100 protein-coding genes, 5 pseudogenes and 1 riboswitch (2 of these 106 running past the window's edge) are annotated in these 113,118 nt (G+C 71.7%); of the genes and pseudogenes, 37 read left to right on the top strand and 68 right to left on the bottom strand.

Going from position 1 to position 113,118, the window contains the following annotated elements; genetic code table 11:
• Both ACZ5WC_RS25705 and ACZ5WC_RS25700 read left to right on the top strand, forming a co-directional pair.
• Positions 1-173 (top strand): annotated as a pseudogene (locus tag ACZ5WC_RS25705) (transketolase) (it extends 567 nt beyond the left edge of the window).
• A 74-nt stretch (positions 174-247) separates the two neighbouring features.
• Complete coding sequence (locus ACZ5WC_RS25700; protein ID WP_468543011.1) at positions 248-1,150, top strand: transketolase family protein; 903 nt, start codon at positions 248-250, stop codon at positions 1,148-1,150.
• A 342-nt stretch (positions 1,151-1,492) separates the two neighbouring features.
• On the opposite strand, the gene ACZ5WC_RS25695 is transcribed toward ACZ5WC_RS25700, so the two are convergent.
• The 5 genes from ACZ5WC_RS25695 to ACZ5WC_RS25675 are packed head-to-tail and all read right to left on the bottom strand — an operon-like array spanning position 1,493 to position 5,597.
• The gene (locus ACZ5WC_RS25695; RefSeq protein WP_468543010.1) at positions 1,493-2,077 is read right to left on the bottom strand and encodes a GAF domain-containing protein; all 585 of its coding nucleotides are present in this window, start codon (positions 2,075-2,077) and stop codon (positions 1,493-1,495) included.
• Entirely contained in the window at positions 2,074-2,697 is a 624-nt protein-coding gene (locus ACZ5WC_RS25690; protein WP_468543009.1) for a GTP-binding protein, read from the bottom strand. Before ACZ5WC_RS25690 ends, ACZ5WC_RS25695 begins: the two co-directional genes overlap by 4 nt.
• A complete protein-coding gene (locus ACZ5WC_RS25685; RefSeq protein WP_311123057.1) occupies positions 2,675-3,046 on the bottom strand; it encodes a DUF742 domain-containing protein in 372 nt (123 codons plus the stop codon). The genes ACZ5WC_RS25690 and ACZ5WC_RS25685 overlap by 23 nt, the downstream gene beginning before the upstream one ends.
• Before the next feature lie 2 nt (positions 3,047-3,048).
• Positions 3,049-3,483, bottom strand: coding sequence for a roadblock/LC7 domain-containing protein (locus ACZ5WC_RS25680; RefSeq protein ID WP_468543008.1), 435 nt, complete (start codon positions 3,481-3,483; stop codon positions 3,049-3,051).
• 5 nt (positions 3,484-3,488) lie between these two features.
• Positions 3,489-5,597, bottom strand: a complete 2,109-nt coding sequence (locus ACZ5WC_RS25675) for a sensor histidine kinase (RefSeq protein WP_468543007.1) — start codon at positions 5,595-5,597, stop codon at positions 3,489-3,491.
• Positions 5,598-6,019: 422 nt separating this feature from the next.
• Here ACZ5WC_RS25675 and ACZ5WC_RS25670 point away from each other — a divergent pair, with 422 nt between their 5' ends.
• Positions 6,020-7,465, top strand: a complete 1,446-nt coding sequence (locus ACZ5WC_RS25670) for a glyceraldehyde-3-phosphate dehydrogenase (protein ID WP_096630810.1) — start codon at positions 6,020-6,022, stop codon at positions 7,463-7,465.
• A 240-nt stretch (positions 7,466-7,705) separates the two neighbouring features.
• On the opposite strand, the gene ACZ5WC_RS25665 is transcribed toward ACZ5WC_RS25670, so the two are convergent.
• Positions 7,706-8,134, bottom strand: a complete 429-nt coding sequence (locus ACZ5WC_RS25665; RefSeq protein ID WP_468543006.1) for a pyridoxamine 5'-phosphate oxidase family protein — start codon at positions 8,132-8,134, stop codon at positions 7,706-7,708.
• A gap of 113 nt (positions 8,135-8,247) precedes the next feature.
• Positions 8,248-8,718, bottom strand: a complete 471-nt coding sequence (locus ACZ5WC_RS25660; protein WP_468543005.1) for a hypothetical protein — start codon at positions 8,716-8,718, stop codon at positions 8,248-8,250.
• 269 nt (positions 8,719-8,987) lie between these two features.
• Between ACZ5WC_RS25660 and ACZ5WC_RS25655 the strand changes: the two are divergent.
• Together ACZ5WC_RS25655 and ACZ5WC_RS25650 are read left to right on the top strand one after the other, a co-directional pair.
• Positions 8,988-9,991 (top strand): annotated as a pseudogene (locus ACZ5WC_RS25655) (UDP-glucuronic acid decarboxylase family protein); the annotation flags it as partial.
• 201 nt (positions 9,992-10,192) lie between these two features.
• Positions 10,193-11,512: pseudogene (locus tag ACZ5WC_RS25650) on the top strand (glycosyltransferase); the annotation flags it as partial.
• Here ACZ5WC_RS25650 and ACZ5WC_RS25645 read toward each other — a convergent pair.
• The gene (locus tag ACZ5WC_RS25645) at positions 11,493-12,200 is read right to left on the bottom strand and encodes a hypothetical protein (protein ID WP_468543004.1); all 708 of its coding nucleotides are present in this window, start codon (positions 12,198-12,200) and stop codon (positions 11,493-11,495) included. The pseudogene ACZ5WC_RS25650 and the gene ACZ5WC_RS25645 overlap by 20 nt on opposite strands.
• Positions 12,201-12,328: 128 nt before the next feature.
• Positions 12,329-13,528, bottom strand: coding sequence for an MBL fold metallo-hydrolase (locus ACZ5WC_RS25640; protein WP_468543003.1), 1,200 nt, complete (start codon positions 13,526-13,528; stop codon positions 12,329-12,331).
• A gap of 492 nt (positions 13,529-14,020) precedes the next feature.
• Between ACZ5WC_RS25640 and ACZ5WC_RS25635 the strand changes: the two genes are divergently transcribed.
• The gene (locus tag ACZ5WC_RS25635) at positions 14,021-14,647 is read left to right on the top strand and encodes a TetR/AcrR family transcriptional regulator (RefSeq protein ID WP_468543002.1); all 627 of its coding nucleotides are present in this window, start codon (positions 14,021-14,023) and stop codon (positions 14,645-14,647) included.
• An 11-nt stretch (positions 14,648-14,658) separates the two neighbouring features.
• Here the strand turns inward: ACZ5WC_RS25635 and ACZ5WC_RS25630 are convergent, their stop codons facing one another.
• Both ACZ5WC_RS25630 and ACZ5WC_RS25625 read right to left on the bottom strand, forming a co-directional pair.
• A complete protein-coding gene (locus tag ACZ5WC_RS25630; RefSeq protein ID WP_468543001.1) occupies positions 14,659-15,660 on the bottom strand; it encodes a DUF6745 domain-containing protein in 1,002 nt (333 codons plus the stop codon).
• Positions 15,661-15,750: 90 nt separating this feature from the next.
• Entirely contained in the window at positions 15,751-16,077 is a 327-nt protein-coding gene (locus ACZ5WC_RS25625) for a hypothetical protein (RefSeq protein ID WP_096630821.1), read from the bottom strand.
• Between the two features lie 230 nt (positions 16,078-16,307).
• Between ACZ5WC_RS25625 and ACZ5WC_RS25620 the strand changes: the two genes are divergently transcribed.
• Genes ACZ5WC_RS25620 through ACZ5WC_RS25595 form a run of 6 tightly spaced genes read left to right on the top strand, consistent with a single transcriptional unit; the run spans position 16,308 to position 22,575 of the window.
• On the top strand, positions 16,308-17,267 hold the full coding sequence (locus tag ACZ5WC_RS25620) for an STM4015 family protein (RefSeq protein WP_468543000.1): 960 nt from the start codon (positions 16,308-16,310) through the stop codon (positions 17,265-17,267).
• A gap of 5 nt (positions 17,268-17,272) precedes the next feature.
• Positions 17,273-18,220: an STM4015 family protein gene (locus ACZ5WC_RS25615; RefSeq protein WP_468542999.1), complete on the top strand. Its 948-nt coding sequence runs from the start codon at positions 17,273-17,275 to the stop codon at positions 18,218-18,220.
• Positions 18,201-19,358 carry an STM4014 family protein gene (locus tag ACZ5WC_RS25610; RefSeq protein WP_468542998.1) on the top strand — a complete coding sequence of 386 codons (1,158 nt, stop codon included), beginning with the start codon at positions 18,201-18,203 and terminating at the stop codon, positions 19,356-19,358. The genes ACZ5WC_RS25615 and ACZ5WC_RS25610 overlap by 20 nt, the downstream gene beginning before the upstream one ends.
• Positions 19,359-19,392: 34 nt before the next feature.
• On the top strand, positions 19,393-20,268 hold the full coding sequence (locus ACZ5WC_RS25605) for an STM4013/SEN3800 family hydrolase (protein ID WP_468543045.1): 876 nt from the start codon (positions 19,393-19,395) through the stop codon (positions 20,266-20,268).
• Positions 20,265-21,650: an STM4012 family radical SAM protein gene (locus tag ACZ5WC_RS25600; protein WP_468542997.1), complete on the top strand. Its 1,386-nt coding sequence runs from the start codon at positions 20,265-20,267 to the stop codon at positions 21,648-21,650. The genes ACZ5WC_RS25605 and ACZ5WC_RS25600 overlap by 4 nt, the downstream gene beginning before the upstream one ends.
• Before the next feature lie 7 nt (positions 21,651-21,657).
• On the top strand, positions 21,658-22,575 hold the full coding sequence (locus tag ACZ5WC_RS25595; protein ID WP_468542996.1) for an STM4011 family radical SAM protein: 918 nt from the start codon (positions 21,658-21,660) through the stop codon (positions 22,573-22,575).
• Positions 22,576-22,587: 12 nt separating this feature from the next.
• Here ACZ5WC_RS25595 and ACZ5WC_RS25590 read toward each other — a convergent pair whose 3' ends face one another.
• Both ACZ5WC_RS25590 and ACZ5WC_RS25585 read right to left on the bottom strand, forming a co-directional pair.
• The gene (locus ACZ5WC_RS25590; protein ID WP_468542995.1) at positions 22,588-23,415 is read right to left on the bottom strand and encodes an SGNH/GDSL hydrolase family protein; all 828 of its coding nucleotides are present in this window, start codon (positions 23,413-23,415) and stop codon (positions 22,588-22,590) included.
• A gap of 162 nt (positions 23,416-23,577) precedes the next feature.
• The gene (locus ACZ5WC_RS25585) at positions 23,578-24,564 is read right to left on the bottom strand and encodes a M23 family metallopeptidase (RefSeq protein ID WP_468542994.1); all 987 of its coding nucleotides are present in this window, start codon (positions 24,562-24,564) and stop codon (positions 23,578-23,580) included.
• Between the two features lie 3 nt (positions 24,565-24,567).
• Positions 24,568-24,728: riboswitch (cyclic di-AMP (ydaO/yuaA leader) on the bottom strand.
• Between the two features lie 444 nt (positions 24,729-25,172).
• Here ACZ5WC_RS25585 and ACZ5WC_RS25580 point away from each other — a divergent pair.
• Positions 25,173-25,985, top strand: coding sequence for a tyrosine-protein phosphatase (locus tag ACZ5WC_RS25580; RefSeq protein ID WP_468542993.1), 813 nt, complete (start codon positions 25,173-25,175; stop codon positions 25,983-25,985).
• 23 nt (positions 25,986-26,008) lie between these two features.
• Here ACZ5WC_RS25580 and ACZ5WC_RS25575 read toward each other — a convergent pair whose 3' ends face one another.
• The 17 genes from ACZ5WC_RS25575 to ACZ5WC_RS25495 form a co-directional block, all read right to left on the bottom strand.
• Complete coding sequence (locus tag ACZ5WC_RS25575; protein WP_179500273.1) at positions 26,009-26,182, bottom strand: DUF6126 family protein; 174 nt, start codon at positions 26,180-26,182, stop codon at positions 26,009-26,011.
• A 43-nt stretch (positions 26,183-26,225) separates the two neighbouring features.
• Positions 26,226-26,834: a helix-turn-helix domain-containing protein gene (locus ACZ5WC_RS25570; RefSeq protein ID WP_468542992.1), complete on the bottom strand. Its 609-nt coding sequence runs from the start codon at positions 26,832-26,834 to the stop codon at positions 26,226-26,228.
• A 72-nt stretch (positions 26,835-26,906) separates the two neighbouring features.
• Complete coding sequence (locus ACZ5WC_RS25565; protein WP_468542991.1) at positions 26,907-28,304, bottom strand: aspartate aminotransferase family protein; 1,398 nt, start codon at positions 28,302-28,304, stop codon at positions 26,907-26,909.
• Between the two features lie 251 nt (positions 28,305-28,555).
• Complete coding sequence (gene hpnH, locus ACZ5WC_RS25560; protein WP_096630839.1) at positions 28,556-29,575, bottom strand: adenosyl-hopene transferase HpnH; 1,020 nt, start codon at positions 29,573-29,575, stop codon at positions 28,556-28,558.
• Between the two features lie 5 nt (positions 29,576-29,580).
• Positions 29,581-30,228, bottom strand: a complete 648-nt coding sequence (locus ACZ5WC_RS25555; protein WP_468542990.1) for a phosphorylase family protein — start codon at positions 30,226-30,228, stop codon at positions 29,581-29,583.
• Positions 30,228-32,228: a squalene--hopene cyclase gene (gene shc / locus ACZ5WC_RS25550; protein WP_468542989.1), complete on the bottom strand. Its 2,001-nt coding sequence runs from the start codon at positions 32,226-32,228 to the stop codon at positions 30,228-30,230. Before shc ends, ACZ5WC_RS25555 begins: the two co-directional genes overlap by 1 nt.
• Before the next feature lie 107 nt (positions 32,229-32,335).
• Complete coding sequence (locus tag ACZ5WC_RS25545; RefSeq protein WP_096630843.1) at positions 32,336-33,439, bottom strand: polyprenyl synthetase family protein; 1,104 nt, start codon at positions 33,437-33,439, stop codon at positions 32,336-32,338.
• Complete coding sequence (hpnE, locus tag ACZ5WC_RS25540; protein ID WP_468542988.1) at positions 33,436-34,821, bottom strand: hydroxysqualene dehydroxylase HpnE; 1,386 nt, start codon at positions 34,819-34,821, stop codon at positions 33,436-33,438. The genes ACZ5WC_RS25545 and hpnE overlap by 4 nt, the downstream gene beginning before the upstream one ends.
• Before the next feature lie 118 nt (positions 34,822-34,939).
• Positions 34,940-35,860 (bottom strand): presqualene diphosphate synthase HpnD, encoded by a 921-nt coding sequence (gene hpnD, locus ACZ5WC_RS25535; RefSeq protein WP_468543044.1) that lies wholly within the window; start codon positions 35,858-35,860, stop codon positions 34,940-34,942.
• A gap of 29 nt (positions 35,861-35,889) precedes the next feature.
• Positions 35,890-36,801, bottom strand: coding sequence for a squalene synthase HpnC (gene hpnC / locus ACZ5WC_RS25530; RefSeq protein ID WP_468542987.1), 912 nt, complete (start codon positions 36,799-36,801; stop codon positions 35,890-35,892).
• A 417-nt stretch (positions 36,802-37,218) separates the two neighbouring features.
• A complete protein-coding gene (locus tag ACZ5WC_RS25525; protein ID WP_468542986.1) occupies positions 37,219-38,004 on the bottom strand; it encodes an ABC transporter ATP-binding protein in 786 nt (261 codons plus the stop codon).
• On the bottom strand, positions 37,997-38,926 hold the full coding sequence (locus tag ACZ5WC_RS25520; protein WP_096630849.1) for an ABC transporter permease: 930 nt from the start codon (positions 38,924-38,926) through the stop codon (positions 37,997-37,999). Before ACZ5WC_RS25520 ends, ACZ5WC_RS25525 begins: the two co-directional genes overlap by 8 nt.
• Before the next feature lie 101 nt (positions 38,927-39,027).
• Positions 39,028-39,900 (bottom strand): glycosyltransferase family 2 protein, encoded by an 873-nt coding sequence (locus ACZ5WC_RS25515; RefSeq protein ID WP_468543043.1) that lies wholly within the window; start codon positions 39,898-39,900, stop codon positions 39,028-39,030.
• Positions 39,901-39,908: 8 nt separating this feature from the next.
• Positions 39,909-40,688, bottom strand: coding sequence for a CDP-alcohol phosphatidyltransferase family protein (locus tag ACZ5WC_RS25510; RefSeq protein WP_468542985.1), 780 nt, complete (start codon positions 40,686-40,688; stop codon positions 39,909-39,911).
• Entirely contained in the window at positions 40,666-41,727 is a 1,062-nt protein-coding gene (locus ACZ5WC_RS25505) for an iron-containing alcohol dehydrogenase family protein (protein WP_468542984.1), read from the bottom strand. Before ACZ5WC_RS25505 ends, ACZ5WC_RS25510 begins: the two co-directional genes overlap by 23 nt.
• Complete coding sequence (locus tag ACZ5WC_RS25500; RefSeq protein WP_468542983.1) at positions 41,715-42,452, bottom strand: phosphocholine cytidylyltransferase family protein; 738 nt, start codon at positions 42,450-42,452, stop codon at positions 41,715-41,717. Before ACZ5WC_RS25500 ends, ACZ5WC_RS25505 begins: the two co-directional genes overlap by 13 nt.
• A complete protein-coding gene (locus ACZ5WC_RS25495) occupies positions 42,449-44,203 on the bottom strand; it encodes a DUF5941 domain-containing protein (protein ID WP_468542982.1) in 1,755 nt (584 codons plus the stop codon). The genes ACZ5WC_RS25500 and ACZ5WC_RS25495 overlap by 4 nt, the downstream gene beginning before the upstream one ends.
• A gap of 320 nt (positions 44,204-44,523) precedes the next feature.
• Here ACZ5WC_RS25495 and galE point away from each other — a divergent pair, with 320 nt between their 5' ends.
• The 4 genes from galE to idi all read left to right on the top strand — a co-directional run bounded on the left by galE (position 44,524) and on the right by idi (position 48,902).
• Complete coding sequence (gene galE / locus ACZ5WC_RS25490; protein WP_468542981.1) at positions 44,524-45,510, top strand: UDP-glucose 4-epimerase GalE; 987 nt, start codon at positions 44,524-44,526, stop codon at positions 45,508-45,510.
• Positions 45,511-45,702: 192 nt separating this feature from the next.
• The gene (locus ACZ5WC_RS25485) at positions 45,703-46,644 is read left to right on the top strand and encodes a cation diffusion facilitator family transporter (protein ID WP_468542980.1); all 942 of its coding nucleotides are present in this window, start codon (positions 45,703-45,705) and stop codon (positions 46,642-46,644) included.
• Between the two features lie 248 nt (positions 46,645-46,892).
• The gene (locus tag ACZ5WC_RS25480; RefSeq protein ID WP_468542979.1) at positions 46,893-48,161 is read left to right on the top strand and encodes a GNAT family N-acetyltransferase; all 1,269 of its coding nucleotides are present in this window, start codon (positions 46,893-46,895) and stop codon (positions 48,159-48,161) included.
• A gap of 147 nt (positions 48,162-48,308) precedes the next feature.
• Positions 48,309-48,902, top strand: coding sequence for an isopentenyl-diphosphate Delta-isomerase (idi, locus tag ACZ5WC_RS25475; RefSeq protein WP_468542978.1), 594 nt, complete (start codon positions 48,309-48,311; stop codon positions 48,900-48,902).
• A 39-nt stretch (positions 48,903-48,941) separates the two neighbouring features.
• On the opposite strand, the gene ACZ5WC_RS25470 is transcribed toward idi, so the two are convergent.
• Together ACZ5WC_RS25470 and ACZ5WC_RS25465 are read right to left on the bottom strand one after the other, a co-directional pair.
• On the bottom strand, positions 48,942-49,397 hold the full coding sequence (locus ACZ5WC_RS25470) for an ATP-binding protein (protein WP_468542977.1): 456 nt from the start codon (positions 49,395-49,397) through the stop codon (positions 48,942-48,944).
• 146 nt (positions 49,398-49,543) lie between these two features.
• Positions 49,544-50,167 (bottom strand): HdeD family acid-resistance protein, encoded by a 624-nt coding sequence (locus tag ACZ5WC_RS25465; protein WP_468542976.1) that lies wholly within the window; start codon positions 50,165-50,167, stop codon positions 49,544-49,546.
• Positions 50,168-50,247: 80 nt separating this feature from the next.
• Between ACZ5WC_RS25465 and ACZ5WC_RS25460 the strand changes: the two genes are divergently transcribed.
• The 3 genes from ACZ5WC_RS25460 (at position 50,248) to ACZ5WC_RS25450 (ending at position 54,653) form a co-directional block, all read left to right on the top strand.
• On the top strand, positions 50,248-51,012 hold the full coding sequence (locus ACZ5WC_RS25460; RefSeq protein WP_468542975.1) for an enoyl-CoA hydratase/isomerase family protein: 765 nt from the start codon (positions 50,248-50,250) through the stop codon (positions 51,010-51,012).
• 122 nt (positions 51,013-51,134) lie between these two features.
• The gene (locus ACZ5WC_RS25455) at positions 51,135-52,004 is read left to right on the top strand and encodes an SCO6745 family protein (RefSeq protein ID WP_468542974.1); all 870 of its coding nucleotides are present in this window, start codon (positions 51,135-51,137) and stop codon (positions 52,002-52,004) included.
• Between the two features lie 204 nt (positions 52,005-52,208).
• Complete coding sequence (locus ACZ5WC_RS25450; RefSeq protein WP_468542973.1) at positions 52,209-54,653, top strand: Tex family protein; 2,445 nt, start codon at positions 52,209-52,211, stop codon at positions 54,651-54,653.
• 102 nt (positions 54,654-54,755) lie between these two features.
• Here ACZ5WC_RS25450 and ACZ5WC_RS25445 read toward each other — a convergent pair whose 3' ends face one another.
• Positions 54,756-56,393, bottom strand: a complete 1,638-nt coding sequence (locus ACZ5WC_RS25445) for an ABC-F family ATP-binding cassette domain-containing protein (RefSeq protein WP_468542972.1) — start codon at positions 56,391-56,393, stop codon at positions 54,756-54,758.
• 100 nt (positions 56,394-56,493) lie between these two features.
• On the opposite strand from ACZ5WC_RS25445, the gene ACZ5WC_RS25440 reads away from it, so the two are divergent.
• Positions 56,494-57,426 (top strand): FAD-dependent oxidoreductase, encoded by a 933-nt coding sequence (locus tag ACZ5WC_RS25440; protein WP_468542971.1) that lies wholly within the window; start codon positions 56,494-56,496, stop codon positions 57,424-57,426.
• Positions 57,427-57,628: 202 nt separating this feature from the next.
• Here ACZ5WC_RS25440 and ACZ5WC_RS25435 read toward each other — a convergent pair whose 3' ends face one another.
• Positions 57,629-59,395 carry a BCCT family transporter gene (locus ACZ5WC_RS25435; RefSeq protein ID WP_468542970.1) on the bottom strand — a complete coding sequence of 589 codons (1,767 nt, stop codon included), beginning with the start codon at positions 59,393-59,395 and terminating at the stop codon, positions 57,629-57,631.
• A 73-nt stretch (positions 59,396-59,468) separates the two neighbouring features.
• A complete protein-coding gene (locus tag ACZ5WC_RS25430; RefSeq protein WP_468542969.1) occupies positions 59,469-60,854 on the bottom strand; it encodes a M14 family metallopeptidase in 1,386 nt (461 codons plus the stop codon).
• Between the two features lie 357 nt (positions 60,855-61,211).
• On the opposite strand from ACZ5WC_RS25430, the pseudogene ACZ5WC_RS25425 reads away from it, so the two are divergent.
• Positions 61,212-61,889 (top strand): annotated as a pseudogene (locus ACZ5WC_RS25425) (M1 family aminopeptidase); the annotation flags it as partial.
• Positions 61,890-61,981: 92 nt separating this feature from the next.
• On the opposite strand, the gene ACZ5WC_RS25420 reads toward ACZ5WC_RS25425, so the two are convergent.
• Together ACZ5WC_RS25420 and ACZ5WC_RS25415 are read right to left on the bottom strand one after the other, a co-directional pair.
• The gene (locus tag ACZ5WC_RS25420; RefSeq protein WP_468542968.1) at positions 61,982-62,857 is read right to left on the bottom strand and encodes an oxygenase MpaB family protein; all 876 of its coding nucleotides are present in this window, start codon (positions 62,855-62,857) and stop codon (positions 61,982-61,984) included.
• Between the two features lie 114 nt (positions 62,858-62,971).
• Positions 62,972-63,448: a macro domain-containing protein gene (locus ACZ5WC_RS25415; RefSeq protein ID WP_468542967.1), complete on the bottom strand. Its 477-nt coding sequence runs from the start codon at positions 63,446-63,448 to the stop codon at positions 62,972-62,974.
• Between the two features lie 129 nt (positions 63,449-63,577).
• Here ACZ5WC_RS25415 and ACZ5WC_RS25410 point away from each other — a divergent pair, with 129 nt between their 5' ends.
• Positions 63,578-64,309, top strand: a complete 732-nt coding sequence (locus ACZ5WC_RS25410; RefSeq protein WP_468542966.1) for a MerR family transcriptional regulator — start codon at positions 63,578-63,580, stop codon at positions 64,307-64,309.
• A 36-nt stretch (positions 64,310-64,345) separates the two neighbouring features.
• Here ACZ5WC_RS25410 and ACZ5WC_RS25405 read toward each other — a convergent pair whose 3' ends face one another.
• From ACZ5WC_RS25405 to ACZ5WC_RS25390, 4 genes are all read right to left on the bottom strand, one after another.
• Positions 64,346-66,517, bottom strand: a complete 2,172-nt coding sequence (locus ACZ5WC_RS25405) for a 3-hydroxyacyl-CoA dehydrogenase NAD-binding domain-containing protein (RefSeq protein ID WP_468542965.1) — start codon at positions 66,515-66,517, stop codon at positions 64,346-64,348.
• Between the two features lie 44 nt (positions 66,518-66,561).
• Positions 66,562-67,776 carry an acetyl-CoA C-acetyltransferase gene (locus ACZ5WC_RS25400; protein ID WP_468542964.1) on the bottom strand — a complete coding sequence of 405 codons (1,215 nt, stop codon included), beginning with the start codon at positions 67,774-67,776 and terminating at the stop codon, positions 66,562-66,564.
• Between the two features lie 81 nt (positions 67,777-67,857).
• Positions 67,858-69,000 (bottom strand): acyl-CoA dehydrogenase family protein, encoded by a 1,143-nt coding sequence (locus ACZ5WC_RS25395; RefSeq protein WP_468542963.1) that lies wholly within the window; start codon positions 68,998-69,000, stop codon positions 67,858-67,860.
• Between the two features lie 26 nt (positions 69,001-69,026).
• Positions 69,027-70,154 (bottom strand): CaiB/BaiF CoA transferase family protein, encoded by a 1,128-nt coding sequence (locus ACZ5WC_RS25390; RefSeq protein WP_468542962.1) that lies wholly within the window; start codon positions 70,152-70,154, stop codon positions 69,027-69,029.
• 211 nt (positions 70,155-70,365) lie between these two features.
• On the opposite strand from ACZ5WC_RS25390, the gene ACZ5WC_RS25385 reads away from it, so the two are divergent.
• Positions 70,366-71,556, top strand: coding sequence for a saccharopine dehydrogenase family protein (locus ACZ5WC_RS25385; protein WP_468542961.1), 1,191 nt, complete (start codon positions 70,366-70,368; stop codon positions 71,554-71,556).
• A gap of 301 nt (positions 71,557-71,857) precedes the next feature.
• On the opposite strand, the gene ACZ5WC_RS25380 is transcribed toward ACZ5WC_RS25385, so the two are convergent.
• On the bottom strand, positions 71,858-72,421 hold the full coding sequence (locus ACZ5WC_RS25380) for an O-methyltransferase (protein WP_468542960.1): 564 nt from the start codon (positions 72,419-72,421) through the stop codon (positions 71,858-71,860).
• Positions 72,422-72,423: 2 nt separating this feature from the next.
• Positions 72,424-73,110, bottom strand: coding sequence for an endonuclease V (locus ACZ5WC_RS25375; protein WP_096629431.1), 687 nt, complete (start codon positions 73,108-73,110; stop codon positions 72,424-72,426).
• Between the two features lie 93 nt (positions 73,111-73,203).
• Here ACZ5WC_RS25375 and ACZ5WC_RS25370 point away from each other — a divergent pair, with 93 nt between their 5' ends.
• Positions 73,204-73,491 carry a YciI family protein gene (locus ACZ5WC_RS25370; RefSeq protein WP_468542959.1) on the top strand — a complete coding sequence of 96 codons (288 nt, stop codon included), beginning with the start codon at positions 73,204-73,206 and terminating at the stop codon, positions 73,489-73,491.
• Between the two features lie 20 nt (positions 73,492-73,511).
• Here the strand turns inward: ACZ5WC_RS25370 and ACZ5WC_RS25365 are convergent, their stop codons facing one another.
• Together ACZ5WC_RS25365 and ACZ5WC_RS25360 are read right to left on the bottom strand one after the other, a co-directional pair.
• Positions 73,512-74,252 (bottom strand): response regulator, encoded by a 741-nt coding sequence (locus ACZ5WC_RS25365; protein ID WP_468543042.1) that lies wholly within the window; start codon positions 74,250-74,252, stop codon positions 73,512-73,514.
• 141 nt (positions 74,253-74,393) lie between these two features.
• Positions 74,394-75,218: a sensor histidine kinase gene (locus ACZ5WC_RS25360; RefSeq protein ID WP_468542958.1), complete on the bottom strand. Its 825-nt coding sequence runs from the start codon at positions 75,216-75,218 to the stop codon at positions 74,394-74,396.
• On the opposite strand from ACZ5WC_RS25360, the gene ACZ5WC_RS25355 reads away from it, so the two are divergent.
• Entirely contained in the window at positions 75,187-76,137 is a 951-nt protein-coding gene (locus tag ACZ5WC_RS25355; RefSeq protein WP_468542957.1) for a hypothetical protein, read from the top strand. The genes ACZ5WC_RS25360 and ACZ5WC_RS25355 overlap by 32 nt on opposite strands.
• Positions 76,138-76,189: 52 nt before the next feature.
• Here ACZ5WC_RS25355 and ACZ5WC_RS25350 read toward each other — a convergent pair whose 3' ends face one another.
• Positions 76,190-77,305 (bottom strand): WD40/YVTN/BNR-like repeat-containing protein, encoded by a 1,116-nt coding sequence (locus tag ACZ5WC_RS25350; protein WP_468542956.1) that lies wholly within the window; start codon positions 77,303-77,305, stop codon positions 76,190-76,192.
• A gap of 227 nt (positions 77,306-77,532) precedes the next feature.
• On the opposite strand from ACZ5WC_RS25350, the gene ssgD reads away from it, so the two are divergent.
• From ssgD to ACZ5WC_RS25330, 4 genes and pseudogenes are all read left to right on the top strand, one after another.
• Entirely contained in the window at positions 77,533-77,949 is a 417-nt protein-coding gene (ssgD, locus tag ACZ5WC_RS25345) for a spore wall synthesis regulator SsgD (RefSeq protein ID WP_468542955.1), read from the top strand.
• A gap of 227 nt (positions 77,950-78,176) precedes the next feature.
• The gene (locus ACZ5WC_RS25340; protein WP_468542954.1) at positions 78,177-79,808 is read left to right on the top strand and encodes an ABC-F family ATP-binding cassette domain-containing protein; all 1,632 of its coding nucleotides are present in this window, start codon (positions 78,177-78,179) and stop codon (positions 79,806-79,808) included.
• Between the two features lie 47 nt (positions 79,809-79,855).
• A pseudogene (locus tag ACZ5WC_RS25335) lies at positions 79,856-80,128 on the top strand (excinuclease ABC subunit UvrA); the annotation flags it as partial.
• A 160-nt stretch (positions 80,129-80,288) separates the two neighbouring features.
• The gene (locus ACZ5WC_RS25330) at positions 80,289-81,263 is read left to right on the top strand and encodes an acyl-ACP desaturase (protein ID WP_468542953.1); all 975 of its coding nucleotides are present in this window, start codon (positions 80,289-80,291) and stop codon (positions 81,261-81,263) included.
• Positions 81,264-81,428: 165 nt separating this feature from the next.
• Here ACZ5WC_RS25330 and ACZ5WC_RS25325 read toward each other — a convergent pair whose 3' ends face one another.
• From ACZ5WC_RS25325 to ACZ5WC_RS25315, 3 genes are all read right to left on the bottom strand, one after another.
• Positions 81,429-81,683, bottom strand: a complete 255-nt coding sequence (locus ACZ5WC_RS25325; RefSeq protein WP_468542952.1) for a WhiB family transcriptional regulator — start codon at positions 81,681-81,683, stop codon at positions 81,429-81,431.
• 82 nt (positions 81,684-81,765) lie between these two features.
• A complete protein-coding gene (locus ACZ5WC_RS25320) occupies positions 81,766-82,560 on the bottom strand; it encodes a VOC family protein (RefSeq protein WP_468542951.1) in 795 nt (264 codons plus the stop codon).
• A gap of 254 nt (positions 82,561-82,814) precedes the next feature.
• Entirely contained in the window at positions 82,815-83,834 is a 1,020-nt protein-coding gene (locus ACZ5WC_RS25315; RefSeq protein ID WP_468542950.1) for a multicopper oxidase domain-containing protein, read from the bottom strand.
• 272 nt (positions 83,835-84,106) lie between these two features.
• On the opposite strand from ACZ5WC_RS25315, the gene ACZ5WC_RS25310 reads away from it, so the two are divergent.
• Positions 84,107-86,611: a ThuA domain-containing protein gene (locus tag ACZ5WC_RS25310; protein WP_468542949.1), complete on the top strand. Its 2,505-nt coding sequence runs from the start codon at positions 84,107-84,109 to the stop codon at positions 86,609-86,611.
• A gap of 8 nt (positions 86,612-86,619) precedes the next feature.
• Entirely contained in the window at positions 86,620-88,845 is a 2,226-nt protein-coding gene (locus ACZ5WC_RS25305) for an OmpL47-type beta-barrel domain-containing protein (RefSeq protein ID WP_468542948.1), read from the top strand.
• Positions 88,846-88,861: 16 nt separating this feature from the next.
• On the opposite strand, the gene ACZ5WC_RS25300 is transcribed toward ACZ5WC_RS25305, so the two are convergent.
• Together ACZ5WC_RS25300 and ligD are read right to left on the bottom strand one after the other, a co-directional pair.
• Positions 88,862-89,938, bottom strand: coding sequence for an ABC-2 transporter permease (locus ACZ5WC_RS25300; protein ID WP_468543041.1), 1,077 nt, complete (start codon positions 89,936-89,938; stop codon positions 88,862-88,864).
• Between the two features lie 41 nt (positions 89,939-89,979).
• Positions 89,980-91,005, bottom strand: a complete 1,026-nt coding sequence (ligD, locus tag ACZ5WC_RS25295) for a non-homologous end-joining DNA ligase (RefSeq protein ID WP_468542947.1) — start codon at positions 91,003-91,005, stop codon at positions 89,980-89,982.
• Positions 91,006-91,081: 76 nt separating this feature from the next.
• Between ligD and ACZ5WC_RS25290 the strand changes: the two genes are divergently transcribed.
• Positions 91,082-92,143, top strand: a complete 1,062-nt coding sequence (locus ACZ5WC_RS25290; protein WP_468542946.1) for an ATP-dependent DNA ligase — start codon at positions 91,082-91,084, stop codon at positions 92,141-92,143.
• On the opposite strand, the gene ACZ5WC_RS25285 is transcribed toward ACZ5WC_RS25290, so the two are convergent.
• The 17 genes from ACZ5WC_RS25285 to ACZ5WC_RS25205 form a co-directional block, all read right to left on the bottom strand.
• The gene (locus tag ACZ5WC_RS25285; RefSeq protein ID WP_468542945.1) at positions 92,132-93,544 is read right to left on the bottom strand and encodes a lytic transglycosylase domain-containing protein; all 1,413 of its coding nucleotides are present in this window, start codon (positions 93,542-93,544) and stop codon (positions 92,132-92,134) included. The two genes, ACZ5WC_RS25290 and ACZ5WC_RS25285, sit on opposite strands and share 12 nt — an antisense overlap.
• A 35-nt stretch (positions 93,545-93,579) precedes the next feature.
• Entirely contained in the window at positions 93,580-94,332 is a 753-nt protein-coding gene (locus ACZ5WC_RS25280) for a hypothetical protein (protein WP_468542944.1), read from the bottom strand.
• Between the two features lie 72 nt (positions 94,333-94,404).
• Positions 94,405-94,962 carry a hypothetical protein gene (locus ACZ5WC_RS25275; RefSeq protein WP_468542943.1) on the bottom strand — a complete coding sequence of 186 codons (558 nt, stop codon included), beginning with the start codon at positions 94,960-94,962 and terminating at the stop codon, positions 94,405-94,407.
• Positions 94,963-95,021: 59 nt separating this feature from the next.
• Complete coding sequence (locus ACZ5WC_RS25270; RefSeq protein WP_468542942.1) at positions 95,022-95,639, bottom strand: hypothetical protein; 618 nt, start codon at positions 95,637-95,639, stop codon at positions 95,022-95,024.
• A 23-nt stretch (positions 95,640-95,662) separates the two neighbouring features.
• Positions 95,663-96,184, bottom strand: coding sequence for a hypothetical protein (locus tag ACZ5WC_RS25265; protein WP_468542941.1), 522 nt, complete (start codon positions 96,182-96,184; stop codon positions 95,663-95,665).
• Positions 96,181-97,413: an MCE family protein gene (locus tag ACZ5WC_RS25260; RefSeq protein WP_468542940.1), complete on the bottom strand. Its 1,233-nt coding sequence runs from the start codon at positions 97,411-97,413 to the stop codon at positions 96,181-96,183. The genes ACZ5WC_RS25265 and ACZ5WC_RS25260 overlap by 4 nt, the downstream gene beginning before the upstream one ends.
• Positions 97,410-98,639, bottom strand: coding sequence for an MCE family protein (locus ACZ5WC_RS25255; protein ID WP_468542939.1), 1,230 nt, complete (start codon positions 98,637-98,639; stop codon positions 97,410-97,412). The genes ACZ5WC_RS25260 and ACZ5WC_RS25255 overlap by 4 nt, the downstream gene beginning before the upstream one ends.
• Positions 98,636-99,766, bottom strand: coding sequence for an MCE family protein (locus tag ACZ5WC_RS25250; RefSeq protein ID WP_468542938.1), 1,131 nt, complete (start codon positions 99,764-99,766; stop codon positions 98,636-98,638). Before ACZ5WC_RS25250 ends, ACZ5WC_RS25255 begins: the two co-directional genes overlap by 4 nt.
• Position 99,767: 1 nt before the next feature.
• Positions 99,768-100,787, bottom strand: a complete 1,020-nt coding sequence (locus ACZ5WC_RS25245) for an MCE family protein (RefSeq protein ID WP_468542937.1) — start codon at positions 100,785-100,787, stop codon at positions 99,768-99,770.
• Positions 100,784-101,815: an MCE family protein gene (locus tag ACZ5WC_RS25240; protein WP_468542936.1), complete on the bottom strand. Its 1,032-nt coding sequence runs from the start codon at positions 101,813-101,815 to the stop codon at positions 100,784-100,786. The genes ACZ5WC_RS25245 and ACZ5WC_RS25240 overlap by 4 nt, the downstream gene beginning before the upstream one ends.
• Positions 101,812-103,116, bottom strand: a complete 1,305-nt coding sequence (locus ACZ5WC_RS25235) for an MCE family protein (protein ID WP_468542935.1) — start codon at positions 103,114-103,116, stop codon at positions 101,812-101,814. Before ACZ5WC_RS25235 ends, ACZ5WC_RS25240 begins: the two co-directional genes overlap by 4 nt.
• Positions 103,116-103,919 carry an MlaE family ABC transporter permease gene (locus ACZ5WC_RS25230; RefSeq protein ID WP_096629389.1) on the bottom strand — a complete coding sequence of 268 codons (804 nt, stop codon included), beginning with the start codon at positions 103,917-103,919 and terminating at the stop codon, positions 103,116-103,118. The genes ACZ5WC_RS25235 and ACZ5WC_RS25230 overlap by 1 nt, the downstream gene beginning before the upstream one ends.
• A gap of 3 nt (positions 103,920-103,922) precedes the next feature.
• On the bottom strand, positions 103,923-104,780 hold the full coding sequence (locus tag ACZ5WC_RS25225; protein WP_468542934.1) for an MlaE family ABC transporter permease: 858 nt from the start codon (positions 104,778-104,780) through the stop codon (positions 103,923-103,925).
• Positions 104,777-105,763 (bottom strand): ABC transporter ATP-binding protein, encoded by a 987-nt coding sequence (locus ACZ5WC_RS25220; RefSeq protein ID WP_468542933.1) that lies wholly within the window; start codon positions 105,761-105,763, stop codon positions 104,777-104,779. Before ACZ5WC_RS25220 ends, ACZ5WC_RS25225 begins: the two co-directional genes overlap by 4 nt.
• A 329-nt stretch (positions 105,764-106,092) precedes the next feature.
• Positions 106,093-107,613 carry a DUF6801 domain-containing protein gene (locus ACZ5WC_RS25215; protein WP_468542932.1) on the bottom strand — a complete coding sequence of 507 codons (1,521 nt, stop codon included), beginning with the start codon at positions 107,611-107,613 and terminating at the stop codon, positions 106,093-106,095.
• Between the two features lie 324 nt (positions 107,614-107,937).
• Positions 107,938-108,594, bottom strand: coding sequence for a hypothetical protein (locus ACZ5WC_RS25210; RefSeq protein ID WP_468542931.1), 657 nt, complete (start codon positions 108,592-108,594; stop codon positions 107,938-107,940).
• A gap of 173 nt (positions 108,595-108,767) precedes the next feature.
• The gene (locus ACZ5WC_RS25205) at positions 108,768-109,700 is read right to left on the bottom strand and encodes a hypothetical protein (RefSeq protein WP_468542930.1); all 933 of its coding nucleotides are present in this window, start codon (positions 109,698-109,700) and stop codon (positions 108,768-108,770) included.
• Positions 109,701-110,303: 603 nt separating this feature from the next.
• Between ACZ5WC_RS25205 and ACZ5WC_RS25200 the strand changes: the two genes are divergently transcribed.
• The 4 genes from ACZ5WC_RS25200 to ACZ5WC_RS25185 all read left to right on the top strand — a co-directional run.
• Positions 110,304-111,518, top strand: coding sequence for a PucR-like N-terminal domain-containing protein (locus ACZ5WC_RS25200; RefSeq protein ID WP_468542929.1), 1,215 nt, complete (start codon positions 110,304-110,306; stop codon positions 111,516-111,518).
• A 200-nt stretch (positions 111,519-111,718) separates the two neighbouring features.
• Positions 111,719-111,982: a hypothetical protein gene (locus ACZ5WC_RS25195; RefSeq protein ID WP_468542928.1), complete on the top strand. Its 264-nt coding sequence runs from the start codon at positions 111,719-111,721 to the stop codon at positions 111,980-111,982.
• Between the two features lie 386 nt (positions 111,983-112,368).
• Complete coding sequence (locus tag ACZ5WC_RS25190) at positions 112,369-112,536, top strand: hypothetical protein (protein ID WP_179500208.1); 168 nt, start codon at positions 112,369-112,371, stop codon at positions 112,534-112,536.
• Positions 112,537-112,608: 72 nt separating this feature from the next.
• Positions 112,609-113,118, top strand: partial view of an ATP-grasp domain-containing protein gene (locus tag ACZ5WC_RS25185; RefSeq protein WP_468542927.1) — the 5' portion only. Its footprint extends 345 nt past the window's final position; only the first 510 of its 855 coding nucleotides appear in the window; the start codon lies at positions 112,609-112,611; its stop codon lies off the right edge, out of view.

Below are 113,118 nucleotides of genomic sequence, written 5' to 3'. Positions count from 1 at the left end.
ACGCGTCCGCCACCCACGGCTGGCCCGGCGGGATCGCCTCCCGGTTCGCGTCGGCCGGGTGGTCGGCGGTGACCGTGGACGGCCGTGACCACGAAGCCCTGTACGCGGCCTTCACCGCACCCCATCCGGGCAGGCCACGGGCCGTCGTGGCCCGGGTCGAGCCCAAGAGCTGACCAGTACGGCCCGTACGACCACCACGCACGACGACGTGCGACGACGTACGACCAAGCCCCGGGAGGGACCTTTCATGGACACCATGCGCGACCGCTTCATCTCGACCACCACCCGGCTCCTGGACGAGGAACCCCGGCTGGCCGTCGTCCTCGCCGACATCAGCGCCGACGGCTTCGCTCCGGCGCGGCGGGCCCACCCCGACCGGGTGATCAACGTGGGCATCCGGGAGCAGCTCCTGGTCGGGGCCGGAGCGGGGATGGCCCTCACCGGGCTGCGGCCGATCGTCCACACCTTCGCGAGCTTCCTGGTGGAGCGGCCCTTCGAGCAGGTGAAGCTGGACTTCGGGCACCAGGGGGCGGGCGGGATCCTGGTGAGCGCCGGAGGCTCGTACGACTGGCCGGCCGGGGGCTTCACCCACATGGCGCCCGGTGACGTCGCCCTCCTGGACACACTCGACGGCTGGACGGTGCATGTGCCGGGCCACCCCGACGAGGCCGAGGCCCTGCTGCGGGCGTCGGTCACCGGGGACGACCGGGTGTACGTCCGCCTCTCGCTCCAGACGAACAGGCAGCCCCGGCCGGTGGTCGGCGGCCAGGGCTTCTCCGTCGTACGCGAAGGGCGCGGCGGAACCGTGATCGCGGTCGGCCCCCTCCTCGACAACGTCCTCGCGGCCACCGAGGGACTGGACGTGACCGTCCTGTACGCGACGACTGTGCGACCGTTCGACGCCGTCGGGGTACGCCGGGCCGCCGGTGCGTCCGCCGCGGCGGACGTGGTGATCGTGGAGCCGTACCTGGCGGGCACCTCGGCCGCGGCGGCGGGCGAGGCGCTCATGGATCTGCCGCACCGGGTGCTGGGCCTGGGGGTGGGGCGCGCGGAGCTGCGACGCTACGGGCGGATGGACGAGCACCTGACGGCGCACGGGCTGGCCCCGCAGGGGCTGCGGGACCGGATCACCGGCTTCCTCCGCCCCTGACCTGCCGATCCGGTCGGGCGGGCGACCGGTGGGGCGGCGGGCCGCGCTGCGGGAGGCGGGTGCGCGGGTGCGCGGGTGCGCGAGGACATGGCGCTCGCGGGGTTCGACGACATCCCCGTCGTACGGGAGTTGGCGCCGCCGCTGCCCCCAGGGGGGCGCTGCCGCTCACAGAGACGGGCGAGGAGGCGATCGTCCTCGCGTCGCGGGCCGTCGGGTGCGGTGCGCTCCCGGGTGCGCGGATCGGGGGGTGTGGCACTGCGGGGCAGCACCGGTGCTCCGCCCGGGGGTTGAGCGCCCGCTCCGCCGTGCGGGGAACGGGGAGCCGGAAGTCGGGGCGGGAGGTCAGAGGGGGTGGTGGCCCTCCCGGTGGTCGATCTGGCGGACGAGTTCATGGGCGAGGGACTTGATGGTGTCGAGCCCGGCCCGCCCCCAGGGGCGGGGCACGGTGTCGACGGCGCAGACGGTGCCGAGCGCGATCCCGGTGCGGTCGATCAGCGGCGCCCCGAGGTAGGAGCGGATGCCTATGTCGTCGACCACCGGATTGCCCGCGAACCGCGGGTAGTCGCAGACGTCCTCCAGGACGAGCGCCTTGCGCCGGACGAGGACGTGCGGGCAGTAGCCGTGGTCACGGGCCAGGTAGCGGCCGCTGCGGTTGCTGCCCGCGGCGGCGGCTCCCAGGTCCCGGCCGCCCCGGTTGCCCGCCGGGGTGTGCAGTCCGGCGAAGAACTGCCGGTTCTCGTCGATGAAGTTGACCATTGAGAAGGGTGCGGCGGTCGCTTCGGCCACCTTGTCGGCGAAGGCGTCGAAGCTGTCGAAGGAGGCGTCGGGGCGTTCGCCGAGATCCAGCGTGCGCAGCCGCCGCGCACGGGCCGGACCGTGCCGGTCTGTGGGCGTCAGAAGCATCCGGCCGGTGGCGAAGGATGTCACGGGTGGGCTCCGAAGGTCTGCAGCGGGGCGGGCGCCGAGGTGGCGTTGATGAGGTGCTGGACGAGGGTGACCAGGGCGCCCGTGCCGGAGCTGGCGATCCGGGCGTCGCACAGGACGACCGGTACCTCGGGGCCGAGGTCGAGGGCGGCGCGGACCTCGTCGGGCTCGTAGCGGTAGGCGCCGTCGAACTCGTTGACCGCGACGATGAAGCCGATGCCGCGCCGTTCGAAGAAGTCCACCGCGGCGAAGCACTCCGCGAGCCGCCGGGTGTCGGCCAGCACCACGGCTCCGAGCGCGCCCTGGGAGAGCTCGTCCCACATGAACCAGAACCGCTCCTGGCCGGGTGTACCGAACAGATAGAGGACGTGCTCTTCGGAGAGGGTGATGCGGCCGAAGTCCATGGCGACGGTGGTGGCCGTCTTGGACTCCACGCCTTCCAGGTTGTCGGTCCCCACACTGACCTGCGTCAGCAGTTCCTCGGTACTCAGCGGGGCGATCTCGCTGACCGCGCCCACGAACGTCGTCTTGCCGACGCCGAATCCGCCGGCGACCAGGACCTTGAGGGCCACGGGAAAGAACTCGGAGGTTCCGGTGCGGTCAGAGCTGTCGTCGTAAACCATCGAGCACTGCCTCCAGCAGGGATCGGTCGGTGGGCGTGTCATGGAAAGCGGGAGCGTGCGCGGTGACCGCTCCGCAGGCGACCAGGTCGGAGAGGATGACCTTGGCGACGACCGCGGGCAGCCGGAGGTGTGCGGCGATCTCGGCGACGGACATCGGCCCGTCGCACAGTCCGAGGGCGACGGTGTGTTCCGGGCCGAGGGGGATGTCCGGCTCGATGCCCGTGGCCATGATCAGCGACAGCAGATCGAACGCGGTGGACGGCCGGGTGCGGCCGTTGCTCACGGTGTACGGGCGGATGAGCCGGCCGGCCGCGTCATCGAGCAGGGGCCCGTCCTGCGGGGCCGGCATCCTCACAGCCCCGGAGTGAACGGGGCCCCGGCCGGCTGCCGCAGCGGGGTCATCAGATAGGGGCGGACGCTCTTGACCAGCATCGCCATCTCGTATCCGAGCACGGCGGCGTCCGCCTCGCGCCCGGAGAGGACGGCGAGACAGGTGCCCGATCCGGCGGTGGAGACGAACAGGAGCGTGGAGTCCAGCTCCACGACCACCTGCCGGACGTCCCCGTTGTCCCCGAAGCGGGCCCCCGCGCTGCGGCCCAGCGAGTAGAGGCCGGCCGCCAGGGCGGCCATGTGGTCGGCGCTGTCGGGGTCCATGCCGTGCACGGATTTCACCAGCCCGTCGGCCGAGAGCAGGACCGCGCTGCGCGTGTAGGGCACGCGTTGGACCAGCCCGCTCAGCAGCCAGTCCAGATCCGGGACCTGACCGGACGGCATGTCGGTCGTCATGGTGTCTACTCCTTGAAGGTGGTGTCTTTACGGGGTTCCGGCACGGCCAGGCCCGGCAGGAAGGCGTCGGGGGCGAACGCGCCGAGTACGGGGGCGGGGGCTTCGTGCCCGCCGGTGCCCGGGGGGTGACCGTGCCGGTCCTGGGCGTAGCTGTTCGGCTGGTACGCGGCACTGTCGTGGGGGTACGCGTCGGATGAACGGCTGTCCGGTGCGGGAACGCCCGCGGCGGGCAGCACGCGGTCGGCCGGGGCCGGACGGGGCCGGTCGGCCGGGGCGGCCGCTCCGCGTACGGGGAGGGGCGCGAGGGTCTCCAGGGGGGCGTCGAGCGCGGTCTGCCCGTCGGTGCCGGTGCGCCCGGTCCCGGTGGGGTCCTCGTATCCGCCGCCGGTGCCCTCCTCCTGGGCCGTCTGGGCCTCGGCCAGGTCGACGCCGCGCCGGAAGGCGGCCATCAGCCCCGGGTCGTGCAGCGCGTGCTCGTCCTCGACACGTGGGGCGGGTGCCTCCCGCAGCTGCGGGACCAGGTGTTCCTGGTTGCTCCGCTTCGGCAGCTCGGGCCGGGCCGCCGCCGCACTCGCGGGCCGGTCCTCGTGCTCGGGCACGGCGGCGGGCGGTGCGGGTCGCGGCTCGGGCGGAGACGCGGGGGGTGTCGGCCGGTCGATGCGCTCGGCGCGCAGCGGGAGGGGCGGGGCCTCGCCCGCTGGCGGCCCGGGGCGGTGGCCGTTCCGGCCTGGGGCGGGGACCTGGGACGGCTGGGCGGGACCTGCCGACCGGGTCGTACGGCCGTGCGGCGGGGCGGGTGGGGCCGCGCCTTCGACGGGCGGCCGGTGTACGGCGCCGGGAGGCGGCACGGGAGCGCCTTCGGGTGCGGGCCCCGCGTCGGGGTCGGCCCCGAGCAGCGACTGCGGGAGGACCAGGACCGCCTGCGTACCGCCGTAGATGTTGCTCTGGAGGCGGACCGCGATGCCGTGGCGGCGGGCCAGGGCGGAGACGACGAACAGGCCGATCCGGCCGTCCTGGAGGAGGTGGGCGACGTTGACCTGGTCGGGGTCGGAGAGCAGGGCGTTCATCCGCTTCTGCTCGTGGTCCGGCATCCCGAGGCCGCGGTCCTCCACCTCCAGGGCGAGCCCGGCGGTGACGTGCTGGACGCGCAGGAGGACCTGGGTGTGCGGGGCGGAGAACACGGTGGCGTTCTCGACGAGTTCGGCCAGCAGGTGGATCACGTCGGCGACGGCGTGGCCGCGCAGGGTGCCCTCTATCGGCGGGACCAGCTTGACCCGCGGATACTGCTCGACCTCGGCGATGGCCGAGCGCAGGACCTCGGTCATGGTGACCGGATTGCTCCACTGCCGCCGGGAGACGGCCCCACCGAGGACGGCGAGGTTCTCCGCGTGGCGGCGGATGCGGGTGGCGAGGTGGTCGACGTGGAAGAGGCCCTTGAGGAGGTCGGGGTCCTCGACCTCGTGCTCCAGCTCGTCGAGGATCTGGATCTCGCGGTGGACGAGGGACTGGAGCCGCCGCGCGAGGTTGACGAAGACCTCGACCTTCTGTTCGTTGCCGGTGCTGCTGAAGAGCTGGGACGCCTGGACGACGGCGGCGACGGAGGCCTCCTGGGCCCGGGCCATCTCCTGCCCGAGCAGGTCGAAGGCGTCGCCGCCCGGCGCGGCGGGCCCCGGTGGGCGGCGTGCGGGGACGGTCTCCCCGCTGCGGAGCTGCTCCACCACCCGTTGCAGTTCGGCCTGGCCCTGGGCGCTGGCGCGCCGGAGGGCGAGGGCGCGGTCCAGGATCTGACCGGCCACCCGGTTGGCGCCGAGGTAGGCGGCCGCGACGGCGGCGACCGCCAGGGCCGCCGATCCGCCGAGGGCGGCCCAGAGGCTGGGTGTGGTGCCGACGGCTCCGGCTCGGATGGTGAAGATGACGGCCGCGGCTCCGCTGAGCACGGCGGCGATGGCCGGGAGCAGCGCGGTCCGCAGCAGCTGAGGGCGTATCCGGGCCTCGGGGGAAGGCTGGGCGGCACGCGGCCTGTTCGTGGCCGGGTGGGCACGGTTGCCGGGGCGGCCGTGCCGCCCGCCCTCACGGCGGTCCGGTCGCGCTTCGGGTGCGCGAAGTTGAGACATCAGCGTCCTCGGTACAGGGGGCACCGGGGAGCGGCGGCGGTGTCGGCATCCATACGGCGGCCCCTACGGTGGTCGGTCAGGCTCGGGTCATCGGTCGGGCAGGCCCGAACGTTATGAGCCCACCGTTGATCACCGGGCACACACGGTAGTCGTCAATGACGTATGCGCGACGGGCAGTTGTCGAACTTGCCCGCCATCCGTCCCACTCTGGTATGACAGCTCGCACGCACGCCCGATTGCACCCGATTGACCCCGGATCGGCACGCACCGCTGACGACTGCCCACATGCTGGACACCGCGAGCACCCGGATGCCGCCCGAAGGCGTCGACTCGTCGGCCTACCCGCAGGTAGGGCACCGCCCGACGGGCCGGAAGGGCAGGCGGTTACCATATGAGCGCCGCCTAGCTCGAAAGATAAACTTGTGACTGTCAATGACGACTCGTTCACCAACTGGATGCACCGCGAGGAGATCGCGGAGTCGATGATCCCGATCATCGGGAAGCTGCACCGCGAGCAGGACGTCAATGTCCTGCTGCACAGCCGCTCCCTGGTGAACAAGTCGGTGGTCAGCATCCTCAAGACGCACCGCTTCGCCCGGCAGATCGCGGGCGAGGAGCTCTCGGTCACCGAGACGATGCCCTTCCTCAAGGCTCTGACGACGCTCGATCTCGGCCCCTCCCAGATCGACATAGGCATGCTGGCCGCGACGTACCGGGCCGACGGGCGCGGACTCTCGGTCGAGGAGTTCACCGCCGAGGCCGTCGCCGGGGCGACCGGCGAGAACAAGATCGAGCGGCGCGAGTCGCGCGATGTCGTGCTCTACGGCTTCGGCCGCATCGGCCGGCTCCTGGCTCGTCTGCTCATCGAGAAGGCCGGTTCGGGCAACGGCCTGCGCCTGCGGGCCATCGTCGTCCGCAAGGGCTCCGGCCAGGACATCGTCAAGCGCGCCTCGCTGCTGCGGCGCGACTCCATCCACGGTCAGTTCCAGGGCACGATCACCGTCGACGAGGCGAACAGCAAGATCATCGCCAATGGCAACGAGATCAAGGTGATCTACTCCGACGACCCGACGACGGTCGACTACACGGCGTACGGCATCAAGGACGCCATCCTGATCGACAACACCGGCCGGTGGCGCGACCGCGAGGGTCTCTCCAAGCACCTCCAGCCGGGTATCGCCAAGGTCGTGCTCACCGCACCGGGCAAGGGCGACGTCCCCAACATCGTGCACGGCGTCAACCACGACACGGTCAAGCCGGACGAGCGGATCCTGTCCTGCGCGTCCTGCACGACCAACGCGATCGTCCCGCCGCTGAAGGCGATGGCGGACGAGTACGGCGTTCTGCGCGGGCACGTGGAGACGGTCCACTCGTACACCAACGACCAGAACCTGCTGGACAACTACCACGGTTCGGACCGTCGCGGCCGTTCGGCGGCGCTCAACATGGTCATCACCGAGACCGGGGCCGCCTCGGCCGTGGCCAAGGCGCTGCCCGACCTGGACGCCCCGATCACCGGCAGCTCGATCCGCGTGCCGGTGCCGGACGTCTCGATCGCGATCCTCAGCCTGCGACTGGAGCGCGAGACCACCCGCGAGGAGGTGCTCGACTACCTGCGCAACGTGTCGCTGGCCTCGCCGCTCAAGCGCCAGATCGACTTCATCAGCGCGCCGGACGCGGTCTCCAGCGACTTCATCGGCTCGCGCCACGCCTCGATCGTCGACGCGGGCGCCACCAAGGTCGACGGCGACAACGCGATCCTCTACCTCTGGTACGACAACGAGTTCGGCTACTCGTGCCAGGTCATCCGGGTCGTCCAGCACGTCTCCGGGGTGGAGTACCCGACGTTCCCGGCCCCGGCGGTCTGACCCCGGCGGCAGGCATGTACGTCCCCGGTGCCCGGCAGGTCCGCCTGCCGGGCACCGGCCTTTGCGCGCGAAGGGCAGCGGCCTCCGCCCGGGGCGGGGACCGCTGCCGATGCCGCCGTTCGCACCCGTGACCACCGGGGTGGTCACGGGTGGGGTGGGGCACGTCGACAAGGGTCCGGGAACGCGTGGATCACGCCTCCCCGTCAGGCCGCCGCAACCCGTGAGGGGGGCTCGGAACCCTCAGAGCCGGCCGAGGTCCGAGCTGACCCAGCGCTCGGGCCGCAGGGTGATCACGACCTGCTCACCGTGGTTCTCCCAGGCGAAGTCCACGTAACCGGCGACCTTCTCGGCCGGAAGATAGCGCGCCGACACCTCTTCCAGGTCCGCACGGGTGGCGGGGCGGGTGTCGATGACGGGGCCCTCGACGGAGACGTACCGGATCGTCGGTTCGAGCCGATCGACCAGCAGCGTGAACCGGCCTGCCGCGCCGATCAGTTCGGCCTTGCGCGAGGTGCGGCCGGTCATGATCCACACGTCGGCGCCGGGAGTGTACTGGTACCAGATGGGCACGCTCAGCGGTGCCCGGTCGCTGTCCCGCGCCGCCACGGCCAGGGCGGCCACGTGGGGCTCGGCGAGGAACTGTTCGCGCTCTTCACGGGTGAGTGCCACGGCAAACTCCTTCGTACGGGGATTCGGGGGGGCTGCCCCAGTGTGCCCGGAGGCATCGGGCTCGCCCCTGGTGCCAGGCCCTGAGGGCGCGGCGTGTCGTCCGCGCCCGCTCCCTACGCGGTTCGGGCCCCCTTCTCGGCGTGCCGCACCACGGCCGCCCCGCGCAGTGCGACGGCGCACCAGACGGCCACCAGCACCAGGGCCGCGAGAGCCAGGGCGGCGACTTCGAGGGGCTCGGGCCGCCACCCGAGGGAGAGCCGCGTGCCGATCAGCACGACGCCGACGATGACCTTCTCCGGGGAGTAGACCGGAACCCTCGCCGCCACATACCGCAGAACGGCCGCAAGCCCCAGGCCGATCGCGCTCCAGGCGACCAGATACGGCCAGAGCGCTCCCGGAGCGGCGGGCGGCAGCCCGTACTCCTCGGGGCCGATACGGAACAGGGCGCCGAGCCACCCCAGCACCACCCCCGCGGCGGTGACGCCCACCACCCACAGGGCATGGCGCCACAGGGGGCCGGGGCGCACGGTCTCGTCCTCGTCCAGGGTGTCGACGGGGCTGGAGGAGTCAGGAAGTTCTGTCACGCCCTGTCAGACGCATGACACCCGCCGGGCGTTGCTCACCTGAGGAACCGGAATCGGCCTCGTCCCCGCCGGTGCGGCGTACGGGTGGCCGACACATCACCCCCCGAACAGCCCAGTCATCGAGCTATGTCCACATAAATCATTACATCTACCCATGCTATCTCCCTGCGTTTGATGAGAGCACTCCGCTCATCTGCCCGTCCGGCCACCTGCCGAGCGGGCCGAGCGTGAGCGTGAGACCTTTCCCTCCTGATTCCTGGAGAAACACAATGCGCGTTGCCGTAACCGGTGGCGGTGGTTTCCCTGGGTCCCATCTGTGCGAAGCGCTCCTGCGGCGCGGTGACTCGCTGGTGTGCCTGGACAATTTCTCGACGAGCGATCCCACGAACATCGCCCACCTCGTGTCCGACCCGACCCGTCCTTCGTTCTCCAGCGCACCGACGTGAGCGTTTCCGTGGAGGTCGCCGGAGGCGTCGACGCCGTCGTCCACCTGGCGTCGCCCGCCTCCCCGCCCGACTACCTGAGACAGCCGCTGGAGACCCTCGCGGTCGGCAGCCGGGGCACCGAGAACGCCCTGCGGCTCGCTCTGCGCCATGACGCCCGCTTCGTCCTCGCGTCGACGAGCGAGATCTACGGCGATCCCCTGGTCCATCCCCAGGAGGAGACGTACTGGGGCAATACCCATCCCATCGGGCCGCGCAGCGTCTACGACGAGGCGAAACGGCACGCCGAGGCGGTCACGGCCGCCTACCGCCGCACGCATCGCCTCGACGTCGGCATCGCCCGGATCTTCAACACCTACGGCCCGCGCATGCGCCCGCACGACGGCCGTGTGGTGTCCAGCTTCATCACCCAGGCCCTGACCGGTGAACCGCTCACCGTTTACGGCGACGGCAAGCAGACCCGCAGCTTCTGCTTCGTCGACGACCTCGTCCGCGGTCTGATCGCGCTTCTCGACTCCTCCGGGATGGGGCCGTTCAACCTCGGCAACCCGGTCGAACGCACCGTCTCCGAGCTCGCCGGGATCGTGCTGGCGATGACCGGCTCGGCCTCCGAAGTGCGGTACCACCCCCTGCCGGAGGACGACCCGGTCCGCCGCCGTCCGGTGATCACCCGCGCCCGCGAGGTACTGGGCTGGGAGCCGGAGGTGGACATCACCGAGGGCCTGCGCCGCACCGTCGCGTACTTCGGTGCCCGCCCGGAGCTGCTCGGCATGGCTGCCGCGGCGATCCGCGGCAGCCAGAACGAGACGGTCCCGCTGGCGTCGGCGGCGACCGCGACGACCGCGGCGCGGTCGATCCCCGGCCCGGCGGTCGCCTCCGCACCGGGAGTGTCCACCCCCGGTGTCCGAAGCGAAGCCCCCGGTGTCTGACGCGACGCCGCGGCTGTTCGACGACGCTCCGCCACCGCGTTCCCCCCGGCCCCACGCCTTTCCCCCCGGCCCGCTGTCGCACCCACTGGAGAACTCGCCCCCATGACGTCGTTGGAGCAGGGACCCGTCAACGGGACCGGCACCGTCCAGGATCTCCCGCCTCCCCAACCGGCACCCGGCTCCCCGGCGGAATGGTCCGCACTGAGCGAGGAGATCCGTGCCCTGTCCCATGGCGGGGTGGCGTCCATCGGCCCGGACGGACCGGTTCTGGCCGGGCCGTCGCGCCGCCTCGCCCCCCACCCGGCCAGTTTCGTGCGGACGTTCTCCCCGGCCGATCGGCGCCTTGTCGCTCTGCTGTCCCTAGGCTGGCTGGCCTGCCTGGTCTGGTTCTGGGCATGGTGGTTCGAGCCGTCCCACCGCATCGGCTGGCTGGGGATGCTCGTCAACAGCATGCTTCTGCTGTATCTGACCTACCTGCCGGTGCACTTCCTCGTCGCGCTGGTTCGTATGCGGCGCTTCGACCCTGCCGTAGCGGTGCCCAAGCTCCGTACCGCGTTCGTGGTCACCCGCGCCCCGTCCGAAGGCTGGGACATCGCCCGGACCACCCTTGAGGCGATGCTCGGCCAGGACTTCCCCCACCCGTACGACGTCTGGCTGTGCGACGAGGACCCCACCGAGGACATCATCGAGTGGTGCCGGGCCCACGGCGCCGGCCTCTCCTGCCGCCGCGGCGTGAACGGCTACCACCGTGCCGAGTGGCCGCGGCGCACCCGCTGCAAGGAAGGGAACCTCGCCTACTTCTACGACCACTGGGGCTACGCCCACTACGATGTGGTCGCCCAGCTCGACTGCGACCACGTGCCGCACCCCGGTTACCTCCGCGAGGTCGTGCGCCCCTTCGCGGACCGGTCCATCGGCTACGTCGCGGCTCCCAGCGTCTGCGACTCCAACGCCGCCGGGTCCTGGGCGGCACGCGGGCGGCTGCAACGCGAGTCCATGTTCCACGGCCCCGTACAACTGGGCCACTCCGCCGGTCTCGCGCCGGTGTGCATCGGCTCGCACTACGCCGTCCGCACCCGGGCGCTGCGGGACATCGGCGGGCTCGGCCCCGAACTCGCCGAGGACTTCTCCACCACCTTCCTGCTCAGCTCGGCCGGCTGGCAGGGCGCGTTCGCCATCGACGCCGAGGCGCACGGCGAGGGCCCCATCGCCTTCGGCGCGATGATCACCCAGGAGTTCCAGTGGTCGCGCAGCCTGGCCGTGATGCTCCTGGGCATGCTGCCGCGCCACCTGGGCCGGATGCCGCTCAAGCTGCGGATTCGCTTCGGCGCGGCACTGATGTACTACCCGCTCCTCGCCGTGGCGACCGTCCTGGGGATTCTGCTGCCGCCGATCGCCGCGATCACCGGAGCCCCGTGTGTGCGTAGGCGGGGCGGTCGGCCTCGAACGCGGGCCCGTAGAAGGCGAGTCCGCTCTCCAGGTTGTGGTGAACGGAGACACCGCTGATGCGTACGTCTCCGTAGCCCGCGGTGGCCCCCTTCTCCGCGCCGATGCTGATGCCGTTCTGGAAGCCGCGCGCCTCAACATCGGTGATCCTGATGTGGTCGAGTCGACGGCCGCCCGGAAGGCTGTTGCGGAAGGCGATGCCCACCCCTTCCCGCAGCGCCTTGGCGTCCCCGACCAGCGTGACGTTCCTGACCTCGACGCCTGCGGTGTTGCGCACGGTGATACCGGAAGTGCCGCGTGGCGCGATCGTGGCGCGGCCCTTGCCATAGGACTCGATCACGACGGGCTGGGCCGGGCTGCCCGCCTCGCCCTTGTCCAGCGTGACACTGCCGCGGAACCGCTCGCCGCCGTTGAGCCGGAGCCGGTCTCCGGGCTGGAAGCGCACGCCGTTCGCGTGGCCGAGGGTCCGCCAGGGCTTCTCCGGGGAGAGACCGTCGTTCCCGTCGTCCCCGTCCGGGCTGACGTAGAACACGTACGGACCGCCGGTGGCGGGGCGGGGCGGCCGGTAGACCCCGGGGACGTCGCACCCGGTCAGCAGCAGGAGTGCCGCGCCCGAGACCCCGGCGGCGACCTTCGTCACCGCGCTCCGCTTCACCGCGCTCAAGAGCTCCCCCTAGGGACGTTTCCGGGTCACATCGAGCACACAACGCACCAGAGTGCCAGAAATGTCCCTTATGAAACGCCCGCGGCGGCGCGGCATCCGAGTCACGTCACGGGTGGCCCCGCCGCCCCTCAGCGATCACCCGCGAGGTCGAGGTCGCGCTGGGGCGCCTCATCGGGAACCCTGGCGGTCCGGGGCGACCGCCACGAGGGGACGACGGGCCGGGACACCCCGCGCCACCAGGGGTCGGAGGGCAGCTCTCCCGAAGGCTCGAACGGTTCGCCCGGCCGGGGGAACGCCATGGCCTGGCCCTCCTCCTCGCCGGCGTCCCTGGACCACTCGGCCGGCTCCGCCCATGCATGCGGCGCCAGGTTGAAGGTGCCCCAGTGGATCGGCAGCATCACGCCGTGCGGGCGGCCGCCCTGGAGGTCCAGGTGGGCGCGCATCCCCTCGGCCGGGGTCATGTGGATGTCCGGCCAGTACTCCGAGTAGGCACCGATCTGGATCATGGTCGCGTCGAAGGGGCCGTGCTCGGCGCCGATGTCCCGGAAGCCGGGGAAATACCCGGTGTCCCCGCTGTGGTAGATCCGGTGCTCCGGGCCCGCGACGGCCCACGAGGCCCAGAGGGTGTGCTGCTGGTTGCGCAGCCCCCGGCCGCAGAAGTGGCGGGCCGGGGTGGCGGTGAGGCTGATCCCGGCGACCTTCGCGGTCTCGTTCCAGTCGAGCTCGCGCAGCCGGTCGGCGGGCACGCCCCAGCGCTCCAGGTGGGCCCCGACGCCGAGCGGCACGGCGAAGACGGTGTCCGTGCCCGCCAGCGCCCGGATCGTCGGCAGGTCGAGGTGGTCGTAGTGGTCGTGCGAGATCACGACGACATCGACAGGACCGAGTACGGCCAGCGGCAGCGGCACGGGGTGCAGACGCTTGGGCCCGGCGAACGGGAACGGGGAACAGCGCTCACCCCAGACCGGGTCGAACAGCACCCGGCGGCCGTCGATCTCCGCGAGGACGCTGGAGTGCCCCATCCAGGTCAGCCGCAGCCCCGTCGCGGGCGGTGCGGCCAGGTCGGCGAGGGTCGTCGGGTGGACGGGCACGGTGCCGGTGGGCGCCCTGCGGGCCCGCTGCTCCTTCTGGAAGTAGATCTTCGCGAACTCCAGCGTGGAGCCGGAGGGCCGGGTCCGGGCCCCCACCGGGTTCTGGAACGCCCCGTCGACGAAATTCGGTGAACGGCGGATGCGCTCCATCCGCGCTCCGGCCGGATCAGCCCCGAAGGACTCGGTGCGCATCGAACGCATTTTCGTTCGGAGGGTGGGGAAGTAGTCAGCGCCGGTCACAACATCTCCTGAGGGAGTCGGTGTCGTCTCATTATGGTCGGGCTGTACGACAGAGCGAGAAGTGGATGGTGAACGGAGCAGCCGATCCGGCCACCGGCCGAGGCGGTCGCTCCCGTCCGAATACTCTCTCCGCGCATCCCGGTACTCACTGATCAGGACCTGCACCACGGCATCGTCCGACGAGCTCCGGCCGAGGCCCGGCCGAGGCCCGGCCGTGTTTTCACCGCGGGTTCCGAACGCGTCATGCACGATCCGGCGTCCGGGTGAACCGGAGGATTCCGCCCCCTCGGCCGGTCCTGTCGCATCCCTCGGCCCTCGCTACGTCCTCCTGGTGAACGTCCGCATCCCGGGCCCGGCCCGTTGGTCAAGGGCTGTCCCGTCATCCCTGGTGGATCAGCGCGCGGCGTCAGATGCGGTGCGCCGCACGACAGAGCGACGTCCGCATACGACATGCGCCCGCCAGGGATGACGGGACAGCCTTAAGGTGACCCGATGGCACGAGTCCGGTTGAACGTGGCGGAGCGGCGTGAGGAGCTGTTGCGCGCGGCGGTCGAACAGATCAAGATCCGGGGCGTCTGCGCTGTGCGCATCGCCGATGTCGCCTCGGCGCTGGGCGTGAGCAACGCGCTCGTTCTCTACCATTTCTCGACCAAGGAGAAGCTGGTCTCCGCCGCTTTCGCGTACGCGGCCGAGGCCGATCTCTCCCACCTCCGCAAGCTGCTGGCCCGCCGGACCACCGCCGTACGGCGGCTGCGGTCGGCCGTGCGGTGGTACGCGCCGACGGGGCAGGCCAAGGGGTGGCGGCTGTGGATCGAGGGGTGGGCGGCAGCCCTTCGTCACCCCGCCCTCCGCGAGGTCGCGGGCGACCTCGACCAGAAGTGGAAGACCGAGCTGGCCAAGGTCATCGAGGAGGGCGCGGCCAGCGGTGAGTTCCGGTGCGAGGACCCCCGGTCGGCAGCCTGGCGGCTGACGGCACTGCTGGACGGACTGGCCGTGCAGATGACCTCGTACGCGGGTCCGCTCTCGCGGGCCACGATGCTGCGGTGGACCGATGAGGCGCTCGCCCGCGAGCTGGGCATCGACCCCGCGGCCCTGACCGGCTCCCCCGCCGACGGCTGACCGCCCGGACCTCAGGTCTGGCGCACCGGTGCGTACGCCGCTCCCTCCAGGCCGAACGTCCAGGCGACGCCGTCCTTGGCGGTCCGGGTCGTCGGCGGCACGCGCAGCCAGTACGTGCGGTGCGTGCCGTCCGGCTCGGGCGTGGAGTTGACCACCTCGACCATCACGACGTCCTCGTCGCCGTCCAGGGCTATGCGCCAGAGGATGCCCGTCTCGTCGCGGTGGACGGGCTCGGCGCCCGACTCCGTGAGATACCGGTCGTAGCCGTAGTACTCCAGCATCACGCGGCGCAGTTCCGCGTTCTCCTCGGCCCGTATCCGCTCGGGCGTGAGGGTGGGCAGCTCGGCCAGGAACGCGGCGGGGACCGGCATGCCGCGCCAGGCGTACAGGGCGAAGCCGTCCCCGTAGGCGAGGGCCGGTCCTTCGCCGTGGTCGAGGCGGCCCGCCTCGTCGCGGTGGAGGACGTCGGGCCGCTCGGCGATCACGACGGCCCGTTCGTACGGCCACCACCAGCCGGCGTTGCGGGCCACCTCCGCGAGGCCCGTCAGCCGGTCGCCGCGGCCGTCGAACGCGGCGAGCCAGGCGGCGTCGTGCTGGCCGAGCACGGCGTCGAGGAGGACCAGGCGCACGTCGCCCTCGTCCTCGGGCCGTGCGGCCAGATCGGCGACGACACCGGTCCGTATCCGCTCGGCGAGCGCGGCCGTGGTCTCCCACAGCTGCGCGCCCGTCGCGGACCAGAGCGCCGACCAGCCAGCCGGGCCGAGCTCGTCGTACATCCGGCGGCGTTCCTCGGCCCACGGCCGGGTGCGGACCTCTTCGCGGACCGAGCGTCCGGCGTCGGTCAGCTTCTCCACGGTCTCGACGGCGGCCCGGGGCGATGCGGCCCAGATGATCCGGTCCGGCTCGGCCAGGCCCGCGGTGCGATAGGCGCGCCGCACTCCGGCCTCGGCCGCCGCCCGGTCCGCCCGGCCGGTCGCCGCCGCCACGTTCCGCCAGGAATTCACATGCTGCATCGGTTGTCCCCGTCCCCTGCTGTCACTCGTTCGTGCTTGTTCGCGCTGGTTTGTGTCGCTCTGGATGTCCGTGCTCGCCGCACGGTGCGGTCAGTCCGCCACGATGCGGACCGCCCCCGGCGCGTACTCCCGCTGCCGCACGACGCGGAACCAGCCCTGCGGAAGCGCGATCGTGGCGTGCTCCTCGTGGACGACTCGCCCGCCCTCGGGGAGATGGAGCAGCATCGGGCCGAACGGGCCCGCCTCCCGGATGAGCCGTCCGGGCCCCTGCACGGCGTGCGCGTGGCCGGTGACTTCGCCCAGCGCGAGCACCAGCCGCCCCCGCCCGTCGCGCAGTTCGCCCGGTGCCTCCAGGAACGGAGCGGGAACAGCCGACTCCTCCAGCGCCATGATCAGTACATCGCCCTGCCGGTACACAGACGTCTCCCATCGGTCGCGGCACCCGCTGTGCCGACCACGGGAAAAACGCTACGGGCAGGGTCTGACAACGGGCCGCCGCACGGGGTTGGCAGGGGGTACGCAGGGGTTCGGCCCGGGTCCGGAACAGGGCCGGCCCCGGCTCGGACCGATCCCGGTCGCGGCGTTGTCAGTGCGGCTTGATACACCTTGCGGACATCAGCAGTCCCCAGGATCAGGAGCTCAGGGCCATGTACGGTGCGCAGCATCTGCACGAGTTCGGCGGCCTTCCGGCCGTCGACTTCCAGCACACGACCGACGGGGCATCCCAGCCCGCCGCCGACACCGTGGCCTGGCGTGTCTCCGTCGATCCGTACGGGGACGAGGACCGGGACCGGCCCTGGGAGGACGAGTTCAACGACTTCCTGGACACCGTCGACCCGGCCGGGGTCCGGGCCCTGATCATCGGCCAGTGGGGCGAGGCGTACGAGGAGGACTCCTCCGTCCCGATCGGGCTGGTGGTCGCCGCCGCCGACCGGCTGACCTCGCTGGAGGCGGTGTTCGTCGGGGACCTGGAGGCGGAGCAGGCCGAGATCACCTGGATCGAACAGTCCGATGTCACGGCCCTGTTGGCTGCCTTTCCGGCGCTGACGGAGTTCGGGGTGCGCGGCGGCACCGACCTGGTGTTCCCGCCGACCCGGCACGAACGGCTGCGGTCCCTGACCATCCAGGCGGGCGGCCTCCCCGCCCAGGTGGTGCGCGGAGTTCTGGACAGCGAACTGCCCGCGCTGGAGCGGCTGGACCTCTGGCTCGGGGTGTCCGCCTACGGCGGCGACACCGAGGTGACGGACCTGGCTCCGCTGCTCTCCGGCACCCGTTTTCCCCGGCTGAGCCACCTGGGCCTGCGCAACAGCGAAGTGCAGAACGAGATCGCGGCGGCGGTCGCTTCGGCGCCGGTCGTCGCCCGGCTCACGACGCTCGACCTGTCGAACGGGACGCTGGGCGACGAGGGCGCGGCCGCGCTCCTCGAAGGCCAACCGCTCACCCACCTGGACGTGCTCGACCTCCACCATCACTTCCTCACCGAGGCGATGGAGGAACGGGTGCGTACGGCCCTGGAGCCGCACGGGGTGCGCGTCGACCTGTCCGAGCGGAACAAGCCGTGGGACGACCGCGGCGCCGAGGGCCGCTACACCGCCGTGTCGGAGTGAGGGCCGTGGACTACATCGGTATCCGGCATCCTGACCGCTTCCACGGCCTGCCGGTCCACAGAGCGGCGGTGTCCGTGCCCCTGCCCGCCGCCGACACGGTGGCCTGGCGGCTGCAGTGCGACTACGGCGAGGAGATGGACTTCGCCGCCCTGTGGCAGCAGTTCCTGAATACCGTGGACACAGAACGGGTCCGGGCGCTCCTCATAGGCCCCTGGTGGCGTGAGGGGTACACACCGTTCGCCCCCGTGCGGGATCTGCTCGTCGCCCACGCGGACCGCTTCCCGGCCATGCGCGGGCTCTTCCTCGCCGATGTGGTGGGCGAGGAGTGCGAGGTGTCGTGGCTGCCCATGTGCGACATCACACCGGTGCTCGAAGCGCTGCCGCTGCTGGAGGAGTTCACGGTGCGCGGCTGCGGCGCGGAGGATCTCCGGCTCCGCCCGCTGCGCCATACGGCCCTGAAGTCGCTGCGCTTCGAGTCCGGCGGGCTGCCCGGCGAGCTGGTGCGGGCGGTCGCCGCAAGCGAACTGCCCGCGCTGGAGCGGCTGGACCTGTGGTTCGGCAGCTCGTGGTACGGCGGCGATGCCACCGTCCAGGACGTCGCGCCGGTCCTGTCGGGCACCACGTTCCCCCGGCTGCGCCACCTGGGGTTGCAGAACAGCGAGATCCAGGACGAGATCGCCGCCGCCGTGGCGTCCGCGCCCGTCGTCGCCCAGCTGGAGACCCTCGCCCTGTCCATGGGCACCCTCAGCGACACGGGCGGCGAGGCCCTGCTGAACGGGCAGCCGCTGAGCCACCTGTCCACGCTCGACCTACGCCACCACTACCTCACCGAACCGGTGCTGGACCGCATCAGGACCGCCTGCGCCCCGGCCCTGGTGGAGGGCGGCGAGGCCGAGGAGGACTACGGGGACCCGGACGACGAACCGGAGCGCTATGTCGCCGTCAGCGAGTAGCCCCGGGAGCGCGGAGGCGCCGCGCTTCGCCGTCGTGGGCAATCCGGACAACCGCCGGGTCACCTTCTTCCGGGAGTCCGTCCGGGCCGCCGGGCTGCGCCCGGCCCGGGTCGTGCCCTGGCTCAGGGTGCTGCGCGGCGAGGCGGTGTTCCGGCCGGGCGAGAGCGTTCGCATCGATTCGCCGGGCGAGAACGCCGAGGTGGAGCGGGAGCTGCGCGGGGTGGACGACCCGACCCGGGTGGAGGGGTCGGGCCGGTGGTACGCCGCCTTCACTTCGGCCGTCGACGCGGTGGCGCGCGCGGCGTCGGCGGCGGGTGCCGAGGTGCTCGGCTCCCCGGGCGACATCGCGGTGCTCTTCGACAAGCGGCTGTGCCACGGTCTGCTGGACGGCGCGGGGGTCCCCGTGCCCGCGTCGCCGACGTCCGGTCCGGGCGCGCCTGCCGTGCACGGATGGCCCGACGTACGGGAATTGATGCGCGTGCACCGGATGCCCCGGGTGTTCGTGAAGCTCGCGCACGGTTCCTCCGCCTCGGGGGTGCTGGCCGTGGAGTCGGCGGGCCCCGGCCGGGTCCGGGCGAGCACCTCGGTGGAACGGGACGCCGAGGGACGGCTGTTCAACTCGCTGCGGGTCCGGCGGTACACCACGGAGCGGGAGGTCGGCCGCATCGTGGACGCGCTGGCCCCGGACGGGCTGCACATCGAGCGCTGGGTTCCGAAGGCGTCCCAGCGGGGGCGGGCTGCGGATCTGCGGATCGTGGTGATCGGCGGCCGGGCGACGCACGCCGTGGTGCGGACGAGCACGAGCCCCATGACCAATCTGCATCTCGGCGGGGCGCGCGGTGATCTCGACGAGGTCCGGGCGGCCGTGTCGGCGGCGGGCGGCTCCTGGCGCGAGGCGCTGTCGCTGTGCGAGCGGGCGGCGGCCTGCTTCCCCGGCACGCCGTGCGTGGGGGTCGATCTGCTGCCCACGGCCGGCTGGCGGCGCTTCGCCGTGGGCGAGGTCAACGCCTTCGGCGATCTGCTGCCCGGCCTGACCGGTCTGCCGGGCAGCGGGGCCGAGGGCCTGGACACCTATGCGGCGCAGGTCGCCGCCGTACTGGACCGAGCGAGGAACCACCGTGCTGTCACCGCTTCCTGACCCCGCCGCGACCCCTGAAACCGGCCCGCCCGATATGAGCGAGGTCGTGGGCAGTCACGATCTGCTGCTGGTCACCCTGGACACCCTGCGCCACGATGTCGCCGTCGAGCTGGCGGCCGCCGGGCGCATCCCCCACCTGGCCCGGTATCTGCCCGGCGGCCAGTGGGAGGAGCGGCATGCCCCGGGAAGCTTCACCTACGCCTCGCACCAGGCGATGTTCGCCGGGTTCCTGCCGACGCCCGCCTCCCCGGGGCCGCATCCGCGGCTGTTCGCGGCGCGGTTCGCGGGCAGTGAGACGACGGCGGACGGCACGTTCGTCTTCGACACCCCGGACCTGGTGTCGGGGCTGGCCGGCGAGGGCTATCGCACGGTGTGCATCGGCGGGGTCGGCTTCTTCAACCGCCAGGGGCCGCTCGGTTCGGTGCTGCCCGGGATGTTCCAGGAGAGCCACTGGGAGCCCGGCTTCGGCGTCGCCTCACCCACCTCGTTCGAGGAACAGGTGACCCGGGCGGAAGAGGTCGTCGCGGCGCTCCCCCGGGAGCAGCGGCTGTTCCTCTTCGTCAACGTGTCGGCGCTGCATCAGCCGAACTGGTTCCATCTGGCCGGCGCGACCCGTGAGGCGGGCGACTCGCGCGCCACGCACGCCGCCGCCCTGGAATACGTCGACCGGCACATCGGTCGACTCTTCGCCGCGGCGAGCAGCCGCCGCCGGTGTTTCGCCATCGTCTGTTCCGACCACGGCACCGCCTACGGCGACGACGGCTACACCGGTCACCGGCTCGGCCACCCGGCCGTCTGGACCGTCCCGTACGCCCACTTCTTCCTCGACCCGCCCGCATCTCCCGCATCGCCCGCGTCTGCCGCACTGCTCGAACCGCCCGCACCGCTCGACCCCGGGACCGCCCGATGACGATCACCACCAGCACTCCCGCGCCACCCGCCGTCCGGCCGTACGAGAGTTACGTCTACGCCTATCCGCACAAGACGGCCTACCGCCCGCTGGCGGACCGGCCCGCGCTGCGCGATCTCTGGGCGGCGGAGCCGAAGGACGCCCTGTCCCTCTATCTCCACATACCGTTCTGCGAGGTCCGCTGCGGCTTCTGCAACCTCTTCACCCGGATCGGCGCGCCCGAGGAACTGACGACGCGCTATCTCGACGCCCTGGACCGGCAGGCGGTGGCCGTACGGGACGCGCTGGGCGACGAGGGTCCTGTGCGGTTCGCGGCGGCGGCCTTCGGCGGCGGGACGCCGACCTTCCTCACCGCCGGTGAGCTGGAGCGGCTCTGCGACACAGCGGAGAAGCGGATGAGCGCCGACCTGCGCTCGGTGCCGCTGTCGGTGGAGACCTCCCCGTCCACCGCGACGGCCGACCGGCTGGCCGTGCTGGCCGACCGGGGCGCGACCCGGGTCAGCATCGGCGTACAGAGCTTCGTGGACGCCGAGGCGCGGGCCGCCGTCCGTCCGCAGCGCCGGGCCGATGTGGAGGCGGCGCTCGGCCGGATCCGCGAGGCGGCGATCCCGGTGCTGAACATCGACCTGATCTACGGCATCGACGGGCAGACCGAGCGCAGCTGGCTCGCCTCGCTGGACGCGGCGCTGGCCTGGCGGCCCGAGGAGCTGTATCTCTATCCGCTGTACGTCCGCCCGCTCACCGGCCTCCACCGCCTGGGTACGGCGGTGGGTCCGGATACGGAGGCGCTGGAGCAGACCGCCTGGGACGAGCAGCGGCTGCGGCTGTACGCGGTCGGCCGGGACCATCTGCTGGCGCACGGCTACGAGCAGGTGTCGATGCGGATGTTCCGGCGCGCCGACGCCCCCCGCGAGGCGCAGGACGGTCCGGAGGACTACGCCTGCCAGACCGACGGCATGATCGGCCTGGGCTGCGGAGCCCGTTCCTACACGGCGGGACTGCACTACTCCTTCGACTACGCGGTGGACATGCGGGAGATCCGGTCGATCATCGACCGCTTCACCGCCACCGATGACTTCTCGCGCGCCGAGGTCGGCCGGTTCGTGGACGCCGACGAGGCGCGCCGGAGGCATCTGCTCCAGTCGCTGCTCCAGGCGGCGGGGCTGCCGGTCGCCGACTACCGCGCGCGGTTCGGCACGGACCCGGGGGCGGACTTCCCGGCCGAGCTGGCCAAGTTCGCGGCCCGGGGCTGGCTGGACCGGGCGGCGCCCAACGGGCTGCTGCGGCTGTCCCCGCTGGGGCTGGCCCACTCCGACGCGCTGGGTCCCGCCCTGTTCTCCCCCGGGGTGCGGGCCGCGATGGCCGCGTACGAGCGGAAGTGACCGGGACATGGACCTGACTCTTCTCTACCGCGGCCCGCTCGCCTCGTGCGACTACGACTGTCCCTACTGCCCGTTCGCCAAGCGGCGGGACAGCCGTGCGCGGCTGACGGCGGACCGGGAGGCGCTGGAGCGGTTCACCGGCTGGGCGGCGGAGCAGACCGGGGACCGGCTGTCCGTGCTGTTCACTCCGTGGGGCGAGGGGCTGGTCCGTTCCTGGTACCGCAGGGCGCTGACCGAGCTGTCCCATCTGCCGCACATCGGGCGGGTGGCGATCCAGACGAATCTGAGCTGCCGCACCGGCTGGCTGGCGGACGCCGACCCGGAGCGGGTCGCGCTGTGGTGCACGTACCACCCGGGGCAGACTCCGTACGAGCGTTTCCTCGGCCGGTGCCGGGAGCTGTCCGGGCTCGGGATCCGTTACAGCGTGGGCGTGGTGGGTTTCGACGAACACCTCGACGAGGCGCGGCGGCTGCGCGCGGCGCTGCCCGAGGAGGTCTACCTGTGGGTGAACGCGGCCGAGGGGCATACGTACACCGACGAGGAGGCGGAGCTGTGGACGGAGCTGGACCCCCTGTTCCCGTACAGCAGGCATCCGCACCGCTCGGCCGGGCTGCCCTGCCGGACGGGTGAGTCGGTGGTCTCGGTGGACGGCGACGGGACCGTGCGGCGCTGTCACTTCGTCAAGGCGGAGCTGGGCAATCTCTACGACGGCAGCTACCGCCGGGCGCTCGGCCCGCGGGCCTGTCCGATCGCTGTGTGCGACTGCCACATCGGCTATGTGCACCTGGAGACGCTGCCGCTGTACGACGTGTTCGCGGGCGGTGTCCTGGAGCGGATACCGGCCGGACCCGGGGTGGGCATGCCTTCGGACGGGCTCGTGGTGCCGAGCCCGTCCCGGCGTACGCTCCCTCTGCTGGAGCCGTGACCTCCGCGACCGCTACAGCGGCAGGAGGTCGGGACGCTTCGCCTCGACGTGGTCGCCGGAGGACTCGCCGCGCAGCCGCCGCCCGATCCACGGCACGAGGTACTCCCGGGCCCACTGGATGTTGTCGCGTCCCTCGTCGAAAGTGCTGCGCTGGGCCCGCGGCGGCCAGGGCTGGTCGGGATCGGCCGGCACGTCGTGGCCGAGGACCTGGGCGGCGCGCAGCGCGACGCGGGTGTGGCCCTCGGGCGACAGGTGGAGCCGGTCGTTGTCCCAGGCTCGGCGGTCCTGGACGGAGCGGAGCGACCACAGGTCCAGCACCGGGCAGTGGTAGCGGTCGGCGATGGCCCGCAGATGGACGTTGTACGTGGCGATCTTGCCGCGCATGTGGCGCAGCACCGGAACGCCCCGGGTGTCGAAGCCGGTGGTGACCATGACCGTGCCGACGGCGTTGCTCAGATCGGCGACCGCCCGCTCGAAGCGCTCGGCCAGGTCGTCGGGGTCGGCCCCGGGCCGGATGATGTCGTTGCCGCCCGCGCAGAAGCTGACCAGGTCGGGGGCCAGCTCCTTGGCGCGGGGGATCTGCTCCTCGACGATCTGGTCGAGGAGACGTCCGCGTACGGCGAGATTGGCGTAGCGGAAGTCCCCGTGCGGGGAGTCCTCCGGGCTGGTCGCCACGTCGGGGGCCGGGAGCCGGTCGGCGAGGAGCACCGCGAACCGGTCCGCCCAGCCGACGAAGGTCCCGTCGGGGCCGGGGTCCCCGACGCCCTCGGTGAAGCTGTCGCCAATCGCCGCGTACGACCCGATGATGTGCTGCTGGTTGTTTCTCGAATCGTCTGCCACAAGCACCTATCCTGCACCGTTCAATGTGACCTACGCGACCGTAATATGGGGTTGACGGGTGGTGAGATAGACCACCCGGTCAGGTTTTGGTAAAGCTGGAATAAGCGGAGGGGCGGTGCGCCGCCGCGCACCGCCCCTCGCTCATTTCTTGTTGCCCTCGGATCAGAGGGAGACGCCGTGCTGTCGCAGGTAGGCGATCGGGTCGACGTCGGAGCCGTAGCCCGGGCCGGTGCGGACCTCGAAGTGGAGGTGCGGGCCGGTGGAGTTGCCGGTGGAGCCGGAGAGCCCGATCTGCTGGCCGCCGGTGACGGTCTGGCCGACGGAGACGCTCAGCGAGGACTGGTGGGCGTACTGGGAGTACATGCCGTCCTCGTGCTTGATGACGACCTCGTTGCCGTACGAACCGCTCCAGCCGGCCGAGACCACGGTGCCCGGGCCGATGGCGCGGATCGGGGTGCCGGAGGGGGCCTGGAAGTCCGAGCCGGTGTGGTAGCCGCTGGACCAGCTGGAGCCGGAAGCGCGGTACTGGGTAGTGACGTTGGCGTTGGCCAGCGGGGTCGTCCAGCCGGAGCCGGTCGCCTCGGAGGAGCCGGTCCGCGCGGAGCTGCCGGAGCCCTCGGAGTCGTCGGCGGAGATCGTGTCCGGCTTCGGGTCCTCCTTGGGCGCGGCCTTGGAGGCGGCCTTGGGGGCCTGCTCGGCCTTCTTCGGGGCGGCCTGCGGAGCCGGGGCGGACTTCTCAGCCTTCGAAGGCGCGGCCGGGGCGGACGCCTTGGCTCCGAGGGTCAGTTTCATGCCGGGGAGGATCAGGCTGGGGTTCTCGCCGACGGTGGAGCGGTTGTCCTTGTACAGCTTCTGCCAGCCGCCCTTGAGCTGGTGCTCGGCGGCGATCTTCGACAGGTAGTCACCCCGGACCACGGAGTAGGTCTTCGGGGCGGCCTTCGACGCGGCGGGGGCGGTCTGCGGCGCGGTGTGCGCGGCGGCGACCGACGCGGCGGCGGGCTTGACCGCGGGAGCGGCCTGCTGCGCGGCACTGGCTCCGGTGGCGCCGATGAGCGGGAGGGCGAGTGCGGCGCCGCCGGTCCCCGCTGCGAGCACGCCGCGGGAGATCGGGCCGGACTTCGGACGGCGGTGCTTACCCTTTGCGGGCATGGGGAATTTCCTCTCCGGCGCCTGCGAGGTGAGCTGTCGGGTTCGGGCTGGAGATGCCCGGTCGCACGGTGGCGACTTCACCCCGAGCCGGTCCGGATCGCTCCGGGTCGGCGACTTACCTGGGTCCCCCGCTCCTGCCACACGTGAGTGGGTGGGTGCGAATTCCGGGCGGCGGCAGGATTAGGCGGTCCGCCCGGATTGACGGTGACCGTAAACGAGTCAGGACGAGCAGAACAAGCCATCGGTTGCGCGCGGGAATCATGGATTCGATCGCGGTCCGGATTTCCGGTCACACTCCGTGGATTACGGATCTTGGCTTTCCGTACGGGCAACGGGAACGGGCCGGGGAGCGATCACCACGGACCGTCACGGATATGATCCCGCTCACCCACGGAATCCCATCTCCCCCATTAGCGGGGCATGTTCTGCGAAATGCACCAATACGGACATGTCGCGGGCGGGGCTCGTGATGCGGCGTCAGACACACCCCCGCGACACCCCGGCCGGAGCGGGCAACCGTAATGATTTTCCGTCGAATCGATGTCGTATCGTCACGGGAGCGCCCTCGCCGGCGAGCCGCGCCGGCGCCAGAGATCCCAGGAGCCCCCGTGACACAGCAGGTGCCGCAGGTCCCGCCGGCAGAGACCGTCCTGACCGGAGTCCGCAACTTCCGCGACGTGGGCGGGCTCCCCACCACGGACGGGCGGCACACCGCCTTCGGCCGGCTCTACCGCAGCGGCCACCTGGCGCACGCCACCGCCGAGGACGCGGCCTTCCTCGGCGGGCTCGGGCTGCACACGGTCTTCGACTTCCGCAATTCCGCCGACCACCGGTTCGACGGGTACGACATCGAGCTGACCGGTGTCCGCAATGTCAGCATTCCTCTCTCGGACCCGGCCGACGGCGCCGAGTTCTGGCGCCTGGTCCGCGACGGGAACATCGAGCAGCTGCGCTCGATCCTCGCGGACGGCCAGGGCACCGAGCGCATGATCCGGATGTACCGGTCGACGATCAAGGACCGCACCGCCGAGCACAGCCGGGTCCTGCACGCACTGGCCGAGGACAGCGTCCCGGCGCTGATGCACTGTGCCGCGGGCAAGGACCGGGCCGGGCTCTCGATAGCGGTCTCGCTGCTGGCGGTCGGCGTCGAGCGCGAGGCGATCGAGACGGACTACCTCAAGTCCAACGATCCCCACCGCCGGTACAAGGTGCAGCGCGCCGACATGTCCGAGACCGGGATGTCCCCCGAGGTGATGGAGCTCCTCAACCCGCTCTTCGGGGCGCAGCGCGAATACCTGGCGGCGGCCTTCGCGACGATCGAGGAGATCTGGGGTACGACGGACCGCTACCTGACGGAGGGGCTGAAGGTCTCCCCCCAGACCCGGGAGCGGCTGCGCGAGCGGCTGCTCGACCAGGGCTGACGAGCTCGTGCGCGGTCAGCGGGTCACTCCGCGCCCGCCACCACGAAGAGCAGGTAGAGGAAGGCCGCGATCACATGGCCGACCACGAGGTAGGCGAAGAGCCGGATCACGAGGCCGCGCGGCATCCTGCGCTCCTGCGAGTCACCCTTCTTCGGGTGCCGCGGGCTCAGCGGGTCGTAGTGCTCGGAATCGGACATGACGGTCCTCTCTGCCGGCCTCGCGGCCGGTGGAACGAAGGGCTCAGCGCACGTGGAGGGCGTTGCCGAGGCAGAGCTCGGCCGCGGGGCTCTGGAGCAGGGAGTGGACGAAGAGCAGTTCCGCGCCGCCGTGGTCCAGAGCCGCGATCCGGTGCGGGGTGAGCGAGTCGAAGTGGGCGCTGTCGCCGGGGCCGAGGTCGTGCACGGTGTCGCCGAGCCCGACCCGCAGCCGCCCGCCGAGCACGTACAGCCACTCCTCGCCGGGGTGCACCCGGACCAGGTCACCCTGGGCCCCGTAGGGCACCCGGACGCGCAGCGCCTGCATCGCACGGCCGGAACCGCCGGCCTGCCGGTACAGCCAGCCGTCCGCCTCCGCGCCCTCGAAGCCGCCGCCTCGGATGATCGCGTCGCGTTCGGGCGGCTGCTCACCGAGCAGCTCGGAGACCGTCGTACCGTAGATACGCGCCAGCCCCAGGAGCATCGGCAGCGACGGCTGCCTGCGGCCGGTCTCCAGGCGGGAGAGGTGGGCCGGGGAGAGTCCGGCCCGCCGGGCGGCGCCCTCCAGGGTGAGGCCGCGGCCGCGGCGCAGCTCGCGCAGTCGGGATGCGACGCCGGGGAGCTCGTCCGGCGCCCCTTCGTCCGGAGGGTTCATACCTCCATTGGGCCAGGATCTTTCCTCCTGGGCAAATAACTTGCCCAGGAGGCAAACGTCTCGACGGGACGGTCAGCGGTTGGCCACGGCCTGCTTGACCAGGGTCCGGCCGAAGTCCCACATCAGCCCGCCGCCGCTGTGCGCCTCGTCCATCACGGACGTGAACGCAGCCACGAAACGGTCCACCTCCGCGTCCCCGATGATCAGCGGCGGGATCAGCTTGATCACTTCCAGGTGGTCGCCGGAGACCTGGGTGAGGATGCGGTGCTTCTGGAGCAGCGGCACCACGACCATCTGGGCGAAGAGTCCCCTGCGGGCCGCCTGGAGCATGGTCCAGCGGCTGCGGAGCTTCAGCGAGGCGGGGCGGCCGAACTCGATGCCGATCATCAGCCCGCGCCCACGCACCTCGTGCAGCAGCTCGTAGCGGTCCACCAGTGCCGCGAGGCGTTCGCGCAGCAGGTCGCCGGTGCGCCGGGCGTTCGCGACGGTCTCCTCTTCCTCCATGACCGTGAGGACGGCGAGGCCCGCGGCCATCGCCTGGGCGTTGGAGCCGAAGCTCGCGGAGTGGACGAGGACCCGGTCCATCGAGGAGTAGACCTTGCGGAAGATCCAGTCCTTGCCGAGCGTCGCGCCGACCGGCACATAACCGCCGGAGAGCGCCTTGGCCACGCACACGAGGTCGGGCTCCACGCCCTCCTCGTGCTGGTAGGCGTAGAAGTCGCCGGTCCGGCCGAGGCCGGTCTGCACCTCGTCGGCGATCAGGAGCGCCTTGTGCCGGTGCAGCAGTTCCTGGGCCTGCCGCAGGAAGCCGGGCGGTGCGGCGTGCACACCCTTGCCCTGGATCGGCTCGATGACCAGGGCCGCCACATCGCCCCGCTTCAGCTCGCGGCGCAGCGCGTCCAGGTCCCCGAGCGCGATCGCGGTGTCCGGCAGCAGCGGCGCGAAGCCGTCGCGGAACCCGCGCTCCCCGTTGACCGAGAGGGAGCCGGTGGTCAGCCCGTGGAAGGCGTGGTCACAGTAGAGGATGCGGGGCCTGCCGGTGGCGTAGCGGGCGAACTTCAGCGCCGTCTCGACGGCTTCCGTACCGCTGCTGCCGAAGAAGACGCGCCCCAGGTGCGGGCTGTGGGCGAGGAGTTTCTCGGCGAGCAGCCCGGGCAGCGGCTGGCAGTCGAAGCGGGTGAGGTCGGCGAGCTGGGCGTCGAGGACGTCATGCAGGGCCTGCCGGACGACCGGGTGGTGCCGGCCGATCCCCATGACGCCGAACCCGGCGAGCATGTCGAGGTAGTCGTTGCCGTCCGCGTCCCAGAAGTACGCGCCCTCGGCCCGCTCGTAGACCTTGTCGAAGCCGATGGTGTGCAGCATGCGCGGCAGCTGGTGGTTGAGGTGGCGCGCATGCAGCTCGTACCGCTCCGCCCCGCGCTCGGCGAGGAGCCGCGCCAGGTCGAAGCCCTGGGGTCCGCCGTCCGTCATCGCCCGCTCTTCTCCTTCGGGGTGTGCTGGTCCGTGGGGTCTTCCGCCTGATCGCGGGAGCGGCACCGATGCGCCCGGCGAGCCCGGCCGGGGTGGCCCGATCCCGGCGAGCGTCTCGGCACGTCCGGCGCGGGCGCGGAACCGGTCTCTCCGCTGCGGTGTCGGCCCGCGGCCCGCTCTCTTCCTCGGCACAGGGGCGGGCCGACCGCCCGGGAGGGACCCGGACCGTCGGCCGCCCGCTGTTCACCTCGTCACCGGCTCCCGCTGACCGTCTCCCGTGCGGCGCGCAGGGACTCCTTGAGGGAGCCCATGGTGGCGAGCACCGCCGTGGGTTCGTAGCCGCAGTGCGCCATGCAGTTGGCGCAGCGCGGGTCCTTGCCCCGGCCGTACTTGTCCCAGTCGGTCTCCTCGATGAGCTGACGGTACGTCGGTACGTAGCCGTCGCTCATCAGATAGCAGGGGCGCTGCCAGCCGAAGAGCGAGTAGTTGGGGATCGCCCAGGCGGTGCAGGGGAAGTCCGCCTTGCCTTCGAGGAAGTCCAGGAAGAGCGGCGAGTGGTTGAGCCGCCAGCGGGCCCGGTTACCGCCCGCGAAGGCCTTCTTGAACAGCTCGCGGGTCTGGTCGACGCCGAGGAAGTGCTCCTGGTCGGGCGCCTTCTCGTAGGCGTAGGCGGGCGAGATCATCATCTCGTCGACATGGAGGTCGTCGTTGAGGTAGTTGAGGACCTCGATGATGGTCTGCGGGGTGTCCGTATTGAAGAAGGTGGAGTTGGTGGTGACGCGGAAGCCGCGTCGCTTGGCCTCCTTCATCGCGGCGACGGCCTCGTCGAAGACGCCTTCCTTGGCGACCGATTCGTCGTGCCGCTCGCGCAGTCCGTCGATGTGCACGGCGAACGCGAAGTACGGGGATGGCGTGAACTTGTCGAGCTTCTTGCGCATCAGCATCGCGTTGGTGCACAGGAAGACGTACTTCTTCTTCGCGACGAGCTGACGCACGATCTCGTCGATCTGCGGATGCATCAGGGGTTCGCCACCGGCGATGGAGACCATGGGAGCGCCGGATTCGAGCACCGCTCCGACCGCCTGGGCGACCGGCATGCGCTGCTTCAGGACACCGGCCGGGTGCTGGATCTTCCCGCAGCCCTCGCAGGCGAGGTTGCAGGCGAACAACGGCTCCAGTTCGACGATCAGCGGGAACTTCTCACGCTTGCGGAGCTTCTGTTCGAAGAGATACGTCGCAACCTTGATGGACTGACGGAGCGGCATGGCCATCTAGCTCACCTCCTGGGGAGCAGTAAAGATCGGTGCCATTCATAGAAAGCCGGAAGTACGGCACGGAGAACACGGAAGGCTGATATTCCACCGCGTACCGTGCCGATGCGGACGAGCTCATGCTCTGGAGCGTCCACGACCACCCGGACGGCCGCAACCGGGCGCGGTCCGTGGCACAGGGCGGTGCGCAGTGTCGCGGCGGACTCCATGTCCACGGCGATGGCCCCGACCGCCCGCAGCGCGGCCCGCTCGGGGCCCCGTACGACGTGGTCGGAGCCGGTGAGCGGGCCCGTGTGGACGGTGCGGCCCGGCACCGCCCGGGCGAGCGCGGCGACCAGGACGCCCGTCCCGGTACAGGGCGTGGAGCCGTCGGCGTCCCGGGTCTCCTCGGCGACGACCAGGTCCCCGGGGTGCATCCCGGGGGCGAGCCCGGCGCAGAAGCCGGAGGCGATGACCGCGGCGTCGGGGATCCCGCCGGGCGCCAGGAGGCGCGCCACGGCCGCCTCGGCGGCCCGGGGGCCCATTCCGGTACGCAGGACCCGCACCGGGCCCGGGGCGCCCCTGCCGCTGCGCAGGGCCACCTGCTCGATGCCGAGCGCGCAGGCGACCAGCAGCGGCGTCACGGGGGTTCCCGGTCCGCGCGGATGGCCCATCAGGCCCCCTCCGCCAGGTCCGCACGGTCGGCGAACGGGTCGCCGTGGACGTAGCGCCCGAGTGCGGTGAGGGGGAAGACCTGGCGGTAGAGGTGGTAGTTGATCGAGAAGTCCCAGGGGAAGCCGGTGCCGGTGAAGTACGGCTCGTCCCAGGAGCCGTCGGCCTGCTGGGCCTCGGTCAGCCAGGTGACCCCGCGGGCGACGGAAGGGGTGTCGCGGCGGCCCGCGGCGAGCAGGGCGAGCAGCGCCCAGGCGGTCTGGGACGCGGTGGACTCGCCGTGCCCGATCCACTTCTCCTCCTGGTAGGAGCGCAGGTCCTCGCCCCAGCCGCCGTCGTCGTTCTGCACGGACTCCAGCCAGTCGACGGCCCGGCGGATCGCGGGGTGTCCGGCGGGCAGCCCGGCGGCGGTCAGGGCGGGCACCACCGACCCCGTGCCGTAGACGTAGTTGACGCCCCAGCGGCCGAACCAGGCCCCGCACGCCTCCTGTTCGGCCAGCAGCCACTCGATGCCCTGCCGGGTACGGGGGTGGTTCGCGAGCCCCTCGACGGCGAGCATCTCCACGACATGGCCGGTGACATCGGCCGACGGCGGGTCGATGACCTCGCCGAAGTCGCAGAACGGCAGGCGGTTGGGGAAGGCGCTGGTGTTGTCCGCGTCGAACGCGCCCCAGGCCCCGTTGCGGGACTGCATCCCGAGGTTCCAGCGGACCCCGCGGGCGATGGCGGCCTCCAGCCGGGCCGGGTCGGGGTGGCGCACCCGGCGCAGCGCCAGGACGACTTCGGCGGTGTCGTCGATGTCCGGGTAGTTGTCGTTGTGGAACTCGAACGCCCAGCCGCCGGGGGCGAGTTCGGGTTTCCGTACCGACCAGTCGCCGGGCCGGGTGATCTCCTCGTCCAGCATCCAGTCGGCGGCCTTCACCAGGGCCGGGTGGTCGGGCCGCAGTCCGGCGTCGGCCAGGGCGATGGTGGCCAGGCAGGTGTCCCAGACGGGCGACTGGCAGGCCTCGACCATCCGCGCCCCGTCCTCGCGATGGACGGCGAACCTGTCCAGCGAGGCCAGTCCGGCCCGCATCACCGGGTGGTCCAGGTCGTAGCCGAGCAGATGCAGGGCGATGATGGAGTAGACGGCCGGCGGCTGGATACCGCCCCAGCAGCCGTCGTTCTCCTGCCGCTCGATGATCCAGCGGGCCGCCGCGTTCATCGCGATCCGGCGCAGCGGGCGGGGAGCGACCTTGTGGTAGAGGTGCAGTCCCTTGTCGAGGCGCTGGAAGAGGCCGTCCCAACTGGCCGCCGGGGCGAGCTTCCTGGGCGGGTTGGGCCGGGCGGGGTCGGTGTGCAGCTCGTCCAGGGCGAAGGGTGCGGGCCGCACCGGGCGCTTCGCGGAGACGATGGTCAGGGGGACAATGGTCTGGCGGGCCCAGCAGCCGAAGTCATAGATGTTGAGCGGGACCCATGTGGGGAAGAACATGAGCTCGGGCGGGAGTTCGGGGAGGTCGTCCCACTTCCACCAGCCGAACAGGGCGAGCCAGATCCGGGTGAAGACCCGGGCGGCCGCGATGCCGCCCTGCTCCCTGATCCAGCCGGAGGCGCGCGCCATGTGCGGCTCGTCGGGGCGGTCCCCGGCCAGCCTGAGGGCGACGTACGCCTCGATGGTGGCGGAGAGGTCGGCGGGGCCGCCGTAGAAGGTGTTCCAGGTGCCGTCGCCGAGTTGTTCGCCCCGGATGAAGAGGGCGGCCGCCCGGGTGGTTGCGGGGTCCTGGATGCCGAGGAACTGGCGCAGGAGCAGGTCCTCGGCGTCCATGGTGACGTTGGTGGCGAGGTCGCCCTTCCACCAGCCCTGCTCGTCCTGTCTGCCGAGCAGGTGTTCCACGGAGCGTTCCGTGGCACGCCGCGCGGCGGCGAGCACGTCGTCCGCGGCGATGGTCGTGTCGGCCGGATGGGCGGCCGGGAGTGCCGACAGGCTGGCGGCCCCGGTCGGTCCGTCGGTCGTCGCTGTCATGAGCTTCCCCTTACGTGCAGTGGTTTCTCTGCTGTGCTGGGGTCTCCGTCGGCCGACGCCCAGGTCAGGGCGCCGGCCGGCGACTGCGAGTCATATGCGCGTGCTGATCATCTCTTGCGTACCACCACGAAGTCCGCGAGGGCGGTGAGCTGCTCCCGCACCCGGTGCGGCATGTCGACCGCGTGCAGGGCCTCGACGGCGATCGCGTGCTGACGACGGGCTTCCTGGGCGGTCCACTCACGGCCGCCCGCCTCCTCGATGAGCGCCGCGCGGGCGGCGAACTCCTCTTCGGAGAAGCTGTCGAAGTCGCTGCTCTTGGCGTCGGCGGCGAGCAGTTCGCCCAGCCGCTCGGAGGCCTCGCCGCCCGCGGCGAGCGCCGCGACGACGGGCAGGGACTTCTTGCGCTGGCGCAGATCGCTCCAGGTCTGCTTGCCCGTCGACTCCGGGTCGCCCCAGATGCCGAGCAGGTCGTCGACGGCCTGGAAGGCGAGGCCGAGGTGGTAGCCGTACGCCTCCAGGGTGTCGGCTGTGCGGTCGTCCGCTCCGCCGAGCACCGCGCCGATGGAGACCGCGCAGGCCAGCAGGGCGCCGGTCTTGTTGCCCTCCATCTCCAGGCACTCCTCGACGGTGACCCGCTCGCGGTGCTCGTAGGAGATGTCCTGGGCCTGCCCGTCGATGAGCTTGCGGGTGGCGGTGGTCAGGCGGCGCGCCGCGCGGCCCGCCTCTACCGTGCCGAGTTCCAGCAGCAGGTCGTAGGCGAGTGCGAAGAGCGCGTCGCCGACCAGGATCGCCTGGGCCGGGCCGTGCACCTTCCACACGGTGTCGCGGTGGCGGCGCTGCTCGTCGCCGTCCATCAGGTCGTCGTGCAGCAACGAGAAGTTGTGCACGAGTTCGACGGCCACCGCGCCGGGGACGCCGGCCTCGGCGGGGGCGCCCGCCGCTTCGGCGGACAGCAGGGCGAGGGCGGGGCGCACGGCCTTGCCGCCGTCGCCGTCCGAGGGGCGGCCCTCGGCGTCGATCCAGCCGAAGTGGTAGGCGGCGACGGTGTCCATGGGCGGCGCGAGCCGGTCCACGGCAGCCCGCAGCACCGGCGCTGACAGGGCTCGGCCGCGCTCCAGAAGCGCGGTGACGTCCGTGGTGTCGGCCACGGTGTCGAAAGCCGGATTCGCCGGGGTCACTGACTCTCCTCTTGTTCCGGTGGTACTGCTCATGCCGCCTCCTGCAGCGGATGTCCATGGGGGCGGCCGAGGTCCTGGAGGGCCGCGTCGGCGGCCGCGGTGCCGCTGCGCACTGCACCTTCCATGGTCGCGGGCCAGCCGGTGTCGGTCCAGGCCCCCGCCAGCTGGAGACCGGGTGCCCGGGTGCGGGGGCCGGGGCGCAGCCGCCCGACGCCCGGGGCGGGCGCGAAGGTGGCGGTGCGCTCCCGGGTGACGAAGAAGTCCCGGATGCCCGCGCCGTGGGCGGCCGGGAGCAACCGCTCCAGCTCGGGCAGATAGCGGGCGCGCAGGTCGGCGACGGGGAGGTCGATCTCGTCCTGGGCGGCGGACTGCGAGACGGCCAGATACTGCCCGGGGCCGACGAGTCCCGAGGAGTGGGTGCGGTCGAAGACCCACTGGACCGGGGAGCCGATGGCGGCGAAGAACGGCCGGCGCAGCACCTTGCGGTCGTAGACGACGTGCACGTTGAGGATGGGTGCGTAGGGGATGTCGAGCAGCAGGTCCGGCTCGTCCAGCGCGCCCTCGGGCAGCAGGTCGTGGGTCTCGGTCTGCGGGACGGCGAGGACGACGGTGTCGGCGGTGATCCGCTCCCCCGCCGTCTCGACGGTCCACCGGCCGTCCTCGGTGCGGGTCAGGGAGCCCACCTTGGCGCGCAGCTCCGTGCGGACGCCCGCGGTGTCCAGGGCCTTGCGGGCGAGGGTGTCGTGCAGCTCGCCGAGGGGGACGGTGGCCCAGCCGATGTCGGCGGCGCCGGGCTCGGAGAGCAGTCCGGTCTTGAAGACCTTGGCAGCGAGCGCCATGGAGGCGTCGGGGGCGGTGGCGTTGAGCGTGGCGACGCCGACGAGGTCCCAGAGCGCCTCGACGGCGCGCTGCGACTGGCCGTGCCGCCGGAGCCAGGTCGCGAAGTCGATGCGGTCGAGTTCGGGGTCGGCCGGGTCGAGGCGGCCGAGGGCGAGGGCCGCGCGGCCGACGGCCGCCTTCTCGGCGAGCGAGAGGTGGGGGTAGGCGGCGAGGCCGCCCGCCAGATGCAGCGGTACGGGCAGGGCGGTGCGGCGCAGCCGTCCCAGGCGCGGTCCCGCGGTCCGGCCGACGTCGAGCACGGGCACGTCCAGGCGGTCCTGGAGGGGGGCCAGCCGGGCGGCGTCGATCCGGTCGAGGAACCAGCGGTAGCCGGTGCAGCAGCGCAGGTAGACGTGCTGACCGTTGTCGACGGTGAGGTCGCCGCGCTGAAAGGAGAAGGCGAGGCCGCCGAGGCGGGGCCGCCCTTCGAGCAGGGTCACATCAAGACCGGCGTCGGCCAGGCGCAGGGCCGCCGTGATGCCGGCGAGGCCGCCGCCGACGACGACAGCGACGGGGCGCGGGAGGTCGTCGCTCATGCGGGCCCCTCTCGCCGGATCGTCGCAGTGCGGCGGGTCGCCGTCACGCAGATCGTCGCAGTCAGCGGCGCGTCGGGCCACCGGAGGGTGACCCAAGGCCCGGACCTGGGAGAACGCATCAGGCTCGCCCCCTGGCGGTCAGCTTCGAGATGTGGCGGGCGTCCAGTCCGGACAGGCCGCGCACCGCGACGTAGGCCTTCTCGTGGCCGGGCAGCGAGACCCGGCCGCGCAGGACGGCCTCGGGGTCGCGCTCGATCCGGTCGAGGAGGCGGCGGTAGATCCCGGCCATGGCGGCGACGCAGGCGCCGCTGCGACGGTCGAGCATCGGCAGCAGGCGGTAGCCCTCGGCGAACAGGGCGCGGGCGCGGCGGACCTCGAAGTGGACCAGGCCCGCGAAGTCGGAGCCGGGGGGCGGGGTGGCCCGGTGGAATCCGGCGGAGCAGCCGAACTTGGCCAGGTCGTCGGCGGGAAGGTAGGTGCGCCCGTTTCCGGCGTCCTCGCGGACGTCGCGCAGGATGTTGGTGAGCTGGAGGGCGAGGCCGAGGGTATCGGCGTACTCCGCGGCGCGCTCGGCCCCGCGGGCCCCAGGTTCCGTACCGAACACGCCGAGGCTCAGGCGGCCGATGGCGCCCGCGACACAGCGGCAGTACGTCCTGAGGTCGTCCCAGGTCTCGTAAGTCGCGCCCCGCACGTCCATCAGGACGCCGTCGATCAGCTCGTCGAGCCCTTCGAGCGGCAGCGGGAACCGGCGGGCGGCGTCGGTGAGCGCCACGGCCACCGGGTCGGTGTCGTCCTCGTCGACCGCGCCCTTCCGGACCCGGTCGAGCAGCTCGCGGGTGCTCTCCAGCCGGGTCCGCTTGGTCTCCGGGTCCAGTTCCCCGTCGCCGATGTCGTCGACCCGCCGGGAGAAGGCGTACAGCGCCGACATGGCCTGCCGCTTGTCGTACGGCAGCAGCCTGATGCCGTAGGCGAAGTTACGCGCCTGCTGTCCGGTGACAGCCTCGCAGTAACTGTATGCGGCCTGCACCGGCGGCGACATGTACGTCGTCTGTCCCTCCACGGTCCGGCTCACCTCTCTCCACGCGCTCTTCGCAAGACGGTTCCCACTTCGCGCAGCAGCCTGGGCTTGGTGGGCTTGGGCGGTCCGGGCAGTACGTCGAACCCGGCGGCCGAGATCGCGGCGAGCGCGGCGCGGCCGCCTCCGACGAATCCGGCGAGGAGCAGCTTGAGCCTGCCGTCGACGCTGCCCACCAGGGGGGTGCCCGCGTCCAGCAGCTCGCTCGCGCGCCGGGCCTCGTAGGCGATCAGGGCACGTACCGAAGCTCCGGCGGACGGCCGGCCCAGGTCGGATTCGGTGACGTGGAAGCGGTCCATGTCCTCGGCGGGCAGATAGATCCGGTCGCGTCCGAGGTCCTCGGCCACGTCCTGGAGGTGCTCGACGATCTGGAGCGCGGTGCACACGGCGTCGGAGCGGCGGATACGTTCCGGGCTCGCGGTGCCGGTGAGAGCGAGGACCAGGCGGCCGACCGGGTTCGCGGAGAGTTCGCAGTACGCGGCGAGCTCGGCGTAGGTCCCGTAGCGGCGGATCTTCTGGTCCTGCCGGTTGGCCTCGATCAGGCCGATGAAGGGTTCGGGGGTGAGCGCTCGGCGCCGCACGGTGGGGCGCAGGGCGCGGAGCAGGGGGTGGTGCGGTTCCTCGCCGGTGGTGGCGAAGACCCGGTGCAGATCGGCCTCGAAGGCGTCGAGCATGGCGAGCCGGTCGTCGCTCTGCTCCGGCTCCAGGCCCAGGTGGCGGGCGTCGGCGCCGCCGGGGGCGAGGTCGCCGTCGCCGATGTCGTCGACGAGCCGGGCGTAGCCGTAGACCGCCATCAGGTCGTCGCGCCAGGCGCGGGGCAGGAAGAAGGGCGCGACGGGGAAGTTCTCGTCCGCGGCCTTGCCCAGGGTGGCGTCACCGGTGCGCGCCTCGGGGGTGGAGGTCACTGCCGACCGCCCGGCGCGGGGACGGCGAAACCACGTCGGAGCTGGAGATCTTCCGTCATTGCCGTCACATCTCCCGTTCTACACTGCTGACCCAAAACATCCCTTTTCGGACACGCCGCTCGTGCTTCCGAGTGCACTGCGGCACAGCGGGCGAAGCGCCGGGGGCGGAACGCCCCACTTGCCATGAATCAGCACCGCTACAGCTTACGTTGTACAGCTCACAGAACCGCGCCCGGGTGGAACGCCTCGCGCCACGTCGCCGTCGTTCCATTCAACCTTCCCCGCGCACGGTCGAATTGACGTCATCCGCCGGGAGGAGATCGCCCCTGGGCCCTACTGCGGAGGGTTTCCCGGCGGCTCGCACCGCGTGGCCCCCGCCGGATCGGTCCGGCAGGGGCCACGGGAGGCGGAGGGCGGCTACTTGCCCGTTTCGCGCTCGTACGCCTTGAGGACTTCCTCGGTGGGCCCGTCCATCAGGAGTTCGCCCTTCTCCAGCCAGAGCGCCCGGTCGCAGGTGTCCCGGATCGACTTGTTGTTGTGGCTGACCAGGAAGACGGTGCCCGCCTCCTTGCGGAGCTCGCGGATGCGTGCCTCGGAGCGGACCCGGAACTTGCGGTCGCCGGTGGCCAGCGCCTCGTCGATCATGAGGACGTCGTGGTTCTTGGCAGCGGCGATGGAGAAACGAAGGCGCGCCGCCATACCGGAGGAGTACGTCCGCATCGGCAGGGTGATGAAGTCGCCCTTCTCGTTGATCCCGGAGAAGTCCACGATCTCCTGGTAGCGCTCGCGGATCTCGTCCCGGCTCATGCCCATGGCCAGACCGCCGAGGACGACGTTGCGCTCGCCGGTCAGATCGCTCATCAGCGCCGCGTTCACGCCGAGCAGCGAGGGCTGGCCGTCGGTGTACACCTGGCCGGACTCGGTCGGCAGCAGACCGGCGATGGCCCGCAGCAGCGTCGACTTGCCGGAGCCGTTGGTGCCGATGAGGCCGATGGCCTCGCCGCGGTAGGCGGTGAAGGAGACACCGCGCACGGCGTGCACCTTCCTGACCCCGCGCGGCTCGCCCTTGCCCCGCCGCATCATGCGGCTCAGCGCCGCGGTGGCACTGCCCCGGCCGCCGCCCGTGCCGTTGACCCGGTACACGATGTGCACGTCGTCGGCGATCACCGTGGGAATGCGCCCCTGTGCGTTGTTCTCAGCCACGGCCGTACCGTTCCTCTGCCTTCCAGAAGTACACGAATCCCACGACGCCCAGCAGCACGGCCCAGCCCAGGCCGACGGCCCAGACGTGGTCCGGCAGGTTCTCGGAGCCGTATCCGTCGATCATCGCGAAGCGGACCAGGTCCATGTAGACCGCCGCCGGGTTGTACTGGAGCACGTCGGCGATCCAGGCCGGCTTGTCCTTGAGCATGACCGGGATGGAGAACATGACGCCCGAGGCGTACATCCAGGTCCGCATGACGAACGGCATCAGCTGCGCGAGGTCGGGGGTCTTGGCGCCGAGCCGCGCCATGACGAGGGCCAGGCCGGTGTTGAAGAAGAACTGGAGGATCAGGGCGGGAATCACCAGGAGCCAGGACAGCGAGGGGTAGCTGCCGAAGATGACGGCGACCGCGACCAGCACGATCATCGAGAACAGCAGTTGCTGGAGCTGCTGGAGCGAGAACGAGATGGGCAGCGAGGCCCGGGGGAAGTGGAGGGCCCGGACCAGTCCGAGATTCCCGGAGATCGACCGGACCCCCGCCATCACGGAGCTCTGGGTGAAGGTGAAGACGAAGACGCCGGTGACCAGGAACGGCACGAAGACGTCGTGGGGAATCCCCTCCCTGGTCCCCAGGATCAGCCCGAAGATCAGGTAATAGACACAGGCGTTCAGCAGCGGCGTGACCACTTGCCACAGCTGGCCCAGTTTGGCCTGGCTGTACTGCGCGGTCAGCTTCGCCCGGGAGAAGGCCAGGATGAAGTGGCGTCGGCCCCAGAGCTGTCTCATGTATTCGAACAGCCCGGGCCTGGCGCCGCTCACGGTCAGGCCGTGCTTGGCGGCCAGCTGGGCGGCGCTCAGGCCCTCGTCGGCGGACGGTGGGGTGCCGAGGGCTACCCCACCGTCGTGGGTCGTGTCACTCACAAGTTGAAACTCTCGTCTTCACGCGCAGCCAGTCGCGGGCGCGGCTCAGGCGGACAGGTTCCGGAAAGAAAATACGCCTCATGCTCTCAGAGGAAAGCCTCTCAGATGACCGGAGGTCGGCCCAGCCTCGTCAGCCGCCACACCGTACGCCACTTCATCGGGCGGCGGGGTCCGCAGGGCGTCGACCAGCCTTCCCGGAAACCACCGGACCAGGCCCGCAGTGCGGGCAACGACGGGCGTCTGACCAGGGTCAGCAGCAGCCAGACCCCCACATAGAGGGGAACCAGCGGGGCGGGGAGGTTGCGGCGGGCGAGCCAGACCCGGTTGCGGGCCACCATGCGGTGGTAGACCGCGTGCCGGGAGGGCGCGGTGGTGGGGTGGTTCAGCACCATGTCCGCGCGGTAGTCGATCATCCAGCCCGCGTCCAGCGCCCGCCAGGCCAGGTCCGTCTCCTCGTGCGCGTAGAAGAACTCCTCCGGCAGCGGGCCGACCTCGGCGATGACCTTGGTCCGTACGGCGTTGGCGCCGCCCAGGAAGGTCGTCACGCGCGAGGAGCGCATCGGGTCGGCCGCCCGCAGCCGGGGTACGTGGCGGCGCTGGGTGACGCCGGTGTGCGGGTCCGCGATCCGGAAGGTGATGATGCCGAGCTCCGGGTCCGCCTCGAACGCCCGGCGGCACAGCTCGGCGGTGTCCCGGTTCGGGAGCAGCCCGTCGTCGTCCAGGAAGAGCAGGGCGTCCACGTCGGCCCCGCACGGCCCGAACGCCTCGATGCCGACGTTGCGGCCGCCGGGGATGCCGAGGTTCTCCGGCAGCTCCACGATGCGCACCCCGGCCGGGAGATCCGGGACCGGGGCACCGTTGCCGACGACCACGACCTCGATCCGGTCACCGTGCTGGGCGGTGACCGAATCGAGGAGGGCGCGGAGCTCGTCGGGGCGGTTGCCCATGGTGATGATCACCGCGCCCAGTTTCATGGCAGACGTCACTTCAGCCTGCTGGACGCCAGGACGGAGACCAGGTGCAGCAGGGTCTGGAGCAGTGCGATACCGGCCAGGACGGCCGTGGCCAGGCGGGTGTAGAAGAGGTCGCCCCCGATGGTGTCCAGGATCGCCACCAGCAGGATCAGCAGCGAGGCCTCGATCCCGAGGATCAGCCGGTGGAACTTGAGCGCTCCGGCGGCCCGGCGGGCCAGGGCCATGCCGGAGGAACGCGGCTCGGATGCCGCCTCCTTGACGGGCGGCAGCCCGCCCTGGTGACGGGCCACGCCGACCAGGTCCGTCTCGGCCTTGATCAGGATCGCGCCGAGGGCGGCGAGGGTTCCGAGGAACGCCCAGAGCCAGTCGATCCGGCCCTCGCCCCAGATGTCGGCGGCGCGCAGGCCGAGGCCGACCAGCACCGCCGCGTCGCACAGGTAGGCGGCGACCCGGTCCAGATAGACGCCGCTGAGCGAGTACTGCTGCTTCCAGCGGGCGAGCTCGCCGTCCACGCAGTCGAACAGGAGGTAGAGCTGGACCATGAGCACGCCGAGCAGGGCGCCGGGGATGCCCGGCACCAGGAGCGCCGGGGCGGCGAGCGCACCGGCGAGCGTCATCACGTACGTGACCTGGTTGGGCGTGACGCGCGTGTTCACCAGGTAGCGGTCCACGCGCAGGGAGACCTCACGCATGTACATGCGCCCGGCCCAGTGCTCGCCGCTGCGCCGGTCCTTGACCCCCGGCGGGTGAACGACCGGACGGAGTTCAGCTACTGATGGTCTTGGCATAGTCGGCGTACGCGTCCCTGATCTGGTCGGTGGACAGGTTGAGGTGCTCCAGGACCGTGAAGCGTCCCGGGCGCGTCTGCGGCGCGTAGTCGACGGCCTTGACGAATTCGTCGACGCTGAAGCCGATCTCCTCCGGCAGGACCGGCAGACCGTGCCGGCGCAGTATCGACGCCATCAGGAGGGACTCCTGACGGGCGCCGCGCAGATGCATGGCGAAGCAGGCGCCGAGGCCGACCTGTTCGCCGTGGCTGGCCGCGCGCTGCGGGTAGAGCAGGTCGAAGGCGTGGTTGATCTCGTGGCAGGCGCCGGACGCCGGGCGCGAGTCGCCCGCGACCGACATCGAGATACCGGTGAGCACGAGCCCCTCGGCCAGCACCTTCAGGAAGGCGTCGTCGCCGACCCCGCCGGGGTGGCGCAGCACGGCCTCACCGGCCTGGCGGGCCATCGCGGCCGCCAGGCCGTCGATCTCCTCGCCGTTGACCTCGTGGGCCAGCTCCCAGTCGGCGACGCAGGAGATGTTCGAGATCGCGTCGCCGATGCCGGAGCGGACGTACCGGGCGGGCGCCGCACGGATGACGTCGAGGTCGATGACCACGGCGATCGGGGTGGGGACCCCGTAGGACCCTCGCCCGTTGTCGTTGTCCAGCGTGGCGACCGGGGAGCACAGGCCGTCGTGCGAGAGGTTCGTCGCGACGGCGACCATGGGCAGCCCGACCCGCGCCGCGGCGTACTTCGTCACGTCGATGATCTTGCCGCCGCCGAGGCCGACGACGGCGTCGTACCGGTTGCCCTTGATGCCGTCGGCGAGCTTCACCGCGGAGTCGATCGTGCCGTCGGAGACCGGATACCAGTCGGCACCCGGCAGGACCGGGGCGAGCCTCTCCCGCAGGGCGCGCCCGGAGCCGTCGCTGATCGCGATGGCGAGCTTGCCCGAGGAGGAGATCCGCTGATCGGCCAGCAGACCCGCCAGATCGTCCATGGCGCCGCGCCGGATGTCGACGACGACCGGGGACGGAATGAGCCGGGTCAGTACTGGCACGCGATCTCCCGGCCCTTGGCGAGGTCGTCGTGGTTGTCGATCTCGACCCAGGTCACGGTGCCGATGGGGGCCACGTCGACGGTGAAGCCGCGGTTCACGAGCTCCTGGTAGCCGTCCTCGTAGTAGAGGTCGGGGTCGCGCTCGAAGGTGGTCTTCAGCGCGTCGGCGAGCTCCTCGGCGGCCTCGGGCTCGATGAGGGTGACGCCGATGTACTCACCGGTGGCGGTGGCCGGGTCCATCAGCTTGGTGATGCGCTGGACGCCCTTGCCCTCCTCGGTGATGACCTTCATCTCCTCGTCGGCGAGGTTCTTCTCGGTGTCGAGCGCGAGGATGATCTTCTGGCCCTCGCCCCGGGCGTCCAGGAGGGTCTTCTCGACGGAGACCGGGTGGACGGTGTCGCCGTTGGCGAGGATCACACCGCGCTTGATGACGTCACGGGCGCACCACAGGGAGTAGGCGTTGTTCCACTCCTCGGCCTTGTCGTTGTCGATCAGCGTGAGGGTCAGGCCGTACGTGGCCTCCAGCTCGGCCTTGCGCGCGTAGACGGCCTCCTTGCGGTAGCCGACGACGATCGCGACCTCGGTGAGTCCGACCTCCGCGAAGTTGGCGAGCGTGAGGTCGAGGACGGTCTTGTCGCCGTCGACAGGGACGAGCGCCTTGGGGAGCGTGTCCGTGTAGGGGCGCAGACGTCGTCCTGCACCGGCTGCCAGTACGAGGCCGATCATGCGAGTTCTCCTTCGTCGTGTACGGCGGGGGCCGAGGAGGACACCCAGAAGCGGATGGACTCCACGAGCACCACCAGAGCCACGGCGACCGCGAGCGCGGTCAGGGCCGTGGTGAAACCTGAGGTGTGGGTGAGTGCGGCGGCGAGGACGGCCACCAGCGCGGTACGGCCCTCGTGTCCACCGATCGTCCGCGCCAGCCACTGGGGCGGCGCGCCGGTGCCTCCGCGAATGCGGTACACCGTGTCGTAGTGATGGTAGGCGACGGCCGAGACGAGCCCGAAGGCCGCCGGAACGGCGTGGGGGACGTCGCTGCGGGCCGCCAGCACCAGGATCGTGACGTACTCCGCGGCCCGGAAGAGGGGCGGCACCAGCCAGTCCAGCGCACCCGTGAGCGGGCGGGCGACGGCGAGGCCGGAGAGCAGGACGTACACCGCGGCGGCGGCGACCGTGAGCCAACTGCCGTACGGGAGGAAGAAGGCCCCGCCGACCATCACGAGGGTGCCGAGCAGGGCGAAGGCCGGGGCCGTGAACGCACCCCGGAGTCCGGGGGCGACCGAGGCGACGGCCTGGGCCAGGGGCCCGGAGTCGGCGAGGTCCGCGAGGGCCTGCGCGGCGCGGTCGGTGCGGCCGGCCCGGCGGGTCAGCGAGCGCAGCAGGCGGCCCGCCGTGGTGTAGCAGGCGGCCAGGCCGCAGCCGACGAGCAGGGCGTAGAAGACGATGCGCGGGGTGGTGAGCGCGGTGAGCACCGCGATCATGGCCCAGCGCTCACCGATCGGCAGCACGATCATCCGGCGTACCCAGACCGTCCAGCCGACGCTGTCGAGCCTGCCGGAGAGGGCGGCGGTGGGGCTGGTGTTGGCGACCGCGTCGTGGTTGGCCTCGTTGAAGGAGAAGTCCACGACGTGGCGGCAGGCCTGGAGGACCATGGCGCCGAGTGCCAGGACCCAGACGTCATCGCCGCCGCGTACGGCGCCGATGGCGAGGCCCGCGTAGTACGCGTACTCCTTGGCCCGGTCGAAGGTGGCGTCCAGCCAGGCGCCCATCGTGGAGTACTGGAGCGAGTAGCGGGCGAGCTGCCCGTCGGTGCAGTCCAGCACGAAGGAGACCAGGAGCAGGAGTCCGGCGGCGATGTAGCCGCCCCGGGTGCCGGTCGCCGCGCTGCCCGCCGCGATGAGCGCGGTGATCAGCGAGGCGGTGGTGACCTGGTTCGGGGTGAGGCCCCGGCGGGCGCACCAGCGGGCGATGTAGCGGGAGTAGGGGCTGATGCAGAAGGTGGTGAAGAACCCGTCGTGGGCCTTGACCGCGCCGCGCAGCCGTACCGCCTCGTCGTCGACCGCGTCGCGGGCCGTCTCGGCGACCGCCCGCTGTCGGGCGTCGGTGGGGACGGCGGCGGTGAGCGAGCCGAGTTCGGGGCGCTTGACGGCGACGCCCTCGGCGTCCAGGGCGACGGCGATGCGGCCGGGGACGGTGCGGTCCTCGGGCGCGGGGTCGGCGTCCGGTTCGACGACGGGGGCGCCCGCACCGACGGCGGCGGTGGTGCGGTGCAGCGCGCGCAGCAGGGCGCCGCGCGCCTCCGGCTGGGCGGTGAGCGCACCGGGGACGGCGGCGGCGGGGAAGCGGGGGTCGGTCAGGCCGAGCCGCAGTGCGTGCACGTGGCCCACGAAGCGGGGGTCGACGAGCGCGACGCGGCGGCCCGCCGGGACAGCGGCGAGGAGGGCTGCGGCGTCACCTGCGTCGACGGCGGTCTGCACGTCGAAGCCCAGGGACCGCAGATCGTCCGCGAGCGACGATCCGGGTACCGGCGCACCGGTGAGGATGGCGGTCGACAGACGAACTCACTCCTTGGCACTGACGGGGGACGACACACGGCGGCACGGCCACGGGGCCGGCCTGCGGTATGTCGGCTGAGGCTATCGGATGAACGGAAGGCCGAGTTCACCACCCGTTCGCGCACTGTTCGGGTGGGCCTGATCGGGCCGGGGGCCGTTCGCGATCATCATCATGGATCGGTGCCCGGCCGACAAACCGCGAGCCGGCGGCCGGGAGAGGGACAGCACTTAGGCTGGCGGCCATGACATGGCTGATCACAGGCGGGGCGGGATACATCGGGGCGCACGTGGCGCGGGCCTTCGTCGCGGCGGGAGAGCGGGTCGTGGTGCTCGACGACCGCTCCACGGGCGTCGTGGACCGGCTGCCGGAGGCCGTCACGCTGGTGGAGGGCTCGGCCTCCGACCGGGCGCTGCTGGACCGGGTGCTGTCCGCACACGCGGTGAGCGGTGTGGTGCATCTCGCCGCGAAGAAGCAGGTCGGCGAGTCCGTGGAGAAGCCGCTGCTGTACTACCGGGAGAACGTCGCGGGACTGGCCGTCCTGCTGGAAGCCGTGGTCGCGGCGGGCGTGCGGCGCTTCCTCTTCTCCTCCTCGGCGGCCGTCTACGGCGTACCGGACGCGGAACTCATCACCGAGGAGACGCCCTGCCGCCCGATCAACCCGTACGGCGAGACCAAGCTCGCCGGTGAGTGGCTGGTGCGGGCGACCGGGAAGGCCCACGGGATCTCGACCGCCTGTCTGCGGTACTTCAACGTGGCGGGTGCGGCGGCTCCCGAGCTGGCGGACACCGGGGTCTTCAACATCGTTCCGATGATGTTCGAGCGGCTGACGCGCGGTGAGGCCCCGCGGATCTTCGGCGACGACTACGCGACGCCGGACGGCACCTGTGTCCGTGACTACGTTCACGTCACCGACCTGGCCGAGGCCCATCTCGCGGTCGCCCGGCGACTCGGCGGGCGGGGCGGCGACCTGACGGTGAACGTCGGCCGGGGCGAGGGTGTCTCGGTACGGGAGCTGGCCGAGGTGATCGGCGAGGTGACCGGGCTCGGGCCGGAGCCGGTGGTCGAGGCGCGTCGCCCGGGTGACGCGCCGAAGGCGGTGGCGTCGGCCGCGCGGATCACCGAGGAGCTGGGCTGGACGGCTCGGCGAAGCGTGCGCGAGATGGTGGAGTCGGCCTGGGAGGGCTGGTGCCTGCGTCACCCGGAGGCACGCTCCGGGCAGCCTCGGTGAGCGGTCCGGGGCACACGTCCGAACCGCCGCCAGCGATCATCCCAGCGCCCTGACCTGCGGAACGTTTCCGCAGGTCAGAGCATATGACAACGGTGTTCAGTACCGTGTTGCCGGATACCCCCCACCCGTAGTTCACTGGCCACGTCGGGCGGTTCGCCCCGGCGTTGTCGTACGGACCTGGAGGGGTATCCCATGGGGGCTGGCCACGATCACGGGCATACGCACGGGGGACCGCCCCCGACGGGGACCGCGGCCGCCGCGTACCGGGGCAGGCTGCGGATCGCCCTCACCATCACGCTGAGCGTGATGGTCATGGAGATCGTCGGCGGTCTGCTGTCGAACTCGCTCGCCCTGATCGCGGACGCGGCCCATATGGCCACCGACGCCCTGGGGCTGGGGATGGCCCTGCTCGCCATCCACTTCGCGAACAAGCCGGCCGGTCCGAACCGCACCTTCGGTTTCGCCCGCGCCGAGATCCTGGCGGCACTGGCCAACTGTCTCCTGCTGCTCGGCGTCGGCGGCTTCCTGCTCTTCGAGGCGGTGGACCGCTTCATCACGCCGGCCGAGACGAAGGGCGGACTCGCCATCGCGTTCGCCGCGGTCGGCCTGGTGGCCAACATCGTCTCGCTCTCCCTGCTGGCGCGCGGGCAGCAGGAGAGCCTGAACGTGCGGGGCGCCTATCTGGAGGTGCTGGCCGACACTCTGGGCTCGCTGGCCGTGATCATCTCGGCGGGCGTCATCATGGGCACCGGCTGGCAGGCCGCCGACCCGATCGCCTCGCTGGTGATCGGCCTGATGATCGTGCCCCGGACCGTGAAGCTGCTGCGGGAGACCCTGAACGTGCTGCTGGAGGCGGCACCCAAGGGCGTGGACATGGCGGAGGTGCGGGAGCACATCACGGAGCTGCCCGGGGTCATCGACGTCCACGATCTGCACGCCTGGACGATCACCTCGGGGATGCCGGTGCTCTCCGCGCATGTGGTGGTGCACCAGGAGATGCTCGACTCGATAGGGCACGAGAAGCTCCTGCACGAGCTCCAGGGCTGCCTGGGCGACCACTTCGACGTGGAGCACTGCACGTTCCAGCTGGAGCCGAGCGGCCACGCGGAGCACGAGGCCAGGCTCTGCCACTGAGGCGGGAACGGGAGCGGTGCTAGGGTCAGTTCGTTGAGACGTTCGAGTCTCACGGTGGATGGCATCCGGGAACAACGGGACTCTTCGCGAAGGAAGCCGGCGAAGACCCTCCGAGAGGAGCTGAGGTTGATGACGGTCGCGGCGACGCCTGCCAGGCGCGGCAATCGGTCCTTCCTCATCTCCCGGGTTTCCGGCTAGGTCCCTCTTCTCGGATCGGGCCGGAGCCCTCGCACTCAAGGGTTCCCACGTTGACCGACCACACGGACGACGTCTCACGCACCGAGGCGTTCTTCACCCTGCACCACCGTCTCCCCCGGCAGAGCCCCGGCTCCGACGCCACCACGCGTCGGCTGCTCGCTCTGGCCGGCTCGCTGCCCGACCGTCCGCGCGTCCTCGACCTGGGCTGCGGTCCGGGCCGTGCCGCTCTGCTGCTCGCCGCCGAGGCGGGCGCCGAGGTGACCGCGGTCGACCTGCACCAGCCGTTCCTGGACGAGCTGCGCGAGGCGGCCGGGGCCCAGGGCCTCGGCGGCCGCATCCGCACCGTCCGGGCGGACATGGGCGATCTCACCGGTCCCGCGTTGCCGGAGGGGTCATTCGACCTGATCTGGGCCGAGGGCTCGGCGTACTGCATCGGGTTCGACACCGCCGTACGCGACTGGCGGCGCCTGCTGGCCCCGGGCGGCACGATGATGATCTCCGAGTGCGTCTGGACCACGGACGCCCCGTCGGCCGGGGCGCGCGCCTTCTGGGACCGCCACGGTGCCCTGCGCTCCCTGCCGGCGACGACCGCGGCGGCCGTCGCCGCGGGCTGCACGGTCTCCGCCGTGCTGGTCCAGCCCGACAGCGACTGGGACGAGTACTACGTCCCGCTCGCCGAGCGGGTCGAGAGCGCCGATCCGTCGGCTCCCGGTATGGAGTGGGCGCTCGCGGCCACCCGTGAGGAGCTGGCGGTGCGGCGCGAGCACGGCACGGAGTACGGCTACGCCGCGTACGTCCTGCGGCCCGCCGACCCCCGGTGGGTCACCCGCCCGGAGGCGGCGGGCGAGCACGAGGCCGTGCACGCGGTCAACGCGGCTGCGTTCCCGACCCCGGACGAGGCCGATCTCGTGGACGCGCTGCGTGCGGACCCCGAGGCGTGGCTGCCGGATCTCGGTTACGTCGCCGAGGCCCCGGACGGGTCCCTCGCGGCGTACGCGCTGCTGACCCGCTGCCGGGTCGGCGACGCCCCGGCGCTCGCGCTGGCCCCGGTGGCCGCCTCCCCCGCGTTCCAGCGGCAGGGGGCCGGGCAGGCCGTGGTGCGGGCGGTGCTGGATGCCGCCCGGGTCCGCGGTGAGGCGCTGGTGCTGGTGCTCGGTCACCCCGAGTACTACCCGCGCTTCGGATTCGTCCCGGCGTCGCGCTACGGGATCCGCGCCGGGTTCGAGGTTCCGGACGAGGCGATGATGGCGCTGGTGCTGGACGGTTCCGTCCCGGTTCCGGCGGGCGTGATCCGCTGTCCGGCAGCCTTCGGGGTCTGACGCCCCGTCCGTCCCGCCGCGCTCGCAGGGCGCGGCGGGGCGGACATGCCCGGAGCCGAAGTACGGACAAGCGGCTTTTGTACGGCAGACTTGACCGGACTCCAGGGGCCCGGCGCACGAGGCCGGGGACCAAAGCGAAGGATGGGTATGCCGACCACACCAGCCACCGCGACGCACAGCTCGTCGAACGGCACCGCAGAAGCGATCATGCTCGAACTGGTCGACGAGAACGGCACCACCATCGGCACGGCGGAGAAGCTGGCGGCCCACCAGGCCCCCGGGCAGCTGCACCGCGCGTTCTCCGTGTTCCTCTTCGACGAGCAGGGGCGGCTGCTGCTCCAGCGCCGGGCGCTCGGCAAGTACCACTCCCCCGGTGTCTGGTCGAACACCTGCTGCGGACACCCGTATCCGGGCGAGTCCCCGTTCGCGGCCGCCGCCCGGCGTACGTACGAGGAGCTGGGCCTGTCGCCGTCGTTGCTGGCCGAGGCGGGCACCGTCCGCTACAACCACCCGGACCCCGCGTCGGGCCTGGTGGAGCAGGAGTTCAACCACCTTTTCGTGGGACTGGCGCAGGAGCAGCTGAAGCCGGACCCCGAGGAGGTCGGCGAGACGGCCTTCGTCACGGCGTCGGAGCTGGAGAAGCGCCACGCAGAGGGCCCGTTCTCGGCGTGGTTCATGACGGTGCTGGATGCGGCCCGGCCGGCGATCCGCGAGCTGACGGGGCCTTCGGCGGGCTGGTGAACGCGGCGGGCGCTCGGCTGCCGGGCCGCGTGCGGGCGGTCAGAGCTGCGTCTTCAACGGCAGCGCCGCCCAGATGATCTTCCCGCCGCTCGCCGTGTGCTCGACGTCGCAGGTGCCGCCCGCCTCCGCGGTGACGACCTTGACCAGCAGCAGCCCCCGGCCGCCGGTCTGGGCGCAGTCGGTCTCCAGGGCGGTCGGGCGGTAGGGGTGGTTGTCCTCGACCGACACTCTGACCCAGTCGGCGGCGATGGCCACCTCGACGGCCAGCTCGGGCGAGAGCAGCGCCGCGTGCTTGACGGCGTTGGTGACGAGCTCCGAGACGATCAGCAGCAGCCCCTGGAGGATGTCGTCCTCGATCGGCACGCCCTGACGCCCGAGGAGATCGCGTACGGCGTGCCGGGCGCGGGGGACGGAGGCGTCCACGGCGGGGGCGGTGAAGCGCCACACCCCCTCGTACGACACGGGGTCGGCGGGGACACTCCCGAGGCTCTCCATCGTCCGGCACCAGCTCTCACTCGCACTGCACTGACCGTCGAGTAAAGAGTGTTGGGAACGGCTTGGTCCGCACCGTGCCACTGATCGGAAGTAGCCAGGTATCGGCGCTATTTGACCAAAGGCGCACGCCCTTGCCGGTCGGCGGACTACTTCTGTTCTTCTTCTGGTGCCTCGCTCGGCTCGGCCGGGGCCGGGGCACTTTCATCCAGCCGCTCCGACACCAGGCTGACGATGCGTCGGCCGCCGATGCCGATGGCGATCAGGCCGAGCCCGTCGAACAGCAGGGCCAGTGAGAAGAAGAAGCCCAGGACATACAGACTGCTGTGCGGCCAGTCGAAGAGCACCAGCAGGCCCAGCAGCAGCCCGAAGGCGCCCTGGAACAGCGTCCACCCCATCTGGGGGCCGCGCACCACGACACTGCCGACCAGCCGGAAGACCCCGCCGGTCAGGAAGAGCAGGGCGGCGAACATGGTCAGCGCCTCGGCCGTGCCCTCGGGGTGCTTGATGACGACGACACCCGCGGCGATGTTGAGGGCCGCGACCACGACGCCCAGCCAGAAGTAGTTCGTGCCACGCGACTCGATCGCGTGCAGCAGCCCGACCAGACCGCCGAGGAGCAGCAGCCAGCCGAAGAGCAGCATCGAGGTGAGGGTGGCGACACCGGTGTAGATCAGGCCGATGATGCCCGCGATGACCAGCAGTGCGCCGAGCAGCGCGAGCCAGCCGAAACTGCGGCTGAGCTTCCTGCCCTCGGTGGTGGGTCCGTTCATCGACGGCTCCTTACGGTGCGTGTCCGCTTCACGACCCCTTCTTGATCATAGGTTCGAACCGTACGGATAGCATCCGGCGCATGGACCGTACGGAACCCCGCCTGATCCCGTCCGTCGACCACGGGATCGCCACCCTGGTGATCACCCATCCCGCCAAGCGCAACGCGATGACCGCCGCGATGTGGCGGAGCCTGCCGGAGCTACTGGAGCGGCTGGCGGCCGACCCGGCGGTCCGGGTGCTGGTGCTGACCGGAGCCGGGGACACCTTCTGCGCCGGGGCGGACATCTCCACGCTCCGGGAGAGCGCGGACGAGGCCCGAGGGCTGGCGGTGGCGGCCGAGGAGGCGCTCGCCGCGTTCCCCCGGCCGACGCTGGCGGCGGTGCGCGGGTACTGCGTGGGCGGCGGCAGCCAGCTCGCGGCCGCCTGCGATCTGCGGTTCGCGGAGGAGGGCGCCTCCTTCGGTGTCACCCCGGCCAAGCTCGGCATCGTCTACGCCTCCTCGTCCACCCGGCGGCTGGTCTCCCTCGTCGGACCGGCCACGGCGAAGCATCTGCTGTTCTCCGGTGAGCTGATCGGCACGGAACGGGCCCTGCGCACCGGGCTGGTCGACGAGGTGCTGCCGCCGGGCGGCCTGGACAAGCGAGTCGAGGAGTACGTACGGGTGCTGGCGTCCCGGTCTCAGCTGACGCAGGCCGCGGCGAAGGAGTTCGCCGCGGGCCGGACCGACCGGGACGCGTACTGGGCCGGTGAGGCGCGCGGCAGCGGCGACACCGGCGAGGGCGTCGCCGCGTTCCTGGAACGGCGCGCTCCGCGGTTCACCTACACCACGAAACCCACCGGGTGAGGCGGTGCCGCGGGGCGCAGGAGACGCCGAAGGCGCGGGATGCCCGCCGTCGCGGGCAGCTGCGACATCTTGACGCCTCCCCCGGGTTCCCTGGCGTACCGACCAGTCGGTAACGTGCGGGCATGACCACTCTTCCGGCCCGCGCGGGACGCCGCTGCCACAACGCCGTCAACCCGCTGCATTCGTGCATCTTCTTCTCCCCCGACCTCGGAGCGGAGCTCGGGAAGATCGGCATCGAGGACCCGAGCGCCGCCTACTTCGCGACCCGGGCCGCCGCGCTCGGCGCGGTGGGGGCGGGCACCGTCACCGCCACGTTCTACAACTTCAACCCCTCTCTCGTGGCCCGCCATGTGCCCGCCGTCTGGCAGACCGCCCCGCCCGAGCAGGTGCTCGGGGCCCGGCTCCGGGCGGCGGACTCGACGCTGCGGCGGCTGCTCGGCGAGGAGGCCGTCGCCTCCGACGAGATGGCCGAGGCGGCCCGGCTCGCCCTGCGCGCCACCGAGGCCTGCACCCCGCACGCCCGCCCGCTGTACGCCGCGCACGCGGAGCTGCCGGTGCCCGAGGAACCGCACCTGGCGTTCTGGCACGCGGCGACCCTGCTGCGCGAGCACCGCGGCGACGCCCACCTCGCGGCCCTTCTCGCCGCCGGACTGGACCCCCTCGAATCGCTCGTCAGCCACACGGCGACCGGCAAGGGCATGGCGCCCCGCTGGATCCTGGCCTCCCGGGGCTGGCGCCGCAGCGACTGGGATGCGGCCTCTGACCGGCTGCGGGAGCGGGGGCTGCTCGACGGCGGCGACGACCTCGCGCTGACCGAGGCGGGCACGGCGCTGCGCGCGGAGGTCGAGGAGGCGACGGACCGGATGGACACCGCCCCGTACGAGCACCTGGGCGCCGACGGCGTGGAGCGGCTCACCGAACTGGGGCGCGGATTCCTGTTCACGGCGGCCGCGGCGGGCGCCTTCCCGGCCTCGGCGACCGGCCGGGGCTGACCCACGACACCCCCCGGCACGGCCCGGGACCCTCGCACACGGTGCCGGGGCTCCCGGGCGTGTTGCCCGAGGTCGCGCGACACGGCCCCCGGCCACCCGGCACAATGCAGGCCGGGGGGATGCTCCCCCGGCAAGCAAGAACGTGCTCATCGCACCGCGAGCACGGCCAGCACAGCCAGTACGAGAAGGCGAGTCGGGAAAACCGTGACGACGTCCATCGAAGGCAGGATCGCCGAGGAGCTCGGCGTACGGGAGCGACAGGTCAGGGCGGCGGTCGAGCTGCTCGACGGCGGGTCGACCGTGCCGTTCATCGCGCGCTACCGCAAGGAGGCGACCGAGTCCCTCGACGATGCGCAGCTGCGCACGCTGGAGGAGCGGCTGCGCTATCTGCGGGAGCTGGAGGAGCGGCGTACGGCGATCCTCGATTCCGTACGCGAACAGGGCAAGCTCGACGCGGCGCTGGAGGCGAGCATCCGGGCCGCCGAGACGAAGGCGCGTCTGGAGGACATCTATCTGCCGTTCAAGCCGAAGCGGCGGACGAAGGCGCAGATCGCCCGGGAGGCCGGGCTCGAACCGCTGGCGGACGGCCTGCTCGGCGATCCGTCGGCCGATCCGCTCGCGGCGGCCGCCGCGTTCGTGGACGGCGAGAAGGGTGTGGCGGACGCCGGGGCCGCGCTGGACGGCGCGCGGGCGATCCTCACCGAGCGGTTCTCCGAGGACGCCGACCTCACCGGTGAGCTGCGGGAACGCATGTGGACCCGGGGCCGGTTGGCGGCGAAGGTCCGTGAGGGTCAAGAAGAGGCGGGCGCGAAGTTCGCCGACTACTTCGACTTCGCCGAGCCGTTCACCGCGCTGCCCTCGCACCGGGTGCTCGCGCTGCTGCGCGGCGAGAAGGAGAACGTGCTCGATCTGGTCCTTGAGCCGGAGGAGCCGGAGGCCGCCGAGCGGCCGGGGCCCTCGGCGTACGAGAACATGATCGCCCGCCGCTTCGGGGTGGCCGACCGGGGCCGACCCGGTGACAAGTGGCTCGGCGAAACGGTGCGTTGGGCGTGGCGGACCCGGATTCAGGTGCACCTCGGCATCGATCTGCGACTGCGGCTGCGTACGGCGGCGGAGGACGAGGCGGTACGGGTCTTCGCCTCGAACCTGCGTGATCTGCTGCTCGCCGCCCCTGCCGGGACGCGCGCCACCCTGGGGCTCGACCCCGGCTTCCGCACGGGCGTGAAGGTCGCGGTCGTCGACGCCACCGGCAAGGTGGTGGCCACCGATGTGATCCACCCGCACGTACCCGCGAACAAGTGGGACCAGGCTCTGGCGAAGCTCGCGCACCTCGCGAAGGAGCACGCGGTCGACCTGATCGCCATCGGCAACGGCACGGCGTCCCGCGAGACGGACAAGCTGGCCGGTGAACTGATCGACAAGCACCCGGAGTTGAAGCTCACCAAGGTGATGGTCTCGGAGGCGGGCGCGTCGGTCTACTCCGCCTCCGCCTTCGCCTCGCAGGAACTGCCCGACATGGACGTGTCGTTGCGCGGCGCGGTCTCGATCGCCCGGCGGCTCCAGGACCCGCTGGCCGAGCTGGTGAAGATCGACCCGAAGTCGATCGGTGTCGGCCAGTACCAGCACGACCTGTCCGAGGTGAAGCTGTCGCGTTCGCTGGACGCGGTCGTCGAGGACTGTGTGAACGGCGTCGGTGTGGACGTCAACACCGCCTCCGCACCCCTGCTTTCGCGGGTTTCGGGGATCAGCTCGGGACTCGCCGAGAACATCGTCGCGCACCGGGACACCAACGGGCCCTTCCGGTCCCGCAAGGCGCTCAAGGACGTGGCACGGCTCGGCCCGAAGGCGTACGAGCAGTGTGCGGGCTTCCTGCGGATCCGGGGCGGGGACGACCCGCTGGACGGCTCCAGCGTGCACCCCGAGGCCTACCCGGTGGTGCGGCGGATGGGGAAGACGGCGGGCGGCGAGGTCGCCTCGCTGATCGGCAACACGGAGGCGCTGCGGTCGCTGCGCGCGGCGGACTTCGTGGACGACATGTTCGGCCTGCCCACCGTGACGGACATCCTGAAGGAGCTGGAGAAGCCGGGTCGCGACCCGCGCCCCGCCTTCCGCACGGCGACCTTCAAGGAGGGCGTCGAGAAGCTCGGCGACCTGGAGCCCGGCATGGTGCTGGAGGGCGTCGTGACGAACGTGGCGGCGTTCGGCGCGTTCGTGGACATCGGCGTCCACCAGGACGGTCTGGTGCACGTCTCGGCGCTGTCGAAGACCTTCGTGAAGGACCCCCGCGATGTGGTGAAGCCCGGGGACATCGTGAAGGTCAAGGTCATGGACGTCGATGTGCCGCGCAAGCGGATCTCGCTGACGCTGCGGCTGGACGACGAGCCCGGCGCGGGCGGTTTCGGCGGCGGGCAGCAGGGCCGCGGCGAGCGGGGCGGCCGGCCGCCGAAGCAGCGCCAGGGCCAGGGCGGCCAGGGAGCCGGTGGCGGGCAGGGCCGTCAGGGCGGCGGCCGGGACCGGCGCGGCGGTGGCGGCGCGCCCCGGCAGGGCCAGGGCGCTTCATCTCCGGCTCCGGCGAACAGCGCGATGGCGGACGCGCTGCGGCGGGCCGGGCTGGGCGACCCGAAGCAGGGCCGCGGCCGGGGGCGCTGAACCTCGGCGGTTCGCGGGGCGGGCCGCGGCGTGCGGCCCGCCCGTATCCCCACCGTTACGGGGGTTGCGTGCGGCCCAGCCCCAGCGCCCCTGCAACTCGGCTCAGACTTCCTTGACCTGACCCTCCGCCACCTCGATGCGGCGCGTCGTACGGACCGCTTCCAGCATCCGGCGGTCGTGCGTGACCAGCAGCAGCGTGCCCGTGTACGTCTCCAGGGCCGCCTCCAACTGCTCGATGGCGGGCAGGTCCAGATGGTTCGTCGGCTCGTCGAGCACCAGCAGATTGACGCCCCGGCCCTGGAGCAGGGCAAGGGCGGCCCGGGTGCGTTCGCCCGGGGAGAGGCTGGTGGCGGGGCGCATCACATGGTCGGCGCGGAGGCCGAACTTGGCGAGGAGCGTGCGCACTTCGGCCGGTTCGGTGTCCGGCACGGCGGCGCAGAACGCCTCCAGCAGCGTCTGCGCCCCGAGGAACAGCTTGCGGGCCTGGTCCACCTCGCCGACCACGACGCCCGAACCGAGCGCGGCGTGGCCGGAGTCCAGGGGCAGCCGCTCCAACAGGGCGGCGAGCAGGGTGGACTTGCCCGCGCCGTTCGCGCCGGTGATGGCGACCCGGTCCGCCCAGTCGATCTGGAGCGATGCGGGGCCGAAGGCGAAGTCGCCGCGCACCACGCGTGCCTCGCGCAGGGTCGCGACGACCGATCCGGAGCGCGGGGCGGAGGCGATCTCCATCCGCAGCTCCCACTCCTTGCGCGGCTCCTCGACGGCGTCGAGGCGCTCGATCATGCGCTGGGTCTGCCGGGCCTTCGCGGCCTGCTTCTCGCTGGCCTCGCTGCGGGCGTTGCGGCCGAGCTTGTCGCCGTCGGTGGCCTTGCGGCGGGCGTTCTTGACGCCCTTGTCCATCCAGGAGCGCTGCATGTGACCGCGCGCTTCGAGGGCGGCCTTCTTGTCGGCGTACTCCTCGTAGCCCTCACGGGCGTGGCGGCGGGCGGTCTCCCGCTCCTCCAGGTAGGCCGCGTAGCCACCGCCGTAGAGGTTGATCTGCTGCTGGGCGAGGTCCAGCTCCAGCACCTTGGTGACCGTGCGCATCAGGAACTCGCGGTCGTGGCTGATGACGACGGTGCCCGCTCGCAGACCGGACACGAAGCGTTCCAGGCGCTCCAGACCGTCGAGGTCGAGGTCGTTGGTGGGCTCGTCGAGCAGGAAGACGTCGTAGCGGGAAAGGAGCAGGGAGGCGAGGCCGGCGCGGGCCGCCTGCCCACCGGAGAGCGCGGTCATAGGCCGGTCGAGGCCGATACTCAGGCCCAGCTCGGCGGCGACCTGCCCGGCCCGCTCCTCCAGGTCGGCGCCGCCGAGGGCGAGCCAGCGCTCCAGGGAGTCGGCGTACGCGTCGTCCGCGCCCGGAGCGCCCGCGACCAGGGCCTCGGTCGCCTCGTCCATGGCCCGCTGAGCGTCGGCGACGCCGGTACGGCGGGCCAGGAACTCGGCCACCGTCTCGCCCTCGCGGCGCTCGGGCTCCTGCGGGAGGTGGCCGACGGTGGCGGTGGGCGGGGAGAGCCGCAGCTCGCCCTCTTCGGGGCGGTCGAGCCCGGCGAGCAGGCGGAGCAGGGAGGATTTACCGGCGCCGTTGACTCCGACGAGACCGATCACGTCACCGGGGGCGACGACGAGGTCGAGCCCGGCGAAGAGCGTGCGGTCACCGTGTCCGGCGGCGAGGTCCTTGGCGACGAGGGTGGCAGTCATCAGGGTGCCGATCCTAATCGCCGCCGGTCCGTGCCTCTGGCCCCGGGTTTCCGGTTCGGTTAGCGTCCGGGCAGCGACAGGCGCGTACTGAGGGACAGGAGTGACCACAGTGACGGATGTGATCGTGGTGGGCGGCGGAGTCGTCGGGCTCACCACCGCTGTGACGCTGGCGGAGCGCGGCCTGCGGGTGCGCCTCTGGTCGCGTGATCCGGCCGGGGCGACGACCTCGGCGGTGGCGGGGGCGCTGTGGTGGCCGTACCGGATCGAGCCTGCGGAGCGGGTCGGCGGCTGGTCGCTGGAAACGCTGGCGGTGTACGAGGAGCTGGCCGCCGTACCGGAGGAGACCGGCGTACGGCGGATGCGGGGGCTGCACAGCGGTGAGCGGTTCGCGGCCCTGGGGACCTGGGCGGCGGAGCTGAAGGACGCGGTGGAGGTGCCCGAGGGGTTGCGGGTGACGCTGCCGCTGCTGGACATGCCGGTGCACCTGGCGTGGCTGGAACGGCGGCTGGTGGCGGCGGGCGGTGCGGTGGAGCGGCGGGCGGTGTCGGGGTTCGAGGAGGCGGCGGCGCTGGGCGCGGTGGTCGTGAACTGCACGGGGCTGGGGGCGCGCGAGCTGGTGCCGGACGCCGGGGTGTCACCGGTGCGGGGGCAGCTGGTACTCGTGGAGAACCCGGGCGTCGAGGAGTGGTTCACCCGGGCGGATCCGGCGTCCGCCGCGACGACGTACTTCTTCCCGCAGCCGGGGCGGCTGGTGCTGGGCGGCACGGCCCAGGCGGACGATCCGCGCACGGAGCCCGACCCGGAGACCGCCCGGGAGATCGTGGCGCGGTGTGCCCGGGTCCGCCCGGAGATCGCCGGGGCCCGGGTGCTCGGCCACCGGGTGGGCCTGCGCCCGGTGCGGGAGGCGGGGGTCCGGATCGAGACGGAGGCGCTGCCAGGTGGCGGCCTGCTGGTCCACAACTACGGGCACGGAGGCGCGGGCGTGACCGTGGCCTGGGGGTGCGCGCGGGCGGCGGCGGACCTGGTGGGCTGAGCGCGGGCGGGGACGGGCCGGCCCCGGGTGGTGCAACAGGGGCCGGCACCCTGCCCGGAGCCTTTGAACCCCAAGCCTTGACCACCCCTGAACCCCCCGAACCCCGAACGCCCGTGCCCCTGAGCCCCCGAACCTCCTGAGCCCCCGGAGCCCGCGGCCGGTGGGCGGTCGCGGGCTCCGGGGGTGGATGCCGGTGCTGTGGTCAGTCGGTGGGGCGCTGCTCCGCGACCGTGGTGCCCGAACCGCCCGACTCGTGCTTGTGGCGCTCGTCGGTGACCGTCGCGGTCCCGGGCCCGATGCGGATCTCGAAGTCGCCGTCGTACCTGGCGTGCCCCTCGATCACCGCGGACTCGACCGCCTCCACACCGAACTCCTGGCGGACGATCTGCGGGTCCTTGCGCAGGTCCCGCATCAGGGCCACGCACATGCCGGCCATCACGACGGTGAAGGGCGCGGCGACCAGGATGGTGAGGTTCTGGAGCCCCTCCAGCGCGTTCTCCTTGCCGTCCCCGATGAGCAGCATGATCGCGGCCACCGCCCCGGTCACGACACCCCAGAAGATGACCACCCACTTGCTCGGTTCCAGGACGCCCTTCTGCGAGAGCGTGCCCATGACGATCGAGGCGGCGTCCGCGCCGGAGACGAAGAAGATGCCGACGAGGATCATCACCAGGAGGCTCGTCAGGGTGGCGATCGGGTATTCGTTGAGGACGCCGAACAGCTGCGCCTCCGGGGTGTCGGCACCGGTGAGCTTTCCGGCCTCGTCCAGCTTCATCGCCGAGCCGCCGAAGACGGCGAACCAGATCAGGCTGACCGTGCTGGGCACCAGGATGACACCGCCGACGAACTGACGGATCGTCCGGCCGCGGCTGATCCTGGCGATGAACATGCCCACGAAGGGTGTCCAGGAGATCCACCAGGCCCAGTAGAAGACCGTCCAGCTGCCGAGCCAGTCGGCCACGTCACCGCCGCCGGTCGCCTCGGTGCGTCCGGCGAGCTGGCCCAGGTCGCTCAGGTACGCGCCGAGGGAGGTGGGCAGCAGGTCGAGCACGAAGATCGTGGGACCGGCGACGAAGACGAACAGGACGAGGAGCAGGGCCAGCACCATGTTGATGTTGGACAGCCACTGGATGCCCTTCTCGACGCCGGAGATCGCGGAGGCGACGAAGCCGACGGTCAGGACGGCGATGATCGCGACGAGAAGGCCGGTGCCGGCCTTCTCCAGCCAGTCCAGCTCCTGGATGCCGCTGCCGATCTGGAGCGCGCCGAGCCCCAGGGAGGCCGCCGAGCCGAACAGGGTGGCGAAGATGGCCAGGATGTCGATGACGCGGCCGAAGCCGCCGCGCGCGCGGCGCTTGCCGATGAGCGGCTCGAATACCGCGCTGATCGTCTGCCGCCTGCGCATCCGGTAGGCGCTGTAGGCGATGGCCAGCCCGACCACCGCGTAGATGGCCCAGGGGTGCAGCGTCCAGTGGAAGAGCGTGGTGGCCATCGCCGTCTGCATGGCCTCGGCGGAGTCGGCGGGGTCGGTGCCCGGCGGCGGGTTGCGGAAGTGGGCGAGGGGTTCGGCCACGCCCCAGAACATCAGCCCGATGCCCATACCGGCGCTGAACATCATCGCGATCCAGGAGATGGTCCGGAACTCCGGCTCCTCGCCCTCCTGGCCCAGGCTGATCTTTCCGTAACGGCTGATGGCCAGCCACAGGGCGAAGACGACGAAGGCCGACGCGGCCAGTATGAAGGCCCAGCCACCGTTGTGGATCAGCCCGTTGAGCAGCTTGCCGGACGCTCGCTCCAGGGAGTCGGTGGCGGTGGCACCCCAGATGACGAAGGCGAGGGTGAGGACCGCCGTGACGCCGAACACCACGCGGTCGGTGGTGGGAGTCCTGGTACTGACCGGATCGGGGGGAAGGTCCGCCGTGACCGACAGCCCCTCCCGCGCGTCCGCTGTCTGGTCGTCCTGGGACACAAAAGGCACCTTTCACCGAGTCTGAAGAACGCTCTCTGTAGGCAGTACCACACCTGCCACGAATCTCGAAGGATCAACAAGCAGTTCCGACTTGACCTTTTACGAGGTGATATGTCGCCCGTTGATCGAGAAGCAGCGGAATCAGGTTCCGAGCCGGCTGACGCAGGGGCACAAACACGCCATCCCCCTCCGGCCGGGCCCTGACACCGTGCAGAGCCAGCTGGTCCTTCACCCGGGCGTACTGGGCCGCGTCGAGCCGGTAGCCGCACGGCGGGTCGGCGATGATCTCGGCGGGCTCGGCCGGGTCGTTGTCGGCACCGCCCAGGTACACGGGCCCCCGGTCGGCGAGTCCCGTCAGCCGCGAGAGGGCGGTGGCCGCCCGGAGCCGCGCGCGCTGCTCCTCGGTGAAGCCGAACAGACCGCCGAGCGCGGTCAGCTGGGAGTGGACCCTGCGGCGCTGGTTGAGCGCCGGATCGGCCTTCTCCGCCTCGCTCAGCGCGTCGACCCGGGACTCGATGAGCAGGCCGACGGCGTGCTTGAGGCCCGAAGCGTTGCGCAGGATGCGTTCCTGGCCGTCCCCCGCGGTCTGCTTGATGGGCTCACCGGTGACCGGATCGGTCCAGATCCCGTAGTGGCCGCTGCTGTAGCCGTCCGCCGCCGCCGCGGTGCGGACATAGCGCTCGGAGAGGGTCCGGGCGGCGCCGTGGACCCGGTCGTCGACGTTCAGGTTCCGCGGCCAGAGGACGAACAGGTCCTTGTCGTAGTACGGCGGGGTCGCGCCGTACTCGTGCAAGTCGTAGATCACGTCCGGCCGTTCGTCGCGCACGACGGTGGCGATCGCCCGCGCCTCCGCGGTCTCCAGGCCGATGTGGTCCCGGTTCACATCGACGCCGTCGGCGTTTCCCCGGGTGTTCGCGGCGCGTCCGTCGGGGTTGGCCGTGGGCAGCACCAGCACGCGCGTACGGGACAGCAATGCGCGGGTCGCCCGGTCCTCGGCGAAGGCCAGGTCCCGGACCGTGGTCAGGCACGCCTCGCGCCCGGCGGGCTCGTCCCCGTGCTGACTGCAGATCAGCAGCACCGTGGTGGCGGTGGGACGCTCCCGACCGACGCGTACGAGGTGGAGGGGGCGGCCCTCACCGGTCGTGCCGATCCGGTCGACGGAGACCCGGTCGCTCCCCCGGTCCACCGCCGCGAGGAAGGCCCGCTCCTCCGCCTCGCCGGTCCAGCGAGCCCCGTAGCTCGTCTCGAACCCGGTGCGCGGCGGGCGGGGCGAGGCCTCCGCGGGTGCGATGGCCAACGGCAGGGCCAGGGCGGCGAGCGCCGCCGCCACGGCCGTCCGGCGTGTCACGCTCGCGCCGCGGCGCGTCGGAGCGCCCTCGTGCCGGGCGGGGCCCGGGTCGGGCGCGAGCCACGGGTGCGGGCTGAGCATACGGAGTGCGCGAGCGGCGCGAGGGGTCATCAGCGGCTGCCTCCCGGGATACGAGGGCGGGCACCGGACGCCCGCCGCCTGTCGGCGTGTGCGGACGTTACCCCGGTCAACTCCCGGGCAACAGGGGGCGATCACTGCCGTCCGTGACGACGGAACGGCGATCGTGTGACAGGGGTGCCCGGAAATGGCCCGCCCTGCCGCCGCGGCTGAATAGCCTCGTCATGACAGGTCGGAAGATCATCCATTCCGACCGGGTCCCAACCGCGTCCCGACCGTCTGGAGCTTGCGTGCACCGCAGATTCATCGTCCCCAGCGCACTGGCGGCCACCCTTCTGCTGGCGATCCCGGCAGCGGCCTCACCGGGCACCGTGGGCGCCCCGGGTATCGGCGCGGCCCTTCTACAGCCCGAGGCAGTTCGCGAACGGCGCCAACGTCTCGGTCGTCGTCCATGAGATCGCCCACCAGTGGTACGGCAACAGCGTGTCGGTCGACGGCTGGAAGGACATCTGGATCAACGAGGGGTTCGCCCGCTACAGCCAGTGGCTGTGGTCGGAGAAGGAGGGCGAGGGCACGGCGCAGGAGCTGGCGGACCACACGTACGCCCAGCACCCGGCGGACGACCCGTTCTGGCAGGTGAAGCCGGGTGACCCGGGCTCGGAGAACCAGTTCGACATCGCCGTCTACGACCGGGGCGCGCTGGCCCTCCAGGCGCTGCGCAACGAGGTCGGCGACGACGTGTTCTTCGAGCTGCTGAAGGGCTGGCCGGCCGAGCACGCGTACGGCAACGCGAGCGTGGGCGACTTCGTCCGGTACGCGGAGCGGGTGTCGGGCAAGCCGCTCGCCACGCTCTTCGACACCTGGCTGTACCTGCCGGCACGCCCCGCACTCCCGGCGGCGGCCGACGCGGGCATCGCCAGGAGCGCGCTGTCGGCGCGGTCGGCGGCGCGGGTCGAGCGTCCGGCGTCCTGGAAGAAGATCGCGCAGACGAACACGGTGCACGACCACGGGGGCCGTGGCGCCCACGGCGCTGACGCGGACCGGGTCCACGCGGGCCACCACCGCTGACGCGGACCGGGTCCCCCCCCCGGGCCGCGACCACCGCTGACCCGCTGTCGGGGCCTACGGAGGTACGCCGGGGGTCGTCGGAGCGGCGAAGTTCAGCCGTTCCGGCGGCCCCTGGTGGCGTGCCTGGCGCGGCCCGCCCGCGCCATCGGCAGGTACCGCAGCCGTTCGGGGAGCGCCGGGACAACCGCCCGCACCACCGCGCAGAGCCGCCGCAGCCGCTTCTCCTGCGCCGCCGTCCACGGCAGACCGATCGCCGCGCGGGCGTCCGGCGGCATGAGCCCGATGGTGACGAACCGCCGGAACCGGGCCAGCGGCGGCAGCAGCACCGGCCACAGGGCGCGAAGGATCATCCTCAGCGGCCACGGGCCACGGTCCGGCGGGGGCACCGGCTGGTCGACGTCGACCAGCTCCCGCACCACGACCGTCGCCTCGATCTCCTCGGCGAGCATCTTCTCCCAGTACGGCCAGAACTCCTCGATGGTCTGGGGCATGTCCCGGTCGTGGATGCCGAGAATCCGGCCGACCCGGAGCCACTCCGCGTACAGCGCGCGCTCCTGGGCGGGGCTCATCGGCCGGATCAGATAGCGGGCCGCGTGCTGGTAGACGGGAAACCCGGTGGCGTGCACCCAGGCGTAGTTGGCGGGCGTCAGGGCGTGGTAGCGGCGGCCCCGCGTGTCGGTGCCCTGGATGGTGCGGTGCAGTCGGCGCAGCCTGCGGCCTTCCTCGACGGCCTCCGCTCCGCCGTACACCCAGAGCTGGAGCGAGCGCAGCGAGCGTTCGCCGCGCCCCCACGGGTCCGTACGGAAGACGGAGTGCTCGTCCACGCCCGCGCCGACGGCCGGGTGGGCGACCTGGAGCGTGAGGGCGGCCGGCAGCATCAGCAGGGCACGGATGTCGCCGGACAGGCTCCAGAGCACACCGCCCGGCGGTGGCGGCTCGGGGTCCCTCTCGTCGTTCGCCCTGCTCATCCGGTACTCCCACGGTCCCGGCGGGCCTGCCGTGTGCTGCCCGCCCCGTCCCTCCATGATCCCTCGCGGACGGGAGAGCGGGTGCGGTGGGGTCCGAGGGCGCCGACGGGCCGGTCAGTCCTGGTCGTACACCGTCACCGCCGGGCCGGCGGATATCAGGCGTCGCTCGACCAGCGGCTCGATCCTGGACCACTTGCCGCCCGCGAGGCCGCAGCCCGTACGCGGCATATGGACCGAGGCCCCGAGCTCGCCCGCCCGGACGGCCACCGCGCCCAGGGCCGCGTCGATGGCCTCGTACCGCACGGCCACGCCATCGCTGCCGGTGCGCATGCCTCGCTGGCCGATCATGTTCGCGACCCAGAGATACGCCCCCACCTGGACGAACTGCACCGCGCCCAGGCCGAACCCGTTGCCCGCGCGCTCCCGGTGCCAGCGGCGGTAGGCGGCGTCCGGCTCGGGCCGGCGGCGGGAGAGGGCGAGGACGAAGCCCTTGCCCCAGCCTCCGAGGTCGTTGCAGACGTGGACGATCAGCTTGACGCCCTTGCCCTGCGGGGCCGTGCCGTCCCCCCGTACGTAAGTGATCTCCGACATGACCTCACCGTACGGCCCGCCACTGACAACGCGGCCGGGGTGGACGCGGTCGCCCCGGTGCCGGAGACTTTCACAGTACTGGTGAGACAGCAGGACTGTCCGATACGAGTTCGACTGCGGGGAGCAGAGATGGCGACGGGGACCGGCGAGCCGACGCTCACGGTGGACGAGCTGGCGGCACGCGCCGGTGTCACCGTGCGCACCGTGCGGTTCTACAGCACCCGGGGCCTGTTGCCGCCCCCGGTCATCGGGCCGCGCCGGGTCGGGCACTACGGTCCCGATCACCTCTCCCGGCTCGCGCTGATCGAGGAGCTCCAGCACCAGGGGATGACCCTGGCGGCCATCGAACGGTATCTGGAGCAGCTGCCGCCCGACCTGAGCGCCCATGACCTGGCGATCCACCGGGCGCTGGTGGCGTCCTGGGCTCCGGACAAGACCGAGGACCTGTCCCGGGCCGAGCTGGAGCGGCGGGCCGGGCGGGCGCTGTCGGAGGCCGATGTGGAGCGGCTGGCGGCGATGGGGGTGCTGGTGCGGCCGCCGGATGGGGGCGGGGCCCACCGGGTGGACCTGGGGCTGCTGCGGCTCGGGGTGGAGTTGCTGGACGTGCCGATCGCGCACGAGACGATCCTCGCGGCCCGGACCGTGCTGCTGGAGCACACGCGTTCCGCCGCCCAGGAGATGACCCGGCTGTTCCGGGACGAGGTCTGGAATCCCTACCGGGAGCGCGAGGGCGACCCCGAGCATGTGGCTGCGATGAAGTCGCTGTCGGCTCACATGCAACCGATCGTGGTGCAGGCGCTGGTGACGGCGTTTCAGCGGTCACTGAAGGAGGAGCTGCGGGCCGCGTTCACCGCCGAGTGACGGTGAACGCGGCCCGCGGGCAGCTCACTCGGGCGCTCAGTCGTGGAAGGTCTCGCCCTTGTCCGCCTTCTCCACGAGCAGTGCGGGCGGCAGGAACCGGTCGCCGTAACGCTCGGCGAGTTCCCGGGCGCGGGCCACGAAACCGGGCAGGCCGCCCTCGTAGCCGTTGATGTACTGGAGCACGCCGCCGGTCCACGGCGGGAAGCCGATGCCCATGATGGAGCCGATGTTGGCGTCCGCGACGGAGATGAGGACGTTCTCCTCCAGGCAGCGGACGCTGTCCAGCGCCTCGGAGAAGAGCATCCGCTCCTTCATGTCCTCGAACGGCACATCCGTGTCCGGCTTGGCGAAGTGCTCGCGCAGTCCGGGCCACAGGCCGACGCGCTTGCCGTCCTCGTCGTAGTCGTAGAAGCCCGCGCCGCCGCTGCGTCCGGGGCGGCCGAACTCGTCGACCATGCGGTCGATGACCGCGTCGGAGGGGTGTCCGGGCCAGGCACCGCCCGCCTCCTCCACCGCGCGCTTGGTCTCGTTGCGGATCTTACGGGGCAGGGTCAGGGTCAACTCGTCCATCAGGGAGAGGACCTTGGCCGGGTAGCCGGACTGGGCGGCGGCCTGCTCGACGGATGCGGGCTCGACGCCCTCGCCGACCATGGCGACGCCCTCGTTGATGAACTGGCCGATGACGCGCGAGGTGAAGAAGCCGCGCGAGTCGTTGACGACGATCGGCGTCTTCTTGATCCGGCGCACCAGGTCGAAGGCGCGGGCCAGCGCCTCGTCGCCGGTCCGCTCGCCCTTGATGATCTCGACCAGCGGCATCTTGTCGACGGGCGAGAAGAAGTGCAGCCCGATGAAGTCGGCGGGGCTCGCGACGCCTTCGGCGAGGACGGTGATCGGAAGGGTGGAGGTGTTGGAGCAGAGCAGGGCATCGGGTTCGATGACGTCCTGGATCTCCTGGAACACCTTGTGCTTGAGGGCGGTGTCCTCGAAGACGGCCTCGATCACCGCGTCGCAGCCCGCGAGGTCGGCCGCGTCGCCGGTCGGGGTGATCCGGGCCAGCAGCTCGTCGCGCTTGGCCTCCGTCGTACGGCCCCGGGAGAGCGCCTTGGCGAGCAGCTTCTCGCTGTACGCCTTGCCCTTGGCGGCCGCCTCGGTGGAGACGTCCTTCAGGACGACGTCGATCCCGGCCTTGGCGCAGGAGTAGGCGATGCCCGCGCCCATCATCCCGGCGCCGAGGACGGCGACCTTGCGGACCGGGCGCTCGGGGATTCCCTTGGGGCGGTTGGCACCGGAGTTGACGGCCTGGAGGTCGAAGAAGAACGCCTGGATCATGTTCTTGGAGACCTGGCCGGTGACCAGCTCGGTGAAGTACCGGGCCTCGATGGTCAGGGCGGTCTCGAAGTCGACCTGGGAGCCCTCGACGGCCGCCGCCAGGATGTTGCGCGGCGCGGGCATGGGCGCGCCCGCCAGCTGCTTCTTCAAGTTGGCCGGGAACGCGGGCAGGTTGGCGGCGAAACGCGGGTTGGAGGGGGTACCACCGGGGATCTTGTAGCCCTTGACGTCCCAGGGCTGCTGCGACTCGGGGTTCGCGTCGATGAAGGCATGGGCCTTTGCGAGCATCTCCTCGCGGGTGGCGGCGACTTCGTGGACGAGACCGTTCTCCAGAGCGCGCTGCGGGGTGTACTGGGTGCCCTGGAGCAGCACCTTGAGCAGCGCGTCGGCGATGCCCATGAGGCGTACGGCGCGGGTGACGCCGCCGCCCGCCGGGAGCAGGCCGAGGGTGACCTCGGGCAGGCCGATGCGGGAGCCGGGGGCGTCGAGGGCGACGCGGTGGTGGGAGGCGAGCGCGATCTCGTAACCCCCTCCGAGGGCAGCCCCGTTGATGGCGGCGACGACGGGCTTGCCGAGGGTCTCGATGCGGCGCAGCGAGCGCTTGATGGCGGTTCCGGTGTCGAAGGCGGCCTGGGCGTTCTCCGGCCCGACCTTGATCATGTCCTTGAGGTCGCCGCCCGCGAAGAAGGTCTTCTTGGCGGAGGTGTAGATGATGCCGCGGATGGAGTCCTGCTCGGCCTCCGCCCGGTCCGCGACGGCGGCGATGGAGTCCTTGAAGGCCTGGTTCATCGTGTTGGCGGACTGGTTGGGGTCGTCGAGGACGAGCGTGACGACGCCGGTCTCGTCCTGTTCCCAGCGGATGGTGGTGCTCTCGGTCATGTCGGTTGTCTTCTCCGTAAGCAGGGGTGGCCGGGGCGGGACGGTCAGATGCGTTCGACGACGGTCGCGACGCCCATGCCGCCGCCGACGCAGAGAGTGACGAGGCCGAACCGCTGGTCGCGGCGCTCCAGTTCGTCGATGACGGTGCCGAGGATCATCGCGCCGGTCGCGCCGAGGGGGTGGCCGAGCGCGATGGCCCCGCCGTTGACGTTGACCTTGTCCAGGGAGAGGCCCATGTCCTTGACGAAGCGCAGGACGACTCCGGCGAAGGCCTCGTTGATCTCGACGAGGTCGATGTCGTCGATCGTGAGACCGGCCTTGGCGAGCGCCTTGCGCGTGGCGGGGGCGGGACCGGTGAGCATGATGGTGGGCTCGGAACCGGAGACCGCCGCGGAGACGATGCGGGCGCGCGGGGTGAGGCCGTATCGCTCGCCGACCTCCTGGGAGCCGATGGCGACGAGGGCGGCGCCGTCGACGATGCCGGAGGAGTTGCCGGCGTGGTGGACGTGGTCGATCTTCTCGATCCAGTGGTATTTCTGGAGCGCCACCGCGTCGAATCCGCCCATGTCGCCGATGGCGGCGAAGGACGGCTTGAGACCGGCGAGGGAGTCGGCGGTGGTGCCGGGGCGCATGTGCTCGTCGTGGTCCAGCACGAGCAGGCCGTTGCGGTCCTTGACCGGGACGACGGAGCGGGCGAACCGGCCGTCCTTCCAGGCCGCGGCGGCACGCTCCTGGGAGAGGGCGGCGTACTCGTCGACATCGCGGCGGCTGAAGCCCTCGATGGTGGCGATGAGGTCGGCGCCGATGCCCTGCGGGGCGAAGCCGGTCTCGAAGCTGGTCATCGGGTCCATCGCCCAGGCCCCGCCGTCGGAGCCCATCGGCACCCGGGACATCGACTCGACGCCACCGGCGAGGACGAGGTCCTCCCAGCCCGAACGGACCTTGGCGGCGGCGAGGTTGACGGCCTCCAGACCCGAGGCACAGAAGCGGTTCTCCTGGACGCCGGCGACGGAGTCGGGCAGCCCGGCCGCGATGGCGGCGATGCGGGCGATGTCGGAGCCCTGGTCGCCGAGCGGGCTGACCACGCCGAGGACGATGTCGTCGATGGCAGCCGGGTCCAGGTCCGGGAAGCGGCCCTGGATCTCGTGGATGAGGCCGACGACCAGGTCGATCGGCTTGGTGCCGTGGAGGGCGCCGTTGGCCTTGCCCCGGCCGCGCGGGGTGCGGATCGCGTCGTAGACGAATGCTTCGGTACTCAAGACAGCTGCCTTTCGGGGGTGGTGAAGAACGGGGGGAGCCAGGAGGGCTCGGGCTCGGGCGCGCGCACGAGGGTCCGGGCGTCAGGCGAGCAGCGACCGGCCGATGATCTCCTTCATGATCTCGGTCGTTCCGCCGTAGATGGTCTGGATACGGCCGTCGGTGAACGCCCTGGCCACCTTGTACTCGCTCATGTACCCGTAGCCTCCGTGGAGTTGGAGGCAGCGGTCGGCGACGCGCTTCTGGAGTTCGGTGGCCCACCACTTGGCCATGGAGGCGTGGACGGCGTCGAGGACGCCCTCGGAGTGGTCGACGATGCACCGGTCGAGAAAGGTCCGGGTGACGGCGCACTCGGTCGCCATCTCCGCGATCTCGAAGCGGATGTGCTGGAGCTTGGAGAGCGGGCGTCCGAAGGCCTCACGCTCCTTGACGTACTGGGTGGTGATCTCCAGCAGGTGTTCGGCCGCGGCGATCCCGGCGACGGCTATGCCCATGCGCTCCTGGGCCAGGTTGGTCATCAGATGGACGAACGCGCCGTCGCGCTCTCCGAGGAGGTTCTCCTTCGGCACACGGACGTCGTCGAAGAACAACTCGGCCGTGTCCTGGGACTTCTGGCCGATCTTGTCGAGGTTGCGGCCCCGCTCGAAGCCCTCCGCGCCGCGCTCGACGACGATCAGGGAGAGGCCCTTGGCACCGCCCTCGGGGGTGGTCTTCGCGACGACGATCACCAGGTCGGCGAGGATGCCGTTGGAGATGAAGGTCTTGGAGCCGTTGAGCAGCCAGTGGTCGCCCTTGTCCTCGGCGGTGGTGCGGATGCCCTGGAGGTCGGAGCCCGCGCCCGGCTCGGTCATGGCGATGGCGGTGATGGTCTCGCCGCTGCAGAAGCCGGGGAGCCAGCGGCGCTTCTGCTCGTCGGTGGCGAGGCCGGTGAGGTAGGGGCCGATGATGTCGTTGTGCAGGCCGATCGCGAGGCCTGCGGCCCCGGCGCGGGTGAACTCCTCGGCGAGGACGGCGCTGTAGCGGAAGTCGGTGGAACCGCCGCCCCCGTACTCCTCGGGGACGGCGAGGCCGAGGAGCCCGGCGCGTCCGGCGGCGAGCCAGGCGTCGCGGGAGACGATGCCGTCCTGCTCCCACTGTTCGTAGTGCGGGAGGACCTCCTTGGCCAGGAAGGCCCGGACGGTCTCGCGGAACGCGTCGTGCTCCTCGGTGAAGATCTGCCGTTGCACGGGGTCTCCTAGGGGTGTCGTGTCGGTCAGGCCGGGTCGGGCCGGAGCCCGGGTACGTCCCAGTCGGCGGCGACGGCGGCCGTGTCGGCGCCGGGTTGCGCGGGCCCGCTGCGTACCGAGACGGGGGTGGCCGAGAAGCGCGGGGCGGGGGCGGGCTGGGTGAGGCCGCCGTGCTCGACGAAGGTCGCGCGGGCGGCGAGGTGGGGGTGGTGCGGGGCCTCACGGAGCGAGAGCACGGGGGCCACGCAGGCGTCGCTCCCGTCGAACGCCTCGGCCCACTCGGCCCGCGTACGGGTGCGGAAGCGGTCGGCGACGGCGGTGCGCAGTTCGTCCCAGCGGGTGAGGTCGCCCCGGTCGGGGGCGGTGTCCGCGAGGCCGAGGAGTTCGATGAACTCGGCGTAGAAGCGCTGTTCCAGGGGGCCGACGGCCATGTACTGCCCGTCGGAGGTCTCGTAGGAGCCGTAGAACGGGCAGCCGCCGTCCAGCAGGTTCGCGCCGCGCCGGTCCTGCCAGCCGCCCGCGGCCAGCATGCCGTGGATCATCGTGGCGAGGTGGGCGGCGCCGTCGACGATGGCGGCGTCGACGACCTGGCCCTCGCCGTGGGCGCGGGCGTGCTGGAGGGCGGCGAGGACGCCGACGACGAGGTAGAGGGAGCCGCCCGCGTAGTCGCCGACCAGGTTGGCGGGGACGGTGGGCGGCTCGTCCGGCTTGCCGATCATGGAGAGGGTTCCGGTGAGCGCGATGTAGGAGATGTCGTGCCCGGCGCGGTCGGCGAGCGGCCCGTCCTGCCCCCAGCCGGTCATCCGGCCGTAGACCAGGCGCGGGTTACGGGCGAGACAGGCCTCCGGCCCGACACCGAGGCGTTCGGCGACGCCGGGGCGGTAGCCCTCGACGAGGATGTCGGCGCGCTCGACGAGGTCGAGGACGCGGGCCGCTCCGCCGTCACTCTTGAGGTCGACGAGGACGGAGCGTTTGTTGCGGTTGGTGAGGTCGTAGGCGGGGTCGATGCCGAGCCCCGCGCCACCGGGCCGGTCGACGCGTACGACGTCCGCCCCGAGGTCCGCGAGCAGCATCGCCGCGAACGGTCCGGGGCCGATGCCCGCCAGCTCGACGACACGGACACCGGTCAGCGGGCCGTGCTCGATGCTTGCCATCCGTGAGCCCCCAGTGGTGTGACACAACTGATGTAACACCTGCGATGCTAAGAATGCGCCCGGCTCCGCACAACCCCTTGGCCCGAGCAAGCGCTTAGTTCCTCTCCTTCGCGATCCTCTCGCATCCGCACCTCCCGGGCACACGCCACCACGGCACCGTCCGCTAGCCTCTGCCTGCCACATCGGCACCCGTCCCCCTGCGGAGGTACTCGTGAACAGGCAGAACGACGTGACACGCCCCTTGGACGTCGTCCTTTTCGGTGCCACCGGCTTCGTGGGGACGCTCACGGCCGAATATCTGGCGGCCCACGCCCCCTCCCGCCTCCGCTGGGCGCTGGCGGGCCGCAGCCCGGCCAAGCTGGAGCGGCTGCGGGAACGGCTCACCGCGATCGATCCGGACTGCGCCGGGCTGCCACTGCTGGAGACAGACGCGGACGACCAGAAGGCGCTGACCGAACTGGCCGCCTCCACACGGGTGGTGGCCACGACGGTGGGCCCGTACATCCGTTACGGCGAGAAGCTCGTGGCCGCCTGCGCCCGGGCCGGGACGGACTACGTGGACCTCACCGGAGAGGCCGAGTTCATCGACCGCACCTACCTCGACCAGGACGCGCGGGCCCGGGAGACCGGGGCGCGTATCGTGCACGCCTGCGGCTTCGACTCCGTCCCGCACGACCTGGGGGTGTACTTCACCGTCCGGCAGCTGCCCGAGGACGTCCCCCTGGCCGTCGACGGCTTCGTCCGCACCAACGCGGTGTTCTCCGGCGGCACGTTCGCCTCGGCGCTGACCGCGATGGGCCGGGGCACGCAGATGGTGGCCGCGGCCCGGGAACGCCGTCTGCACGAGCCGCGCGTGGTGGGCCGCCGCGTCCGCACTCCGCTGGGCACCCCGCACTTCAGCGCCGCCACCGGCGCCTGGGCGCTGCCGCTGCCGACGGTGGACCCGACGATCGTGGACCGCTCCGCACGCGCCCTGGAGCGGTACGGCCCCGACTTCCGCTACCGCCACTTCGCCTCCGTCAAGACCCTGCCGATGGCCCTCGGCGCTCCGGTGGCCATCGGCGGCCTGGTCGCGGCCGCGCAGGTCGAGAGCGTACGGGAGTGGCTGATGGGCCGTTACGAGCCGGGCCGGGGACCGGACGAGGAGCGCCGCGAGCGGAGCTGGTTCACGATCCGCTTCGTCGGCGAGGGCGGCGGGCGGCGGGTCTTCACGGAGGTCTCCGGCGGCGACCCGGGCTACGGCGAGACGGCGAAGATCCTTGCCGAGTCGGCGGTGTGCCTGGCCCTGGACGACCTGCCGGAGACCTCGGGGCAGGTCACCTCGGCCGTGGCGATGGGCGACGCGCTGCTGGAGCGGCTGACGGCGGCGGGGCTGCGGTTCCGGGTGGCGGCGGTGCGGTAGGCACTGCCCGGCCGGTGCTGACAACGCTCGTGGTCGGTAGACCCAAAGCCTGACGTCGTACTGCCGTCGTTGCCCGAAGGGCGGGCGGCCGGTGGTCCTGGAGTGGGGCGAGCACGGCCTAGTGCCACGTGCGGGCGTCGGACCGTGCCAGGTCTTCGCCGATCAGCCGGTCCGACCGCACGGTCAGCTGGGACAGCAGCCTGCTCGCCCGTCGGCTCAGCCGGTCGGACGCCGGGGCTCGACCGCACCCCGAACACACCCTGACCGGCGGCGAAGGCACCGCGCGGGGGCGGTGTTCCCTCTACCGGCGCGCCGCGACGATCGCCGAGCTCGTGGGGGTGGTCAGCACTTCCGTGGCGTCCAGGTCCGGGTGGGTGAGGTAGAAGAGGCGCAGTTCGTCCACCTCGCCGAGGAAGCGGGGCGGCCAGTCGGGGGACGGGGTGAAGTCGTCCAGGAGGAGCAGGCCGCCGGGGGCGAGCAGGTCGATCACCCGCTGGGCGTCGTCGCGCTTGCCGCCGCCATCGCAGAAGAAGACGTCGAACGGGGCGTGCTGTTCGAGCAGCCGCCAGTCCCCGGTGAGCACACTGACGCGTTCGTCGTCCGCGAAGACACCGGCCGCCCGGCGGGCCAGTTCCTCGTCGCGCTCCACGGTGACCAGGCGCGCACCGGTGGCGAGGCCGCTGTGCAGCCAGGCGGTGCCCACTCCGGAGCCGGTGCCGCTCTCGGCGATCACTCCGCGGGGTTTGGCGGCGGCGGTGAGCTTGAGGAGCCTGCCCACTTCGGGGATGCAGCTCTTCGTGAACCCGGCCTCGGCTGCGACGCTTTCGGCGGCGGCCACCCTGGGGGGAACCCCACGTCCGGCCACGGTCAGATCTCCTTGAGGGTCCGTCGGCACAGGGCGTCCGCCCGGCGGGTGGTCTCCGGCTGACGGTAGCGGCCGGAGAGGCGCAGGATGTGGGCGCAGGCGTTGTCCAGGCTGACGCGGTGGCCGACGGAGACGAAGACGGGGTTGGTGTTCTCCTGGGTGCGCAGGGCCCGGCCCACCACCTCCTCGCCGTCCACCAGCGGGGAGGAATCGCCGCGCCGGGGGCCCGGGGCCTCGTAGGTGAAGGTGAACGGGTTCTTGCCGACCCCGATCACCGGCAGTCCGGTGAGCACGCCCAGGTGGCTGGCGAGCCCGAAGCGGCGGGGGTGGGCCAGTCCGTAACCGTCGCAGACGACGAGGCCGGGGCCCTCGCTCAGCCCGTCCAGGGCCTCCAGCACCGTGGGGATCTCCCGGAAGGCCAGCAGCCCGGGGACGTACGGGAAGGTGACCCGGCCGACCGCGGTGGCCTCGTCGACCGTCTCCAGCGTCGCGGCGTCCAGGACGACGGCCGCCGCGACGACGACGTCCTTCTCGTCGTCGTAGGCCACGTCCACGCCGGTGACCAGCCCCGTTCCGGGCTCCGGACCCGGCTCGTCCAGGATCACCCGGTCGCGCAGCCGGTCCTGGATCGCCCGGCCCTCGGCTTCGTCGGCGGGGGTCTCATGGGCGGGGGTGGGGGAGGTCGTCATGTGCGGCAGCTTATGCGGTGGCGGGCGGGCGTCCGATACGTGGTTCCCGGCGGGCCGGGAACCGGCCCTCGGCCATCCCGTAGCCTGACGATCATGTTCGTACTCGAATTGACCTACACGGCTCCGGTCGAGCGCGCCGACGCACTGATGGAGGAGCACATCGCCTGGCTCGACGAGCAGTACGCGGCGGGCGTCTTCATCGCCTCGGGCCGCAAGATCCCCCGGGACGGCGGGGTGATCCTGGCCGTGGGCGACGACCGGGCTGCGATCGACAGGATCGCGGCGGCCGACCCCTTCGCCGCGCACGGCGTGTGCGCGTACCGGATCACCGAGTTCATCGCGACGAAGACGGCTCCCGAGCTGGCTCCTTATCGCAAGTAGCCGACGGTGCGCCGGCCCGCTCAGGGCCGGTCGGAGGGTGCCGGTGCGAGTCCGGCTCCGTCCGCGGCCCGCCTCGCGTCGTGGGCCAGCAGCGCCAGCTGGATGCGGTTGTCGAGCTCCAGCCTGGCCAGGGCGCTGGACACCGTGGCCTTGACCGTGCCCACGGAGAGGAACAGCCGCTCGGCGATCTCCGCGTTCGAGAGGCCCTGGGCCACGGCGTCCGCGATCTCACGTTCGCGCGGGGACAGCGGAGCGAGCCGCCGGGCCGCCTCGGCCGTCCGTACGTCCGCCCCGCCCCCGGCCGCCGCGTGGTCGATCAGGGCGCGGGCGGCGGAGGGGGAGAGGACCGGTTCGCCGCGGGCCGCGCGGTAGACGGCCTCGACGATCTCCTCGGGGTCGGTGTGCTTGAGGAGATAGCCGGCGGCGCCCGCCCGCATCGCCCGGACCACCAGCCCGTCGGAGTCGAACGTGGTCAGGACGATGACGCGCGGCCCGGGAGCGGGCGGCGCAGTGCCGGGCGGCGCGTGCGGATCGGTGCCGGGGCCTTCGTCCGGTGCGCTTCCGCTGCCGTCGGTTCCTCCGCGCGCGGCCGCCCCCGCCCCCGCCGCCGTGAGCTCCTGCGTCGCCGCGATCCCGTCCATCACGGGCATCCGGATGTCCATCAGCACCACGTCCGGCGCGCTGTCCCGCACCGCCCCGGCCACCGCCGCGCCGTCCGCCACCTCGGCGACGACCTCCACTCCGGCCGCCCCGCGCAGCATCAGCCGCAGCCCGGCGCGGACCAGGGCGTCGTCGTCGGCCAGCAGCACCCGAAGTCATCAGGCTCCTTCGGTGTCATGACGCCGCCATGACGTCGCCATGACTCTCGTTCCACGACCGGCTGGCACGCCGCAGGCCACGGGTCAGGACCACGGTAGCCGGGCCAGCAGGGTGAACACACCGTCCCGGCTGCCGTGCTCAAGGGTCCCGCCGTCCAGCTCCACCCGCTCCCGGAGCCCGGTCAGTCCGGAGCCCGGGGCTCCGGCGACCCGTACCGTCACCCGGGCGCCCGGGACGTGCTTGCGGGCGTTGGTCAGGCCCTCCTGGATCAGGCGGTACGCGGTGCGCTGGACCTGGGGGCGGGGGAAGGGCGCCCCCTGCCCTACCGCCTCCGTCGCGTCGCCCTCAGTGCGCAGGTCGACCTGCTGGCCCGCCGCCCTCGCCTCGTCGAGCAGCCGCGCGATGTCGCCCGTCCTCGGCTGCGGGGCCGCCGCGCCGCCGGTTCCCGTACCGCTCCCCCGGGAGCCGTCCTCGCCCCGTTCCTCGGTCCCCTCCTCGGAGTCGGAGCGGAGCACGTACAGCACATCGCGCAGATCCTCCAGCGCCTGGTACGCGTTGTCCCGGACGACCTGCGCGGTCTCGGCCATCTCGGTGTCGCTGAGAACTGGGCCCCGGCCTGCCCGCGCCTGTCTCGTGCGGTAGACCAGCGCCCCTGCGTGCACGGACAGGAGGGAGATCCGGTGGGCCAGGACGTCGTGCATCTCCCGGGCGATGGCGGTCCGTTCGGCGCGGCGGCTGTCGGCGAGCCGGCGGGCGTGCTCCGCCCGTTCCCGGTGTGCGTCCTCGTGCAGCTTCAGCACCAGCAGGCGGCGGGCGCGCAGGGCGGCGGCGGACGGCCGGTGGGCGGTTGCCTCCGGGTGGCTGCTGGGACTGGCGGTGGCGGCCGCCGCGATGGCGGGGGTGTGCACGCTGGTCCTGACCCCCCGAACGCCGGTACGTGCCCCGCGGCGGCGGTTCCGGCCGCTGGGCAGCCGGGTGCTGACGGGGCGGCCGGTTCTGCCGACGACCCCGACGGGGGCGGTCCTCGGCAAGGAGCTGCGGCAGTGGTGGCGCGACCCCTGGCGCTCGCTGGAGCTCCAGTGCGGCGCGTGGACCGGCCTGTTCATCGGGGTGATCGGGCTGATCTCCGGGGTGCCGCAACTCCTGCCGTTCGTCGGGCTCACGGTGGCGCTGATGGCCGCGCTGACCGCGTGCAACCTCCTGGGGCAGGACGGAACGGCCGTCTGGCTGACGGTGGTCGGGGCGGACCGCGGAACCGTACGCGCGGACATCCGGGGCCGTCAGGCGGCGCTGCTGCTGCTCTTCGGCCCGGTGTCGTTCGTCCTGACCGCGGCCTTCACGCTGATCTCGGGGCAGCATCAGTTCTGGGCGCTGGCGCTGGCGCTGCTCCCGGCGGTGCTGGGAAGCGCGGTGGGGGTGGCGGTGCTGCTGTCGGTCGTCGCGGCCACGCCGGGCGTCGACCCCAAGTACCGGGTCGGGCCGAACGACGCCGGGGACGTCTCGTACCAGATCTGGTTCGGTCTGTACGGGACGCTGCTGCCCGTGCTGCCGACCGCCGCCCTGGCCGTGCCCGCCCTGGTGGGCGGTCATACGGTCCTGGCGTGGGCGGCGGTCCCCCTCGGCCTGCTGAACGGCACGGCCGTCGGGTGGCTGCTCGGCCGTCTCGCCTACCGGCGGCTGGACGCGCGGCTGCCGGAGACCTTCGTGCGGCTGCGGTACGGCAAGTCCATCGCCTCCCAGCAGCAGCCCGCGGGCAACGGGTGGCAGGACCGGATGGAGCGCGGGGCGGTCAAGGGCAACCAGGAGCGGAAGCCGGTCGGAACGTAGGGGGCGCGGGGCCGCAGGCGGTGAACGCCCGCCCTGCGGACCCCGCGATCCCCTAGATGAAGCCCAGCCGGGCCACCCGCCCCTTCTCGCCCGACGCCCAGCAGCCCAGGTCGGGCGTGCAGTCGACCGTGTCGTACGAACCGGTGTCGACGGTGCGCCAGGTGCGCCCCGCGTCCAGCGTGAGGTCGGTGCCGGTCGGGCCGACGGCGAGGGCGGCGGAGCGGGTGTAGGGCAGCCAGGTGACGCCGGAGCGGTAGGCGGGCGGCGGGGCGGCGGACTGCCGCCAGGTGCGTCCGCCGTCGCCGGTGGTGGCCGCGGCCCGCGGGGATGCCTGGTCGGGGCGGTAGTCCCCGCCCACCGCGATGCCGTGCGCCCGGTCGCGGAAGGCGACGGCGAAGACGCCGCGGGCCGGGTCGCCCGCCGGGAGGGTCGACGCGCTCGCCGTCCAGGTCCGGCCCCGGTCGCGGGAGTGCAGGACCCGCGCGGTCTCCGCTCCCCCGGTGGTCAGCCAGACGTCCTTGGCGCCGGAGCTGGCCAGGCACTGGCCGCTCGCGGCGAAACCGGCCTCGCCCGGCAGGGCGTCGGGCATCCCCGCATCGGGCAGGACCCGCCAGGAGCGGCCGCCGTCCGCGGTGGACAGGACCCGGAACTTCCCGTCCACCGGGTCGCCCGCGGCGAGGCCGTGGCGGCTGTCGAAGAAGGTCAGGCAGTTGTAGAAGGCGCGGGGATCGGTGTTGCGGAAGGACTCCGTCCAGGTGGCGCCCCCGTCGTCGGTGCGCAGGACCCGGGAGGCCTCGCCCTCGCCGATGGCCAGGGCGACGGCCCGGCGGGCGTCGAACGCCTCGATGTCCCGGAACTCCAACTCCCCTGCCCCCGGCGGCGATACATCGCGCCAGTCCCGTCCGCCGTCGCCGGTGCGCAGGATCGTGCCCTGTGATCCGGCGACCCAGGCGGTGGAGCGGCTGACCGCGGCGAGCCCGCGGAAACGGGCCTCGGTGCCGGTGGCGGTGAGCTTCCAGCCGGGCAGTGGTCGGGGCGCGGCCGCCTCCCCCCGTACGGTTGCCCCGGCCGGCGCCGCGTGCGCGCCCGGTGCGACCAGTGCGGCGGCCAGTGCGACGCCGCCGGTCACCAGTGCCATCAGCCGTCTCGTGTTCCCCATGGCCTTCATGGCGCTGGAAGCTAGCCCACGGGCCCGGGCCCGTCCAGGGTGCGTCGCCGGGAAGCGGGCAGGAGTGCGGGGGTGCGGGGGGGCGACGTGCCGGAGCCGGGCGGGCCGGTGGGCGCGGCGGTTGCCGGTGACGCAGCTCACGCCGCACGCCGGTGCACGGATCGTGGAGTTCCGTCGTCTACTCCAGTGCCGGGAAGCGTTCACCCAGCAGCAAGAGGGAGCAGGTCTTGTCCAGCGTTATCGAGCAGTCCGTGCAGGCCCGCATGGTCGCGTCCGCACCGCGGATGGAGACCCTGCCCGCCACTCTGCAGTACGACCGCCAGTACCCCTTCGCCGTACGCATGGCGTTCCCGGCCCCGGCGACCCTGGAGGGCACCGAGGTGTCCTGGGAGTTCTCCCGCGAGCTGCTGACCACCGGGGTCGACTCCCCCGCCGGTGAGGGTGATGTACGGGTGCGGCCGTTCGGCTACGAGCGGACGGTGCTGGAGTTCCACGCCCCTGAGGGCATCGCGATGGTCCATGTGCGCACCGACGAACTGCGGCGCTTTCTGCTGCGGGCCGAGGAGCTGGTGCCGGTGGGCGAGGAACACCGCTATCTGGAGCTGGACCGGGGTCTGACCGAACTGCTGGGCGGCTCCTGCTGACGCCCGCCGTGCCGGACCGGCCGTAAATCCGGTTGCCGGGCCCGCGCCCCGGCCCTACTTTCGAGATGTCCCTGGTGTCGTCGATCGGAGTAGGACGTTGCTGATCTGAGGTCCTGTGCACACCGTGCAGCGCCCGCCGCGCCTTGTCGTGGCCCAGAGCGCCCGTGTGCGATCTCAGCTTCTCCAGCCGTCCTTCACCTCTTCCTCGACGTACCCGGGAGCTCCGCGTGCCTGCGACCGATACCCACATCAGCTGTACCTCCCTCTCCTTCTCCTGGCCGGACGGCACCGAGGTCTTCCGGGACCTCGACCTGGCCGTCGGCCCCGGCCGCACGGGGCTGATCGGGCTCAACGGCTGCGGCAAGTCGACCCTGTTGCGGCTCATCGCGGGTGAACTCGCCCCGCTCGACGGCCGGATCACCACCCGGGGCGGGCTCGGCCATCTGCCGCAGACGGTGACGTCGGACACCGCCCTGCGGGTCGATCAGGTGCTCGGCATCGCGGAGCGGCGGGCGGCGCTGGACGCCGTGGAGTCGGGCGATGCCCGCGAGGAGCACTTCGCGGTGATCGGTGACGACTGGGACGTGGAGGAGCGGGCCCGGGCCACGCTGGACGGGCTCGGCCTGGGGTCCGTCGGGCTGGACCGCACCATCGGCGAGCTGTCCGGCGGCGAGTGCGTCCTGCTGCGGCTGGCCGCGCTGCTGCTGGCCCGCCCCGGGGTGCTGCTGCTCGACGAGCCGACGAACAACCTGGACGCGTACGCCCGGCGGCGGCTGTACGACGCGGTCGACGCCTGGACCGGTGCGCTGCTCGTGGTCAGCCACGACCGGGAGCTGCTGGAGCGGGTCGACCGGATCGCCGATCTGCGCGAGGGGGCGGTGACCTGGTACGGCGGGAACCTCTCGGCGTACGAGGCGGCGCTCGCCGTCGAGCAGGAGGCGGCGCAGCGAACGGTGCGGGCCGCCGAGTCGGACGTCCAGCGCCAGAAGCGCGAACTGGCCGAAGCCCACATGAAGTCGGCCCGCCGCAGACGCTACGGCCAGAAGATGTGGGACACCAAGCGGGAGCCCAAGGTGGTGATGGGGCAGCGCAAGCGGTCCGCCCAGGAGTCGGCGGGCAAACACCGCGTCCTGCACACCGAACGCCTCGCGGCGGCCCGGGAGCGGCTCGACGAGGCGGAGCTCGCGGTACGCGAGGACGAGGAGATCCGGGTCGAGCTGCCGCGGACCCGGGTGCATCCGGGCAGCGAGGTGCTGCTGCTCCGGGAGCCGGCGCCGCCCTACGGTCCGCCGCTGCGGGGCGGGTTGACGGTGCGGGGACCCGAGCGGATCGCGCTGACCGGGCGCAACGGCGCGGGCAAGACGGCGCTGCTCCGGACGATCGCGGGTGAGCTGGCGCCGCTGTCCGGCGAGGCGAGCGCACTGGTCGAGACGGGGTTCCTCCCGCAGCGGCTGGATGTCCTGGACGACGCGGCGTCGGTGGCGCGCAACGTGGCGCGGGCGGCCCCGGGCAGCACCGAGAACGCGGTCCGGGCGCGGCTGGCGCGGTTCCTGTTCAAGGGGGCGGCGGCGGACCGCCCGGCGGGGACGCTGTCGGGCGGGGAGCGCTTCCGGGCGACGTTGGCGACGCTGCTGCTGGCCGATCCGGCGCCCCGGCTGCTGCTGCTCGACGAGCCGACGAACAGCCTGGACCTGGCGAGCGTACGGCGGCTGGCCGAGGCGCTGGGGGCGTACGAGGGGGCGCTGATCGTGGCGAGCCACGATGTGGCGTTCCTGGAGTCGATCGGGATCACCCGCTGGCTGCGGCTGGACGGTGAGCTGCGGGACACCACGCCGGAGGAGGTGCGGGCGGGGCGGTGAGCGGCCACGGGTGGTTCGCGGGCGGCTCCACCTCAGCGGGACACGGCGGGCTGCACCTGGCCAACACGGGGGCACTGGTGGATCTGCTGGACCGCCCGGCGGATGCGGGGAACACGGTGGTGTGCGCGGAGCACGACCTGGAGGTGGTGGAGCGGGCGGACTGGGTGATCGATCTCGGTCCGGACGGCGGGAAGAACAGCGGGAAGAACGGCGGCGAGCTGGCCTTCGAGGGCACGCCGAAGGGGCTGCCGGCGGACCGCACCTCGGTTACCGCCGAGTATCTCCGCCGGGATCCGGGGCTGCCCGCAGAGCCCCACTGACCTGCGAGGACCGCCACACCACCACCACGAGCCGCGCACATGACGGTACGTAGTCGGGTGTCAGCGGGGACGGGCTTGGCTTTGCCCTTACGGTCGCCTTAACCTACGGTCTCGTAACCTACGAAGCCGTAGGTAATTCTCCCGTCCCCAGGAGCTCCCCGTGACGATCACCTCTCCCCACCTCGGCAGTTCGAAGGCGTGGACCGACGCCCAGCTGCTGTACGCGCTGGAAGAGGTGGTGGAGCAGGAACTGAACCGCCATCTCAAGGTCGCCAAGGACTGGATGCCGCACGAGTACGTCCCGTTCTCCGACGGACGCAACTTCCCCGGCGTCTTCGAGGACGGCGAGGCCTGGGCCCCGGACCAGTCCAAGGTCACGGACATCGGCAAGATCGCCCTCGTGGTGAACCTCCTCACCGAGGACAACCTCCCCAGCTACCACCACGAGATCGCCTCGCTCTTCGGCCGCGACGGCGCCTGGGGCACCTGGGTGCACCGCTGGACCGCCGAGGAGGGGCGCCACGGGATCGTGATGCGCGACTACCTGCTCACCTCGCGCGCCGTGGACCCGGACAAGCTGGAGCAGTTCCGCATGGCGCACATGGCGGAGGGCTTCGAGTCGGACAACCGGCACTCGATGCTGCACTCCGTGGCGTACGTGGCCTTCCAGGAGCTGGCCACCCGCGTCTCGCACCGCAACACCGGCCACCAGTCCGGCGACCCGGTGTGCGACCGGATGCTGGCCCGGATCGCGACCGACGAGAACCTCCACATGGTGTTCTACCGCAACCTCCTGCGCTCCGCCTTCGAACTGGCCCCGGACCTCACCATGCAGGCCGTGCGCGACGTCGTCGTCGACTTCAGGATGCCCGGCCACGGCATGCCCGGATTCGAGCGGGCCGCCGCGCAGATGGCGATCGGCGAGATCTACAACATGCGCATCCACCACGACGACGTGATCCAGCCGGTGCTGCGCTACCTGAAGGTCATGGAGATCGACGGGCTCGGCCCGGAGGGCATGCAGGCGCAGGAGGAGCTCGGCCTGTACATGGGCGGTCTCGACAGCGAGGCCGCGAAGTTCGACGAGAGGCTCGCCGCCCGCAAGGCCCGGATGGCGGCGCGCGGCCGCGGCTGATCCGGGCCACGGTCCGGCGGCCGGTCCGGCCCTGGCTACTCCTGGGCGGTGACCTCCGCGTACGCGACATCGCGCACATCGCCCGAGGGGTGCTGGCGGAGCATCCGCAGCTGGGTGCGCCAGGGGTGGTGCGAAGGGGTCGGGGACGCGGGGTGCGGGAGCTGCTCAGTCCTGGTCGCGTCCTTCTCTGCGGAGCCGCTCGCGCTCCTTCTCGGAGAGTCCGCCCCAGACACCGAACCGTTCGTCGTTGGCCAGTGCGTACTCCAGGCACGCCAGACGTCCTTCGCAGGCGTTGCACAGTTGCTTGGCCTCGCGCGTCGAACTGCCCGGGGCCGGGAAGAAGAAATCGGGCCCGGCCTGCGCGCACAACGCGGTCTCCTGCCAGGCGAGCGCGTCGTCGGTCACGGTGTTGATCAGCATGTGCCCACGGTGTCCCGCGCCGATAAACGACTGATCAACGATTCATCAATCCGCATCCCACGGCCGGGGGCCGGAACTGCGGCTACTGCCTCGGCTCGGGCTTCATCACGGCGAAGACCGCTCCGTACGGGTCGGCGACGTTGGCCAGCTTGCCGACGCCGGGGACCTCCATCGCCGCCAGCGTCTCCGTGCCGCCGAGCCGCTTCGCCTCGGCCACGACGGCGTCGACGTCGGCCACGTCGAAGTACGGCAGCCAGTGGGAGCCGCGCGCCGCCTCGGAGGGGACGTCCCCCATCCGGACGAGACCGCCGAACGACGCCTCCGGGCCGGCGCTCGCCGGGTGGACCGTGGTGTAGGTGTAGTCGGTGCCCTCCACCTTCATCTCGTCGGTCCGCCAGCCGAAGACGCTGTTGAAGAAGGTGGCCGCCGCCGGGACGTCCGGGGTGTAGAGCTCGGCCCAGAGGAACGAGCCGGGCTCCTGGACGACGCCGAAACCACGGTGCTCCTTCGGCTGCCACACCCCGAAATACGCTCCGGCCGGGTCGGTGAAGCCGCCCATGCGGCCGTAGTCGAGGACGTCCATCACCTCGAACGCGGCGCTCCCGCCCGCCTTCGTGACCGCCGCGGCGGTGGCGTCGGCATCGGGCGACTGGAACGAGACCGACCAGGCGCTGGGCGCCTCGTCCTCGGAGACCGTCATCACCCCGCCGACGTACCGGTCGTCCAGGGTGAACATGCCGTAGCCCCCGACCTCGGGGCCGCCGGGGATCAGGCCCCACCCGAAAAGGTCCCGGTAGAAGGCGGCGGCCCCATCGAGATCGGGAGTGCCGAGATCGACCCAGTTGGGTGCTCCGTCGTGGAAGGCCGGGCTGGTCATGGCATGTTCCTCCGTCGATCCGGTCGGTCCCGCTCGTCCCGCTCGTCCTGCTGTGGCTGCTGGGTGCTTCCTCTCCCGTCGAGTCTCGCACCGGGCACTGACAACCGCAGTCCGCACAGGGCCGACCGGGCTGCGGGTCCACACCCCTCCCCGCGTACACGGTGTGGCCCAGCGTAGGGATGGAGGGTCCCCGGGTGCGAAGGGTTGCGCCGGTGCGTCGCGACCCCGCCGCCACGCCCCGGCCCGGCGTCTCGTCAGTGCTGGTGCTCGGCCGCGCCTGCCTCAGCCGTGCGGCTCTTCTCCTCCGTGCCGCCCGCCGCATGGTGCGGTTCGTAGCCCGGGATCGTGCCGTCCGGCTTCTTGATCAGCAGCAGCCCCGCCATCCCCATGTCGGAGTGACTCTGCACATGGCAGTGGTACATCCAGGCGCCCGCGCCCACGCGTTCGCCCGCGATGATCTGGAAGCCGAAGGAGTCGGCGGGGCCGCAGATCTTGTTGTCGATGATCCGGCTGGGGTCGTCGGGACCGGTGAGGATGCCGGTCCGGTTGTCCGCCCAGCGGTGACCGTGGATGTGGAAGGTGTGGTAGTACTCGCCGTGCGTGATCATCACGCATTCGAGCCGGTCACCCACCGTGGCCTCGAAGTTGACGCTGTTGTGGGCCGTCCTGTTGTTGATCGTCATGTCGTTGAAGACGATCGTGAACGTCTTGTCGGGCAGGATGTCGCCCTTGCGGCGCACGACGACCGGCCCGTAGAGCCCCCTGCGGATGCCGCCGGTGCCGTGGTCCGTGCCGACGACGTGGTCGTGGTAGTGCCAGTAGCCCGCACTGCCCGGCTCGTAGGTGCCGTCCTTGCGGCGGCCCGGGGCGTGCGTGCGCCAGGTGTACGTACGGGTGCCGCCGGGTTCGACGTGGCTCTTGTTCATCCGCGTACCGTCGTTGGCGATGTCGTAGTCGACGCCGTGGACATGGAGGCTGGCGTCGACGTCGGTGAGGTTCTCGAACTCGATGTGCACGGTGTCGCCCTCGTTGAGCTCGATGAGGGGTCCGGGGACCGAGGCCCTGCCCTTCTCGAAGCCGTAGCCGAGCTGACCGTCCGCCAACTTCTCGGCGTACAGCCTCAGTCGGCGCACCACACCTCCGGCCGGGGCGGTGCGTGGCGGGTTCTCCGCGGAGCTTGCATTCACCGCACCGAGCGACAACGATGTCACCCCTGTCGCCGCCGCAGCCGCGCCACCGACCACCATCCGTCGGCCGAAGGTCCGTCGGTCCATGTCGAACTCCCCACTGCGATAAGGAAACTGGCGTCACCGCGGAGACGTCAGGGGTCTCCGGAGATCCCCGGATCGGGCCACACCGTAGCCGGGACCCTCCCGTTCATCCACACCCAGGACAAAGTTCGTGCCATTGCTGCCGTAGCTATTGGCGGACCGCGGAAAGGGGTCTAGCTTCGTGCGCTGTCGCAGTGAACCAAGAGGCAGTGACGAAGAGCGAGCGACCCACAGTCACCGAGAGGTGCAGTGACCACAGAGGGGTGGGTGACCACATGCAGCGCGCACCGCATCACCGGTCCGGATCACGACGCGGCCTCGCGGCGGCCCTGGCGGCCGGCGCACTGACCGCGTCCCTGCTGGGCGGCGGGGGCCCGGCCAACGCGGGTACATCGCCCGGCCGGGACCTGGTGGAGAAGATGGCGACAACGTTGTCTCTCCCCTCCCCGCCGGGGGCGAAGAACCAGGTCAAGGTGCTGGTCTTCCACGCCTCGGCGGGCGACGAGGCGACGTACACGGACGCGGGGATAGCGGCGATCGAGAAGATCGGGCAGACCGGCCCGGAGGCCGGGCGCTTCGCCATCGTGGCCACCGACGACCCCAAGGTCTTCACCAACGGCGAGCGGCTCGGCTCGTTCCACGCCGTCGTCTTCCTCACCGGTGGCGGCGACGTCCTCGACCCGGAGCAGGAGGCGGGCCTGGAGGCGTACATGGAGGCGGGCGGCGGCTTCCTCGGCATCCATGACGCGGCGCGCACCGAGCCGTACTCGGACTGGTTCACCGGCCTGGTGGGCGCCCGTCCGGCGGCCGGCAGCCCGACGGCGGTGCAGCGGGCGACCGTTGAGATCGGCGACCGGGTCCACCCGGCCACCAAGAACCTGCCGCTGGAGTGGAAGCGCCCCGACAAGTGGCTCAACTGGACGAAGAATCCGTCAGGTGACGTCCACACCGTGGCGCGGGTACGGGAGTTGACGTACCGGCCGGGCGCGAGCGCCAACGGCTGGGACCACCCGGTCTCCTGGTGCCGGGACTACGACGGCGGCCGGTCCTTCTACACGGCGATGGGCGGTACGGCGGACAGCTTCACGGAGACCGACTTCCGCGACCATCTGCGCGGCGCGCTCGCCTGGACGAACCGGACCTCGCAGGCCGACTGCACGGCGACCATCACGTCCAACTACACCGCCGAACGGCTCACCCAGCCCAACCAGCCGGGCCGGAACGACCAGATCGGCGAGCCGCACGGTCTGGTGACCGCGCCGGACGGGAAGGTCTTCTACATCGGGCGCGGCGGCGCCGACAGCTCCAGCCCGGTCGTCATCGACTGGAACGACCCGGACATCGGCAAGGGCAAGGGCGAGATCCACGTCTACGACCCGAAGACCGGGAAGGTCACCCTGGCGGGTGCGCTGGACGTCTTCGGCAACAAGGGCGGCGGCGACGAACTGGTCAAGGTCGAGGAGGGGCTGCTCGGGATCGAGCTCGACCCGGACTTCGCGTCCAACGGATGGGTGTACCTGCACTACACCCCGCACGCGAAGATCGACCGCGACAAGCGGCTGGCGACCCGTCAGGTATCCCGCTTCACCTACGACTCGGCGTCCGGGAGGCTGGACCCGGCCTCCGAGAAGGTGCTGCTCGGCTGGCCGGTGCAGATCCACAGCTGCTGCCACGCGGGCGGCGGCATGGCGTGGGACTCGAAGGACAACCTGTACATCGCGACCGGTGACAACAACTCCTCAGGTTTCAGCGGTGGTTACTCCGGAAACAACCCGGAGCCGAACTACCAGGGCATCGCATTCGCCGACGCGCGGCGGACCTCGGGCAACACCAACAACCTGAACGGCAAGATCCTGCGCATCCACCCGGAGGACGACGGGTCGTACACCCTGCCCGAGGGCAACCTCTTCACCGGCCGGGAGCCGGACGAGGGCGGCGGGAAGACCCGGGGCGAGATCTACGTGATGGGCGTGCGCAACCCGGCCCGGATCTCGGTCGACCCCGCGACGGACACGCTGTACGCGGGCTGGGTCGGCCCCGACGCGGGTGCGCCGAGCACCACCTGGGGCCCGGCGAAGTACGACACGTTCGCCGCGATCACCGAGGCGGGCAACCACGGCTGGCCGTACTGCATGGGCAACAACCAGCCCTACCGGGACCGGAATCTGCCCGACCCGAGCCGGCCCCTGGGCTGGTACGACTGCGACGCCCCCAGGAACGAGTCGCCGCACAACGACGGGCTGGTCAAGCTGCCGCCGGTCACCCCGAACACCATCTGGTACTCGCCGCAGGGCGGCGGGGTGGACTACCCGCGCGACGAGAACGGCGTACCGAGCTACAGGACGGAGGAGGGCGAGGAGTTGCTGCCCTGGCTGAAGGGCGGCGGGCAGGCCACGATGAACGGCCCGGTCTACCGCTTCGACGCGCGGAGCGAGTCCACCGCCAAGTGGCCCGCGTACTGGGACGGCAAGTGGTTCGTCGGTGACTTCTACGACGGCGCCCAGCCCCGGCATGCGGTCATCACCGACCCGAAGACCGTCGGCAAGGGCGGACTGCCCGTGCACGCCGAGTCGTTGAAGAAGATCATCCCGGTCGGGGCGGACGGCATCCGCAATCTGATGGACTGGAAGTTCGCACCGGACGGTTCGCTGTACGTACTCGACTACGGGCGCGGCTTCTTCACCTCGGACTCCAAGTCCGCGCTGTGGCGCGTGGCATACAAGGGCGGCGGCGCGACTCCGGCCGCCGGAGACCTCGTCGGGAAGGCGGCAGCACAGTGAGACACGGCATGGTCCCCGCACGGCGGCGGCATCGGCCGACCGGATTCTGGGTGGCCCTGCTGGCCTCTCTCCTGATGGTCCTCGGGCTGACCTCGACGGCCGCGTACGGCCGGGAGGACGACCGTCCCTCGGCCGCGGCCGCCGACCAGGTCCTGACGTGGACGGCCGGCGATCCGATCGACCGCTATCTGACCGCGCCCAGGACGGCGGTGGCGGGCAGGGCGACCATCGTCTTCGAGAACAGCACGGCGACCGGCAACACGACGAGTATGCCGCACACACTGACGTTCAGCGTGTCGGACCCCGAGTTCAACAACGACGTCCAGCTGAACATCCTGGCCAACCCGGGTGACGCCGAGGGCGGCAAGCACAGTGTGGAGGTCACGCTGTCACCCGGCCGGTACTTCTACCACTGCACGATCCCCGGCCACGGCCGGATGCAGGGCATCCTGACCGTCACCGAGGGCAGCGGCGAGGACACCGAGACCCCCGAGACCTCGGCGAAGGTCGACGGCGACCGGAACGGTGACGGCGCGTACATCGGCCAGGCCACGGTCACCGTCGAGGCCACCGACGAGGGCTCCGGCGTCGACACCGTCGAGTACGCCCTCGGCGCGGAGGGCGAGTGGCAGCCGTACACCGCGCCCGTCGTGGTGAACGAGGTCGGCGAGCACACCGTCCGCTACCGGGCCACCGACGGGGCGGGCAACACGGCGGCGGAGAAGTCCGTGGACTTCGCGGTCGCCGCGCCGCCGACCGACGACGAGACACCGCCGGAGACCTCGGCGACCGTCACGGGTGAGAAGGACGAGGCGGGCGCCTACCTGGGGATGGCCACGGTCACCGTGACCGCGTCCGACACCGGGTCCGGCGTCAACACCATCGAGTACGCGATCGGGGCCGACGGCGAGTGGCAGCCGTACACCGCGCCGGTGATGCTCCACGAGCCGGGTGAGCACACCGTCCGCTACCGGGCCGCCGACCGGTCGGGGAACGTGGCGGACGAGAAGGCCGTCGAGTTCACCGTCGTGGAACCGCCGTCGCAGGACCGGACGGCTCCGGAGACCTCGGTGAAGGTCGAGGGCGACAAGAACTCCGACGGGGCGTTCATCACCAGCGCCAAGGCCACCGTCACCGCGACCGACGACGACTCGGGCGTGGAGAAGGTGGAGTACTCGCTGGACGGCGGTCCCTACCTCGCGTACACCGCCCCCGTGATCGTCGACCGGGTGGGCCACCACTCCGTCTCCCACCGGGCGACGGACAGGGCGGGCAACACCTCCGAGGCGAAGAAGGTGTCGTTCACCGTCGCCCGGGGCGGCGGGGTCCCGGCGCCGAACTGCGCGGAGTTCGACGAGCGGCACACGGTCTTCGTCGGCACGGTCGACACGGGCGTCCCGAACCGGATCACCCGCAATCGCTGCACGATCAACGAACTGATCGAGGACGAGAAGGACTGGTCCTCCCACGCGCTGTTCCTCAAGCACGTGAAGTCGGTGCTCGACAGGCTGAAGACCGACGGCGTCATCGACCAGCGCGAGCGCAGGGCGGTCGACCGGGCCGCCAAGCAGTCGGGCATCGGGAAGCCCGGCCAGGTCGAGGGGTACACCAGGCTCTTCGACGGCACGGCGGCCTCGCTCGCCAGATGGCAGCACGTGGGCGGCGGCGCGTTCGGGCTGAACGAGGAGGATGCCTCCATCACCAGCTCCACCACCGTGGGCGGTATGGGCATGCTGTGGTTCCCGGCCAGGGCGTACGACGACTTCTCGCTGAAACTCCAGTGGCGGGACGACGCCCCGGGCTCGGGCAACGCCAACGGCGGCGTCTTCGTCCGCTTCCCGAAGGTCCACGACCACCCGGAGGAGTCACGTCCGGAGTGGGTCGCCATCAAGTACGGGCACGAGATCCAGGTCAACGACCGGCCGGACGGCGACATGTACAAGACCGGTTCGGTGTACGGCTTCGACCGGGTGGGGCTCGGCGGCGCCGGGGTCACGCCCAAGGGCACCTGGAACGACTACGAGATCAAGGTGGTCGGCCAGCACTACGAGATCTACCGCAACGGTGTCCTGATCAACGAGTTCGACAACACCGGCGGTCAGCTCTTCGAGCCGCCGCGCGGTGACGACCCGGGCACCGACGGCCGGCGGTTCGCCTCCGGCTACATCGGGCTCCAGGTGCACGGGGTCACGGACGTCATCTCCTACCGCGACATCCGGATCAAGGAGCTGTAGGCCCGCGGAGGAGGTCTCAGGAGGCCGTGGCCGCATGCTCAGGTGTGCGGGCGCGGCCTCCTGGGTGTCGGTGGCGCCACACCCAGAACACCGTGCAGGAGACCAGCGCCCAGGCGGCGAGCACCAGGTACGGGAAGACGAACTGATGGCTCTGGTAGTAGACGGCGGTGTGCTGGGCGTTGACGGACGCGCCCGGCGGGAGCCAGCGGCCGATGTGCCCGAGGGCGGAGGGAAGCAGCGGCCAGGACACCGCTCCGCCGGACGAGGGGTTGCCGAGCAGCACCATGACGCCCCAGGTGGGGATCATCGCCCACCGGCCCATCAGGGTGTTGAACATCGTGAAGACCATGCCGGAGGTGAACATCGTGAACGCCAGGATCAGCCAGGACTGCACGAACGGAAGGTCGACCGCCCCGAGCCACCAGTCCACGGCCGCCGCGATGGCGAGGCCGCCGAGCAGGGCGTACGCGGCGGTGAACGCGATGCGCTCCGCCGGGTTGAGGCCGTGGGCGTGGATGCTCAGCTGGATCGCGCCGAGGAAGCCCATGATCACGGCGGCCAGTGAGATGTAGAACAGGGCGAGCCCGCGCGGGTCGCCCGGCTGGAGCGGCTTGACGTCCCTGACCGTCACCGGCACTCCGGCGGCGTCACCGGCCTCCACCCCCGCCTTGCCGAGCAGTTCGGCCACGGAGGCCCCGGAAGCCCCGGCCACGTCCAGCGCCACCCCGCGGCCGGAGGCACGGACGATGGCGAAGACCTTCTGTTCGTTCAGGGCGCGGCGGGCGTCTGCCGGGTCCGGGTACTCGCGCAGTTCGAGCGAGGTGTCGAGGGCCTTCTCCATCGCGGCGACGAACGCCTCGCCGCGCTCCGCCTCCGGCTGGGTGACCAGGGCGGCGGGAATCCGGTGCGGGGCGGGGTTGGCCATCGCGTAGGTGTAGGAACCGGCGAAGAGACCGGCCGCGGCTGCGACGATGAGGACGAGGACGGTCGCGGGGAGGAACGGGCTGTTCTTGTACGCCTCCCAGCGGTCGCGGAGGGTCAGCGGGCGGCCGTGGGCACCGTGTTTCTCACTGCTGCCGCCTCTGCCACCGATGCCGCCCTGCTCGCTGCTGCCGCCTTTCTCACTGTGTTCGCTCACGCCATCTCGCCGTCGTCGTCGTGCCGGGCTCGGCTGGGCTGGACGCGCTTGGGTTCGCCGGGCATCTTCGGGTACTCCGGCGGGTACGGCATGTCCCCCATCCCCCGCTCCTTCTCGTCCCGGTCCGCCAGCTCCAGCAGCCCGTCGAGACGGAACGCCTCCTGGTCCATGTCGGCGTGGACATCGCCGAGTTCGGCGTACCGTCGCGGCAGTGTGCGGATGTCGAAGTCGCGCGGTTCGGCGTCGTCGATCTCCTCCCAGCGCAGCGGGGCGGAGACCGGGGCGTGCGGGAAGGGGCGTACGGAGTAGGCGGAGGCGATCGTGCGGTCGCGGGCGGTCTGGTTGAAGTCGACGAAGATCCGCTCGCCGCGCTCCTCCTTCCACCAGGCCGTGGTCACCCGGTCGGGCATCCGCCGCTCCAGCTCGCGCCCGGCGGCGATGGCGGCGCGCCGCACCTCGGTGAAGGTCCAGGCGGGCTCGATGGGGATGAAGACATGCATCCCCCGGCCCCCGGAGGTCTTGGGCCAGCCGCGTACGCCGTGGTCCTCCAGCACGGACCGCAGCTCGTGGGCGGCGGTGACCGCGTCGGCGTAGTCGGTTCCGGGCTGCGGGTCGAGGTCGATGCGCAGCTCGTCGGGGTGGTCGGTGTCCCCGGCCCGGACCGGCCAGGGGTGGAAGGTGAGGGTGCCGAGGTTGGCGGCCCAGATGACGGCGGCGAGCTCGGTGGGGCAGATCTCGTCGGCGGGGCGGCCGCTGGGGAAGGCGATGCGGGCGGTGGGAATCCACTCGGGGAGGTTCTTCGGCGCCCGCTTCTGGTAGAAGAAGTCGCCCTCGACCCCGTCCACGAAGCGCTGGAGGGTGGTCGGCCGGTGGTTGAGGGCACGGGTGATGCCCGCCCCGACGGCGAGGAAGTACTCGGCCACGTCTCTCTTGGTGTAGCCCTTCTCCGGGAAGTACACCTTGTCCGGGTTGGACAGCCTCACGGCCCGTCCGCCCGCGTCCAGCTCCACCGCTGCTCCCATGACGGCCACCGTAGGCCGATCGCACATATGCTGCATATCGGGAGACATGGGCAGGGAAGGGCGACAGAATCGGGCCATGGACCTGCCGGTGATGCCGCCCGTGAAGCCGATGCTCGCCAAGTCGGTGTCCGCGATTCCGCCGGGCATGAGTTACGAGGCGAAGTGGGACGGCTTCCGCGCGATCGTCTTCCGGGACGGCGACGAGGTCGAGATCGGCAGCCGCACCGGAAAGCCCCTCACCCGCTACTTCCCCGACCTGGTCGACGCCGTGCGGGAGAACCTCCCGCCGCGTTGCGTGATCGACGGGGAGATCGTCATCGCCCACGAGGGGCGGCTCGACTTCGACCGGCTCAGCGAGCGCATCCACCCGGCGGACTCCCGGGTGCGGATGCTGGCCGAGCAGACCCCGGCGAGTTTCATCGCCTTCGACGTCCTCGCGGTCGACGACACCTCTCTTCTCTCCACCCGGCAGGCGGACCGGCGGGCGGTTCTGGAGGCGGCGCTCGCCGGCGCGTCCCCGCCGGTCCTCCTCGCCCCTTCCACCACGGACATCGACGTCGCCCGGCAGTGGTTCGACCGGTACGAGGGCGCGGGGCTCGACGGGGTCGTCGCCAAGCCGGTCGATCTGCCCTACCGGCCCGACACCCGGGTGATGTACAAGATCAAGCACGAGCGGTCGGCGGACGTCGTGGTGGCGGGCTACCGCGAGCACAAGAGCGGCCCGGTCGTCGGCTCGCTGCTGCTCGGCCTGTACGACACCGGGGGCGTGCTCCAGCACGTCGGGGTCTGCGCGGCCTTCCCGATGAAGCGGCGCGCCGAACTGGCCGAGGAGCTCGCCCCACTGCGCACCGAGTTCGCCGACCATCCGTGGGGCGCCTGGGCGGATGCGGCGGCGCACGAGCGGTCCCGGCTGCCGGGGACGCAGAACCGCTGGTCGGGCAAGAAGGACCAGTCCTGGGTGCCGTTGCGGCCCGAGCGGGTCTGCGAGGTGGCGTACGACCACATGGAGGGCGACCGGTTCCGGCACACCACGCAGTTCCGGCGGTGGCGCCCGGACCGGTCCCCCGCCGGCTGTACGTACGCGCAGCTGGAGGAGGTCGTCTCCTACGACCTGGCCGAGGTGCTGTCAGGCGGCTGACCCGGACACCGGTTCGCCGGTCGGCGTGGCACAGGGCTCGTCCGACGCGCCCGGGCCCGCCGGCTCCGCGTCACCGGACGGGGAGGGGGCCGGGGTGTCGCCGGGGCTGCCGGGCGCGGTCTCACCGGGGGCCGGGTCGGGATCAGGGTCGGGGTCCGGCGATGTGGGGGGTCCGGTCGGGGTGGGACTCGGGTCGGTGGGGTCCGGCCCCGGGTCGGTCGGATCGGCGGGGCCCGAGTCCGTCGGATCGGGGCTCGGGCTCGGGCTGGGGCCGGGATCCGTGGGGTTCGGGTTGGTGGGGCCGGAGTCCGTCGGATCGGGGCTCGGGCTGGGGCCGGGGTCGGTGGGCCCCGGGTCTGTGGGACCGGGGTCCGTGGGGCCCGGGTCTGTCGGATCGGGGTCCGTGGGGCCCGGGTCCGTCGGGCCGGGTGAGGGCGTCGGGGACGGTGGGCGGGTGGGCTGGGGGCCGATGACGATGCCGCCGTCGTCATCGCCCTTGCCTTTGCCGTCGCCCGGGCGGTCCTGCGTGCCGGGGCCGCCGACCGGGGCCTTGGGCGGGGTCTTCCCGCCGGGGCCCGGGCTGACCGGCACGACGCCGTTGCCGTCGGCGACCGGGTGGGTGCCCTTACGGTAGAACTCCAGCCACGACAGCACGGTCCGCAGATAGGCCTCGGAGCGGTTGTAGCTGAGGATCGCCCGGTCCAGGTCGGCGCGGCGCGTCAGATCGCGGGGCCCGGCGCAGAGGTAGTGACCGGCGGCGAGCGCCGCGTCGAAGATGTTGTTCGGGTCCTTGCGGCCGTCACCGTTCCCGTCCCTGCCCCAGGCCGCCCAGGTGGAGGGGATGAACTGCATCGGCCCGACAGCCCGGTCGTAGGTGCGGTCGCCGTCGTACGCTCCGCCGTCGGTGTCCCGGATCAGGGCGAAGCCGTTTCCGTCGAGCGCGGGCCCGAGGATCGGGGCGAGGGTCGTCCCGCGCGCGTCGACCCGGCCGCCGGACGCCTGGCCGGACTCGACCTTGCCGATCGCCGCGAGCAGCTGCCACGGGAGCCCGCAGCCTGGGTCGCCGCGGCGCACCGCGCTCTCGGCCCGGCGGTAGGCGGCGAGGACGGTGGCCGGAATGCCCGCCTCGGGCCAGGCGCGGACCACCACCGGATCGGGTTTCGCACCCGGCTTCGGGGGTGCGGGCGGCTTCGGGCTCCGCAGCGGCGGTAACTCGGTGTGGTAGACGTCGTCGCCCGGCACCTCGGTCCACACCACGTCGTCGGAGGCGGCCGCGGCCTTCTCCCGGCGGGGCTCGGGCAGCTCGAACCCCGGCGCCTGGGACGCGGTGAGCGCGGCCATCGCGGCGACCGCGGCGGCCGTGGTGGTGAGGCGGCGGCGCGCGGTGCGGTTGGCGCTCATCTGGGCTCCTCTCCCCCGTCGTCCGGGGCCCGGTCTCACCGGGTGAACGTGTCGATGGCGGCGATCAGCCAGGTGTCCCCCCGGCGCACGGCGTCCACGGCGAACATGGCCGCCGCGTAGGTGGTCTCCTCGTCCTTGCCGGTACGGGTGTTGCTCTGGTCGGCGAAGATCAGCAGCCGGGCCCGGTCGCCGTCGAGGAACTGCACCCCGCTCTCGGTGACCGTGGTGGTGAGGACGAGCTTCTGCTGCGGGGCCTGTTCCCGTACCTCGGCGAGCATGTCCTTGTGCTGCCGCACGGCCCGGCCGGTGAGGTAGGTGCTCGCCGCGCGGTCGGACCGGGCGGGCGAGGCGTAGTCGTACGAGAACACCGCGCCGACCGCCTCGCTGATCCGGCCCTTCACCTCACTGGTACTGCCGATGTCGGTGAGCGCGGCGTTCTGCCGGGCCGGTTCGTCCCGGAGCTCCCCGGCCGAGGCGAACGCCCAGGCGGCAAAGGCCCCGAGGAGGACGGTGAGGGCGCACAGCACAGCGGGCAGCGGGACACGGAGGCGGCGGAGGCGAGGCCCGCTGCTCCGGGGGCCGTCCGGCTGCGGGGCGGCGCCAGTCGCCTGGTCGGTGCCGGTAGCCGGGTCGGCATCGGCTTCCGGGGCGGCATCGGTCGCCGGGGCGGCGCCGGTCACCGTGTCGGGGGCCGGCACTTGAGCCGGTTCGGCCTCGGTCACCGTCGTACGGGGTGGTGCGGTGGCGAGCCGGCGGCGGCGGTTGACGAGGTGGCGGGTCGTCGACAAGGCGGGGTCCTCTCCGGGGCGAGCGGGGCGGTGCGGGTGGTGCGGTGGTGCGGTGCAGTGCGGTGCCGGGGGTCAGCCGGCCGTGCTGCCGACGGGCGCCTGACCGAGCGCGCTGAGCTTCCACCCCTCGGCGGTCCGGGTGAGGCTGCCGAGCAACCGGCTCTCCTTCACCGCTGGTTCGCCCTTCGGCGCGGTCACCGTCACTCTCAGTGCCACCATCACCCCGGCTCTGCCCGCCCGTTGGTCCAGCTCGGTCACCGCCCCGGAGAGGACCTTCGCGGTGCTGACCGTCCTGGCCTCCGCGATCTGCTTCGCGAACGCGTCGCGCCCGTCCACCAGTTGGCGGTGGAGGTCGCCGGTCGTGGACTGCTCCCAGCTGTCGAGCCCCTTCTCCAGGGTGCGGTGGTCCAGGGTGTTCATGTTCTGCACCGCCTGCTCCCCCGCCGCCAGCGCGTCGTCCCGCGCCTGTGCGAAGGAGGCCGCGTCGTCGTGTGCGGCGTCGTAGCGCTGCCAGCCGCCCCAGCCCGCGGCTCCGGCCGCGCAGACGGCCAGCGCCATCGCGGCGATCACCAGCGGATTCCGTGCCCGTGCGCGCGCTGTGCGGGTGGGTTCCGTGCGCTCCCGTGCCATGTGCTGCCTCTCCCCTGCCTGCCGAACCGGACCGGTGCGCTTCCGCTTCCGGACCACCGTCATGTGGAGCCGATCTCGACGATCCGCCAGCGCTCGTCCCGTAGTTCGGCGGTGACGGCGAGCTGGGCGGACGCGGTCGTGGCGGTGCGTCCCCGGCGCTCGTAGACCTGGTCGAGGAAGACCAGGAGGCGGGCGCTGCCGGCGGTCAGCCGGATCACTCCGGCCCGGACGACCTGGGTGGTGAGCGTCAGCTGCTGGTCGGCGGACTGCCGCTCGACCTGGCCGAACAGTGCCGCGTACTGCTGGAGGGCCTTGCCCGCCAGGACCTCCTGCGCCGCCGCCTTGGTGACGGCCGTGGAACCGGGAGCGTACGAGAAGATCTTCCCGAGCGCGTCGCTGATGTCGCCCGTGATGCGCGCGGTCGCCTCGGCGTCGGTGAGCGCGAGGTTCGCCGTGGCCGGGGTGTCGCGGAGCTGTCGGCCCTCCGCGTACAGGGCGCCGCCCGTGGCGAGCAGGGCGAGGGTCAGGAGTACGCCGAGGGCGCGCGGCCAGCGGCGGCCGGGCATGTCCTCCGTGTGCCCCTCCTCGGGCCCGGCACCCGCCGCATCAGCGGACTCTGCCGCATCCGTCGTCGTGGCTTCAGCGGACTCCTTCGCATCCGTCGTCGTGCCGTTCATCGTCGCTGTCCCTCCCCGCTGTCTCATCGGCCGCCGCCCGTCCCGATCGCCGTGAGCGCTTTGACCTTCCAGCCGTCCGCCGTACGGGCGAGGGTCGCCCCGAACCGTTTGCGCTGGGTGCCCGCGGCGCCGGTGCGGGGGGTGACCTCGACGTCCACGGTGGCGATGAGCTCCGCCGTACCCATGCGCTCGTCCAGTGCGGTGAGCGCCGCCGCGGTGACCTTGCCCCGGGCGGTGTCGCCCGCCGTCGCGAGCGTCTTCGCGTCGGCCTTGGCGGTCCGCTTCAGCTGGTCGTGCAGCGGTCCGGTGGAGGAGTCGAGCCAGGCGCGGAGCCCGGCGTTCACCCGCCCGGCCTCCGTACCGTCCAGGCTGTTCAGCGTCGCGAGGTGCCGCTTCCCCTGGGCGAGGGCCGCGTCGCGGGCCTTCGCGTGGGCGAGGGAGCGGTCGTCGCGCGCCTGGCCGTACGACCAGGCGCCCAGCCCGCAGAGCAGGGCGGCGACGAGCAGTGCGGCCCAGCCGGCCGTCCGCCGGGTACGGGGGGTCACGATCCGCCTCCCAGGCCCAGCAGCCCGGCGATGCCGTCCGCGGGAGGCGCGGTGCCAGGGGTGCTGCCCAGGGCCCCGGGGAGCCGCATCTTGCCCGGTACGGCGGGTTCCGGCACCGGGCCTCCCTTGGGTGCGTTGGCGCTGCCGCGGACGTTGATGCCGGTGCCCGGGTCGGACGTACAGCGGGCGGCGGTGTTCACGGCGGGGCCGGACGAGATGTCCAGTCCGTTGCGGTAGACCGTTCCGCCGTATCCGGCCGTGCAGGGCAGCGGTTCGAAGAAGGTGACGGACATGCCGAACCGGGCGCCGTCGTCGTCGACCGCGCTTGCCCCGGCAGCCGCGACGGCGGGCAGCTTCACCAGTAGCTCCTCCAGGCCGCGTTGGCGGGTGACGGCGACCTCGGACGTGGTGAGGAGGTTGGCGACGACGACACCGAAGGCCGGGTCGAGGTCGCGCAGCAGCCCGCTGATCTGGACGGCCGCGTCCGGGGTGGTGGCGATGAGGCGGCGCAGATCGGTGTCGGAGCCCTTGAGTTCGGCGGCCAGCTCCTTGGCGCCCGAGGCGAAGCCCTTCAGCGCCTGCCCCTGTTCGGCCTGGGTGCGCAGGACCCTTTCGCCGTCGGCCATCAGCTTGGTGGTGACCGGCAGGGCCCTGTCGGCGGCCTCGATGAAGTCGCCGCCGGTGTCAAGCAGGACCTGGAGGTCGTCGCCGCGGCCTTCGAAGGCGGCCCCGAACTCCTCCACGACGGTCCGCAGGCTCTCCGGGTCCACAGAGCTCGCGAGGTCGTTGACGCTGGTGAGGACCTCCGTGGGGGGTGCGGGGATGGTGGTGTCGGCGGCGTCGATGACCGAGCCGTTACCGAGGAAGGGGCCGTCCTTGCGTGTGGGGCGCAGGTCGACGTACTGCTCGCCGACCGCCGAGAGGTTCGCGACGACGGCGGTGAGGCTGTCCGGGATCGGCGGGGCGTCCTTCTCGATGCGCAGTTCGGCCTCGACGCCGTCGTCGGTCAGCTCGATGGGGCCGACACGGCCGACGGAGACACCCCGGTAGGTGACGTTGGAGTGGGTGTACAGGCCGCCGGTCTGCGGGAGTTGGACCGTGACGGTGTAGTAGCTGCGCAGTCCTACGTACTGGCCGAGATCGGCGTAGCGCACGCCCAGATGGCCGAGGACCAGGACGGCGATGACGAGGAAGGCGAGGTTCTTCAGCCGGATGGCGAGGGTGATCACGGCGTCGCCGCCCCCTTTCCGTTCTTCGGGGTGCCGGACCCGGCGGGCGTTACGCCCGTACCGGATGCGGGCGTCTCGCCCGTACCGGACACGGCGGGCAGCGGTAGCGGGAGGCCGCTGCGGGCCGCCGATCCCTCGTCCTCGGCCGGGGGCTGCGGGATGCCGGGATCGCCCGGAGTGAGCGCCGGGATGATCTGCGTACCGGGCAGGGCGGTCACGTCCAGGTAGACGTTGAGGTAGTCGCCCTTCACGCCGCGCAGCACCTCGTCCGTGAAGGGGTAGGTGAGCAGCACCTGAAGGGAGTCGGGCAGGTCCTGGCCGGAGTCGGCGAGCGCCTTGAGGGTGGGCGCGAGGGCCTTGAGGTCGGCGATCATGTCGGCCTTGGTGCGGTTGACCGTGTCGACGGCGACGGTGGAGAGGGTGTCGAGGGAGCGCAGCATGGTCAGGAGGGAGCCGCGCTGCTTCTCCAGGACCTTGAGTCCGGGGCTGAGCCCGGTGAGGACGGTTCCGACGTCCTGCTTGCGGGTGGCGAGGGTGGCGGCGAGCCGGTTGACGCCGTCGAGGGCCTTGGTGATGTCGCCCTTGTTGGCGTCGAGGTTGGTCGCGAGGGTGTCGACCCGGCGGAGCACGGAGCGGATCTGTGGTTCCTGTCCCGCGAGCGCCTTGTTGAGTTCGGTGGTGATGGTCCTGAGCTGGTTGACGCCACCGCCGTTCAGGAGCAGGGACAGGGCTCCCAAGACCTCCTCGACCTCCGGATTGCGGTTGGTGCGGGCGAGCGGGATGCGCCCGGTGTCGGCGAGCGAGCCGCGTGCGGTGCCCTTGGGGGGCGGGGTGAGCTGGATGAACTTCTCACCGAGCAGGCTGGACTGTTCGAGGCGGGCGTAGGCGTTGGCGGGGAGGTCGATCTTCCCGTTGACGCGCATGGTGACCCGGGCGCGCCAGCCGTCCGGGGCGAGGGCGATGCCGGTGACGCGCCCGACGGACACGTCGTTGACCTTGACCGAGGACTGCGGGGCGAGGCTGAGGACGTCATCGAACTCGGCGGTGATCTCGTACGGCCGGTCGCCGAGGTCGGCGCCGCCGGGCAGCGGGATCTGTTCGATGCCTGTGAAGGCCGGTCCGTCGGTGCGGGCCACGGCCAGGGCGATGAGGGCGCCGGCGGCGAGCAGGGCGACGGTCGCGACGGCCGCCCGTCCGGCCGGTCCGCGCCGGGTGTCGTCGTTCATCGTCGCGCCCCCTTCTTCTCGCCGGGCTGTTTCTCGGGGGTACCGAAGACCGTGCCGACCTCCGGCAGCGGCAGGACGGGCAGCGCCTTGCGGCGGGCCGCGTCGACGGGCGCGAGGCCGCTGAGCCGCCCGGCGGCGGAGGCGGCCCCGGGGTCGACGAGCGGTCCGCCCATGGACAGTTCGTTGAGGTTGGTCCGCCCGTTGAGGGTCCGGTTGGCCGGGTCGTAGGCGTTGAGGACGTTCCCCGCGGCGAGCGGCAGGGTGTCCATCGCCTCGGCGAGCGAGGCGCGCTGGTCGGCCAGGGCCTGGGTGACGGGGACGAGGGCGTCGACGTTCTTCTTGAGCGCGCCGCGGTTCTTGGCGATGAAGGTCTTGACCTGGCCGAGTGCGGTGCCCAGTTCCTTGAGGGCGGCGCTGAGGTTCTTCTTGTCGTCGGCGAGGAACGAGGTGACCGAGTCGAGCTGCTGCTCGGCGGTGCGGACGTTGCTGTCGTTGTCCTTGAGCATGGTGGTGAAGGACTGGAGGTAGGTCAGGGTGTCGAAGAGGTCGCCGCTGCTCTTGTCGAGCGTCTTGGTGGCCTTGCCGAACTGTTCGATGGAGTCCCCGATGGCCTTGCCGTTGCCGTCGAGGTTCTTCGCCCCGGTGTCCAGGAGCCTGGCGAGCGCCCCGTCGGCGTTGGCCCCGTTCGGGCCGAGTGCGGTGGAGAGTTCGGTGATGGAGGCGTACAGCTCGTCGACCTCGACGGGGGTGGCGTTGCGGGCGGCGGGCAGGACCGCGTCGTCGGCGAGGCGCGGCCCGCCGTCGTAGGCCGGAGCGAGCTGGATGTAGCGGTCGGCGACGAGACTGGGGGCGACGACGACCGCGTGGGCGTCCTCGGGGACCTTGATGCCCCGGTCGAGGCGGAGGACGACCTTGACCTCCTCGCCCCGGGGTTCGACGGATTCGACGGTTCCGGCCCGGACCCCGAGGATGCGCAGGTCGGATCCGGCGTAGACGCCGGTGGTCCGGTCGAAGTAGGCGACGACGGTGGTCTTCCCGTCCTCCTCCAGGGCGCTCACGCCGGTGGCGGCCGCGACGGCGAGGAGGCCGAGTCCGGTGGCGATGCCGATGATGCGGGTGCGTCTCATGTCAGCGGCCCCCTTGCTGCCGCGGTGGCAGGCATCCGGTCGCCGGGGGTGTGCCGGCGGGGAGGTAGTTCTTGGGCACGACTCCGCAGACGTAGTTGTCGAACCAGCGCCCGCTGCCGAGGGTGTTGCCGACGAGGCGGCTGTAGGAGCCGGTCATGGCGAGGACCTTGTCCAGGCTCTTGCGGTTCTTGACCAGGACGGCGGTGACCCGGCTGAGCGATGCCAGGGTCGGTCCGAGCTGCTTCTCGTTGTCCTCGACGAGCCCGGTGAGCTGGGTGCCGAGGTTGCGGGTGCCGGTGAGCAGCAGGTGGATGGAGTCACGGCGGGCCTGGATCTCGCCGAGCAGCAGGTTGCCGTCCTCCAGGAGCGTTTCGAAGCTGCTCTTCTTCCCGGCGAGGGTCTTGGTGAGCTGTTTGCTGCTGCGGAGCAGGGTGGCGAGCTGGGCGTCGCGTTCGGAGACCGTACGGGACAGGGCGGAGAGCCCGTCGGCGGCGCTGCGGACATGGGGCGGGGAGTCCTTGAAGGTGGCGGAGATCGCCTCGAAGCTCTCGGCGAGCTGTCCGGTGTCGATCTCCCCGATGGTCTCCCCGAGGCCGTTGAACGCCTGGGTGACGTCGTACGGGGAGGTCGTGCGGCTCGCGGTGATACGGGTGCCGGGGTCCTGCGGGGCGTCGCCCAGCGGGTCGACGGCGAGGTACTTCTCACCGAGCAGGGTCTTGACGGCGATGCCGACGGTGGAGGAGTCGCCGATCCAGGCGTCCTTCACCCGGAAGTCGACCCGTACCTTCGCGCCGTCGAGGGAGACTCCGGTGACCTCACCGACCTTCACTCCGGCGATCCGCACCTCGTCACCTTCGGTGAGCCCGGCGGATTCGGTGAAGTCGGCGCTGTAGCCGGTGCCGTTGCCGACGAAGGGCAGCGAGTCGGCGCGCCAGGCGGCGAGGCCGAGGAGGGTCAGGACGAGGAGTCCGACGATGCCGACGGCGACCGGGTTGCGTTCCCGGACGGGAGTGATTCTCATGCCAGGCACCTCGGTTGGGTGATCGCGATGCCGGTGGGCGGCGGGCTGCCGTCGTCGTGGGCGACCCCGCTGACCTTCGCCTCGCAGAGGTAGAGGTTGAGCCACGATCCGTAGGAGGTCAGCCGGCTGATGGCGGCCATCTTGTCCGGGGTCTTCTGGAGGAAGTTCTCGATCTGCCCCGTGCCCTTCTCCAACTGGCCGCTGAGTCGACCCAGTTGCCGGACCGAGTCCTTGAGCGGCTTCCTGCCGTCCTGGAAGAGGTCGGCGGTGACCGTGGTGAGCGCGCCCATGGCCGTGACGGCCTCGCCGAGCGGTTTGCGGTCGCCGGAGAATCCGGTGACGAGCTTCTGGAGGGTGACGACGAGGTCGTCGAACCCGGCCTCCCGGTCGTTGACCGTCTTGAGGACCGTGTTGAGGTTCTTGATCACCTCACCGATCACCTTGTCCTTCGCGGCGACGGTGGTGGTGAGCGAGCCGACGTGCCGCAGGATGCTGTCGACGGTGCCCCCCTCGCCCTGGAGGACCTGGACGATGGACCCGGCGAGCTGGTTGACATCGGGCGGGGACAGCCCTTCGAACAGGGGCTGGAAGCCGTTGAAGAGCTGGGTGAGGTCGAGCGCCGGGGTGGTGCGGGAGAGCGGGATGGTGTCGCCGGGGGCGAAGGTCCGGCCCACGGGTCCGGCGCCCCGGTCGAGGTCGACGTACCGCTGTCCGACCATGTTGAGGTACTTGATGGACGCCGTCACCGAGGCGGGGAGCTCGCGCCCTTCGCGTACGGCGAAGGCGACCTCGGCCACCCGCCGGTCGGCGACGCGCACGGACTCGACCTGGCCGACCTTCACCCCGGCGATCCGGACGCTGTCGCCGGGGATGAGCCCGGTGGCGTCGGTGAACCGCGCCTTGTACGTGGCGGTGTCCCCGACGCCGGTGTTGGCGATGGAGAGCCCGAGGACGGTGGTGGCCAGGACGGTGACCACGATGAAGACGAGGGACTTGGTGATCGGCCCCGCGAGCGAGCGGCGTTTCACTTGAGCTTCACCTCCGCACCGCGGAAGGCCGGACCGATGAGCACGCTGCTCCAGTCGGGCAGGGTCTGTGGCTTCACTTTCAGCGAGGGAGCGATCAGCTCGTTGACGAGCCGGGACTCCTGGGGCGAGTTGGGCAGGCCGAGCGCGGTGTCCGTGTCCGTGCCTGTGTCTACGTCGGGGCCCTCGGGCGGTGCGGTGAGGTCGGCCGCCCGGCTGCGGACGTCGGCTGTCGGGGCGCCCTTGCCGACGTACGGCACGGAGTAACAGCGCGGTCCGCCGGTGGCGTTGTAGACCGGGGCGTCCCGGCCGGGGACGTATTTCCCCTTGGACGGGACGGACTTGACGCTCACGTGCAGCCCCGGCCGGTCCGTTCCCTTGCCGAGGGCCTTGTCCATGGCGGGCACGAATCCGGCCATGGTGCGCAGGGTGCAGGGGAACGAATCGGCGTACCGCGCGAGGAGTTCGAGGGTCGGCCGGCCGGAGGCGGTCAGCCGGATCAGGTTGTCCTTGTTCTCACGCAGGAAGGCGGTGACGTCCCGCGCGGCGGTGGTGGTCTCGCCGTACAGTCCGGCGAGCCGGGCCTCCTGGTCGGCGAGGGTGGAGCTGGTGGTGGTCGCGTCGGTCAGCGCGTCGAGGACGTCCGGGGCGGCGTCCGCGTACAGCGTGCTGACCTTGACGAGTTCCTTGATGTCCGCGTTGAGAGTGGGGAGTTGGGGGTTGAACTCCTTCAGGTGGCCGTCCAGCTTGGTGAGCGTCTCGCCGAGGCGTTCACCACGGCCCTCCAGCGCCTGGGAGACGGCGTTGAGGGTGGCGGACAGCTTCTCGGGCTTCACGGCGGTCAGCAGCGGCAGGACGTTGTCGAGGACCTGTTCCAGCTCGATGGCGTTGCTGGAGCGGTCCTGCGGGATCACTGCTCCGGCCGGCAGTGTGGCGCCGGAGGGGACGCGGGGCGGGACGAGGGCGACGAACCGCTGGCCGAAGAGGGTGGTGGGCAGCATCTGGGCGGTGACGTCGGCCGGGACGCGCTCCAGCTGGTCCCGGTCGATGGCCAGGGTGAGCCGGGCGCCGTCGCCGTCGGTGGCGATGGAGCGGACCTGGCCGATGACGACACCGCGCAGCTTCACATCGGCGTTGTCGTGCATCTCGTTGCCGACCGGCCCGGTGCGGACGGTGACGGTCGCGTCGTCGGTGAAGTCCTTCTCGTACACCGAGACCGACACCCACACCAGGACGGCGGGGACCAGCAGGAAGGCGACTCCGGCGAGCCGCCGTCGGACCGTACGGGTGCTGGATGTACGCATCAGCCCGCCACCTTCACCGTCGTCGTGGCTCCCCAGATGGCGAGCGAGAGGAAGAAGTCGGTGACGCTGATGAGGACGATCGCGTTGCGCACCGACCGGCCGACCGCCACACCCACGCCGGCCGGTCCGCCGGTGGCGTGGAAGCCGTAGTAGCAGTGGGCGAGGATCACCAGCACACTGAAGATCAGCACCTTGAGCACCGACAGCAGCACGTCCTCCGGCGAGAGGAACAGGTTGAAGTAGTGGTCGTAGGTGCCCGCCGACTGCCCGTTGAACAGGATGGTGATGTAGCGGGAGGCGAGGTACGAGGAGAGCAGCCCGATCGCGTAGAGCGGGATGATCGCGACCACCCCGGCGATGATGCGTGTGGTGACGAGGTAGGGCATGGACCGTACGCCCATCGCTTCCAGGGCGTCGACCTCCTCGTTGATCCGCATCGCGCCGAGCTGGGCGGTGAAGCCCGCGCCGACGGTGGCGGAGAGTGCGAGTCCGGCCACCAGGGGGGCGATCTCCCGGGTGTTGAAGTAGGCGGAGATGAATCCGGTGAACGCCGACGTGCCGATCTGGTTGAGGGCCGCGTACCCCTGGAGGCCGACGACCGTGCCGGTGAACAGCGTCATGGCGACCATCACGCCGATGGTGCCGCCGATGACGCCGAGCCCGCCGCTGCCGAAGGCGACCTCGGCCAGCAGCCGCTGTACTTCCTTGAGGTAGCGGCGCAGGGTGCGCGGAATCCAGACCAGCGCCTTGATGTAGAAGGTGAGCTGGTCGCCCGCCCGGTCGAGTCCGCTGAGCATCGTCATCTCTCAGCCCCCCTTCGCGGGGACGATCTGGAGGTAGATCGCCGTGAGGACCATGTTCACGAAGAACAGCAGCATGAAGGTGATGACGACGGACTGGTTGACCGCGTCGCCGACGCCCTTGGGGCCGCCGCGCGGGTTGAGGCCGCGGTGGGCCGCGACGATGCCCGCGATGAAGCCGAAGATCAGGGCCTTGAACTCGCTGATGTAGAGGTCGGGCAGCTGGGCCAGGGCGGAGAAGCTCGCGAGGTACGCGCCCGGGGTGCCGTTCTGCATGATCACGTTGAAGAAGTAGCCGCCGAGCGTGCCGACGACGGAGATCAGCCCGTTGAGCAGGACGGCGACGAGCATGGTGGCCAGCACCCGGGGCACGACGAGGCGCTGGATGGGCGAGACGCCCATGACCTCCATCGCGTCGAGCTCCTCGCGGATCTTGCGGGAGCCGAGGTCGGCGCAGATCGCGGACCCGGCGGCCCCGGAGATGAGCAGTGCCACGATGATCGGGCTGGCCTGCTGGATGACGGCGAGGACACTGGCGCCGCCGGTGAAGGACTGGGCGCCGAGCTGCTGGGTGAGCGAGCCGACCTGGAGGGCGATGACCGCGCCGAACGGGATGGAGACGAGGGCGGCCGGCAGGATCGTGACGCTGGCGACGAACCAGAACTGCTCGATGAACTCCCGCACTTGGAACGGTCTGCGGAAGATGGCCCGGCTCACCGCGACGGCGAGCGCGAACAGCCTGCCGGTCTCCCGGAGCGGGGCGAGCAGCCGGGACGGGCGACGCTGCTCGGGGGCCTTCCCGGAGGGGGGCGGCGGGGGTCTCTCGGGCGGCTCGGGCGGCCGTACCGGCATCGGGGCGGTCACGCGCGCGCACCTCCCGCCGCCGGGGCGTAGCTGTTGAGGATCGCCGTACGGGCGGCTTCCGGCAGCTGGCCCATCATCGACATCACGCGCTCACGGCGGCGCAGCGCCCCCTGGCGTACGGGCATCCCGGGCGAGGGTTCCAGCTGCGGGACGACGGTGCGGGGCCCGGTGGGCAGGACGACGGTGTCGTGCCGCCGCTCGGCGGCGAGGGTGGCGGCGTCCTTCTCCTCGGACATCCCGATGGGCCCTTCGCGGCGTCCGGCGAGGAACTGCGAGACGACCGGGGTGTCGCTGGTGAGCAGCACCTCGCGCGGCCCGAAGGTGACGAGGTTGCGGCAGAACAGCATGCCCATGTTGTCGGGGACAGTCGCCGCGATGTCGAGGTTGTGGGTGACGATGAGCATCGTCGCGTCGATCTGTGCGTTGAGGTCGATCAGGAGCTGCGAGAGGTAGGCGGTACGGACCGGGTCGAGGCCGGAGTCCGGTTCGTCGCAGAGGATGATCTGCGGGTCCAGGACCAGGGCGCGGGCGAGTCCCGCGCGCTTGCGCATACCGCCGGATATCTCGCCCGGCAGCTTTCCCTCGGCGCCGAGGAGCCCGACGATGTCGATGCGCTCCATGACGATACGGCGGATCTCGGATTCCTTCTTGCGGGTGTGCTCGCGCAGCGGGAAGGCGATGTTGTCGAAGAGCGACATCGAACCGAAGAGCGCACCGTCCTGGAACATGAGGCCGAAGAGTTTCCGCGTCTCCATGACGTCGCGTTCCGGGCTGTTCACCATGTCGACGCCATTGATGAGGACGCGCCCCTGTTCGGGCTTCAGCAGCCCGATGACGGATTTCAGGAAGACGGTCTTTCCGGTGCCGGAGGGACCGAGCATGACGCTCACTTCACCGGCGGGCAGGGTGAGGCTGACGTCCTGCCAGATGTTCTGCCTGCCGAAGGACTTCGTCAGGCCCTCGACGACTACCTCGATTCCCATCGGGCCTCCCTCGAAAGTGGTGGTGAACGGGGTCGCCGCCGACGCTCCGGCACGGCGGGAAAGCGCTTCGTACCGGCACGCCAGGGACGCTACGGTCCGGTAACCAGACCGCGCAATACTGGGTACGGATTTTCCTCGACGAGAATTATCGGCCCGCTGCGACTTGTTACCGAGTGAGCAATTGCCGTATCAAACCTGTCGGTTGGTGAGGAACTTCTGCGCCGGACAACGGGTGCACGGGAGCAGGAAAACGGGCCCTTACGGTCCCGTGGGAGCGCAAGGGCCCTTTTCCTGTTCAGGTTCGGGGCGGTGCGGGTGCGCCGTGCCGTCTACCGTTCGGGCTCCGGCACCCTCGGCGGGCAGTCCGGGCCCTCCGGGTTCGTCGCGACGCACAGGGGTGCCTGCGTCATCTTGGTGTAGTTGTCGGCCTTCCCGCCCACGCTGGAGATGGCCGCGGTGAAGACCGGGTCGAGGTCCTCGCCGACTCCGCACCCCTTGAACGGCGGAATGTGCGCGTACCCGGTCAGGTTTCCGCCGTACGCCACCAGATAGCCCGCTCGCGGATAGCTCTGGCCGTACCCCCGCAGCACCTGTTCGAAGGGCCGTTCCGTGCGGCAGTCGGGCCCGACGTCCAGCGGTACTCCGTTCACCTCGACGTCGGAGAGCCGCATGGAGAGCTGGGCGGTGACCGTCGTCTCCTCGGGATAGGTCGGTGTGTTGGTGACCGTGTGGGTGTGGATCGCGGCCGGGGGGCCCACCTGTTCCAGCGTCATCGTCGCGGTCGTCGGCATGAATCCGAAGCTGAGGAACGTGGCCTTCGTCGGTGGGAGTTGGCGTCGCCCCTCATAGTCGAAGTCCACCTCGGACGTGACGTCGACGGTGGAGGCGCAGGAGTCGTTGATGTAGCGCTTGTTCAGCACCACCTTCATGAACGCGGGCCCCAGCGCCGCGGCCCCGTCCAGCTTCGCGGCGTTGGCGTATCCGGCCGCGTACGTCTCGGCGGTGGTCATCACCCACTCGGGCGGGATCTCGATCGGACAGCTTCCGGGGTCCTCGTCGGCGACGGCTCCGCGCCGCTGCTCGGTGAGGGCGTCGATCTTCTCCCGTGCGTCGGGCGGCAGTCCGCCGGCGGGCGGGCTGGGTGCCGGGACCGGGTCGGCGTCGCTCTCGCCGGGCGTCGGCGCGGGGGAGGTCGGGTCGGTGTCCCCGCGGACCGTGACCGTGGCCAGGACGGGCTCCTCGCCCGGTGCGGGTTCGCATACGACGTCGAGCCCCGGGGGCGAGGTCGGCTCGGCCCCGTCTCCGTCCCCGTCCCCGTCACTGCCCCCGTCCGTGAACGAGGACAGTGACAGGGCGAGCGTGGCGGGCGTCAGGGTGGCACGCCCTGCGGTGCCGAAGGAGACCGTCGGGACGTCACCGGTCGCGGTCAGGGTCACCCCGCCCTCGTCGGGGAGGGCGACCGGAGGTGCGGTCAGATCCTGCCAGGAGGCGTCGGCGGACCGGTCGCCGACGGTGTTGCGGACAGTGAGGCGGGCGACGGCCGACAGCGTGGTCGCCTCCAGGCCGGTGAACCGGGCGAGCGCGCTCCGCTCCAGGTCCACCTCGACGGAGACCTGGCCGGGGCGGATCTCCTCGCCGGTGCGGACCGAGGTCGGAAGCACCGCCGAGACGACGACAGCCACCTCCTCGGGCCCGGAGGGGAAGGCGCAGGCGTAGCGGAGGGCGGCCTGTGACGTCTGTTCGGCCGCCGCCGATTCGGCGCCCGGAATGAGCGCGGTGGCGACGAGGAGTGTCCCGCCGACGGCCCAGTGGATCGGTCGTCTCGACGCGGCGCGTACATCGACGGTCATACGGAGGTGTCCTTCCGGCGCGCGTGTGCCCTGGACGGGATGGCTGCGGAAAGCGGTTCCCCTGCTCGGCCGCCCGGCAACGGAGCTGGGGTCGGGCAGCGAACCGATCGGTACGGTACGCACGCCGACGGCCGCGTGGGAAGTGCCGCGTTCGCGAACGGGTCCGCGGCCCGCGGACTTTGGCAACCGATGACAATCCACCGCCGCGGCCTTGTCCGCAGGTGCGTGAAACGCCCTCTTCGGCGCGGTCGACGCGTACGGTGCCCGGCCGTCGGCAGACCGGCCGGGCACCGCGTTCAGCTGTGGATCGTCACCGGTGGCGGGTCAGCCGCTGATGACCGGGGACTGGCCCGTAGCCGTGTTCACGATGGTGTACAGGCCCGCGAAGCTGGCGGCCGTGCCGACGATTCCGCAGCCGCCGCCGACCTTGTTGGTGATGCTCAGGGTGAGTCCGCCGCCCGCCGTGTTCAGTGTGCCGTTACTGCCTCCGGCGCTCGGGTTGTTGTACTTGGCGGCGACCTTGCCGGTGACGTCGAAGGAGCAGGGGCCGAGGATGCTGCTTCCGGTCACCTTCGCCGTGATCGCTCTGATCTCACCGGTCGTCCGGCCGGTGGAGTTGGTGCCCGCGCCCGCCGTGTAGTCCAGGCCCCAGATCTGCCAGGGGGGCGTGGTGGCCACCGTCCACGTCGAGCTGAACGGTCCGGTGCAGGGCGAGTTGAACGAGATCGCCGAGATGGACGCGAGCTGGGCCGGGCTTCCGGCGACCGGGGAGGACGGGGCCGAGCCCGAGGCTGCGGAGGTGGCGCACTGGATCTTGTTGCCGTTGTTGTCGGTCAGGACGGTCACACCGGCGCTGCCGGTGAAGTCGCCGGTCGGCGTGATCGTCCAGCTGGTCGGCGCGGCGACGGCCGAGGGGGCGGCCAGGACGACGGATGCCGCGGCGGCACCGATCGCGGTGAGGACACCGGTTCGCTTGAACATGGGGATACTCCCTTTTCTCGTCCCATTGGGGATGCGGCTGAGGATGACTGGAGTGGTGACTGGAGAAGGGCTTGCACGGACGTGGGGGGGGTCCGGGGTCGGGCCCCGGGGGGCTCCGGGACAACTCCGCGGAGAGGGTTCTCGGCTCACCTCCTCGTATCGGGGTGCGCGGCCTACTGCCGTGCGGAGTGCCAGAATTCCGACAGCTTTCGGCCCTCGTGCGGCGCGAGGCCGGCGGGGTCGTAGGGGCTGCCGAAGTACGTCGAGGTGTCGTCGAGCGTCACGCCGTTCTTCCCGGCGGCGGACGGGAGACCGGTCTTGAGGTTCACCGCCCAGTCCAGGAGCCCCGCCCCGCAACCGCTTGCCCCCGGTACGGCGAAGGCGGCGTCGCCCTGGTCGGCACCGGCGAAGGTGTAGCGCCCCATTTCGCCCGCGTCGTCCCGGGTGCCGTCCGCCGCGAACCGCTGGAGCGAGATGCTCGGGGCGTTAAGGTTCTGCGGCTTCAGAAGCACCGGATCGGCAGTGGTCCCGATGTAGCACTTGTCACCCAGGAACGGATTCTTGAGGTGGATGCGGACCGGGATGGTGAGAATGGGCTCACCGGTGGAGAACGCGGCGCTCATATTGAAGTCGCGGGGCGCTCCCACCGGTTCGATGGTGGCCGTCACGCGATTGAGGCTGTTGTCCGTGAGCTGGCGGCAGATCACGGAGACGAGGGGAATTCCACTGGGGCACATCAGCCCGAGCAGTCCGCCCGGAATCTCGGCCGGATCGGCGGTGAGCGCCCCTTCCGGCGGGGCCACCAGTGAGGTGGTGCCGTCGCTGCGCTGGATGACACCGAGCTGCAGATCGGTGGTGCCGGTGGTCACATGGCTCTTGCCCAGCGTGATCGATCCCGTGACGGAACCGGAGGCGATACAGGTGGCGATGGCGTCGATCCCGTCCGCGGCCAGCATGGCGGGCGCGTCGACCGGGCAGCGGTCGAAGGGCGCCCAGTCCCCGTTGAGCTGCGTGGCCGCGGTGGCCGAGCCGGTGGAGAGCAGAGCACTCAGGGCCGTGAATGCCGCGAGTACTCCTGTGCGGGTTCGCCTGGAAACGGATCTCATGTGGTCCCCTCTGTCGGCCGCCGTGGTGCGGCCTCGTACACGAAGTTGACCGGCCTCGGATCGAACCGGCAGCGGAGGAACGGGGCGTCAAATTTCGGGCAGATTTCGTGACCGAATTGACCGAGGTGTGATGTTACTCGCGGGAAACAGGGCGACACAATCCGTCTCACTAAGATCTTTTGCGCGACGCGCTTTTTGATCCGTAAATGAGTAACGGACCTTCATCCCCTTATCAAGGAATGCGCATCGCGAGGCCGGGAAATGCGCCTGCGGCCGGCGGGACCCGTACACCGCGCGTACGCCGGGCCCCGGGCGTCGGCACCCGGGAAGCCGCTCGCGCCGAACCCCGGCAGAGCACGGGCGAATCAGCCAGGCGGCCGAAATCCAGCACCCGATAGCAGGCAGTACGGCCGACCTGCACGGAAGTCCCACACTGCGGCCGAGATGTGTGCCCCCTGCACTTCGATCTTGTCCAAGTGGTGTGCAGCCCCAGTTCCTTGGTCTATCTTCGTCGCGGACTTGGTACGCACCTGTCGGTTCGTGGGAGCGCTTTCCCCCACCGTCTCACCCCACCACCGGGCGCCGAGAGAAAGGGGACTTGACATGCCACATCTCATCCAGCCGCTGGATACCGGAGACCCGCTGGGGCCACTCCCGCAGGAATTCGCCGCGATCATGCGACCCGAACTGCCCAGCCTCATCAAGGAAATCGGCGTCGAGGTGACCCGGGCCTATCCGGAATACGCCCGACTGCTCGACGGACCGAACGGCCAGGCCATCCGGGTGGGTGTGGAGCAGAGCCTCTCCTCCTTCGTCGACCTGGTCGCCGAACCCTCCTCCCCCACCACGCTCCGGGACGACATGTGCCGCCGCTTCGGGCGGTTCGAGGCGTACGAGGGCAGGACCATGGACACCCTCCAGGGGGCGTACCGGTTGGGCGCGCGGGTGGCGCTGCGGCGGGCCAAGAAGGTCGGGCAGAGCTACCACCTGTCGCCCAGTCTGATGCTGAGCTTCGCCGACGCGCTCTTCGCCTACGTCGACGACCTGGAGGCGCTTTCCCGGGAAGGCTTCCTGGAGGTGCAGTCCCAGTCGGGCGAGCACAGCGAGGCGCTGCGCCGCCGCCTCCTCCACCTGATCCTCGCCGGGCGCCCGGCCCCCCGCAGCGCCATCGCCGACCTGTGCGAGCAGACCGGCTGGGCGCTCCCCGACGAGGTCACCCTGGTCGCCGTCCGCGCCCCGGCGGAGCTGGACCGGCTGAGCGCGGACCGTGACGTGCTCGTCGATCTCAGCGCCCCGCAGCCGCACTTACTGATTCCGGGGGCGCTGGACGAGCCCCGAAGATCCATGCTGGCGCAGGCCCTTGCGGCGTCCCGCGCGGCGGTCGGACTGACCGTTCCCACCGTGCTGGCCTGCGAGTCGGTCCGGTGGGCCCGCAGGGTGCTGGAGCTCGTCGACTCCGGGGTGATCGACGACGCTCCGCTGATCGACTGCGAGGACCACCTCATCACCCTGTGGCTGCTCTCCGATCCCGCCCTGCTCGACCAGCTCGCCCAGCGGGAGCTGGCCGCCGTGGCGGGGATCAGCGCGGGCCGTCGCGAGCGGCTGGTCGAGACGCTGCGGATCTGGCTCGACACCCGGGGGACGGCGGCGCAGATGGGGGCGCTGCTCGATGTCCACCCGCAGACGGTGCGCTACCGCATGCGCAATCTGGAGTCCATCTTCGGTGACCAACTCGTCGATCCGGAGAGCCGCTTCGCCACCGAGGCGGTGCTGCGCGCGCTCCGGCTGCGCTCCCGCGCCGACGGCACATCCCCCTGATCCGGATCACGTCCGCCGCCGCGGGTCAACTTACCCGCGCGTAAGGGGAAATAGACGGTCAGTCCCAAACGGTTGCGACACGGAGACGTATCCGACGAGAAACCCGGAACCGCGTCCCGTACACAAGGAGGAGCCTGCCGCTCATCCGGCGGCGGGTCCGTGCGCCGCCTCCTGGCCGACCATCCGAGAGGGAACGCTTCATGACCGCCTCGCACCTCCTCGTCCCCGTGCCGATCCCGGACCGGGTCGCCGCGCTGATCGGTTCGTGCATTCCGCCGCACATCCTCCAGGCGGAGTTCGACGCGGACCGCGCGGCCCGCGAGGTCCGCCGCTTCCGAGGTCCGCTGCTCGGCGTCGAGGACCAGGCCGACCGCGAGCAGGCCCTGTCGGACCTGGCCCGCGCCAACAAGGTGCTGGCCGCACACCACCCCCGGCTGGCGGTGCTGCCGGACTCCCCCTTCTGACCGGCTCGGCCTCGCACGTGACGAGGCGTCCGGACCGGCCGCACGCACGGTTCGTGACGGTCCGCACATGTGATTCTCATCGCCCCGGACGCGTCCGGACCGGCCGGGGCGAAGGAGTGGGCGGCGGCTTCCGGCAGCCCGGCCGCGGGCGCCGCCGATCGGGTCGACCAGCACGTACCGGCGCGGCGATTCCCTGCTCCCCCAGCCCCCGACGTGCGGTAACGGCCGCCTGCCCGGCAGGGCCAGGCCGATGCGTGACGACGGCGTGAAGCCTCTTCACGACACAGCCTGGCGGGGGCGTCGGGCTCTGCCGGGCGGGGCGTTCGGGGTGTGCCGCCCGCGATGACGCGGACGTCACCCCGCCGCCGTAGCGCTAGCCTCTTCACATGACCTCCACTTCGACCGAGCTGGACCCTGCCCGTCCGATGGTTGTCCTGAACGCGGAGATCCGTGCCCTGGTGGCGGACGGCGCCATGGTGTCGCCGGAGGGCCGCCGGGAGTACGAGCGGCTGCTGGTCGAGTGGGTGGCGGCGGTCCGGGGCGGAGCCCGCTGACCCTGCGGCCGGGCCGGCCGGGCCATCGGGGATAGTGACGGCACGGACACGCCCCCACCCCCGGGAGAACCCATGACCGCCGCCTCCCCCGCAGGCTCCCGCCGCCCCTCTCTGCTCCTCGTCACCGATCTCGCGTACGAGGCACGGGGGCGGCGCTACTGCGACGAGGACATCTTCCTGGCCTCCCGGCTGCGCGAGGCGTTCGACGTGGCCCTGTGCCATCCCCGGGACGCGGCCGCGCTGCTGGAACGTTTCGACGTCGCCCTCGTACGCAACAGCGGGCCCGTGCTGCACTATCAGGAGGCGTACGACGCGTTCCGCGCGCGGGCCCTGGAGCTGCGGGTGCCGGTCTACAACCCGCTGGCCGGTCGCGGCGACATGGCGGGCAAGGAGTACCTGGTGGAACTGAGCCGGGCCGGGTTCCCGGTGATTCCCACGGTGGACCGGGAGATGGATCTGGCCTCGCTGCCGGAGGTCACGGAGTACGTGGTCAAGCCGAAGCTGGGCGCGGACTCGGTCGGGCTGCGGTTCGTCGCGGGGGACGCGGCCGGCGCCGAGCTGGCGCGGGCGGCCGAGGGCTCC

The sequence above is a fragment of the Streptomyces sp. NPDC033165 genome (assembly GCF_055577965.1).
The sequence above is the reverse complement of the archived record's forward strand: the minus strand, read 5'-3'. Positions and strand labels throughout refer to the sequence as shown.

Coding starts and splice junctions, on each gene's coding strand:
- ACZ5WC_RS25700 (WP_468543011.1), top strand. CDS start 248: ATGGACACCATGCGCGACCGCTTCATCTCGACCACCACCCGGCTCCTG.
- ACZ5WC_RS25235 (WP_468542935.1), bottom strand. CDS start 103,116: ATGCGTACATCCAGCACCCGTACGGTCCGACGGCGGCTCGCCGGAGTC.
- ACZ5WC_RS25500 (WP_468542983.1), bottom strand. CDS start 42,452: ATGATCGGCCTCGTACTGGCAGCCGGTGCAGGACGACGTCTGCGCCCC.
- ACZ5WC_RS25470 (WP_468542977.1), bottom strand. CDS start 49,397: ATGGAGAGCCTCGGGAGTGTCCCCGCCGACCCCGTGTCGTACGAGGGG.
- ACZ5WC_RS25685 (WP_311123057.1), bottom strand. CDS start 3,046: ATGCCGGCCCCGCAGGACGGGCCCCTGCTCGATGACGCGGCCGGCCGG.
- galE (WP_468542981.1), top strand. CDS start 44,524: ATGACATGGCTGATCACAGGCGGGGCGGGATACATCGGGGCGCACGTG.
- ACZ5WC_RS25320 (WP_468542951.1), bottom strand. CDS start 82,560: ATGACCAGCCCGGCCTTCCACGACGGAGCACCCAACTGGGTCGATCTC.
- ACZ5WC_RS25595 (WP_468542996.1), top strand. CDS start 21,658: ATGGACCTGACTCTTCTCTACCGCGGCCCGCTCGCCTCGTGCGACTAC.
- ACZ5WC_RS25430 (WP_468542969.1), bottom strand. CDS start 60,854: ATGACCCCTCGCGCCGCTCGCGCACTCCGTATGCTCAGCCCGCACCCG.
- ACZ5WC_RS25350 (WP_468542956.1), bottom strand. CDS start 77,305: ATGAAGGCCATGGGGAACACGAGACGGCTGATGGCACTGGTGACCGGC.
- ACZ5WC_RS25250 (WP_468542938.1), bottom strand. CDS start 99,766: ATGAGACGCACCCGCATCATCGGCATCGCCACCGGACTCGGCCTCCTC.
- ACZ5WC_RS25270 (WP_468542942.1), bottom strand. CDS start 95,639: ATGAACGGCACGACGACGGATGCGAAGGAGTCCGCTGAAGCCACGACG.
- ACZ5WC_RS25210 (WP_468542931.1), bottom strand. CDS start 108,594: ATGTTCAAGCGAACCGGTGTCCTCACCGCGATCGGTGCCGCCGCGGCA.
- ACZ5WC_RS25465 (WP_468542976.1), bottom strand. CDS start 50,167: ATGAACGGACCCACCACCGAGGGCAGGAAGCTCAGCCGCAGTTTCGGC.
- ACZ5WC_RS25255 (WP_468542939.1), bottom strand. CDS start 98,639: ATGAACGACGACACCCGGCGCGGACCGGCCGGACGGGCGGCCGTCGCG.
- ACZ5WC_RS25545 (WP_096630843.1), bottom strand. CDS start 33,439: ATGAGCAGTACCACCGGAACAAGAGGAGAGTCAGTGACCCCGGCGAAT.
- ACZ5WC_RS25555 (WP_468542990.1), bottom strand. CDS start 30,228: ATGGGCCATCCGCGCGGACCGGGAACCCCCGTGACGCCGCTGCTGGTC.
- ACZ5WC_RS25290 (WP_468542946.1), top strand. CDS start 91,082: ATGGACCTGCCGGTGATGCCGCCCGTGAAGCCGATGCTCGCCAAGTCG.
- ACZ5WC_RS25575 (WP_179500273.1), bottom strand. CDS start 26,182: ATGTCCGATTCCGAGCACTACGACCCGCTGAGCCCGCGGCACCCGAAG.
- ACZ5WC_RS25510 (WP_468542985.1), bottom strand. CDS start 40,688: ATGCCAAGACCATCAGTAGCTGAACTCCGTCCGGTCGTTCACCCGCCG.
- ACZ5WC_RS25315 (WP_468542950.1), bottom strand. CDS start 83,834: ATGGACCGACGGACCTTCGGCCGACGGATGGTGGTCGGTGGCGCGGCT.
- ACZ5WC_RS25610 (WP_468542998.1), top strand. CDS start 18,201: ATGTCGCCGTCAGCGAGTAGCCCCGGGAGCGCGGAGGCGCCGCGCTTC.
- hpnD (WP_468543044.1), bottom strand. CDS start 35,860: ATGTCGCCGCCGGTGCAGGCCGCATACAGTTACTGCGAGGCTGTCACC.
- ACZ5WC_RS25215 (WP_468542932.1), bottom strand. CDS start 107,613: ATGACCGTCGATGTACGCGCCGCGTCGAGACGACCGATCCACTGGGCC.
- ACZ5WC_RS25370 (WP_468542959.1), top strand. CDS start 73,204: ATGTTCGTACTCGAATTGACCTACACGGCTCCGGTCGAGCGCGCCGAC.
- ACZ5WC_RS25410 (WP_468542966.1), top strand. CDS start 63,578: ATGGCGACGGGGACCGGCGAGCCGACGCTCACGGTGGACGAGCTGGCG.
- ACZ5WC_RS25420 (WP_468542968.1), bottom strand. CDS start 62,857: ATGAGCAGGGCGAACGACGAGAGGGACCCCGAGCCGCCACCGCCGGGC.
- ACZ5WC_RS25455 (WP_468542974.1), top strand. CDS start 51,135: ATGACCACTCTTCCGGCCCGCGCGGGACGCCGCTGCCACAACGCCGTC.
- ACZ5WC_RS25205 (WP_468542930.1), bottom strand. CDS start 109,700: ATGAGATCCGTTTCCAGGCGAACCCGCACAGGAGTACTCGCGGCATTC.
- ACZ5WC_RS25585 (WP_468542994.1), bottom strand. CDS start 24,564: ATGCCCGCAAAGGGTAAGCACCGCCGTCCGAAGTCCGGCCCGATCTCC.
- hpnE (WP_468542988.1), bottom strand. CDS start 34,821: ATGAGCGACGACCTCCCGCGCCCCGTCGCTGTCGTCGTCGGCGGCGGC.
- ACZ5WC_RS25620 (WP_468543000.1), top strand. CDS start 16,308: ATGTACGGTGCGCAGCATCTGCACGAGTTCGGCGGCCTTCCGGCCGTC.
- ACZ5WC_RS25485 (WP_468542980.1), top strand. CDS start 45,703: ATGGGGGCTGGCCACGATCACGGGCATACGCACGGGGGACCGCCCCCG.
- ACZ5WC_RS25230 (WP_096629389.1), bottom strand. CDS start 103,919: ATGACGATGCTCAGCGGACTCGACCGGGCGGGCGACCAGCTCACCTTC.
- ACZ5WC_RS25405 (WP_468542965.1), bottom strand. CDS start 66,517: ATGACCGAGAGCACCACCATCCGCTGGGAACAGGACGAGACCGGCGTC.
- hpnH (WP_096630839.1), bottom strand. CDS start 29,575: ATGGCCATGCCGCTCCGTCAGTCCATCAAGGTTGCGACGTATCTCTTC.
- ACZ5WC_RS25305 (WP_468542948.1), top strand. CDS start 86,620: ATGGTCCCCGCACGGCGGCGGCATCGGCCGACCGGATTCTGGGTGGCC.
- ACZ5WC_RS25600 (WP_468542997.1), top strand. CDS start 20,265: ATGACGATCACCACCAGCACTCCCGCGCCACCCGCCGTCCGGCCGTAC.
- ACZ5WC_RS25200 (WP_468542929.1), top strand. CDS start 110,304: ATGCCACATCTCATCCAGCCGCTGGATACCGGAGACCCGCTGGGGCCA.
- ACZ5WC_RS25565 (WP_468542991.1), bottom strand. CDS start 28,304: ATGACGGACGGCGGACCCCAGGGCTTCGACCTGGCGCGGCTCCTCGCC.
- shc (WP_468542989.1), bottom strand. CDS start 32,228: ATGACAGCGACGACCGACGGACCGACCGGGGCCGCCAGCCTGTCGGCA.
- ACZ5WC_RS25245 (WP_468542937.1), bottom strand. CDS start 100,787: ATGAGAATCACTCCCGTCCGGGAACGCAACCCGGTCGCCGTCGGCATC.
- ACZ5WC_RS25630 (WP_468543001.1), bottom strand. CDS start 15,660: ATGCAGCATGTGAATTCCTGGCGGAACGTGGCGGCGGCGACCGGCCGG.
- ACZ5WC_RS25460 (WP_468542975.1), top strand. CDS start 50,248: ATGGACCGTACGGAACCCCGCCTGATCCCGTCCGTCGACCACGGGATC.
- ACZ5WC_RS25375 (WP_096629431.1), bottom strand. CDS start 73,110: ATGACGACCTCCCCCACCCCCGCCCATGAGACCCCCGCCGACGAAGCC.
- ACZ5WC_RS25690 (WP_468543009.1), bottom strand. CDS start 2,697: ATGGTTTACGACGACAGCTCTGACCGCACCGGAACCTCCGAGTTCTTT.
- ACZ5WC_RS25275 (WP_468542943.1), bottom strand. CDS start 94,962: ATGGCACGGGAGCGCACGGAACCCACCCGCACAGCGCGCGCACGGGCA.
- ACZ5WC_RS25310 (WP_468542949.1), top strand. CDS start 84,107: ATGCAGCGCGCACCGCATCACCGGTCCGGATCACGACGCGGCCTCGCG.
- idi (WP_468542978.1), top strand. CDS start 48,309: ATGCCGACCACACCAGCCACCGCGACGCACAGCTCGTCGAACGGCACC.
- ACZ5WC_RS25675 (WP_468543007.1), bottom strand. CDS start 5,597: ATGTCTCAACTTCGCGCACCCGAAGCGCGACCGGACCGCCGTGAGGGC.
- ACZ5WC_RS25680 (WP_468543008.1), bottom strand. CDS start 3,483: ATGACGACCGACATGCCGTCCGGTCAGGTCCCGGATCTGGACTGGCTG.
- ACZ5WC_RS25390 (WP_468542962.1), bottom strand. CDS start 70,154: ATGGCAAGCATCGAGCACGGCCCGCTGACCGGTGTCCGTGTCGTCGAG.
- ACZ5WC_RS25415 (WP_468542967.1), bottom strand. CDS start 63,448: ATGTCGGAGATCACTTACGTACGGGGGGACGGCACGGCCCCGCAGGGC.
- ACZ5WC_RS25570 (WP_468542992.1), bottom strand. CDS start 26,834: ATGAACCCTCCGGACGAAGGGGCGCCGGACGAGCTCCCCGGCGTCGCA.
- ACZ5WC_RS25445 (WP_468542972.1), bottom strand. CDS start 56,393: ATGACTGCCACCCTCGTCGCCAAGGACCTCGCCGCCGGACACGGTGAC.
- ACZ5WC_RS25325 (WP_468542952.1), bottom strand. CDS start 81,683: ATGCTGATCAACACCGTGACCGACGACGCGCTCGCCTGGCAGGAGACC.
- ACZ5WC_RS25635 (WP_468543002.1), top strand. CDS start 14,021: ATGGCACGAGTCCGGTTGAACGTGGCGGAGCGGCGTGAGGAGCTGTTG.
- ACZ5WC_RS25515 (WP_468543043.1), bottom strand. CDS start 39,900: ATGAAACTGGGCGCGGTGATCATCACCATGGGCAACCGCCCCGACGAG.
- ACZ5WC_RS25285 (WP_468542945.1), bottom strand. CDS start 93,544: ATGAGCGCCAACCGCACCGCGCGCCGCCGCCTCACCACCACGGCCGCC.
- ligD (WP_468542947.1), bottom strand. CDS start 91,005: ATGGGAGCAGCGGTGGAGCTGGACGCGGGCGGACGGGCCGTGAGGCTG.
- ACZ5WC_RS25220 (WP_468542933.1), bottom strand. CDS start 105,763: ATGGGAATCGAGGTAGTCGTCGAGGGCCTGACGAAGTCCTTCGGCAGG.
- ACZ5WC_RS25605 (WP_468543045.1), top strand. CDS start 19,393: ATGAGCGAGGTCGTGGGCAGTCACGATCTGCTGCTGGTCACCCTGGAC.
- ACZ5WC_RS25190 (WP_179500208.1), top strand. CDS start 112,369: ATGACCTCCACTTCGACCGAGCTGGACCCTGCCCGTCCGATGGTTGTC.
- ACZ5WC_RS25365 (WP_468543042.1), bottom strand. CDS start 74,252: ATGCTGCGCGGGGCGGCCGGAGTGGAGGTCGTCGCCGAGGTGGCGGAC.
- ACZ5WC_RS25195 (WP_468542928.1), top strand. CDS start 111,719: ATGACCGCCTCGCACCTCCTCGTCCCCGTGCCGATCCCGGACCGGGTC.